The sequence below is a fragment of the Romboutsia sp. 1001713B170131_170501_G6 genome (genome assembly GCF_015668195.1).
Lineage (GTDB): Bacteria > Bacillota > Clostridia > Peptostreptococcales > Peptostreptococcaceae > Romboutsia_C.
On the sequence record NZ_JADPFC010000005.1, the window covers coordinates 57,672 to 165,227 of the forward strand.

The window sequence follows — 107,556 nt, forward strand, 5'->3', positions numbered from 1 at the left end:
AAGAGATAAAATATTAAAAGATTACATAGATAAGGAATATAGTCAGGTATATCCAAATGAAAAAGATGAAATATATACATATTCCTTAGAAATATTAAAGACTAAGGAACCATTTATAGAAGAATCAATACGGCAAAAGCTATTAGATTATATAAAATCAAATGACTACATAAATTTAGATGGATTTGTTAACTTTAGGATGAAAAATTTTAAAAAATACATATCAGCCGTAACAGATAGGGCCGTAGAAGAATATATAATTAAAAAAGACCAAGATGAATTTATAAAGGTTCTTAAGTATTTTATAGAAATTCAAGATGATAAAATTGACTTAGTAAAAGTGCATATAAAAGATGAAGATACCTTTCTTCTATATGATAAAAATGGCAATATAATAAATGGAATGAATAATGAAGATATTGTAAACATGGTTATAGAAGAAAACTTAAATTCAGAAGATTTTTTAATAAGTACTTTGCTAAGTTTATGCCCTAAGAAAATAGAAATACTAGATACATTAAAAAATAATATATCTAAAGAAATAATAGAAACCATAAAATCTATATTTGGAGATAAAGCTAGTACAGTATATCAAAATTAAAGCATATAGATAAATTTCCTTGACTAATGTAGATTGTGTTAATATTATACAATAATTAGATAGCTTTATTTATTAAATAAAAAAGCTTATAATTATGTAAGATATGGACAGATTTAATATTAGTAAGGAGATTGTAAAATGGATAATTTATTAAAAGTTTTAATACTTGCGATTATAGGTGGAGTAATAGGATATATTACTAATATAATAGCAATAAAGCTAATATTTAGGCCTATTAATCCAATAAAAATACCTATAATTAATAAAGAAATAATTGGTATAATACCAAAAAGAAGAAGTGAAATAGCAACTAATATAGGTGAGATTATACAAGATGAATTCTTATCTATTGATGAAATACTTAATCAAGTTATTACAGACGAAGATAAGAATAAAATAGCAGAGTATATACAAATTAAAATAAAAAGTATATTAAATGAAAAAATGTCATTTGCACCAAGTTCAATAAAAAATCTTATACAATCTTATGTATCAGATATGATAGAAGAAGAAATAAAAAATAGCATAGATGATTTAAGTAGTGAAATGATAAACAAGGCTAGTAAAAGAATAAATATTCAGCAAATGATAGAAGATAAGATTAATGAACTTAACTTATATGAATTAGAAGAAATAATTCTTAGAGTTGCTAAAAATGAATTAAAGCATATAGAGATTTTAGGATTTGTATTAGGTTTTGCAATAGGAATAGTTCAAGGAATAATAATAGTAATTCTATAATATTATGGTTGATAGAACTATTACTATCTGATATAATGATACTAACTTAATAGAAATTGCGATGAAAAGGACAAGTAAAATAGAAACAATTTTCAGAGAAGATGAGTCACCGGCTGAAAGCTCGTCTAAATATGTCTATTTGAAAACTACCTTGGAGCAGAATTTAGTAGCATATGTGAAAGTATTCGGTTGACTACCTTATAGTCGTCTTAAGAGGGTGTATTACATACATCAACTTGGGTGGAACCGCGAATTTATACTCGTCCCAAATACATATATTTGGGTCGAGTTTTTTTATTTCATGAAATAATAAAAGTAATTTAGGAAATAATATTTAGTTATCAGTATATCTAAATAAATAGGAAATAAATTATAAAAATAATAGAGGAGGTAACAAAAATGGTTAAAGTAACTTTAAAAGATGGTTCAGTAAAAGAATTTGAACAAGGTATCTCTATCATGGATGTAGCAAAATCTATAAGTGAAGGCTTAGCTAGAGCTATAGTAGCAGCATCTGTAAATGGAGAAGTAGTAGGATTAGACTATAAAATAAATGAAGATTGTGAATTAAACTTATTTAAATTTGATGATGTAGAAGGAAAAGATGTATTTAGACATACATCAGCTCATATGTTAGCACAAGCTATAAAGAGATTATATCCAGAAGCTAAACTTGCAATAGGACCAAGCATAGAAAATGGATTCTACTATGATATAGACTTAGAGCACAGATTATCAGCTGAAGATTTAGAAAAAATAGAAAAAGAAATGAAGAAAATAGCTAAAGAAGATTTAGCTGTAGAAAGATTTGAATTACCAAGAGAAGAAGCTTTAGCTTGGGCTAAAGAAAATGGTGAAGATTATAAAGTAGAGCTTATATCAGAATTACCAGAAGGGGAAGTAATATCTTTCTATAAGCAAGGGGACTTCACTGACTTATGTAGAGGACCACATTTACCATCAACTAAGAAGGTAAAATCAGTTAAGTTATTAAATGTAACAGGAGCTTACTGGCGTGGAGATGAAAAGAACAAAATGCTTCAAAGAGTATACGGAATATCTTTTGAAAAGAACAAAGATTTAGAAGAATACCTACACATGTTAGAAGAAGCTAAAAAGAGAGACCACAGAAAGTTAGGTAAAGAATTAGAATTATTCTTCATACCAGAAGAAGGGCCAGGATTCCCATTATTCTTACCAAAGGGTATGGAACTTAAAAATGCATTATTAAACTTCTGGAGAGAAGTTCATAGAAAAGATAACTATGTAGAAATAGAAACTCCAATAATATTAAACAGACAATTATGGGAAACTTCAGGCCACTGGTTCCACTACAAAGAAAATATGTATACTGTAGGTATAGATGAACAAGATTTCGCTATAAAACCAATGAACTGTCCAGGAGGAATGTTATTCTACAACTTCAAGCCACATTCATACAGAGATTTCCCTATGAGAGTTGCTGAATTAGGTAGAGTTCATAGACATGAATTATCTGGAGCATTACATGGATTAATGAGAGTTAGAGCATTTACTCAAGATGATGCACATATATTCATGTTACCAGAACAAATAAAAGATGAAATAAAAGGTGTAGTTTCATTAATAGATAGTGTTTATAAGGTATTTGGATTCGAATATCATATGGAATTATCTACTAGACCAGAATCTTCAATAGGAACTGATGAAGAGTGGGAAGTAGCTGAAAATGGATTAAGAGAAGCTTTAGAAGAGTTAAATTTACCATATAAATTAAATCCAGGAGATGGAGCATTCTACGGACCTAAGATAGACTTCCATTTAAGAGATTGCTTAGGAAGAACTTGGCAATGTGGAACAATACAATTAGATATGCAATTACCTCAAAGATTTGATATAACTTATATAGGTCAAGACGGTGAAAAGCATAGACCAGTAATGATACACAGAGTTGCATTCGGAAGTATAGAAAGATTCATAGGTATATTAATAGAGCACTATGCTGGTAAGTTCCCAGTTTGGTTAGCACCAACTCAAGTTAAGATATTACCTATATCAGATAAATACAATGATTATGCTAATGAAGTTAAAAAGGCTTTATTTGACAAAGGTATAAGAGTTGAAATAGATGATAGAGCAGAAAAGACAGGATTTAAGATAAGAGAAGCTCAACTTCAAAAAGTACCTTACATGTTAATAGTAGGGGAAAAAGAAGAAGCTGATAAGAAAGTATCTGTTAGATCAAGAGATAATGGAGAAGTAGGAAGCTTAGACTTAAATGAATTCTTAGAAAATATATTAAAAGAAATAGAAGAAAGAACTAATGTAGAGTTAGCTTAATAAATAAAAAGGGTATTAATAAAATTTTATTAATACCCTTTTTTTATTAATTTATAAACTGTTTAGTTATTAAAGACTTTAACTCTTCATGAGTCATAGTTTCATTATCAAATAAATGTTTAGAAACTACATGTAGATCATTTATATTATCTTTTAAAAGATTTAAAGTTTCATTGTAACAATTTTGAACAATACTATTGGCTTCTTTTTGAACTTGTTCAGACATAAATGTTTTTACATTTCCATCTATAGTCATAAATCCTAAGTTACTCATACCATACTCACAAACCATTTGATTTGCTATATCTGTTACCTTTTTTAAGTCATCCTTTGCACCTGTTGATTTATGATTAAAAATTATCTCTTCAGATGCTTTACCTGCTAATAGGATTTTCATTTTACCAATTAATTCTTCTTTTGTGTAGATATATCTATCTTCGTCAGGTAATTGGAGAACATACCCTAATGCTTGCCCTCTAGGTATTATTGATATTTTTTGTATAGGGCAGATTCCAAGTATATTACTAACAATAGCATGTCCTGCTTCATGATAAGATACTATTTGTTTTTCCTTTTCTATTAACTTAGAGTTTTTAGATTCAAGTCCTGCAATAACTCTCTCAAGTGCTTTATCAAAGTGATCAGTTGTTATAACATCACTTTTATCTCTAACAGCAAATATAGCAGCTTCATTAGCTATATTTGAAAGATGAGCACCATTAAATCCGTGAGTTTTTTTAGCAAGCAATTCTAAATCTACAGATGGATCAAGAGGTTTATTATTTGTATGAACTTTTAAAATTTCATATCTAGTATGATAGTTAGGAGCACCTATGTGTATATGTCTGTCAAATCTTCCAGGTCTAAGAAGAGCTTCGTCTAAAAGATCAAGTCTATTAGTAGCCCCTATTATTATGACATTTGAGTCTTTAGTGAATCCATCCATTTCAACTAATAATTGATTTAGTGTTTGGTCTTTTTCGTTATTACTTTCAAGATGTCTTTTTGCTCCAATAGCATCTATTTCATCTATAAAAATAATACTAGGGGATTCTTTTCTAGCTTTTTCAAAAAGTGTTCTTACACGTTTAGCACCTACACCAACGTATTTTTCAACAAACTCAGAACCAGTAACATTGAAAAATGATGAATTTGTCTCACCAGCCACAGCGGATGCAAGTAATGTTTTACCTGTACCAGGAGGTCCATAAAATAATACTCCTTTTGGTATTTTAGCACCCATTTTTTTGTATTTATCAGGAGACTTCATAAAATCTACTATTTCAAATAACTCTTCTTTTACTTCATCTAAGCCAGCTACATCACAAAATGTAGTTTTAGGCTTAGTAGAAGCAGAGTCTTCCTTAGGAGATTCTTTTTCAAGTTTAGTTTGAGCAAACACAGGTACTGGTTTGTTAATCTTTTTAAAGAAATTGTCTAACATTTTCATAGTCATACACCTCAGATAAAAAATTATTTATTGGTTTTATAATTTCTAACAAACCAAAAATCATCGAAAAATCATTTGTTTATATTTAAGTATAACCAAAACTTTGTTTAATCATTACTAAGAATATAAATTTTAGGTTAGTTATACATATTATGAGAATTAAAAATTAAAAAAATAATAAAAAAATAGTTGCAAATAATATTTAGAAGTGATATATTATATAGAGTAATTAATAACAAAAGCAAGTAGAAGTCCGCTTCTCACCTTTCGACTTAGGTTGTCTGGTAAATATAAGTTCAAAACTTTAAATATATTATTTTGATATATTTAAGTTTATATAAATTTGTTGACTTATATGGCGGGTGATTATATCATTCGCCTTTTATTTTATATAAAAATTTGGAGGTGTCCTACCATTAGCAAGGAATTAGCAATCAACGAACAAATAAGAGAAAAAGAAATAAGAGTTCTTTCACATGATGGAGAACAATTAGGAATAATGTCAGCTAGAGAAGCTCAATTAATAGCTAACGAAAGAAACTTAGACTTAGTTATGATATCACCTAATGCACAACCACCGGTATGCAGAATAATGGATTATGGCAAGTATAAGTACGAACAAGCTAGAAAAGAAAAAGAGTCTAAGAAAAAGCAAAAGGTTGTAACTGTTAAAGAAGTAAGACTTAGACCAGGTATAGAATCAAATGATTTAAATACTAAGGCTAACAACGCTATAAAGTTCCTTAAAAAAGGAGATAAAGTTAAGGTTGAGCTAAGATTTAGAGGTAGAGAATTAGGACATAAAGATCTTGGAAAAGAAGTAATGCTTAAGTTTATAGATATAGTAAAAGAGTTTGGAGAACCAGCAAAGCCACCAAAATTTGAGGGCAATAACATGGTTGTAATCATAGATCCAAAAAAATAGATGATAAACTGAGAGGAGGAAATAAAAATGCCTAAAATGAAAACTCATAGAGGAGCTGCTAAAAGATTCAAAAAAACTGGAAGTGGAAAATTAAAGAGAGCTAAAGCTTTCAGAAGACATATATTAACTAAGAAAGCTGCTAAGACTAAGATGCAATTAAGAAAAGCAGGAATAGTTAGTGAAGGTGATGCTAGAAGAATAGCACAATTATTACCATACTAAAAATCGGATTAAATTAAAATAGAAATTTTAAAAGAGAAAAACAAAGGAGGTCACAGAGATGGCAAGAGTTAAAAAAGCAATGAACGCTCGTAAAAAGCATAAGAAAATATTAAAGCTTGCAAAAGGATTCAGAGGATCTAGAAGCAAGTTATACAGACCAGCTAATACATTCGTAATGAAGGCGTTAAAGAACGCATATATAGGAAGAAAGTTAAAGAAGAGAGACTTCAGAAAACTTTGGATACAAAGAATAAACGCTGGAACTAGAGCTCATGGATTATCATACTCAAGATTCATGAACGGATTAAAATTAGCAGGTGTTGAAGTTAACAGAAAGATGTTATCTGAAATGGCTATAAACGATCCTCAAGGATTCGCTAAATTAGTAGAAGTTGCTAAATCAAAATTAGCTTAATTAAATAATTAAGTTCATAAAAAGCCTTTGAATTTTATTCAAAGGCTTTTTTTATATACATGAAATTATAAACTTTATACTCTATAAAAAAATAAAAAATTATATAATATGAATACGTTTTGTTAAAAATATGTAAAGGAAGTTTATAAATTGTGAATATTTTAAATAGGCCAATTTACATATCCTTTATTGTTTTTATATAGGTTTTGGAATATAATATAGTAATAATTGAAAAGAAGGATGTATCTAATGAGAAAAAACTTATTAGCTATAAAGTGAGAAGGAGGCATAAATACAGATGAAGACCATATTTAAGCGATTTATTGCTCTTATAAATAAAATGCAACCAACTCAAGTAATGGTTTTAGGGTTTGCTAGCGTTATATTAATTGGAGCGCTTCTATTAAATCTTCCTATAGCAACTCAAAGCGGAGAAAGCATCGGATTTATAGATGCCTTATTTACTTCAACATCAGCTGTATGTGTAACAGGATTAATAATGGCAGATACGGCAACTTATTGGAATGGATTTGGACACGTAGTAATAATACTACTTATTCAAATTGGTGGTTTAGGATTTATGACAATAACCACGCTATTTGCACTTATAACTAAGAAAAGAATAAATCTGAAAGAAAGACTATTAATCCAAGAATCTTTAAATCAATTTGATTTGTCAGGGTTAGTTAAGTTAACAAGGTATGTATTATTAATGACATTTACCATAGAAGGTATAGGAGCATTAATATTATCAACAGTATTTATACCTCAATTTGGGCTATTAAAAGGAACTTGGTATAGTATATTTCATGCTATTTCAGCTTTTTGTAATGCAGGATTTGATTTAATGGGGCCAGTTTCAGGTAAGTTTACATCATTAACATACTATGTAAATAACTTTACAGTAAGTGTTACAATTTCATTACTTATAATATTTGGGGGATTAGGATTCCCTGTAATTTTAGATATAATAAAAAATAGAAAATTATCTAAATTAAATTTACATTCTAAAATAGTATTAATTACAACCGTGTCATTAATATTAGTAGGTATGTTACTTATTTTAGTATTAGAATACAACAATCCTAAAACAATAGGAAAGTTAGGATTTGGTGGAAAAATGCTTGCATCGTTCTTCCAATCAGTAACAACTAGAACAGCAGGATTCAATACAGTCAATTTAACGGCAATGCATGAGAATAGTTTATTTATAATGATAATATTAATGTTTATTGGTGCATCTCCTGCATCTACAGGTGGTGGTGTAAAAGTTACGACTATAGCTACTTTAGTTCTAACTGTTAAATCATTTATACTTGGAAAAGAAGATATAGAAGTAGGATCAAGAAGAATTGGAACATCAATAGTTAGAAAATCATTAGGAATATTTCTTATAGGTATAATTGTTGTTTTATCTGGAACTATAATTATAACTATAACTGACCCAAGTTTTAGTTTAATAGAAGCTGGGTTTGAAGTAGTATCAGCATTTGCTACAGTTGGATTAAGTCTAGGTGGAAGTCCTAATTTAAGTACATTAGGAAAAATATTTATAATGTTATTTATGTTTATGGGAAGAGTTGGATCTCTTACAATATTTATGGCGATAATGTCTAGAAAAACAAAGAATAATCCTCCTATAAGATACCCTGAAGGGAAGATAATAGTTGGATAATATAGCCTTTACTTATAGTAAAGAATAATTTAAGTGTGGAGAGGACGAAGGAAATGAAGCAATATATAGTTATAGGTTGTGGAAGATTTGGAGCATCAGTTGCTACAACTATGCATCTTTTAGGTCATCAAGTGATGGCTATAGATAAAAGTGAAGAAATTATACAAAATATAGCAGATAAAGTAACTCATGCTGCTATAGTAGATGTAACAGATGAGCAGTCATTAAGATCTTTAGGACTAGGTAACTTTGATGTTGCAATAGTTGCCATCGGTTCAGATATAAGAGCATCTATAATGGCTACACTTATAGCAAAAGAAATGGGTGTACCTCATATAGTATGTAAGGCAAAAGATGAACTACAAGCTAAAGTTCAATATAAAATAGGAGCGGATAGGGTAGTATTCCCAGAAAGAGATATGGGTGTTAGAGTTGCACATAACTTAGTTTCTGATAATATACTAGATCATATAGAATTAGATCCAGATTACTCAATTGTAGAGATAGTAACACCAAATAGTTGGGTAGGAAAGACTTTAGTTGAATTAAACTTAAGAGCTAAGTTTGAAATAACTGTATTAGCTATAAAAACAGGTAAGAGCATAAATGTTACTCCAGCTCCAGATGAAGAGTTAAAAGCAGGTAGTATTTTGGTTGTAATAGGTCAAAATAGCCATATAAGTACTATCGCATCAGAAAATGAAGAATTTATTAGGAGAAAGTAATAATGCCTACAATAATAACAGCTAAAGATAATAATAAAGTAAAATATACGAAATCACTACTTAAAACTAAAAATAGAAATAAAGAATCTAAATTTATAATTGAAGGATATAGAATACTAACTCTTGCAATAGAATGTAAGGCTAGTCTAGATTATGTATTTATAAATGAAGATTTTGAAAATAAAGAAGAACATCTTAAATTTTTAGATACCCTAAAAACTAATAATATAAAAATTTATAAAACTACTAATAAAATATTCAATGAATTAATAGATACGGAAAACACTCAAGGTATTTTAGGAGTAGTAAACTTTAAACAAAGAAGTATAGAAGAGTATTTAAAAGATGAGCATAAATTTGTTTTAATATTAGATAGAATACAAGACCCAGGTAATATGGGTACGATAATAAGAACAGCAGATGCTGCAGGGGTAGATGCAATAATTGCATTAAAAGGATGTGTAGATATATACAATCCAAAGGTTATAAGGTCTACTATGGGTTCTATATTTGATATGAATATAATACATGCTACTCAAGAAGAAGCTCTTAGAATTTTAAAATTAAAGAACTTTGATATAGTATCAAGCTATTTAAATACAAACAATTACTACAACACAGTTGAATATAATTACAAAACAGCTTTAGTAATAGGAAATGAAGCTAATGGAATAAATGATGAATTAGTATCAAAATCAGATATGTTGGTCAAAATACCTATATATGGGAATGCAGAATCATTAAATGCAGCTATAAGCTCTGCAATATTAATGTATGAAATAAAGAAATACTTAGTTTAACATCTTGTAAATATTATGCATAGTATGATATAATTAAACGCAAAAACAATATTATCAAATACTATGAAAGAGAAAAGTATTTTGAATTAACTTAGCACAGAGATAAGTACCGTAGGCTGTGAGTACTTTCTAAGTATCCAAAAGAAGTTCCCTCTGGAGTATTAAAGCTGAAATTATAGTAGGCTTTAACGTTAAAACGCGTTAAGTTTGTTAGAGGTGGTTTAATAATTTATAATTATTAAGCTACTAGGGTGGTACCGCGAATAATAGTCTTTCGTCCCTAGATAGGGATGAAGGGCTTTTTTTATACAAAAAACTGCGAAAGGGTGAATTAATATAATGCAAGAAAAATTACTTAATTTACAAGAAGCTGCATTAAATGAAATTAAAGATACTTCTAGCATAGAAGTTGTTGAAAGTTTAAGAGTAAAGTACATGGGTAAAAAAGGTGAGATAACATCAATCCTAAAAGAAATGGGTAAATTATCAGCAGAAGAAAGACCTGTAATAGGTAAAGTTGCTAATGAAGTTAGAGCGGCTATAGAAGGTGCTATATCTTCAAAGAAAGAAGAGTTAAAGTTAGCAGAAAAACAAAGAAAATTAGCAGAAGAAGTTATAGATGTAACTATGCCATCAAGACCAGTTAAGGTTGGTAAAAAGCATCCAATATCTCAAATAATAGATGAAGTAAATGAAATATTTATAGGAATGGGATTCTCTATAGCAGAAGGGCCAGAAGTTGAAACTATAGAAAATAACTTTGATGCATTAAATGCACCAAAAGATCATCCATCTAGAGATATGAGTGATACTTTCTATATAAATGAAGAGTTATTACTTAGAACTCAAACTTCACCAGTTCAAGTTAGAACAATGAAGAGTCAGGAATTACCAATAAAAATAATATCTCCAGGAAGATGTTTTAGATTTGATGCTCCAGATGCTACACATTCACCAATGTTCCATCAAGTTGAAGGACTTGTAGTTGGTAAAGATGTAACAATGGCACAATTAAAAGGAACTTTAGATATGTTCGTTAAGAAGTTATTTGGTGAGCATACAAAAACTAAGTTTAGACCACACAACTTCCCATTCACAGAGCCAAGTGCAGAAGTAGATGTTACTTGCTTTAAATGTGAAGGAGCAGGATGTCCAATGTGTAAAGGTGAAGGTTGGATAGAAATACTAGGAGCAGGTATGGTTCATCCAAATGTACTTAGAAACTGTGGAATTGACCCAGAAGTTTATAGTGGATTTGCATTTGGTATGGGACTTGATAGAATAACAATGCTTAAGTATGAAATAGATGATATAAGACTATTATTTGAAAATGATATGAGATTTTTAAATCAATTTTAATTAGGAGGATTTAAGATGTTAGTACCTTTAAAGTGGTTAAGAGATTACGTTGATATAGATTTAGATACACAAGAATTCGCTGATATGATGACTATGACAGGATCAAAAGTTGAGAAAGTAGAGTTCTTTGGAAAAGAAACAAATGGAGTTGAAGTATGTAAAATACTTGAAATAGAACAACATCCAGATGCAGATAGATTAAAAGTAACAAAGGTTGAAGTAGCTGATGGACAAATACTTCAAATAGTAACTAATGCAACTAACATAAAAGTAGGAGACTATGTACCAGTTGCTAGAATAGGTGCAGTATTACCTGGAGATTTCAAAATAAAGAAAGGTAAGTTAAGAGGAGTATTATCAGAAGGAATGTTCTGTGGTGCAGAGGAATTAACTATACCTTCTCAATACGTTGAAGAACATAAAAAAGATGGGATATATATATTAGACCATGAAGAATCTTTCGAATTAGGAAAAGATGTTAGAGAAGTTTTAGGAATAAACGATGCATTAATAGAATTTGAAATAACTTCTAATAGACCAGATTGTAGATCTATAATAGGGCTTGCAAGAGAAGCTGCTGTTACTGTAGGAAAAGAATTAAAATTCCCAGAAATAAAAGTAAATGGTTCTGATGAAGAAATGCAATTTGAAATAGATATTCAAACAGATTTATGTAAGAGATATTGTGGAAAAGTTGTAAAAGACGTTAAAGTTGGGCCATCTCCATACTGGATGCAAAGAAGACTTATAGAAGCTGGAATGAGACCAATAAACAACATAGTAGATATAACTAACTATGTTATGTTAGAGCTAGGTCAACCACTTCATGCATTTGACTTAGAAGATATAAAATACAATAAAATGACAGTTAAATTAGCTGAGCAAGGTGAAAAGTTTACTACGCTAGATGGTGTTGAAAGAGAATTAACATCAGACATGTTAGTTATAGGAAATGAAGAAAAAACTTTAGACTTAGCAGGAATAATGGGTGGAGAAAATTCTGAAGTTAAAGATACAACTACATCAATATTCCTTGAAGGTGCAAGCTTTGCAAAAGAAAGTATAAGAGCTACATCTAAGAAATTAGGACTTAGAACAGAAGCTTCATCAAGATTTGAAAAAGGTATAGATGTTAATTTAGCAGAGACTGCTGTAAATAGAGCATGTCAATTAATAGAAGAATTAGGATGCGGTAGAGTTCTTAATGGAATGCTTGACTACTATCCAGTAAAAGAAGAAGTTCAAAAGATAACTGTTAACCCTATGAGAATAAACAAATTATTAGGTGTTAACGTACCTATGGACCAATTTATAAGCATATTAGAAAGATTAGAGTTTAAGTGTAACTTAGTATCTTCTGATAAATTAGAATTAGAAGTTCCAAGCTTTAGACTAGATATAGCTGAAGATGCAGATATATTAGAAGAAATAGCTAGAATATACGGATATGAAAATATACCAGCAGCTACTTTAGAAGGAAATGCTACAGCAGGTGTAAAAACTGACAAGCAAAAGTTCACAGATAAGATAGTATCTAGCTCAATAGCAGCAGGTTTAAATGAAATATTAACATATTCGTTTGTAAGCCCAAGAGGTGTTGATAGAATAAACTTATCATCTGAAGATTCTAGAAGAAACTTTGTAAAATTAATGAACCCATTAGGTGAGGAAACTTCAGTTATGAGAACTACACTAATACCTAATATGTTAGAAGTATTATCTACAAATGTAGCTCATAAAGTTGAGGAAGTATCAGCATTTGAATGTGGAAATACATTTACACCACAAGAAGGATTACCAGTAGAAACGAAGAAATATTGTATAGGAATGTATGGAAAAGATGTAGATTTCTTCTCTATAAAAGGTGTCGTAGAAAGTGTATTAAGTAATGTAGGATTCAAAGGATATGAAATAGAACCAGAAAAAACTAACCCAACATTCCATCCAGGAAGATGTGCTAAAGTTATGTTTAATGGAGAATGCATAGGTACATTTGGAGAATTACATCCAGACGTAATAGAAAATTACGACTTAGGACAAAGAGTTTATGTTTGTGAAATGAATGTAGAGTGTGTATTTGAAAATACATCAACAGAAAAAACTTACACTCCATTACCTAAGTATCCATCTACATCAAGAGATATAGCTTTATTAGTTAAGGATGAAGTATATGTTAAAGAAATAGAAGATATAATAAAAGCTAATGCAGGTGGATTAGTTGAAAGCTACAAGTTATTTGACGTATATAAAGGTGCTCAAATAGAAGAAGGATACAAGTCTATAGCATACTCTATAACATATAGAAGTATAGAGAAAACTTTAACTGATGAAGATGTGGCAAAGGTACACGATAAAATATTAAATGAGTTAAGTGAAAAATTAGGTGCAACACTAAGATCTAACTAATACAAGGGGGATATTAGTATGAACAAAGTTACCGTTAAGATACATGGTGCAGAGTATCCTATGGTTGGAGAAAAATCTGAAAAACATATGATAAGTGTAGCAGCATTTGTAGATACAGAGATGAATAAAATAGGTGAGGCTAACAAAAGACTAAGCTCATCTCAAGTAGCTATATTAGCAGCTATAAATATAACAGATGAATTGTTTGATTGTGCAGATACACTAGAAAAAGTAGAAAAAGAAAATGAAGAATTAAAGAAAAAAGTTGGAAATAGTGGGGAAGAATATAAGCTTGAAATAAAAGAGCTTGAATACCACTTAGAAAACAAAGATAAAGAAAATAAGAACCATATATCTAAGATAGAAGAACTTAATAAGTTAATAGAGGAACAAAAGAAAGAAATAGAGCAACTAAAAAATGGAACTGATTTATCTAAACAAGAAGTCGAAGATTTAAAAAATGAGATAAAAGAGCTTAAATCATCTGTTGAAATGGCAGAAGAAAAAGCTAATGTTGCAGAACAACTTTCTTCTAAATTCCAAAATGATGCATATAAGTTACAATTAGAAAAAATCGAAATAGAAAATGAATTAAAATATCTTAGAGCTGTGAAATAAGTTTACTTAAATTTAAAATTAAACCTTCAGGGGGACCTGAAGGTTTTAATTTTAAGACTTAAGGACATTATAAATATAGAAAAAATATTACGTATAGGAGGAGAAGTATGAAAGACATAGAATTATTAGCACCCGTTGGTTCCTTTGAAGCGTTAAAAGCAGCTGTTCAAAATGGTGCAAATGCAGTTTACCTAGGAGGAAAAGAATTTAGTGCTAGAGCATCAGCAAATAATTTTGATAGAGAAGAATTAAGAGAAGCAGTAAAATATGCTCACATAAGAGGAGTGCAAGTTTTTGTAACGGCTAATACATTAATAAAACAAAATGAAATAGAAGATTTTTTAAAGTATGCTAAATATCTATATGACATAGATGTAGATGCAGTAATACTTCAAGATGTTGGGATAGCTAGATTAATTAAAAAAGAGCTACCAGATTTTGAGTTACATGCAAGTACACAAATGGTAGCACACTCTCTAGAGGATGTTAGATATCTAGAAAATGCCGGATTTGATAGGGTAGTTTTAGCAAGAGAAGTTAAGGTAGATGAAATAAAAAATATATGTGATAACTGTAAGGTAGATATAGAAGTATTTGTTCATGGAGCACTATGTGTATGCTATTCTGGACAATGTCTAATGAGTTCTATGATAGGTAATAGATCAGGAAACAGAGGAAGATGTGCTCAACCATGTAGACAAAGATATGAACTTGTAGATGTTTATACTGGAGAAGTAGTAAATAGCAATGGTGATTATTTATTAAGTCCAAGAGATTTAAGTACAATAGAAGAAATAGATAAAATAATAGATGCAGGAGTTCATTCTCTTAAGATAGAAGGTCGTATGAAAAGACCTGAGTATGTAGCTACTGTTATAGAAAGTTATAGAAAAACTATAGATAAGTACTTGCAAACTAAAAAAGTGAATGTTTCAGATGAAACAATCAGTGATTTATACACTATATTTAATAGAAAATTTACTAAAGGGCTTATCTTAGGAGAAGTTGGCGCAGATGTAATGAATTCACAACTTCCAAATAATCAAGGATTATATGTAGGTAAGGTATTAGATTACAATAAAAAAGCTAAAAGACTAAAGATAAGACTTGAAAATACACTTAAAAAAGGCGATGGAATAAACCTTGGTGGTGGAACTATAGGAAGAATTATCAAAAATGGTGAGATAGATACTATAGGATATAAAGGTGAGATAATAGAATTAGATTTTATAGGTGAAGCTAAAAGAAATCAAATAGTATTTAAAACATCAGATAGTGAACTTATGGATAGAGTACAAGCTACATTTACTCAAGATAAAGAATTTGTTAAAAGCATAATAGATTCATATATAAGTGTTAAGTTAGACAAAAAACCAATACTTACATTAGCTGATAAAAAAGGAAATACTGCCACAATAGAAGGAGATAAAGTAGTTGAAAAAGCTATGAAAGTAGCTTTAAACGAGGAAAAAATAGAAACTCAACTTAGAAAATTAGGTAACACTCCTTATGAAATGGATAGCGTAAATATAGAATTAGATGATAATGTAAGTTTACCAATAAGTATACTAAATCAGATGAGAAGAGATTGTATAGAACTTTTAGATAAAGAAAGGGTTAAGATAAAAAATAGAGATTTTAAAAATAGAAGATTATCATATAATCCAATTAAATTTAACCGAGATACGATAAGTAATTTATCTGTTAAAGTTAAAAATTTAGAACAATTACAAAGTGCGCTTGAGTGTGGTATAGATAAAATATACTATGAAGACACCAAAACATTAGAAGAAGCTATAAAAACAGGATTAAAATATAATCTAAAAGTTATATATTCAGCACCTAGAATAATAAGAGACAAAGAATACAAGCAATTAGAAAAAACTAAAAATATAGGAGTAAATTCTATACAAGTAGGTATATGGGGAGCTATAGATTATTTTAAAGGTAAAGAACTAAATATAGATTACTACCTAAATGCATTCAATAGTGAAACTATAAACTACTTCAAAGAAATAGGTGCAACTAATCTTTGTATATCTCAAGAATTAAACATAAATGAAATAAGAGAAACAATAAAGTATACGGATATGAATATAGAATCTGTAGTTTATGGATATACTCCACTTATGATAACAGAATATTGTCCTATGGGAGTAGTAGTTCGTGATTGTAAGAAAGATAAAAGAGTTGCTAAATGTAGTCAAAGCACATATGCACTAAGAAACTCTAAAGGGGAAGAATTTAGATTATCACAAGATTTATTTTGTAGAACAACTATATATAATACAAATGTTACTTGCATGTTAGATAATTTATACGAACTAAATGAAATAGGTATAAATACATTTAGATTAGATTTTACATTAGAAGATGGTCAAACTGTTAAGAAGGTAATAGAGGCATATCAAGAAGTATTAAGTAACAATTATAAATTAGGAAGTAAAGCTACAAAGCTTTATAATGAATTAGATGCTAAAGGTGTAAGTGCAGGACATTATTACAAAGGCGTAGAATAAATTAAATATGTATAGTATGTATATTCATTATCAACAATATTAAATTCATATATTTAGACAAGTTATAATAGATTTAATCTTTATATAGGAGGTATTGGGAAATGAGAGAACAAGCAGTAGGATTGGTAAATAAATATTTACAATCTGAACATCTAATAAAGCACTCATATGCTGTAGAAGCTGTAATGAAAGCTTTAGGAAATAAACTAGAACCAGAAAAATCTGATGATTGGGCATTAGCAGGATTACTACATGATTTAGATTCAGATATGTTAGATTATAAAAATAATCAAGAAGAATCTAAATTGCATGGGATTAAAACTATTGAATTACTTAAAAATGAAGGTTTTGGAAATGATTACATATATCAGGCAATAAAAGCCCATAATGAAGATAATGGAACAAAAAGAATAAGTACAATTGATAAAGCTATATATGCGGCAGATCCAATAACTGGATTTATAACAGCCATAGCTTTAGTTTATCCGGATAAGAAATTATCTAGCGTAAAGGTAAAGTCTATAACTAAGCGTATGAAGGAACTTAAATTTGCAGCAGGTGCAAATAGAGATGCAATGAGAAGCATAGAAGAATTAGGCATTCCATTTGCTGAATTTGCACAACTATCACTAGAGGCAATGCAAGAAATAAGTGATGAACTAGGATTATAGAGATGTAATAGACATAAATTGACTATAATTAATAAATATGATAATATTATCAACAGTATAAAAGTTGAATAATGCTCTGGGTATTAGTATCCAGAGCATTTTTAAATATATATAATATAAAGTTTAGCATAAATTAAATTTAGCAAATTTGTATAACTTAGTTAATATAAAATACTTTTATCATGTATTCTAATATAGATTTGCATAAAATTTATTAATTTAACTTTTGTATATATAAAATAAACTTGAAAGTGAGACGGATATTATGAGCAGAAAAAAAGTCTTTAATGGTAAAAGATTAAAAATAGCTAGAATGTATAGAGGAAAAACTATAGATATGCTAGCTAAAGAAATAAATATAAATAAAAAAGATATAATTGCTTTTGAAGAGGAAAAGTACAAGCCAACGCCAGAAAACGAAATGAAATTAGCAAATGCTTTAAGATTTCCAAAAGAATATTTCTTCCAAATGGATAACATTAAAGTTGTAGTTGATAGTACTCATATAAAGCCAGAATCGAGAATACCTAGAGTAGAAGAAATTTCGTACAAAGAAAAGTTAGTAATGGCACATAAAATATTATCTTTTATAGAAGGGTATATACAATTCCCAGAAATGAATATACCAACTAACTTAAATAGAAACGATGATATTGAGACATTAGCAACAAAAGTAAGAAGACATTTTGAATTAGGTGATGGGCCTATAGGAAATGTGTTAAGTGTATTAGAGTATAATGGGATAATAGTAACAGATACTAATGTAAATACAAAAGGAGCACTAGCATTTACACAAAAACAAACAACTGATAAAAATACTAGATATATAGTGTCTTTAGGAAATGATAAAAAATCAGCGACTACAAGAAACTATGACTTAGCTTATGAGTTAGCATACATGGTTAGTGTTGAAGCTGGGATACAAGCTAAAAAATTCTCAAAAGATGAATTTGCGTGTGCATTTTTATTACCAGAAGAAACATTCTTACCAGATTTAAAAGACGTTAATGAGATAGAGGATTTTGTAGAATTAAAAGCAAAATGGATAGTTCCAATATGGGCTATGATATTAAGAGGATACCAGTTAGGTGTTATTAATTATAAAAAATATATGTACTTAATGAACCAAATGGATAAGCAAGGTTGGAGCAAGAAGGAACCATTAGATGCTAATATAAAAGCAACAAGCCCAGTTTTACTTAGAAAATCTGTGGATATGATACTTGAAAGTGGTATTATGAGTGGTGCTACTTTAGTGGATAACTTAGCAAGTTGTGGATTAAGTCTTTATCCTGATGAAATAGAGTCGTTATTAGGATTAAAAGAGGGAAAATTAGCACCTAAAGTTAAGAGAGATAATGTAACAAAGGTTAATTTTAAAAATAAAAAATAATACAAAAAGAGTAACAAAGCCTAAGTCATAATAAGCATTTGTTACTCTTTTAAATTGTAATAATTTATTAAAAAATATCTAATAGTATATAGTTAAGTAACTAAATAAAAGTTAAAGGTGCTTTACAGGTATTGCAATTTTAGTTATATAATCTTTTGAATTATAAGAAGTCAAACTATCTAATATACAATACTCAAATGATGGACCTATTATTTCATAATTATTTTTAATTATAGCATCTATTAAATTATCATATGTTTTTCCAATATCACAATATTCACCTTTGTGTAAGGCTACAGCATAAATACCTTTAGTTTTTTCAATAATATCTTTACTTTTAAAGTGTTTATAAAGAGGCAAGAAAACATAAGAAGCTGATGTATATTGCTTTGAAAATAAATTTTCGCGTGAAATAATAGTACCCAATTGATAGTTGTAAGGATACTTTTTTTCATTGGCATTTCTAAGCAATTTCTTAAAAGCTATATCTGTTTGTAAAAGCTGAAAAGGAAAATCAACTTTTTGAATAACAAGGTATTCCAAGTCCATTTCACTAAATAAGATTTCATTTTCTTGAAGATCTAAATTTTCTATTGTATCTATTTTATTTTCTAGCCTTTTTATAGTTTTTTGTATATTTTTCAATTGTTGATTTAATTTAAGTTTTTGATTTTTTAAAAGCGTTAAAGCTTTACTATCATCTCTTTTGATTAAAAAATTTTTTATATCTTTTATAGAGATTCCAATTTCTCTTAAAATCAATATACTATCTAGTACTTCTAATTGGTCAGAAGTATAGTATCTATACCCATTGTTTTTATCTACTATATTAGGCTTGAATAAATCAATATTATCATAATAAATCAATGTTTGCTTACTTATATCATGTAGTTTAGCGAGCTCTCCAACTGTAAACTTCATATTCATAATATCACCCCAAATATTTATATTTTAATTGGAATTTTTATATTGACAATATAGTTACTATATCCTTCACAATTATTAATGTCAAGAAATATAAATAGTAAAAAAGAAAGGAAATTAAATGGAAGCTGTATTTTCAAAGAAGCAAAGTTATAAAGAATTTTTAAGGTATTTATTGCCTTCAATTACAACAATGATATTTTTATCATTTTATACAACTATAGATGGATTTTTTGTATCTAGATTTGTAAATTCAGATGCATTAGCATCAATAAATATTGTTATACCAGTAACATGTATTGTATTTGGTATAGCAGTAATGTTAGCAACAGGTTCAGGAGCCTTAGTTGGTATAAAAATGGGGGAGAAAGATGAAGAAGGAGCAAATCAATTATTTTCCTTTATAACATTAGTATTATTAGTTATAGGAATAGTATTTACTATATTAAGTACGATATTTCTAGAACCAATTTTAATGTTTTTAGGGACAACAGAAAGATTACTACCTTATGCAAAAACTTATGGATTAATAACTGTATTAATGACTATCCCTATGATGTTTAAGTTATATTTTGAGTATTACGCTCGAGTAGATGGTAGTCCAAAAGTAGCGCTTATTATGTCTGGCCTAGGTTTAATTCTTAATATAGTTTTTGATTTTTTATTTATAGTTATATTTGATATGGGAATATTAGGGGCTGGCCTAGGAACATACATATCAATAACTATATCAGGAATAATAGGATTAATATACTTTGTTGGAAATAAATCTAATTTAAAATTTATAAAACCTAAGGCTAATTTCAGAGCTTTATTTAATTCTTGTTATAATGGAAGCTCTGAGATGTTTACAGAATTGTCAACAGGTATAACTACATTTTTATTTAATAAAAGTATATTAGTGTTTAGTGGAGAAAATGGTATAGCAGCAATGTCTATTATAATCTATATGTATTATTTCTTTATAGCGGTGTATTTTGGAATCGCAGTTGGAATATCTCCAATGATTAGTTATAATTTTGGTGCTAAAAATAAAGAAAAAGTAAAAGAAAGTATAAAACATAGCTTTGTAACTATTGGATGGAGTTCGATTGTTATATTTATAATATCAATGTTTTTAGGAAAAGATATAATAGGATTATTTACAAAAGATATAGAAGTATACAATATAGCAGCTGAGGGTATAAAGCTATTTTCATATGGATTTTTATTAATTGGAATTAATATATTTATGTCTGGTTACTTTACTGCTATAGGAAATGGTCATATATCTGCAATAATATCAGTATTTAGGTCGCTTATATTTGTTGTAGCAACAATAGTTATATTACCTAAAGTTATAGGAGTAAGTGGTATATGGTTAGCTATACCGATAGCAGAACTTTTAACCGTATTTTTCTCTATTACATTTTACAAGAAAAATGGAGCTGACATTTTATAGTTATAAAGTGTCAATTATATTGGTTTAAATAATTTAACTAATTAAAAAAAGATAGTAATTAATTACTATCTTTTTTTAAATAAAATATCCTAAAATGATAGCATAGGGTTAGAATATTTATTTAACAAATATTTAACACAAAAAATATATACAAAGTATAGAATTTTATGTTATTTTAAACTTAAGGATAAGAAATCGAACCTAACATAAAAAAAATAAATTAAACATAAAATGATTATATAATAACAATAAGATAAAAAAATAAAGTTTTTAAATATAATTTCAGTATTATTTAAAATCCTGCCTATAAAAATTTTAAAACCTTAAATTTAAATTCACCAAACTTAATTAATTATAATAAAGGAGGTAATAATTATTTGATAAACTTAATGATTATGTGTTCATTAGTTCTATTAATATGTATAACATCAAGTAAAATTTTATATAAATTTGGAGTTCCAATTCTTCTAATTTTTATAGGATTAGGAATGTTGGCTGGCTCTGATGGCATTGTTGGAATATATTTTGATAACTATGAATTAACAAGACAGATATGTTCTATGGGATTAGTTTTTATAATGTTCTATGGAGGATTTGGTACTAGTTGGGATATGGCAAAACCAGTTGCTATTCCATCAATACTTCTATCAACAGTAGGAGTTGCTATAACTGCTGGTTTAACAGGAATATTTTGCTTTAAGGTATTTGATACCTCATTATTAGAAGGATTACTTATAGGATCGATAGTTGCATCTACAGATGCTGCATCAGTTTTTGCAATATTACGTTCTCAAAGGTTAAACTTAAAAGGATCTATTGCTTCAATATTAGAGATTGAAAGTGGAAGTAATGACCCTTTAGCATATATGTTGACTATAATTATTTTAGGATTAATGGCAGATAAAGGATATGACACCATAATACCAATGCTTTTAAATCAAGTTGTAGTTGGAATTTTATCGGCTGTTTTATTAGGTAAGCTTACAATTTATTTATTAAGAAATACCAAGTTTGAAATAGACGGATTTTATCCTATATTTGTTATGGGAATAGCAGTATTATCTTATGCTTTAAGTGAGCATTTTGGTGGAAATGGATACCTATCTGTATATATGACTGGTATTATGATAGGCAATAGTAAGATACCACATAAAAAAAGTATGTTCCAATTCTTTGATGGAATTTCATGGATTATGCAAATAATGTTATTTTTCATATTAGGACTGCTATCATTCCCATCGCAAATACCTTCTGTAATGATAAAAGGTATTTCCATATCTATATTCATGATTTGTATAGCAAGACCAATAGCAATTTTCAGTATACTAAGTTGGTTTAAAATTCCTTTAAAACAACAAGCTTTTGTATCTTGGGTAGGTCTTAGAGGTGCTGCTTCAATAGTTTTTGCAATATATGCAGTAACTTATGGAGTTCCTATTGAAAGTGATATTTTCCATATAGTATTTTTTGTTGCTTTGTTCTCTGTTGCGATACAAGGCACACTTTTACCTACAGTAGCTAAAAAGCTCGACTTAATTGATGATGAGTCTCCAGTATTAAAGACATTCAATGATTACAGGGAAGAGATAGGTACAAATTTATTAGAAATAACGGTTCAAAATAATAGTGGTATTGCAAATAAAGCTATAATGGATTCAAATATACCAGAGGATATTCTTATCGTAATGATAAAGCGTAACGAAGAAGTATTGATTCCAAATGGATCTACTCAAATTCTTCCTAAGGATGTATTGGTTATAGCTGGAAATGATTTTGAGGTATTGAATGACTTATTAGATAACAGCAATTCAAATTTATGTATATAAGTAAATTTGTTCTACAGGATATATTTAAATATCGTTCGAAAAATAGTTTTTTGTTAATATAGGGAAAGAATTTTAGAATTATATTTAAATTCTTTATTAAATAATAAATAACTTGATAGGGGTATATGCCCCTATTTTTTTGCTCGTAATAAATTTTTATTAATAGAAAAAATTTAAACTGTAATATAGGTAAAATTTGATGTATCTTATGCATATTGATTGATACTTTACTGTAATAGGCATTATAATAAAATTAAATAAATTACAAAAAAGGGAAATTAGGATGTTAAATATAGCTATATGTGATGATGAAATTAATGTACTAAATAAGACGAAAGACATAATAGAAAGCTATGAAAAACAAAACTTATCAATAGCTACATTTTCAAGTGGGGAAGATTTAATAGCCAGTAATTTTAGTTTTGATATTATATTTTTAGATATTGATATGGGAGGGATTAATGGAATAGACACTGCCAAATTAATAAGGAAAAAAGATAAAAAAGTTAAAATAATATATGTAACTAATTATACTGATTATACATCATCAGCATTTAGTGTACATGCATTTGGATATATATTAAAACCAGTAAATGAAAATCAAATATATCATCAGTTAGACGAAGCTCTTTCATACATGAATGAAGAAATAAGTGAAGTATTAGAGTTTAATACAATAGAAGGGGTAGTTAGAGTTGATTTAAAGGATATTTATTATTTTGAGTATAAACTGAGAAAAGTAATAATGAAAACAAATCAAGATACATATACCATAAAGCAGAAGATATCAGATATAGGAAAAAATATGGAAGAGTATAATTTTGTAATGCCACATAAAAGTTTTTCTGTAAATTTATACAATGTCAAATCTGTAAAAGGATATGATATTTATATGATGGATGGAAGTGTAATACCTTTATCACAAAAAAAATCTACTCAATTTAGAAATAGCTTAAATATTTATCTGAGCAATAAGATAGAGAGAAATAGAAGGGGGTAGATTATCATAGAAAGCTTTATGAATATATTTGCATTTATCGTGCTACCTATTTTGGGGAATTTCTTTTTTACATATATATGTTTTTATTTTATGAGCAAAATAGAAAGAAATATATATACAAAAAAAATATATTATGCTATGGGATATTTAGTGTTTTCTATTATACTAACATGTATTTCATTACTAGGAAATGGATTATTAAATTTTTTAGTTATGGGAATAGGTTTAATTATTTTAGGCCATTTCCTGTATAATAATTCTAGATTATATAAAATATATTACCTTTTATTTACAATATGTTTATTCTTATGTGATATATTATCTTCACAATTAGTAGGGATAGTAATATTAAATTTTGACATTTATATTAAAGATATATTTTACTATCAGATATTACTAGTTGTTTTAATAAGGTTATTAGAATTTATTTATGTCAAATTAGCAGTAGTATTTATAAATAAAAGAAAGATTACTACACTGAAGTTTAAACAAATTATTAACTTTATGATTATACCTTTATTTAGTATGGTTTATATATTTACATTGTTTAATTATGTTCAAATATATTCATCAAGTGAAGACTTAAAGCTATTCATATTAAATGTAGTACTAATATTTGCTATAAATATATACGTAACTTATATATTTGATAATATATCTAAGAATAATGTACTACAAAATGAAATTAACCTGTACCACCAACAATCAGAGCTACAGTATAAGTATTATGATAATTTAGAAAAAAAGTATATGGAATCAAGAAAACTTGCTCATGATATAAGAAACCACCTAAGTACAATAGAAGAGCTTTATAAAGTCAATGATACTAAAACAGCTAAGGAATATACAAATGATATACATAATATGTTAAATGAACTCAACCAAAAATATTTCACAAGTAATAGGGTACTAAATATAATATTAAATGATAAGTTCAATGATATGAAAAAATATAATATAGATATAAATTACAGGATAGGAGATGTAAATTTAGAATTTATAAGAGATATAGATATAACAACAATATTTGCAAATTTACTAGATAATTCAATTGAAGCTACGTCAGAGATAAAGGGCGACAAATATATAAAGCTAGACATAGACAAGTTTAATGAATTGATAGTAATAAATATAATAAATCCTATAATAAATAAGCCTATATATAAAAGTGGAAAGTTTAATTCCACAAAAGAAAATCATAATGGTCTAGGTATAGAAAATATCAATAAGTCATTAAAAAAGTATGATGGAACAATGGTAGTAGATTATACGGAAGATGAGTTTAAAGTAAATATTGTAATACCAATATAAAAAATGGGGGAAAGTATTATGAAAAAAATAAAAATGTTATTCTTAGTATTTTTAATGGGAGTTGTATTAGGGGGATGTACTACTTCAAAGTTAAGTGATGTTTATGATGAAGAAGTTTTAAAAAAAGATGCTCAAGGAATAGTTAATATGCTTTGTGATGAAGAATATGATAAAGTTGTAGATAAAATGAGCGAAAATTTGAAAGATAAAATAAGTGCAGAGCGATTAAAAGAATCATTACAACCTATAATAGATAAGTTAGGAAACTTAAAGTCAATTAGTAAAGAAGGAGTAATTGGAAATGAAGATTTAGCTACAGTAGTAGAAGTTGTTGAATTTGATAATGGCAAAGCTCAGTTTACTATTACTTATAATGAAGATATGAAGCTAGAGGGGTTATATATGAAGTAATGTAGATAAAAGATATGTAAGTCAATTTTAATATATTGATTTATATATCTTTATTTGTATAGGGGATGATATTATGATTTCTAATAAATATGAAAAGATAGTCTTTGGGATAATGATAGCGATGGCTATGGGTTTAATTATATTTCTAAATATGGACCATAGTCCTCATAAAATGAATTTTGAAGAAGATAAAATAAGAGTAAAAGTAGATAGTATATATATAAAGGATATTAAAAAAGTAGAGTTATTGGAAGAGGTATCGATAGGAAATAAAATAAAAGGCACTAATACAGCAACTTATCTAAGGGGAACATTTCAGATAGATAGTGATGAAAAGGGCAAGGTTTATATATATAATAATAGCAAACCATATATTAAAATCACTACAAATGATAAAATCTTAGTATACAATGATAAAAATAGCAATAAAACTATAAAAACATATAATCAATTAGTAAATAAATACAACTTAGGAAGTAGTGCAAGTGAGGTTAAATATAACAATCTCAAGTCTAGCCAAATAAGCTATACTCGAAAAGATGATATAGTAATAGCTATATCAATGATGCCTTCAGTTTTAGTTTTTATAGGAATAGGGATATATTCATTTAAAAGAAAAACTCCTATGCACTTCTGGGCAGGGACTACAGTTAAATCAGAAGAAATAAGTGATATAAAGGCATACAATAAAGCTAATGGAATTATGTGGATTGCATATGGATTATCATTTTTATTGATACCATTGCTTGGTTCTATGGTAGGAGGTATAGTTATTGCTATATTATCTCCATTTATGATAATAGGAATGGTACTTTGTTATAGATGTATTTATAATAAATATAAGGTTAAATAGGGAGTAAATAAAAGATGATGAATTGAAATAAAAGGGGAAAATCATGGGATATATAAAATCATACACTAATTTAAGTAATACAGAAAAGAAGGACGTTTATAAATTTATACAAATAAAAGATAATTCAGTTGATTCATTAGAAGAATTGGATGACAAATTTAATACAAAAATATATGAATATGGTGAAGGTGTATTATTTTATTTTGAGGGATATAAAGTAGTTGCAAGTATATGCGTAGTTTTAGAAGTCGCAAAAATATTAAAAAGTGCATATATTCACCAAATAAAATGTATTGAGGGTATAAAAGATAAAGTTGAAATAATAAGAAAACTAGTAGAAGAATCTGTGAGCATATCTAGATTAAAGGGAGCAACAGATATAAGATTAGGAATAAATAAACAAGAAATATCTGATGAGGAGCTAAATACACTAAACTTCAAAATAGAATACAATTCTTTTGAGATGGTATTAAAGAATAGGTGTAAGAAGAATGAATTACTTAAACTAAAAATCTTAAATGAAGAGAATAAGCTAAGATATGTAGATATTTACAATGATTCATTTAGTGACATGCCACATGGAACAGTAATAAATATTGATACTGTAAATAAAAATATGGAAAATAGTAATGAAGATACTAATAGCTATTTTATAGTATTAGATGAAGAGAATAATGAAATTGGATTTATGGAAGTTACTATTGAAAATGATAGGGGGATATTTGATATTGGACTATGTAAAAAATACAGAGGCAAGGGATATGGAAAGAGAATACTAGAAACAGCAATACAGCTTTTAGTAGAGAAGCAAGTTAAAGAAATTGCTCTTATAGTCATAGAACAAAATAAAATAGCCTATGAAATGTACATAAAAAGAGGATTTGAAGTAAGCCAGATAATGGGTGGATGGGCTATATTGTAATTAATTTTTTTAATAAATTTATAAAATCTTTATAAAGCAGAGTTTTGTTAATGTAAAACTCTGCTTTAATTTCGTATAAAATAGTAAAAAATTTTAAACTAAGTTGATAGGATTTTTATATAGATTACGTATTAGTTAGTATAAAAGCTTTTATAAAAGAGAGTAAGGAGGAATTATTTTGCAAGATGAATTGATTATTAAGTATATAAAGAAAAGGAAAGAAGAAGGAATGGAGATGTTAATAGATAATTATAGGGGACTAATAACATCAGTAATTAGAAGACACTTGGGTGTACTTATAAACTATGAAGAGGAATGTGTAAGTGATGTACTTTTATCCATATGGGATAATATAAAAAGTTTTGATAAAAGCAAGAATGATTTTAAAAACTGGGTATGTGCAATATCAAAATACAAAGCAATAGATTATAAAAGAAAGTATATATCAAAAATTGAAACTACTGATATAAGTAAAGAATTATATTACATAGATACTGATTTAATGAAAGCTGAAATTGAAGAAGAAGTAAAAGAAATACTAAGCCATTTAAATGATAAAGATAAAGAGCTTTTTATAAAACACTATTTAGAAGGTGAAAGTTTGGAGAGCATAGCAGTAAGAAGTAACACAAAGGTATCTAATTTATATAATCGATTGTCAAGAGGACGAAAAAGGATTAGGGAGAGTATATCTAAATAGGGAGGTTAAGTATGAAGGATAAGTTTGAAATATTAAATGATGTAAAAATGAATATAGATGATTATGAAGAAATAAAGTTTGATAGTAATGATGAACTTAAAAATAAAATGAAAATGAAGATCAGAAATAGAAATAAGAATAAAAGATTTAAAAAAGGGATAGTAGCAGCTTCATTATTAGCAATTTTAAGTAGTGGCATTATTCTAGATAATAATATATGGGCAGACATAGAAAGATTTTGGTACTCATTAGGTGATATTGTAAATATGAAAAAAGAAGAACTTGAAGATTATAAGTATGATATAAATAAGGTTGCAATAGATAAAAATGTAAAGATTTTGCTTAAAGATGTAATTTTAAATAATGGAAGCTTGATACTAAACTTAAATGTTGATTATAGTCAATTTAATCCATTTAAAGATTTCACAAAGAAGCAACAAAAAGAGTGGTCAGTTGATAAATGGGGAAAAGAGGAAACACTATTAACCGTAGGAGAAACAAACAATATATATATAGATGGAGTTAAGTACGAAGGGCAATTTTGGACAATAGGAGATCATTATCAAATAAAAGAAAAATCAGTAGATGTTGTTATGGAACAAGGAATAGATATGACTATTAAAGAAGGTAATGACATTAATTCCAAACGAGCTAAAAAAGATGAATTTCCTTATGTTATAAACAAAGATAAAATATATAATTTCAAAATTCAAATTAAAAAACTTCATCTTGAACAAGATTGGGAATCTCAATATAAATCTTATGATGAGGTTGAAAAAGCTGGAGGTCCACATTCTGGAGTTATAAGAGGAAACTGGGAGTTTGATATAGACATAAAAGGAGAGGACTTAATAGACAAATCTAAGTTATATTCAATAGATGAAGTCATAGAATTTCCACTAAATAATAAAGTAGCTAGTATAGAGTTTAGTGAAGTAACAGTTTCGCCTCTATCTGTAGAAATAAAGTATAAGTTTTCAGGAATAAATAATGTTGATTTTGATCGTATAAGATTAAAAATAAAAGATGAAAATAATAAGGAAATAAGTCCAGATGGGATGACTGTAAATAATGGTACACATGAAGTAGTTGAGAGGTATAAAAATACATCTAATAACTATAATAAATTAAAAATCGTACCAACTATTGTAGATGAAGAATACAATGTCAAGGAAGTTCTTGAAGATAAAGCTATAAAGGTAAAATTAGATTAAACATAAAATAAGTAGGGTAAATTCCCTACTTATTTTATGTTTAACAAGAAACTAATCTTAGTTATGTTCATTCATTGATTTTAATATAGCAACTAAGTACTCCCAAGTACGAGTAGTTGAAGATATACTTAAATGCTCATTTGGTGTATGAACTTCAAACATGTTAGGTCCAAGAGATATAGCTTGTGCATGAGGCATTTTACCTAATAATAATCCACACTCAAGACCAGCATGTATAGCTTGGATAACAGGTTTTTTACCATTTAATTTTTCATACGTATGAACACATATATCTTCTAATTTAGAACCTTTAGCATATTCCCATGCTGGGTAATCACTTTCTAAAGTAAATTCTCCACCTAAAGTTTGAGATAATAAGTTCATTTTATTAGTTATATTTTCTTTTAAAGAAGTAACAGAACTTCTAACAGCGCATTCAAAAGTTACTTCATTTTCAAGAGTTCTAACAACACCTAAGTTAGTAGAACTTTCAACAAGTCCTTCTATATCCATACTCATAGTTTGGATTCCATTAGGTATTAAGTTTAAAGTTCTTATTACATTATTTTTACAATTATCAGTAAGAACCTTTTCAACAGTAGTTTCACTACATTCTATAACTATATCAGGATCAGAAGTAGAAAATTCATGTCTGAAAGTGTTTTCCATTTCTTTTATACATGCCATAGTTTTTTCTACATCATTCTTATCAACTACTATAACAGCTTCACACTCACGAGGTATAGCATTATTTTTAGAACCACCCTCAACTTTTGCTAAGTCAAAGTCAACACATAATGAGTTTAAAAGTCTTCCCATTAATATATTAGAGTTAGCTCTTTGTTTTATTATATCCATTCCTGAGTGTCCACCAAGAAGTCCTTTTATATCAACTAGTAAAGCTTGTTTGTTAGCATCTACATTAGTAAACTCAGCATTTAATTTAGAGTGAGCAGTAACCCCACCAGCACAACTTACAAGTAAGAAACCTTCTTCTTCTGAATCAAGGTTTATTATGTATTGTCCTTTAAGATTAGAACCGTCAAGAGCCATAGCTCCACTCATTCCAGCCTCTTCATCTGAAGTTATTAAAACTTCTATTTGAGGATGTGCTAAATCATTAGATGCAAGTACAGCCATACCCATAGCAACAGCTATACCGTTATCAGCACCAAGAGTAGTTCCTGTAGCATATATCATGTCATCTTCTATTCTTAATTTTATTGGGTCTTTAGTAAAGTCATGTTCTGTGTTTTTATTTTTTTCACAAACCATATCCATATGACCTTGAAGTATAACACCTGGACAGTTTTCATATCCTTTTGTAGCAGGTTTTCTTATTATGATATTTAACGCATCATCTTGGATAGTTTCTAAGCCTAAGTCTTCACCAAATTTTTTTAGATAATCACTTATAGCTTTTTCATTTCCAGAACCACGAGGTATTTGAGATATCTCTTCAAAATAATTAAAAACAAGCTCTGGTTTTAAACCTTTTAATACGTTTTCCATAAGTATTCACTCCTTTTAGATGAAATTAAATATTTAAGTATATGCTAAGTAAAAAGCATGAAACTTAAATAATTATAATTATATTATAACACTAAATCTAATATATTCCAAAATAAATAGTTAGTTTTAAAACTAATAAGTTTACATATATAGTAAAATACAGTTTTTATCCTATTATAAACAACTATATTTATGTATAATATTAGTTAGCTATACAAATAGTATAATACAAATATACATAAAATACACGTAATTATATAGATATAGATTTAAGGAGGAAATAATGAATTCAAAAGCACTAAAGGTTTTAGAATTTGATAAAATAATAGACCTATTGAAAAGCAAAGCATCATCTTCATTAGGTATGAGATACATAGAAAAACTAACACCAAGTTCTGACTTTGATGAAGTTAAGTCAAGATTAGAGGAAACAAGTGAGGCACAAGCCATACTTATAAAAAGAGGTTTTGTTGGATTACAGGGAATTTACGATATAGAAGATAAGGTAAAGAGAGCTAGCGTAGGGGCAGCATTAGATCCAGGTAGCTTACTAATGATAGGAAATACTTTAAGAGTAGCTAGAATGCTTAGTAATAATTTAGCATCTAGTGAAGAAGAAGATTTTAACTACCCAATAATACAATCACTATCAAATTCTTTATATACATATAGAGATTTAGAAGATGAAATTTTTAATGCAATAATAAGTGAGGTAGAAATATCTGATAATGCATCTAGTGAGCTTAGAAATATAAGAAGAAGAATAGTACAAAAGAATCAATCTATAAGATCTAAGTTAAACTCAATAATATCTTCGACTACATATCAAAAGTACTTACAAGATGCAATTATATCTGTAAGAGGAGATAGATTTGTTGTGCCAGTAAAAGCTGAGTATAGATCACAAGTAGCTGGTATTGTTCATGATCAATCATCATCTGGAGCAACATTATTTATAGAACCTATGAGTATAGTTGATATGAATAATGAATTAAGACAATTAAGACTTCAAGAAAAAGAAGAAATAGAAAGAATATTATCAGAGTTATCTTCTAAGGTAGGAGAAATAAGTAATGAACTATTAGCTAACCAAGAAATATTAGGAAGATTAGATTTTGCTTTTGCTAAAGGAAAATTATCTATACAAATGAGAGGTATAGAACCTACTTTAAATGAAGATAAATTTATAAATATAAAAAAGGGAAGACATCCATTACTAGATAAAGATACTGTTGTTCCAAACTCAATTTATTTAGGGCGAGAATTCCATACATTACTTATAACAGGACCTAATACTGGTGGTAAAACTGTAACTATCAAAACAGTTGGTTTATTTGCACTTATGAATCAAAGTGGTCTTCACATACCTGCTGATTTTGGAAGTAGTATGTGTGTATATGATAATGTATTTGCAGATATTGGTGATGAGCAAAGTATAGAGCAAAGCTTATCTACATTTTCATCTCATATGACAAATATAGTATCTATATTAAAAGAAGTAACAGAAGACTCTTTAGTAATATTTGACGAGCTTGGAGCTGGAACTGACCCAATAGAGGGAGCAGCTCTTGCAATAGCTATACTTGAAGATGTAAAAAGCATTGGAGCTAAATGTATAGCTACAACACACTATAGTGAACTAAAGAACTATGCACTTACTAAAGAAGGTGTTGAAAATGCAGCCGTTGATTTTGACTTAGAAACTTTAAGTCCTACGTACAGATTACTTATAGGTGTTCCAGGGAAATCAAATGCCTTTGAAATTTCTAGGAAGTTAGGGCTAAGTGATTATGTAATAAGTAGAGCCAGGGAGTTTATAGATAGTGATAATATAGCAATAGAAGATGTGCTTCAAAATGTAGAGAAAAACAGAATTAAAGCTGAAGAAGATAGAGAAGAAGCCGAAAAATTAAAGGCAGAAATAGAAAAGCTAAAGGCTGAGTACGATGAAAAGCTTGCGAAAATGAGTGAACAAAAAGAAAAGATAATGGAAAGAGCAAGACAAGAAGCCTTTAGAATAACAAGACAAGCAAAAGAAGAAGTTGATTTAATAGTAAAAGAACTTAGAGAACTAGAAAAAGAAAGAGCATCTAAAGAAAAGAATCAAAAGATAGAGGCACTTAGAAAAGAAATATCTAGTTCAATGGGAAGTCTTCAACCAACTGTTAAGAGTATGATTGTTCCTAAGGTATCAAGTAAAGAAGTAAAAGACTTAAAAGTTGGGGAAGAAGTAAAAGTTATAACTTTAAATCAGCAAGGTAGTATTGTTTCAGTTGATGACAATAAAAAAGAAGCTGTTGTTCAAATAGGAATAATGAAGATGAATCTACCGTTTAAATCTCTTCAAAAAGTCAAAAAGGATCCTAAAACAACAATTACTAAATCTACAAGAAGTATAATAAAAGCTAAATCAGGAAGAGTAAAAAGCGAAGTAGATTTAAGAGGTATGAATTTAGAAGAGGCTATAATGGAAGTTGAAAAATATTTAGATGATGCCTATGTAGCTGGTCTTGAAATGGTAACTGTTATACATGGAGTAGGAACTGGAGTATTAAAATCTGGATTACAAGATGTATTAAAGAGAAATAGACATGTTAAGTCTCAAAGAGCTGGACAATATGGAGAAGGTGGAGCAGGAGTTACCATAGTAAATCTAAAATAAAAAGATTATTTGTTCACTATATCGTGAAATGTTAAAATTATGTAATTTCACGGTATAGTGACAATTTAGTTTATACAGTATAGTAAATTTTTTACGTATAAGGTGGTATAATATGATTTTAGTATCTGCATGCTTACTTGGAATAAACTGTAAGTATAATGGAGAAAATAATAAAAATGAAGAAGTAGAAAACTTTTTAAAAGATAAAAAATTTATAATTGCATGCCCAGAACAGCTTGGCGGAATGACTACACCAAGAGAACCATCGGAAATAGTTAGGCTAGATGGATATGATGTTATAAAGGGAAAAACTAGTGTAATTAACAATCAAAGACTAGATGTAACTAAGAAGTTTAAAAAAGGTGCAGAGGAAACTTTGAAAATTGCTAAATTATATAACTGCAAAGAGGCTATACTAAAAGAGGGTAGCCCATCTTGTGGAACTAATTATATATATGATGGAACTTTTACAGGTAAAAAGAAAAATGGAGTAGGAGTTACTACTGCATTATTAAGAGAAAATGGAATAAAAGTAATAAGTGAAAAAGAACTAGACGTAAAGTAAAGTTTTATATAAAATTTAATTAATATTTTTAGGTTATATAAAATTGTATTATAAATAAGAATATTGCTAAAATATAGTTAATAAATAAACCAAATAACTTGAAAAAACTCATAAATTGATTTACCATAAAATAATAAGAATATGAGAGGAGAAATATAATGCAAGATTTTAAGATAGAAATAGCAAACTGCTTAAAAGAAAATATAGAAGATTTAACACTAGAAGAAATAGTTGGTCTTATAGAAGTACCACCAAATAAAGAAATGGGAGATTATGCATTTCCTTGCTTTAAATTAGCAAAGGTATTTAGAAAAGCTCCAAATATGATAGCGGCGGAATTAGCAGAAAAAATAGAAGCTAAAGGAGCAATATCTAAGGTATTACCTTTAGGAGGATATGTTAACTTCTTCGTTGACAAATCTCAATTAGCTAAAAATGTTATAAATGATGTTTTAACTCAAAAAGAAAAGTACGGACATAGTGATTTAGGAAAGGATAAGACAGTTGTAATAGACTTTTCATCTCCAAACATTGCTAAGCCATTCCATATAGGGCATATAAGAACTACTGTTATAGGAAATTCTTTATACAAAATATATGATTCTCAAGGATACAATACAGTAAGAATAAATCATTTAGGAGACTATGGAACTCAATTTGGTAAGTTAATAGTAGCTTTCAAATTATGGGGTAGTAAAGAAGCTGTAGAAGCTAATCCGATACCAGAATTATTAAAATTATACATACAATTCCATGATGAAGCTGAAAAGCATCCAGAGATGGAAGATGAGGCAAGAGCTTGGTTCACTAAATTAGAAAATGGAGATGCTGAAGCTAAAGAATTATGGCAATGGTTCAGAGATGAAAGTTTAAAAGAATTTGCTAGAGTTTACGACTTATTAGACATAGAATTTGATTCATATAACGGAGAAAGTTTCTACTCTGACAAAATGGATTCAGTAATAGAAATTATAAAAGAAAAAGGATTATTAAAAGAATCTCAAGGAACAAATGTTGTTGAGTTAGAAGAATTTAATATGCCACCAGCTCTTATAACTAAAAATGATGGTTCAACATTATATATGACTAGAGATTTAGCAGCTGCAGTTTATAGAAAGAATAATTACGATTTCGACAAGTGTATATATGTAGTTGGTTCTCAACAAAGCTTACACTTCCAACAATTATTCAAAGTTCTAGAATTAGTTGGATTTGAATGGGCTAAAGATATGATACACGTACCATTTGGTATGGTTGCTTTAGAAAATGGAACAATGTCTACAAGAAAAGGTAGAGTAGTATTCTTAGAAGACGTATTAAAGCAAGCTATAGAAAAAACAAAAGAAACAATGTTAGCTAAAAATCCTAATGCATTAAATGTTGATGAAATAGCTAAGCAAGTAGGTGTTGGAGCTGTTGTATTCCAAGAGTTATCTAACAGCAGAATAAAAGATTACACATTCTCATGGGAAAGAACTTTAAGCTTTGATGGAGAAACTGGACCATATGTTCAATATACTCATGCAAGATGTTGTGCAGTTTTAAGAAAAGCTAATGAAGAAATAACTACAGATATAAACTATGAATTATTAAATGACGAAGATAGTTCAGAAGTATTAAAGGTTATAGCATCTTTCAACAAGTCTATACTTAATGCTTTAAGAAAGAACGAGCCACACATAATAACTAGATTTGTACTAGATTTAGCACAAGCATTCAATAAATTCTATCATGACAATGCCATATTAGTAGAAGATGTTGAATTAAGAAAAGCAAGACTTGCTTTAGTTGCTGCTACTAGACAAACAATAGAGAATGCTCTTAAGTTATTAGGTATGCATGCACCAGAAAGAATGTAATATAAAATATTAATTATAAATTAATATAATAATTCAAATATGATATAAAGTGGTAGCTAGAACTAGTAGTTTTAGTTACCACTATAATATTTTCTAATACATAGCTAGTTTTATTTATATTGAATTCATTAAAAAATACGATTAGTAACAATTAGTATGGATTATTAAATATAAGAAAGTTTTAAAATGGCAGTGAAAGACTGTCTCTTTTTTTTGGTTAGTCAAAGCAAAGTATATTAAGTATAATAGATGATAACAATAAAGTAATATAGAGTTTCATATGAGAAAGGTTAAGAGTATGATAGCTAATACTACAATAGAAAATAATATAAAGAATGCATATATATCTGCATTTGAAATAAATGACAAATCATTAAAAGATTTAATAATAATAAATACAAAATGTCTTATTGATGATAAAATACAGAGATATGTATATATAGATAGCAATAGGCTAAGAGATGAATTAATATATTATAAATTTTATGGAGAGAAGCTAAGTACTAAAAATATAATAAATATATTACTTCCAGTAATACTTTCAAATACAAATACAGATAAAAGTGAAGAAGTTGTTATTGATTTAGTAAGTAAGTATATAAAGTTTCTTAAAATAGAAGAAAATACATATGAGTATATATTAAGTGCTATTTGCTATAATATTATAATCCATAAACTAATAGAGAATAAAAATGTAGAATATGAAGAATTATTACAAAGTGCAAAAGAAAAAATAATAGGATTTACAATGGAATTAGATAAATCTCAAGTAGTTAAGTTTCAAATGGAACGAATTAAAGCAATACAAATAATAGACAAGTACATAGATTTAAAAGTATATGAATACGAAGAAGATAAAGTATTAATAAATATATTAAATGTATTATATGATATATATATTGAAGATAGAGAAACAAGTGATAATGGAATATTAGGTATAAAAAAATCTATACTATCTATACTAAACTTCGAAGAGAATTTAAATATAAACAATATAGACTTCATCTTATCAATGTCTGAATATGTAATTAAACTAAGAAAATATATAATTAACAAAAAGATTTATAATAATCGTGTAGATCCGAGAACTCTAATTAAATTAGAAGTAGGAGATACTACTATAGATCCAATATTTAATCAAATTGAAATTATAAAAAAAGATTTTAAAAATGATATTCTTGAAATAGGATTAAAAGCCAAATCAGGAATATATAATCTTAAATTTAAAAAATCCTAGTTAGTATTTTCTAAGTAATTAACAAAATCTTCTTCGCTAGTGTTAGTTAAAAAGCATAGTTCTTTTATTATACTGTTTCTTAAATCTATAAATTCATTAAGTCCAGTATTTTCATTTGTGTACTCTAAGGCTTTTATAATAAGCAATAAGTCCCTTTTTGATAAGGCATTGATAGATACTTGATCGATTAATTCCATAAAAAACTTCCTTTCTAAATTAGATATAATTATGATACTATTATTCTACAAAAAGATTAAAAAAACCTTCTATTAAAGAAAAAAATGATAATATATTACATATAGTATTTTAACCTAAAATGCACAGAAAATCATAGCATAAATGAAAAAAGAGGTGAAATAATTGAAAATTTTATTAACAACGTTAAATTCAAAATTTATACACACAAATTTAGCAATAAGATATTTAAAAGAGTTTGTAAAAGACTTAATAGCAGTAGATTTAAAAGAATATACAATAAATAATGATTTAGATTATATATTAAAAGATATACACAAAAATGATTATGATGTAATACTATTTTCAACTTATATATGGAACGTAAACGATATAGTTAGATTATGTCATAATATAAAGAAAGTAAAGCCAAGTATAAAGATAGCTCTAGGTGGACCAGAGGTAACTTATGATAGTGAAAGCTTTATGGAAAAGCACTCATTTGTAGACTATATCCTTTATGGAGAGGGAGAATTAGTTTTTAGAGATTTAGTAATGTATCTTAAAGGACAAAAATCTTTAGAAGATGTAGAAGGTATAGTTTATAGAAATAACGATGAGATAGTTGTAACTAAACCTAAGGAATTATTACAAAATCTAGATGAAATACCTAGCCCTTACGATGATTTAAATCCGGCAGAATATGAGAATAGAATTGTTTATTATGAAACATCTAGAGGATGTCCTTTTAATTGCCAATATTGTTTATCTTCAACACTTGAAGGATTAAGATATTTTAGTATAGATAGAGTAAAAAAAGATTTAAAGGCATTAATAGATGCAAGAGTGTCTCAAATAAAGTTTATAGACAGAACTTTTAATGCTAACAAGAAGTTTGCACAAGAAATAATGAACTTCCTTATGGAAAATGACAATGGTTATACAACATATCATTTTGAAGTTACAGCGCACTTATTAGATGAAGAAACATTAAACTTCTTAAAAGATTGTAAGGAAGGGTTATTCCAATTTGAAATAGGAGTACAAAGTACAAATCAAAAAACTCTTGATGCAGTTGGAAGAAGAGATGATTTTGAAAAGTTATCTTATGCAGTTAAAAAAGTAGCATCATATAGAAATATACATCAACATTTAGATTTAATAGCGGGACTTCCATATGAAGATTATGCAAGCTTTGAAAATTCATTTAATGATGTATTTAATTTAGGAATAGAGCATATACAATTAGGGTTCTTAAAGATGATAAAAGGAACTGGTATAAGAAATACTGCAAAAGAACATGGATATAGATACAAAGATTATACACCATATGAAGTATTATACAATGATTATATAAGTTATAGTGAAATGATAAAGCTAAAAGATATAGAAGAAATACTTGAAAGATACTATAACTCTAAAAACTTTGTATTATCAATGAGATATATAATACATAATTACTATAAGCAAAGTCCATTTAAGTTCTTTGAAGACTTTGCAACTTATTTTGATGAAAATGGGTATTTTGATGTAGCACAAGGTAAGAATCAATTATATAAAATACTACTAGATTTTTACAACGACAAGATAAATGATAAAAAGGAATTATTTAACGATATATTAAAGTATGATTATATATCATTAGGTAAAACTTCAAATTTACCTCAAATATTTAATAAAGAAGATGTAGAAGATTTCAAAAATAGATGTCATATGTTCTTACAAAATGAAGATAACATATTAAAATATATACCACAGTTTGAAAATAAACCAGCTAAGCATATAATCAAATATGTTCATTTTGAACCATTTAGATTTGATATATTAAAGTTAAAAGAAGATATACATGCTAATGTTAAAGAGACAAACAATATAGTTTTATTTGTCTATGATGATGATAACAAAGTATTTGAAAAGTCAAAGTCATATAGCGTTAATATATAATGCTAATTAATACATATTAGTATTATATATTATGAAAACATATCACATAAATTTTTAATGGGCATAAACACTAATAGATTAAAAAGTATTATGTGAAGTTACAAAGGAGGAAAAAATGAAGTTTAAAATAGAGAAGTATTTATTAAAGAAAACAGAAGAATTATCTTTTATAACTATAAAACATGGTGGAGAATTTAACTTAGAAGGTTATACTATACCTGAAGATGGACTAGATGTACCTATAAAAAATGAGGTATTAGTTAAAGGAATAAAAGAAAAGACAGCTCAAGATAAGATAAATACAATGTCTATAGCAGATGCTATGATATATATAATGGGTATTGATAGCCAGTTCAAGTATAATGAAGAATACAGAAAATTTTTAGATGCTTTTAGCAAAAAGGTAAATATAAATATAAAAGAATATATGGGCTATATGTCTAAAAAATACTTTGATATTGGTGAGATAACTGATTCATTAATATACCTAAAAGCTATGATAAGTATGTATCCAAATGACATAGATGGATTATATCATTATTCAATAGTTTGCCAGGAACTAGCAAAACAGTATCAAAAAGATATGGACAAAGAAGCTATGAATAAGTTTTTATTAGAAGCTTTAGAAAAGTTAGAAATGGTTATACAATTAGATGAAAACTTTGCTTTAGCTTACTATCATTTAGGATATCATTACTACAATCAAGGGCAATATTTAAAAGCTAGAGTTATATGGGAAGAAGCACAAAAACTAGGATTAGATGCAGACTTAATGGCAGAGGTTCAAGAAAATATAGGAAAGATGGACTTTAAAGTTCAATATGAGGAAGGATATAACTTAGTATTCCAAGGAAGATGTGAAGAGGGGCTAGAAAAGTTATTACCTCTTGAACAAGACCATCCTGATTGGTGGAACTTATTATTTATGATAGGTCTAGCTTATAAAAATATGGGTGAATTTGAAGAAGCTAAGAAATACTTTGAAAAAATACTTATAACTAAACCACATCAAGTAGACACAATGGTTGAGTTAGGTCTTTGCGAGGCTAGTATGTTCAATATAGATAAAGCTATAGAACACTTTGAACAAGCAGCCAAAATAAAAGAGGACCCAGAAATATTATGCAATTTAGGTATGGCATATCTAAATAAAGGTGATATAGATGATGCTATATATTATATAGAAAGAGCTTATGAACTAGACCCACAAGATGAAATTACAGTGGCATGTTTAAGAGAACTTGATAAGTATAGATAAAAAATATAAATAAAAATTTTCCATAAGAAAATCTAAAATTGACTTTTATTAAATTAAAGAGTATAATAAACCACTGAGATTATATAAGTAAAGATAGAAGTTAAAATTAGGAACGAAGAAGTATACCTTGTATATGGGCACTTGAGGTATATGGAGTTAATAGTGCAACCGACTATTCAGATAATATTTAAATATTATTCGAATAGTCTTTTTTATTTTAAAATACAAGCTTATTGATAAGAGATTAATATAGATAAATTGAATACTAACAATCTCGTATAGCATAAGTGCGTAAAAAGTAAAATTATTAAAATGGCATAAATACATATAAGCTAAAAATAGGAATGAAGAAGTATACCTTGTATATGGGCACTTGAGGTATATGGAGTTAATAGTGCAACCGACTATTCAGATAATAAATCATTATTATCTTGAATAGTCTTTTTTATTTTAAAATAAAAGTTTATTGATAAGAGATTAATGCAAATAACGTGAATACTAACAATCTCTTATAGCATAAGTGCGTAAAAAGCAGAATTATTAAAATGACATAAATACATATAAGCTAAAAATAGGAATGAAGAAGTATACCTTGTATATGGGCACTTGAGGTATATGGAGTTAATAGTGCAACCGACTATTCAGATAATAAATCATTATTATCTTGAATAGTCTTTTTTATTTTAAAATAAAAAAATCAAAAAAGGGTGGTGAAATTTATTGAAAAATAAATACAAGTTAGAAAAAAAAATAATATCGATACTTACATCATTACTAATGGTTATAAATGTGTTAATTAATACGCATTTTGCGTATGCTGAAGAAGTTAAGACAAATAATCAAAAGGATACCATAGAAGTATCTATAACCTGTGATAAAAAAGAGGTTAAGCCTGGAGAAAAGTTGGATTTTAAACTAGAGTATAAGGCTAAATATGGACCAGGGAGTATAAAACCAGGTGATACTATAGAATTTGAAATGCCTAGTTGGCTTGAAAGATTTAGCTTTAAATTTCCCCCAGAACATTTTAAAAGTGTGCAAATGGAAGGGAATAAAGTAGTAGCAACATTTGGGGATGATGTCTATGATGCAATAGCAGGCTATGTTAATGTATCAGCATATGCAGATAAAACCGAAGAACTAGACAATCAGAAAATAGAGGTATGGGTTGATGGAAAACCAGTTACTAGTACAGAGATAGCTATAAAGCCATCTGATGAAACAGAGCCTATAATAGATAGACAGCTTCTTAAAACTGTAAATAATTATGACCATGTAGATTCGGATGGAAATATAGTAGGAAATATATATTCTCCAGTACTAGGGAAAACTCAACAATATAGAGTATATGTCAATGAAAAATTTTCAAATATATCAAATGCAGTATTAACAGATAATATGCCTGAAGGAATGGAGCTTATACCAAGTTCTGTAAATATAACTAAAATAGAAATAGATAGTGCAGAAACAGATGCTACAGATAGCCTTAATATAAGTAAATCATCTAATAGGCTTAGTATAAATTTTGGAAATATTAAAGATAAGTATATTGTAACGTATAAGACAAAAATTACTGAAGATAAGGAGTCTTATAAGAATACAGCAGTCTTTAATAAAAGTGATGGTAAGTTAAATAGTACTGTTATATTAAAGCAAAAAAGTGAAGTAAAAGATGTTATAAGCAAGTATAGTTATACTTCTGATAAAAATTCAGAAGGTAAAAAAGTAGCATCTATAAATGAAAATGTAAGATACAGAATAGATATTAATAAAAACAGATCAAATCTTAATAATGTAACTTTAAATGACTTTACACCTAAAGGAATGAAACTTTTAAAGGATAGTATAAGTATAGGAAAATACAATAAAGATGAAAGCTTTGAGTGGGTAACAGATCAATTAAGAGAAAAAATAAATACTAACAATGGAAATTTAACTATAAATTTCGGAAATATAGATGATTATTATATTGTTAGTTACGATATGAAAATTACAAATGTTGAAGATTCCTACTCAAATACCGCTAAGTTATCATACAACGGGACTAAAAACAGCGTTGATGATACAATTAAATATGAATACAATGCAGGAGCTATAAATGCTCATAAATCTGTTGATAAAGCTATATTAGACAAAAATGATGACCAAAGCGTTGTATATTCAATAAACTTTGAAAGTTTTGGTGTATTTAAAAAAGGTTATATAGACTTAGTAGATAAATTGGATCCAAATGTAAAGATAGTAAAAGTTGAAGTTCCAGATGCTTTTTCTAGTAAAATAGATAAAGCAAATAATACAGTAAGCGTTATTAATGATAAGGGACAAATAAATTATAAAGAAAATTTAGAAGTGAAGATATACACTGATTTTAGCAATGTAAAAAATGGAACAACTGTATCAAATATAGCTAAAATAAATGGCAATCCAAGTAATAAAGTTGAAACTAAAAAAGGATATGCTTTTGAAGCTATTAAAGTTGATAGTGAAAATAAAGATAGTAAGCTTAGTGGAGCTATATTTAATTTAAAAGATTCTAATGAGAAAGTTATAGGAAAATTAACTAGTGATGAAAATGGATTGATTAAATCAGATGTAGATAATGTAGGAACATATTATTTACAAGAGATAAAGGCTCCAGACGGATATTCAGTAAACGGAAAAGATATAAAGTTTACTATAGAAAAAAGTGATATAGGAACTGTTAAAAATATAGGAACTATAACAAATGAGAAAACAAATGGAGAATTAGAAATAAAGAAAGTAGATAAAGATGATACAAGTAAGGTGTTACCAGGGACAGAGTTTGAAATTCAAACGCAAGATGGACAAAAGGTAACAACAATAATAACTGGAAAGGACGGAATAGCAAGAGTAAGTCTAAAGCCAGGAAAGTATAAAGCAGTAGAAACAAAAGCATCCAAAGGATATATATTAACAAATGAAGTACAAAACTTCGAAATAAAGTTTAATCAAAAGGAAGATGCAAAATTAGTATTTGAAAATGAGAAGCAAGAAATTCCTACTGAAAAAATTAACAATAAGTTAAATGAATCAGAGAATAAATCAAGTGGAGAAGTAGAAATAAAGAAAGTGGATAAAGATGATACAAGTAAGGTGTTACCAGGGACAGAGTTCGAAATCCAAACACAGGATGGGAAAAAGGTGACAACGATAATAACTGGAGAAGACGGTATAGCAAGAGCAACTTTAAAGCCAGGAGAATATAGAGCAGTAGAAACAAAAGCATCAGAAGGATATGTATTAACAAATGAAGTACAAAATTTTGAGATAAAGCCTAATCAAAAAGAAAATATAAAATTAGTTTTTGAAAATAAGAGGGAAGAATTGCCTGTAAAAGATACTAATAATAAGCAAAGCGAATCAGAAGATAAATATAATAATGATAATAAAGTAGTAGATGAAAAAACAAATGGAGAAGTAGAAATAAAGGAAGTTGATAAAGACAATCCAAGTAAAATGTTGCCAGGAACAGAGTTTGAAATCCAAACACAAGATGGAAAAAATGTGACAACAACAACAACTGGAAAAGACGGAACAGCTACAGTAAGTCTAGAACCAGGCAAGTATAAAGCAGTAGAAACAAAATCATCAGAAGGATACCCATTAACAAATGAAGTACAAAATTTTGAGATAAAGCCTAATCAAAAAGAAAATGTAAAATTAGTTTTTGAAAATGAGAAAGATGAAGTGTCTGAAAAAAATACTAATAGCAAGACAAAGGAATTAGAGCATAAATATAATAATGATAATAAAATATTAGATAAAACTACTAATACTCCTAAAACAGGAGAAGAATCTATAATAGGATATATTGCATTAATCATATTAGCTTTAGTGGGGATTGTATTTATAAACAAGAGAAAATAAATAAAAAAATAGTATTAGCATAATACGCTAATACTATTTTTTTATTTAACTTCTAATTTTATAGAATATTTAGACTATACTACTATAAAACTATTTTAGTACTAAATGTGATATTATTTAAATATATATAACAAGGGGGAGTATGAGATGATAAAAGATTTACACGATATGTTAGACAAACTAAAGCAAGAAGAAAAAGTAATACTTTCAGTTGCAGCAGCAGAAGATAGAGAAGTTTTATTAGCTATAAAGGATGCAGTTAATAAAGAAGTTATACAACCTATATTAGTAGGACAAGCAGATAAAATAAAGTCTATATCAAATGACATAAACTTTGAGTTAGAAGGTATAACTATAATAGATTCGCCAAGTATAGAAGAAAGTGCGAAGATTGCCGTAGAGTTAGTGTCAAAACAAGAAGCTGATTTTGTTATGAAGGGATTACTTGATACATCAATACTATTAAAATCAGTGCTTAATAAAGAGTATGGACTTAGAACAGAGAGTTTACTTAGTCATGTAATGATATATCAACTTGAAAACTACCATAAGCTCTTAATACTAACAGATGGCGGAATGAACATATCTCCGGATTATGAACAAAAAGAAAAAATACTAAAAAATACAATACAAGCGGCAAAATGTTTAGGTATGGATGAGATAAAGGTAGCATGTTTAGCAGCAAAAGAAAAAGTAAATCCAAAAATGCAAGCTACAGTAGATGCTAGACTATTACAAGAAGCTTGCAAAGAAGGTAAATTTGGAGAAGGTGTTATAGTTGAAGGTCCACTTGCGTTTGATTTAGCTATATCAAAAGAATCGAGTGAAATAAAAGGATTTAAAAGTGAAGTAAGTGGAGATACAGATATATTACTAGTTCCAAATATTGAAGTTGGAAATGGAATAGGAAAATCATTTACATATATGGCGAATGCGAAATCAGCAGGAATTATAATGGGAGCAAAAGCCCCAGTAGTATTGGTATCAAGAGCCGATAGTCATGAATCTAAGTTATATTCTATAGCATATGGAGCGCTTATTGCCAAGAGTATGAAATAATATATACAAATGATACTAACAATATTATAATATAAATAGGCAAACGTTTTAAAAACACGGTTTTAAATTAATATATATTTTTAATTGATGATATGGGAAAAATATAAAATATACTTCTTACATAAAACTTTATGTAAGAAGTATATTTTATATAAAAAACAACTTATATTTGGCAAGCTAATTTTGTTAAAAAAATATTTAAAAAAATACCAAATTAACAAAATTTAGTATATAATCAAATTAGGGAATCAATAACTTTAGGCTTACAATGGACATAATTTTTTATCACCTCTAGGATTAAAAATCAAGGAAAAAGGGGATAGGAATATGGATAAAAAAATGATGACTATCGATTTGAACAGTCAAGTTATGTTAGATAAGGCTGCAAAAGATGGTGTAGAAACTATGTATGATAGAAAACTTTCTATGAAGGCTCAATGTGGATTTGGTCTTCAAGGAACTTGTTGTAGAATATGTGCAGCTGGACCTTGTAGAATAACTCCTAAAACTCCACTTGGATTATGTGGAGCTGATGAGCATGTAATAGTAGGTAGAAACTTCGCTAGAATGGTTGCAGCGGGGACTGCAGCTCACTCTGATCATGCAAGGGGCATAGCTCATACATTATCTTTATCTAATAGAGATGGAAACTATACTATAAAAGATGAAGTTAAATTAATTAATTTAGCTAAGGAATGGGGAGTAGAGACTGAGGATAGAGATATATATGACATAGCTCATGAAGTGGCAGATATAGCTTTAATGGAGTTTGGTAAACCACATGGAGTATTAAACTTCTTAAGTCGTGCTCCAAAGCAAAGACAAGAAATATGGAAAAGATACGCAATAGAACCAAGAGCTATAGATAGAGAAATAGCTACAATAATGCACTCAACTCATATGGGATGTACAGCTGATATAGATAGTTTAATAAACTTATCAATGAGAACTTCATTAGCAGATGGATGGGGTGGATCAATGATAGGAACTATATTCAGTGATATACTATTCGGAACACCAACAGTTAGACAATCAGAAGCAAATCTAGGAGTATTAGAAGATAATAAAGTAAATATAATATTACATGGACATGAGCCATCGTTATCAGAGATGATAGTTTTAGCATCTGAAGATCCAGAATTAGTAGCGCTAGCTAAAGAAATGGGAGCAGATGGGATAAACTTAGCTGGTATGTGTTGTACTGGTAATGAGGTTACAATGAGACATGGTGTAAGAACTGCAGGAGACTTCCACCAACAAGAATTAGCTATCGTAACAGGTGCTGTAGAAGCAATGATAGTTGACGTTCAATGTATATTCCCTGCATTAGCAAAAGTCGCAGAATGTTATCACACTAAATTCATAACAACATCTCCAAAGGCAAAAATAGCAGGATCAACTTATATAGAATTCACAGAAGAAACAGCTCTTGACGATGCCAAGAGAATAGTAAGAGAAGCTATATTAAACTTCAAAAATAGAGATAAAGAAAAAGTTGAAATACCACAGTTAAAATCTTCAACAACTGTAGGATTCAGTGAACAAGCAATAATAGGTCAATTAGATAGAGTTGTAAACTCTCAAATAGATCAAGCAGGAACTGTTAAACCATTAGTAGACTGCTTAAAATCAGGAGTATTAAGAGGGGTAGTTGGTGTTGTTGGATGTAACAATGCAAGAAGTACTTCAAATAAAGCTCATGTTACTATAATGAAAGAATTAATTAAAAACGATATACTTGTAGTTACTACAGGTTGTGGTGCTTCAGCTGCTGGTAAATTTGGACTATTAACTAAAGAAGCTAGAAGTATGGCTAGTAAGGGACTTGCAACAGTTTGTGAGTTAGTTGATATACCTCCAGTAATACACTTAGGTTCTTGTGTTGACTGTAGCCGTATATTATCTGTAGTGTCAGAAGTTGCTAAGTTCTTAGATATGGATATGTGTGATATTCCAGTAGCAGGTGTTGCTCCAGAATGGATGTCAGAAAAAGCTGTTGCTATAGGTACTTATGTTGTAGCATCAGGAATAGATACATACTTAGGAATTATGCCTCCAGTTGCTGGTTCTGATAAAACTGTTGAGATATTGACTCAAACATTACAAGATTCAGTGGGAGCTACATTCAAGGTAAATGAAAATCCTGAAGAATTAGCTCAAATGATAATACAAGATATAGAAAAGAAACGTGTTCATTTTGAAAAGTTAGTAGAAGAAAAAATGAATGAAGAAGCTACTGTTGAAGCTTAATAATGCAAAATAAGTAATAATTATTTATTAGTCTAAAAACGATAAGTGGATATACGTATAACAAATATCTACTTATCGTTTAATATAAATAAAAGATTAAAAATAATTAAATTTAAATAAATATAGATATATAAAGGGATTGACCAGATTTAAATAAAGAAAAATAGAAATAAACATTAAAAAATAAAGTAACTAATGACAAAAGGTGGTATAATATGAAAATAGCAATAACAGGTAAGGGCGGAGTAGGTAAAACAACTTTTTCTTCAATGCTATCTAGAATGTTTGCAGAAGATGGATATAGAGTACTAGCAGTTGATGCTGATCCAGATGCAAACTTAGCTTTAGCACTAGGATTTCCAAAAGAAGTCTATGAGTCAATAGTTCCAATCTCAGAAATGAAAAAACTTGTTTCAGATAGAACTGCTGCATCAGTAGGATCATTTGGAAAAATGTTTAAAATGAATCCTAAGGTGGATGACATACCAGAAAATTTATGTAAAGAACATAATGGAGTAAGACTGCTTACATTAGGGACAGTGGATTCTGGTGGTAGTGGATGTGTTTGTCCAGAACATGTACTACTAAAAAGACTATGTTCACATTTAATCTTACAAAATAAAGATGTAGTTGTTATGGATATGGAGGCAGGTATTGAACATTTAGGAAGAGGAACAGCTGAAAGTGTAGATGCATTTATAGTAGTTGTTGAACCAGGAGAAAGAAGTCTTCAGACTTATAGAAAAGTAAAAAAGCTAGGACAAGATATAGGAGTTAAAAAAGTATTTGTCGTAGGAAATAAAATTAGAAATAAAGAAGACGAGGAATTCATAATCTCTAACCTAGAGGATGGGGAACCATTAGGATTTATATACTATAACCAAGATGTTATAGATGCAGATAGATCAAACAAATCTCCATATGACACAAGTGAAGAGACTAAAAATCAGATAAAAGCAATTAAAAACCATCTAGTTAAATTGCAAAATATATAACTGAAATGTCAAAAATCTAGCTTTTAAGTGTCATAATAATTATGTTAAACACTATATGTATTTAAAACTACTAACTTTGTGGTATACATACATAGTGAAATATAAAATTATTAAATTTGTAGGAGGAGATTGAGTAATGGGATTTAAATCAGATATAGAAATAGCTCAAGAAGCTAAGCCACAAGATATAAGAGAGATAGCTAAAAAATTAAATTTATCAGAAGATGATATAGAACTATATGGTAAATACAAAGCTAAAGTAGATTACAACTTATTAAAAAGAGATAATGGTGGAAAAAAAGCTAAGTTAATATTAACTACAGCTATAAACCCAACTCCAGCAGGAGAAGGAAAAACTACTACAACTATAGGTGTAGCTGATGGATTAGCTAAATTAGGAGAAAATGTATTAGTTGCATTAAGAGAACCTTCTTTAGGACCTGTATTTGGTGTTAAAGGTGGAGCAGCTGGTGGAGGATACGCACAAGTTGTTCCTATGGAAGATATAAACTTACACTTTACAGGAGATTTCCATGCAATAGGAGCTGCAAATAACTTATTAGCTGCTATGCTTGACAATCATATTCACCAAGGAAATGAATTAGGAATAGACTCTAGAAGTATAACTTGGAGAAGATGTGTTGATATGAACGATAGACAACTAAGAAATGTTGTTGATGGTTTAGGATCAAGAGGTGATGGTGTAGCTAGAGAAGATGGATTTGATATAACAGTTGCTTCAGAAGTAATGGCTGCTTTCTGTTTAGCAAGTGATATAGTTGATTTAAAAGCTAGATTAGGAAGAATAATAGTTGGATACAACTTTAATGGAGAACCTGTAACTGCTGAGCAATTAAAGGCTAATGGAGCCATGGCTGCATTATTAAAAGATGCACTAAAGCCAAACTTAGTTCAAACATTAGAAGGAACGCCTGCATTTGTACATGGTGGGCCATTTGCTAACATAGCTCATGGTTGTAACTCTGTTATAGCTACAAGAATGGCTATGCATTTTGCTGATTATGTAGTAACAGAGGGAGGATTTGGTGCTGACCTAGGTGCTGAAAAATTCTTAGATATAAAATGTAGAATGGCTAACTTAAAGCCAGATGCTGTTATAATAGTTGCTACAGTAAGAGCATTAAAATATAACGGTGGAGTGCCAAAAGACCAATTAAATAATGAAAACTTAGAAGCCTTAGAAAGAGGAATTCCAAACTTATTAAAACATGTTGAAAATATAACTCAAGTGTTTAAATTACCAGCAGTAGTTGCTATAAATGAATTCCCAACTGATACAGAAGCAGAAGTTAACTTAGTAAGAGCTAAATGCCAAGAACTAGGTGTTAACGTTGCATTATCTCAAGTATGGGCAAAAGGTGGAGAAGGTGGAATTGAGTTAGCTAAAGAAGTTATAAGATTAACTAGTGAGCCAAATGAATTTGAGTTCTGCTATGAAGATGACTTATCAATAGCAGAAAAAATAAATGCTATAGCTACTAAGATATATGGAGCTGATGGTGTAGACTTTACTCCACAGGCTCAAAAAGAATTAGAAAAGTTAGAGAAAATAGGATGCGGAAAAATGCCAATATGTATGGCTAAAACTCAATATTCTTTAACTGATGATCAAACTAAATTAGGAAGACCAACAGGATTTAGAATAACAGTTAGACAATTAACAGTATCAGCAGGTGCTGGATTTATAGTTGCTTTAACTGGACAGATAATGAAGATGCCAGGACTTCCAAAAGTTCCAGCAGCTGAAAGAATAGATGTTGATGAAAATGGAGTAATCTCAGGATTATTCTAATAAAGAAGAATGAAACAGTAGAGTATGACTATAGTCATACCCTACTGATTACATACAAAAACCTTAGATGATTCAAGGGGGAAGAAAATGAAAATATCAGAAAAAACTTGTATTGAATTTGTAGAAGTTTTAGCTTCTAAATCAGCAGTACCTGGAGGAGGAGGAGCAGCTAGTCTAGTTGGAGCTATAGGAATGGCTTTAGGTAGCATGGTTTGTAACTTAACAATAGGTAAGAAAAAATATGCTGAATATGAAGAAAGCATAAAAGAAATATTAGCTAAAGCAGGAGATATAGAAAAAAAATTATTAAGCATGATAGATGAAGATGCAGAAAACTTCTTACCTCTTTCAAAAGCTTATGGTCTTCCTACATCAACTGAGGAAGAAAAGAAGATAAAAGAAGAAACAATGGAGAAAGCTTTAAAGGTAGCTTGTGAAGTTCCAATAAATATAGTAAGAGTATGTTTTGATGCAATAAAATTACATGAAGATTTAGTAGATAAAGGTTCAAGACTTGCAATAAGTGATGTAGGTGTTGGAGTACAATGTTTAAGAGCTGCTATACTTAGTGGTCAATTAAATGTAGTAATAAATATAAATTCAATAAAAGACGAAGAATATGTAGCTAAAGTTAAAAATGAAGTTGATACTTTAGTTGAAGAAGGCGTAAAGATATGTGATGAAGTTTACGCTAAAGTTGAGAAAGCATTAGGCAAATAAATTATAGATTAGAAATAAAGTATTACATAAAGTATATAAATATAAATTAATAGGGGGAATTGGATCCATGGAAACAACTATAACAAAAGGACAAATAATAAAAGGAAAGCCAGTTGCTGACCAAATAAGTGAAAACTTAATAAAAGAAGTTAATGAACTAGTTAAAGAGGGTATAAATCCTAAGTTAGCTATATTAAGAGTTGGAGCGAATGGAAGTGACTTAGCTTACGAAAGAGGAGCATTAAAAAGATGTGAAAGCATAGGAATACAAACTCAAGTTGTTGAATTACCAGAAGATGTAACTCAAGAAGAATACATAAAAACATTAAAAGGGTTAAATGAAGACAGTAATGTTAATGGTATATTATGCTTTAGACCTCTTCCAAAGCAATTAGATGAAGAAGCTATAAAGTATATAATATCTCCAGAAAAAGATGTAGATAGTTTCAGCCCAATAAACTCTGCAAAAGTTATGGAAGGAGATAAAACTGGATTCCCTCCATGCACACCAACTGCAGTAGTTGAAATATTAAAGCACTATGGTGTTGAATTAAGCGGATCTAAAGTAGCTGTATTAGGTAGATCAATGGTTGTTGGAAAGCCTGCTGCAATGCTTTTATTAAATGAAAATGCAACAGTTACTATATGCCATTCAAGAACTAAAGATTTAGCTAAAGTAACTTCTGAAGCTGATGTATTAGTTGCTGCTGTTGGTAGAGCAAGAATGGTTAAAGAAGATTTTGTTAAAGAAGGAGCAGTTGTTATAGATGTTGGTATAAACGTAGATGAAGAAGGAAACTTATGCGGAGATGTTGATACTAACGCAGTACTTGATAAAGTATCTATGATAACTCCAGTTCCAGCAGGAGTAGGTTCTGTAACTACATCTATACTTGCTAAGCATGTAGTTAAAGCTTGTAAGTTACAAAACAACAAATAAGATAAGTTTTTAGGGGGAATAGAGATGATAGTTTCTGAAAATAAATCAATGCAAGAAATTTTAGGATTCTTAAAGAAAGCTCAAAAAGTTGTTATAGTTGGATGTAATGAATGTGCAGCTACTTGTAAAAGTGGTGGAGAAGAAGAAGTTTTAAAAATGAAAGAAGCTTTAGAAGGCGAAGGAAAAACTGTTTTAGGATACACTTTACTAGAACCTGCATGTAATCTTTTAAAATCTAAAAAGGATTTAAAAGTATTAAAAGAAGAATTAAAAGAAGCTGATGCTGTTTTATCTATGGCTTGTGGAGATGGAACTCAAACTATAGTTAAAAATATAAAGAAATTACCAGTATATCCAGCAAACAACACTATGTTTATCGGGGAAACAAAGAGAGTTGGAGAATTCGAAGAGTCTTGCAAGGCTTGTGGAGAATGTGAACTTGGATGGACTGGAGGAATATGTCCAGTAACTGTATGTGCTAAGGGATTAATAAATGGTGCATGTGGTGGAGCTAAAAATGGAAAATGTGAAGTTAGCCCAGAAAATGATTGTGCTTGGATAATGATATATGAAAAGTTAAAGGAATTAGATCAATTAGAAAATATGGTTGAGATGAGACCAATGAAGGATTATTCAAAGCAAAACAATCCAAGACACTTAAACTTAAAGAAAAAAGAAGAAGAAGCTTCAGCTGAGGCTTAGATCGTTTAAAAGGTTAAAAGGGGGATTTTTTCATGAGTTTATTAAGAGAAACGTTAGAAAGTGGGAAGTTTGCAGTAACAACTGAAATGGCACCACCAAAAGGTACAGATCTTTCTCACTTAATAGAGTGTGCAAAACCATTAGTAGGAAGAGTTCACGCTGCAAACGTAACAGACTTCCAATCTGCAGTTATGAGAACTACTTCACTTGCTACATGTAAATTATTAAAAGATGTAGGATTAGAGCCAGTATTACAAATGACTGGTAGAGATAGAAATAGAATAGCAATACAAGGAGAAATGTTATCTGCTGGTGTATTTGGAATAAACAATATGTTAGCTTTAACAGGAGACCATACAGTAGTTGGAGATCACCCACAAGCTAAAGGCGTATTTGATTTAGATGCTGTTGGTATACTTCAAACTGCTGAAACTTTAATGAAGGGTACTGACTTAGTTGGTAACGCATTAAAAGGATCACCAGAATTTTTCTTAGGAGCTTCTGTTACTCCAGAGTATGCTCCAATAGAAGTACAATTATTAAAAATGCAAAAGAAAATAAATGCTGGAGCTAAGTTCTTCCAAACTCAAGCTGTATATGATATAGAACATATGAGAGAGTTTAGAAAGTTAACTAAAGATATGGATTGTAAGGTATTAGCTGGTATAGTACCTTTAAAATCTCCAGGAATGGCTAAGTTTATGACAGCTAATGTTCCTGGTATATTTGTTCCAGATGATCAAATAGAAAGATTAAGAGCTGCAGGAAAAGAGAACTGGGTATCAGAAGGTATAAAGATGGCTGGAGAATTTATAAGACAATTAAAAGAAGAAGACTTATGTGATGGTGTTCACATAATGGCTATAGGAGCAGAAGAAAATGTTCCAGCTATATTAGATGCTGCAGGATTATAATATATAGATAAATAAATATGTTGCTTAAGTTTTCTAACTTAAGCAACATAGTATAAATAGATTTTATTAACGGATATAAATGGGGGAAAACACATGAAAATAGCAGTTATAGGTGGTGGGCCAGGCGGATACGTTGCTGCAATAAAAGCAGCTATGCTTGGTGCTGAAGTTACGGTAATAGAGAAAAAGAGAGTTGGAGGAACTTGCTTAAATGTAGGGTGTATACCAACTAAAGCATTATTAGCATCTTCTTCTATGTTAATGAATATAAAAGAAGCTAAAGATTATGGAATAAATATAGATGGTGAAATCAATGCAGATTTCAAAGCTATAATGGGAAGAAAAGATAAAATAGTAAATCAATTAATAGGTGGCATAGAATTTTTATTTGAAAAAAGAGGAGTTAACTTAGTTAATGGATTTGGAAAATTAGTAGATAAAAATACTATAGAAGTTACTAAGGAAGATGGAAGCTCTGAAATAGTTAAGGCTGATAAAATAATATTAGCTAATGGTTCTGTTCCAGTAGTTTTACCAATGTTTCCGTATGATAAAAAGAGAGTTATAACTAGTGATGAAGTACTAGGACTTGAAGAATTACCAGAGTCTATGTTAATCGTTGGTGGTGGAGTTATAGGTTGTGAAATAGGTCAATTTTTAAGAGCTTTAGGAACTGAAGTAACTATAGTTCAAAGAGGAGATCAAATATTACCTTTTGAGGATAAAGATGTAGCAAAACAGTTGCAGAGACAGTTTAAAAAGGATAAAATTAAAGTGTTAACAGATAGTGGAGTAGAGAAATGTGAAGTTGTAGAAGATGGGGTTATATCTACACTTTCAAATGGAAAAGAGATAAAAACACAATATGTTTTAATGGCAATAGGTAGAAAACCAAATCTTGAAGGTTCTGGAATAGAGGAAATAGGTATAGAACTTAATAGAGGTAAGATTGTAGTAGATGAAAATTTACAAACTAACATAGAAGGCATATATGCAATAGGTGATTTAATAGATACACCATTCTTAGCACACGTTGCTTCTAAAGAGGGTATAGTAGCGGTAGAAAACGCTTTAGGTAAATCTAAAACTGTTGATTATACAGCGGTTCCAAGATGTGTATATACAGAGCCAGAACTAGCTGCTGTAGGGAAAACAGAAAGACAATTAGAAGAACAAGGTATAGAATATCATGTTGGTAAGTTTGAATTTAGAGGATTAGGTAAAGCTCAAGCTATGGGTCACTTCCAAGGATTTATAAAGGTTCTTGCAGATAAAGAAGACAAAATAGTTGGAGCATCTATAGTAGGTCCTCATGCCACAGACCTATTAACAGAATTATCTCTTGCAGTACACTTAGGATTAACAGTAGAGCAAGTAGGAGATGTTATACATGCACATCCAACATTATCAGAAGGGTTAATGGAAGCTCTTCATGATGTACATGGAGAATGTGTTCATGCAGCTCCTAAATTAGCAAAAGCATAAGATAAAAACAGAGTAAAGGGGAAAAGCTCTGTTTTGACAAATAAAGGGGGAAATCTTGGTATGGGATATAACATAGCAGTAGCAGGAAAAGGTGGAACTGGTAAGACTAGTCTTACAGGGCTTTTAATTAATAATTTAGTAAGTAATAAAAAAGGACCAGTATTAGTTGTAGATGCAGATGCTAATGCTAACATAAATGAAGTATTAGGTATAGATGTTGAAGATACAATAGGGTCTATAAGAGAAGAAGTAAATCAAAGGGAAAAACAAGGTAATGCTTTTCCAGGAGGAATGACTAAGGCTCAATATTTACAATATAGATTAAATACTTGTATGTCAGAAGGCGAAGGATATGACTTAATAGTAATGGGAAGATCTGAGGGTGAAGGTTGTTATTGTTATGTTAATGGGATATTAAGAGAGCAAACAGACAAACTAGCAGATTCTTACGAATATTTAGTTATAGATAACGAAGCTGGAATGGAACATTTAAGTAGAAAAACTACTAAGCACATAGACAAATTGCTATTAGTTAGTGATTGTTCTAGACGTAGTGTTCAAGCTGTTGCTAGAATAAGAGATTTAGCTAGGGAATTAAAGCTAAGTGTTTCAGATATATATTTAATTGTAAATAAAGTTCCAAATGGAATATTAAATGATGGGATAAAAGAGGAAATTGAAAAGCATAATCTAAGTCTTATAGGTGTAGTACCTATGGATGAAATGATATATGAATATGATTCTAATGGTATACCTTTAGTAGAATTACCAAAAGAATCAAAAGCTAAAGTTGCTATAAATGATATAGTAACTAAATTAGAATTAAAATAGGCTTAAGGGGGAGTAAACTATGGCATTCAAGATGTCTGTTCAAAAGTATTCTGGTAAAATATCAGAAGTAGAAATAGGGACAGGAGAAAAAGCGATAAAAATAGGTGGAGAGAATATTCTACCATTTTATAACTTCGATGGGAATGGTGGAAATACTCAAAAAATAGGAATAGAAATAACTGACATATATCCAGAAGGATGGAGCGATGCTTTTAAAGAAATGTATAAAGATGTTTGTGATTGTCCAGTTAAGTGGGCTAAGCATGTAGAAGAAAATACAAAAGCAGACTTTATATGCTTAAAGCTTGAAAGTGCAGATCCAAATGGATTAGATAAAACTCCAGAAGAGTGTGCTGAGGTAGCTAAAAAAGTTGTTGAGGCTGTTAGTGTACCAGTAATTATAGCTGGATGTGGAAACCATGAAAAGGATGCTAAGTTATTTGAAAAAGTAGCGCAAGCAGTAGATGGGCATAATTGTTTATTCTTATCAGCTACAGAAGACAACTACAAGGCAGTAGGGGCTGCGGCTAGTATGGCTTATAGTCATAAAGTGTCTGCTGAGTCTTCAGTTGATATAAACCTAGCTAAACAATTAAACGTATTATTAGGACAATTAGGCGTTAAATCTGAAAATATAGTTATGAACATAGGTTCATCAGCTGTAGGATATGGATATGAGTATGTTGCATCAACTATGGACAGAATCAGACTTGCTGCATTTGGTCAAAATGATAAAACATTACAAATGCCAATAATAACTCCAGTTTCAAAAGAAACTTGGAATGTTAAAGAATCTATAGCAAGTGTTGAAGATGAACCAGCTTGGGGATGTGTAGAAAAAAGAGGTATAGCAATGGAAATATCAACTGCTGCAAGTGCATTAGTTGGTGGATCAAATGCAGTTATACTTCGTCATCCAGAGTCAGTAGAAACTATAAAAGAATTAGTTAGCGCATTAGCTTAATAAATTGTAAGGTTAGGGGGAAAAAATCATGGCATTAAAAGCTTTAGATATATTCAAATTAACACCAAAGAAAAACTGTAAGGACTGTGGATTTCCAACTTGTATGGCTTTCTGTATGAAAGTTGCATCAGGAGCAGTAGAGGTAGAAAAGTGTCCACATATGTCTGATGAGGCATTAGCAAAATTATCAGAAGCAACTGCACCATTAATGAGAGGTGTAAAAGTTGGAGCTGGAAATTCTGAATATGAATTAGGAGCAGAAACTGTATTATTTAGACATGAAAAAACATTAGTAAATAGAAATAGATTTGCAGTAGCATTCTGTGAATGTATGACTGATGAGCAAGTAGATGCAAAACTTGCTAACATGAAAGCTGTTGACTACGTAAGAATAGGTGAAGAAATGAGAGTTGAAATGGCTCTAATAGAATACTTTGAAAATAAAGAAGGATTCTTAAGGGTAGTTAACAGAGTTAAAGATAGCGGATTAGATTTAGCTTACATATTAGTATGTGAAGATGCTGAAGTTGCTAAAGAAGCTGTTGAAATATTAAAAGATAAAAAACCAGTAGTATACGGAGCTACTAAAGACAACTATCAAGCTATGATAGATGTAGTTAAAGGAGATAAGTTAGCTTTAGGTGTTAAAGCATCTAGTTTAGAGGAATTGTACTCTACAGTAGAAGCTATACAAGCTGCAGGATATAGAGAATTAATATTAGATGTAACAGGAGAAAATATAAAAGATACATTTACAAATGCTGTTCAAGTTAGAAGAATAGCATTAAAAGAACAAGACAGAACATTCGGATACCCATCAATAGTATTTGCAAATAAATTAGCTAAAGAAAATCCTAATATGGAAGTTGCTTTATCATCTGTATTCACAGTTAAATACGGTTCTATAATCGTAATAGATGATATAGACTATTCTAAAGCATTACCATTATTTGCTCTAAGACAAAACATATTCACTGACCCACAAAAACCAATGAGAGTTGAAACAAAAGTTTATCCAATAAATAATCCAGATAAGAATTCTCCAGTAATAGTTACTGTTGACTTCGCTTTAACTTATTTCATAGTATCGGGAGATGTAGAAAGATCTAAAGTTCCTGTACATTTAGCTATCCCAGATGCTGGAGGGTACTCAGTATTAACAGCTTGGTCTGCTGGTAAGTTTAGTGGAAGTTCTATAGCTAACTTCATAAAAGAATCTAATGTAGCAGAAATTACTGATAATAGAGATTTAATAATACCAGGTAAGGTTGCAGTTCTTAAGGGAGATATAGAAGAGGCATTACCAGGATGGAATGTAGTTATAGGACCTGAAGAATCTATGGAATTACCAAAGTTCTTAAAAGAATACAAAGCTAAGAAAGATGAAGCTTTAGCTAACGCGTAATATTAAAATCAATAACATATGCTAGTCAATGAACTACATATACTCAAATAGAGGTATATAGTGAATTGGCTAGTATAAAATTTAACGAAAAAGACTTTTAGAGTCTAATTAAGGGGGATAATTACTATGGAAAAGTTCATGATAATAGGGGAAAGAATACACTGTATATCACCAGTAATAAGAAAAGCATTAGAAGAAAGAAATCCAGAGCCAATACTTAAAAGAGCTAAAGAGCAATTAGAAGCAGGAGCTCACTATATAGATTTTAATATAGGGCCAGCTGAAAGAGATGGAGAAGAGTTAATGACTTGGGGAGTTCAATTACTTCAAAAAGAATTTAACAATGTTCCATTAGCATTAGATACTGCTAATAGAAAAGCTATAGAAGCAGGTCTTAAAGTTTACAATCCTATAAATGGTAAAGCTATAATAAACTCTGCAGACGCAGGTGGAAGAATAGATTTAATAGACTTAGCAGGAGAATACCAAGCTAAAGTAATAGCTTTATGTGCTAAAGAAGGTATACCAAAGGATAATGATGAGCGTATGGCTTACTGTCAAGAAATGTTAGAAAGAGGTTTAATGGCTGGATTAGAGCCAGAAGACATGTTATTTGACCCATTATGCTTAGTTATAAAAGGTATGCAAGATCAACAAATGGACGTTTTAGAATCTATAAGAATGATGACTGAAATGGGATTATTAACTACAGGTGGATTATCTAACGTATCTAATGGTTGTCCAAAGCATGTTAGACCAATACTTGATAGTACTTGGCTTGCAATGGCAATGGCAAATGGATTTAGTTCAGCTATAGTAAACCCATGTGACGAAGAAATAATGAGAACAGTAAAATCTTGTGACATAATAAGAAATGCCTCTTTATATGCTGACTCATATTTAGAGCTTAATGAAGGTGGATTTGCATTTAATGCATAATAAAGAAAAGAGATAAGAAGCTTAAAAAGGGGGAAAATAGAGTGAATTTATATAATACTATTTTTAATGGTTCAGAACAAGCTTTGGCTGCTGCTAAAGGCGCTGTAAGCGAAGCAATAGAAAAACATGGAAGAGAACATAACGTAGCATTTCCTGATACTGCATATTCATTACCTTGTATATACGCAGCAACAGGACAAAAAATGAATACGTTAGGTGATTTAGAAGGTGCTTTAACTATAGTAGAAGGTTTAGTAAATAGAACTCATTTATTAGAGCATGCACTTAATGCTGGTTTAGCTACAGCTTTATCTGCTGAAGTTATAGAAGCTGTAAAATATGCTACAATAGATGCACCATATAGTGAACCTTGTGCGGGTCATATAACTGACCCTATAATAAGATCATTAGGTGTACCTCTAGTTACAGGAGATATACCAGGGGTTGCTGTTGTACTTGGAGAATGCCCAGATGCAGAAACTGCAGCTGAGATTATAAAAAATTACCAATCTAAAGGATTACTTACTTTCTTAGTAGGAAAAGTAATAGATCAAGCTATAGAAGCTGATGTTAAGATGGGTCTAGAACTAAGAGTTATCCCTCTAGGATATGATGTAACTTCTGTTATCCATGTTGTATCTGTAGCAGTAAGAGCAGCATTGATATTTGGAGGATTAAATCCAGGAGATTTAGCAGGATTATTAGATTATACTGCTAAGAGAGTTCCAGCATTTGTTAATGCATTTGGACCATTAAGTGAATTAGTTGTATCTTGTGGAGCTGGAGCAATAGCTTTAGGATTCCCAGTTATAACTGATCAAACAGTATTAGAAGTTCCAATGAATTTATTAACTCAAAAAGATTATGATAAGTTTGTAGCTACTTCATTAGAAGCTAGAGGAATAAAGATAAAGGTAACTGAAATACCTATACCAGTATCTTTTGCTGCTGCATTTGAAGGTGAAAGAATAAGAAAAAATGACATGTTTGCTGAATTTGGTGGAAATAAAACTGAAGCTTGGGAACTTGTTGTTAAAAAAGAATTAAGTGAAGTTGAAGACCATAAAATAGAGGTTATAGGTCCAAATATAGATGAAATAGAGTCTGACGGTGTTGTAAGATTACCACTTGCTGTTATAGTTAAAATAGCTGGTAAAGCAATGCAAGAAGATTTCGAACCAGTTTTAGAAAGACGTTTACACTACTTCTTAAACTATATAGAAGGTGTAATGCATGTTGGTCAAAGAGATATGTCTTGGGTAAGAATATCTAAAGATGCTTTTGAAAAAGGATTCAGATTAGAGCATATAGGAGAAGTTTTATATGCTAAGATGCTAGATGAATTTGAATCAGTTGTTGATAAATGCGAAGTAACTATAGTAACTGATGCACAAAAAGTATCAGAAATGAAGGGTGAAGCTATAGATAGATATAATTCTAGAGATGAAAGATTAGCTTCATTAGTTGATGAAAGCGTTGAGGAATTCTATTCTTGTAACCTTTGTCAATCATTTGCACCTGCACACGTTTGTGTTGTTACTCCTGAAAGACTTGGATTATGTGGAGCAGTTAGCTGGTTAGATGCTAAAGCTACTAAAGAACTAGATCCAACAGGACCATGCCAACCAATAGTTAAGGGTGAATGCTTAGATGAAAGAACAGGAATATGGCAAGCAGTTAATGAAACAGTATGTGAAATATCTCAAGGTGCTGTTGAAAATGTTACATTATATTCTATATTAGAAGATCCAATGACTTCTTGCGGATGCTTCGAGTGTATATGCGGTATAATGCCAGAAGCAAATGGATTTGTTATAGTTAATAGAGAGTTCTCTGGTGAAACTCCTGTTGGTATGACATTTGGAGAATTAGCTTCTATGACAGGTGGAGGAGTTCAAACTCCAGGATTCATGGGTCACGGAAGACACTTTATATCTTCTAAGAAGTTTGCTTATGCTGAGGGTGGACCAACTAGAATAGTTTGGATGCCAAAAGAGTTAAAAGAATATGTAGCAGATAAGTTAAATGCTAGTGTTCAAGAATTAACAGGTATAGAAAACTTTACAGATATGATATGTGATGAAACTATAGCTAGTGATTCTGAAGGAGTATTAGCATTCTTAGAGGAAAAAGGTCATCCAGCTTTAGCAATGGAATGTGTAATGTAATCAACTAATAAGGGGGATAATCAAATGAAAGTTATACCAAGTTTAAGATATTCAGATAAACATACATGGGTTAGAGTGGAAGGAGAATTTGCTTATATAGGAATAACTGATTTCGCTCAAGATCAATTAGGAGAAATATTATTTGTTGAAATGCCAGAACTTGAAGATGAATTAACTCAAGGTGAAGAATTTGGTGTTGTTGAATCTTCAAAAGTAGCATCTGACTTAATAGCTCCTATATCTGGTGAAGTTGTTGAAATAAATGAAAAATTAGATGATGAGCCAGAGTATGTAAATGAAGATGCATATGATGCATGGATAGTAAAAGTTAAAATATCTGATGCAGATGAATTAGAAAACTTATTAACTGCTGAGAAATACGAAGCTATAGCTGAGTAGTTATAAATAAGGAGTACAGAAGATTTAGTAAATCTAAAACATCTGTACTCCTTTGATTTTATACAAAATAAATGTAGTAAATTTTATTAAATTTAAGGCATAGGTTTTTAAATTGATAGTACTATAATTTTACACACAAAAGATACTTATAATATTATGAATTTGAGTACTTATAAGTTGGATTAGGGTAAAATTATACTATATAACATATTGGGGGATAGGTATATGATTAGAGTAAATTTTAAGTCGCACAATAAAGAAGTTATATGCAGTAAAGGAGAAAATTTATTAGAAATAGCAAGAAATAATAAAATATTTATAGATGCTCCATGTAACGGAAACGTGTCTTGTGGGAAATGTAAGGTTAAGCTATTAAAAGGAAAAGTAGATACAGAAAAAACACTACATATAAAAGATGAAGAATGGGAACAAGGATATATACTCGCATGTAATACTAAAGTAATAGAAGATATAGAAATAGAAGTTCCATCAAAATTATCTTCATCTATGCATGGTATGAAAATAGAAGGTAGCGATAAGAAAAAAGACCAGGAAATATTTGATAGAGCAAAAAAAATAATAGAAGATAATAATTTTGATTTTAAAACTAATATAGAAAAAACATATATAGAATTAGATAAACCAACTATAGATGATAATATATGTGATATTGATAGAATAGAGAGATATGTTAGAAATAATTTAGGATATGATGAAATAGATTATACAGTAGAGTTACTTAGAAAAGTTCCAGAGGTTATAAGAGAAAGTGATTTTAATGTAACTATAACTTATGTTAAGAAGAAGAATAAAATAACTATATTAAATATAGAACCAGGGAACAATGAAAATCAATTATATGGAGTAGCCATAGATATAGGAACTACATCAGTCGTAGTATGTTTAGTAGATTTATATTCAAAAGAGATTGTAGATAAGGCATCATCAGGTAATGCACAAATAAAGTATGGTGCAGATGTTATACATAGAATTATATACTCAACAAAGAAAAATGGACTTAAGCATTTAAGAGATGCTGTTATAGACGAAACTATAAACCCATTATTAGAATCTATCTATATTAAAAATAATATAGATAAAGATAATGTAGTAAGCCTTGTAATAGCAGGAAATACAACTATGTCTAGTTTATTTTTAGGAGTTCACACAGATTATTTAAGACAAGAACCATTTATACCTCCATTTTTAAAATCACCAAAATTAATAGGCAAGGATATAGGCTTAAATGTAAATGACAGTGCTTATATATTCTTAGCACCATCAGTAGCTAGTTATGTAGGAGGAGATATTACAGCAGGGGTATTATCAGCTGGAATATGGACAAGTGAAGAAAATATATTATTTATAGATTTAGGAACTAATGGAGAAATTGTATTTGGAAATAAAGATTATATGATGAGCTGTGCTTGTTCTGCAGGTCCTGCATTTGAAGGTGGAGGTATAAGTTGTGGAATGAGAGCATCAAATGGTGCTATAGAAAAAGTTAGTATAGATAAAGAAACTTTATATCCAAAGTTATCTATTATTGGAGATGATAAACCTATTGGTATATGTGGTTCAGGAATAATAGATTTAATATGCCAAATGTTACTTAGTGGGGTAGTAGATAGAAGAGGTAAGATAAATAAAGATTTAAACAATGACAGAATAAGATTTAATGAACATGAAATAGGGGAATACGTATTAGCATTTAAAGAAGAGTATGGTATTGAAAATGATATAACAGTAACAGAAGTGGATATAGATAATTTTATAAGAGCTAAGGGTGCAATATATTCTGGAGCTGCAACACTAATAGAAAGCTTAGGGATGGACTTTAGTGCTATAGATAAGGTATATATAGCTGGTGGAATAGGAAATAATTTAAATATAGAAAATTCTATTTTAATAGGATTACTTCCAGATATAGAAAGAGAAAAATTTGCATATATAGGAAATAGTTCGTTAGTTGGTTCTTATCTTGCTCTTGTAAGCAAAGAGGCTAAAATGAAGCTACAAGACATAGGTAATGAAATGACTTATGTAGAATTAAGCGTATATCCAACATATATGGATGAGTTTATATCTGCATGTTTCTTACCACATACTAATATAGAACAGTTCCCGACAGTGAAAGAATTATTAGAAAATAAAATGAAAATATAAATATATAATTAAATAAAATTAATTGCGTTATATAGTACAAGGTGATATACTCAAAGTATATAATATATAGTGATTTGAAATCATGAAGGTTTCTTTATAGTATTGAAATATTAGATACTAAAAGAAGCCTTTTTTTGAAGAAAATCAAAAACGTTTTCAAAAGGGTAATTATAACGCAGATAGTAATAAGTTAATATTAAGTTAAAACATGGAGGGGTTATTATGTGTGAATCAGCAGCTTATGTACAAAAAGGAGATAAATTAGAAAGAATAATGGAAAATGTAGTAAGTGTAGATCCATTTGAAGGGAAAGTATACTTAACTGATTTATTAGGAGAACAGAAAATAGTAGATGGAAGTATAAAAGAAATAAGGCTAATGGAACATAAAATAATAATAGCAGAGTAAAAAAATAAACATAAGAAAAACAGGGGAAGATAGTATGATAATAGCAGTTATAGATGGAATGGGTGGAGGTATAGGGGCCCAGATAGTAACAAATCTTAGAGAAGAATTGCCTTCATACATAGACATATATGCATTAGGTACCAATTCAATAGCAACGAGCTCTATGATGAAATCTCATGCAAATAGGGGAGCTACAGGAGAAAATGCAATAGTAACTTCTGTAAAGAAGGCAAACATAATAGTAGCACCAGTATCTGTTTCAATGCCAAATTCTATGATGGGTGAAGTAACTTGTAAAATAAGTGAAGCTATAGTAGATAGTGAAGCACTGAAGATATTTTTACCTATATTGCCTGAAAATATAGAGGTAGTAGGAGTAGAAAATAAGCCATTAGCGCTGTTAATAAAGGATAGTATAGATTTAATAAAGAAAGAGTTTAATATAAAAAAATAAGGGGGAGTATATATGTTAACTAATGATAGAATAAAATTGCATCATGCAGATGATCACGATCATCCACATGGACATTGTCATGATCATTCACATCCACATACACATGGTTCAGATGGAGAAAGTAAAGATGAAAAAACTTTAAAAATATTACTACTTCATTGGGTAAATCATAATGAAAGTCATGAGGAAGGATTTAGAGAGTGGGTAGATAAGGCTAGAGCTATAGGAAAAGAAGAAACAGCTAATAGTATAGAAAAAGCTATAGAATATATGCAAAAAGCTAATGAGATGCTTGTAGAAGCTAAAAAGCATATGTAATTAAATATAATAGATATATAGCATACTTAAAATAATTAAATTTAAAAGTATGCTATATACTTGATATGACAATAAAGTTTATATTATGTTTTTATAGTAAATTTTTTATACATCTATAATGTATATTTTAGTTTAAATTATGTAATCTATGTCCGTTGATAATTTTAAATAAATATTATTTGGCATACTGTAAAAAAATCATAAAAATTAAAGAAAACGTATTGACTAAAATTATATAAAAATATATAATAAATATGTAAATAAATACGTAATAAATATGGAGAAGTACTCAAGTGGCTCAAGAGGAACCCCTGCTAAGGGTTTAGGCTGGGTAACCGGTGCGAGGGTTCGAATCCCTCCTTCTCCGCCAGTAAAGACTATCGATTTTTTAAGCGATAGTCTTTTTTCCTTTTCAGTGAATATAATATAAATGAAAGGAGTAATTTTATGATAAGTACTAATAAGGAAAGAGCTTATAATATCTTAAAGAGAAGTCAAAATTCTAAGTATAGGTTAATAAGAGATTCTTTACTTGTAGGGATAGCTGTAGGTCTAATAATTGTTGTATACAGAATACTGGGTTCAAAACTAATGGAATTATTCAAAGGCCTATACTCTAAGGGTAGAGAAGATATACTATTTATACCAGTTATATTTATAATATTAGTAGTTTTAGGATATATTGTAGCTCAACAGGTAAAAAGAGAGCCGATGATATCGGGAAGTGGAATACCTCAAGTTGAGGGGATTCTTACCAGAAGAATTAAGATTAACTGGTTTAGGGTTTTAGTAAATAAATTTATAGGAGGCTTACTTTGTTTAGGAGTAGGTTTTTCGGTAGGTAGAGAAGGTCCATCAGTGCAAATGGGTGCATGTGTAGGAGAAGGTATATCTAAAGGATTAGATAAATTAGACAATGAGGAAAAGTACTTTGTAACATGTGGAGCTAGTGCAGGTTTATCTGCAGCTTTTAATGCACCTTTAGCAGGAGTTATGTTTGCATTAGAAGAAGCGCATAAAAACTTTTCTCCATTAGTTTTAGCATCAGCAATGACAGCATCTATAACAGCGGATTTTGTGTCAAAGCAATTTTTTGGATTAATGCCATCATTACATACCGCAAAATTAAATGCAATGCCTTTAAGATATTACTGGGTTTTAATAATATTAGGAATTGTAGTAGGAGTAAGCGGTGTATTATTTAATAGTGGTATATTAAAAACTCAAACTATATTTAAAAATAGTAAATTAAGTAAAGAAGTAAAGATAATGATTCCTTTCATCTTAACAGGAATTATTGGGCTTATGTCACCGGTTTTATTAGGTGGAGGTCATGAACTTATTATGACATTGCAAGAACAGAACTTTACATTAAATTTACTAATGATATTGCTTGTAGCTAAATTCATATTTACATTTATATGTTTTGGATCAGGAGCCCCAGGAGGGATATTCTTCCCATTATTAGCATTAGGTTCAATAGTAGGTAATATAGTAGGAATTATAAGTGCTATGTATATGGGAATACCATCAACTTATATAATTAATTTTGTAGTTCTAGCAATGGCAGGTCACTTTGCAGCAATAGTAAAGGCACCTATAACAGCAATTATATTAATATTAGAAATGACAGGATCCCTTGATCATTTGTTACCACTTTCAATAGTTGTAATAATAGCTCAGTTGACATCAGACTTACTTAATTCTCATCCTATATATGAAAGTCTTTTAGAAAGGCTGCTTGAAGGCGGGGAATATGAATGTGAGACTAGTGTAAATAAAAAAACATTATTTGAAACAGTAGTTCATATCAATAGTGATTTAGATGGAAAATGTATAAAAGATATAATTTGGCCTAAAAATTGTTTAATAGTAGGGATAACTAGAGGAGATACAGAGATAATTCCTAAAGGTTCAACGAAGATAATGGCAGGCGATTATTTAACCATAATGGCAAATCAATGTGAATGCTCAAATGTATTAGATGATGTAGTCAACTTAGCACAAAATTAAAATTGTATGATATGCTATAGTTAAAATTATAAATTATTGTAATAACTAAGATATAATAAAAAAAGAACTAAAATCTTATAAAGATTTTAGTTCTTTTTTTATTATATACTCACATAGGTTATAAATATTTGAATCTAAAAAATTATCGTTAACCTTTAAAGGAATTATTTTATTTAATTGATAAAATAAAACTATATTATTATCTTTATCTATACCTTTATTTAAGTTTATACTAAGTAAAATATGCTTATCATCAGATAATATAGAATAATTATCACTATAAATATTTATAGGTACTTTGTTACCATCAAATATATTATATTTAAGTATCAATTTAGAATTACTTATTTTAAAGGATAATGGTATAAGTTTTAAGAATAAACCTTTATTATCAATTACAATAGGTTTTAGTTTCTCCTCTAATAAATCTTTTATTTTATAAAGGTAGCCTAAATAGTATATATCCTCATAGTTGTGTAGCAATATTTTGTTTTTTAAATCATTAGACTTAGAAGACACAAATTCTTTGTATAGTTTTACGCTTTCTTTTCCTGAAATAGTGTCTTCTCTAGATATACCAATGTATTTTTCTATAGTTTTTAGTTTACAATCAGAAAGAGATAGTAGATCTTTAAATGGCCTTACAATATTTAAAATATCAATATCATCATTTTTATTTAACTCAAAATTAATATTATATTTATTAAAACGAGAATTTAAAAATGGGATATCAAAGGCTAATCCATTAAATGTTATATGAGTATCAAAGGCATTGATATCATTTATAAATGCTAACAATAAATCTTTTTCATCATCTTCAGTTTGAGCAAAATATTGTTTAATTATGGTTTTATTATTTTTATTAAATAAAACTCCAATAAGTATAACTTTACAAAACTTAGGGCTAAGACCTGTAGTTTCTATATCAAATACGAAGGAATTAGAAGGAATATTTATAAAATTATCTAATGTCTTAGTTATGATTTCCATAAAATTTCTCCTTTTTGAAATTATATATTATAATATAGTTTAGCTATATAACCAATATAAAAAGGTTATATTCATATTATAAATTAATGAAAGAATACTTCAAGGTGGTAAGTTATGATAAGTATAGATAAATTAAATGAAAATCAAAAGGTTGCAGTAGAACATGTAGATGGACCTTGTATGGTATTAGCAGGTCCAGGATCAGGTAAAACAAGGGTTATAACCTATAGGATAGCAAATATGGTAGTAAATAAAGGCATAAGCCCTCGTAGTATACTTGCTATAAGTTTTACAAAAGCATCCTCAGTAGAAATGAAAAATAGAGCGTTAAGTTTAAGCAATGACCATAGAATGAATAAGGTTACATATGGAACATTCCATTCTGTATTTTTTAGAATACTTAGGTACTTTGAGAAATATAACTTAGACAATATATTTGATGAAAAATCAAAGAGGCTATTATTAAAAGGCATATTAAAAAGCTTAAATATAGAAAATGCAGATGATGATGAAACTATAGGACAGGTAATAAATGAAATATCCTATGTTAAAAATGAATTGATGGATATTAGAGACTTTACATCAGAGATATTAACTAGTGATGAATTTTTAAAAACTTATAATCTATATGAAGAGCACAAAAACCAACATAATAAAATAGACTTTGATGATATGTTAATAAAGACATACCATTTATTAAATCATAATAAATCGGCACTAGATATGGTTCGTGGAATATATAGATATATATTAGTAGATGAGTTCCAGGATATAAACAAGGTCCAGTTTGAAGTACTAAAACTAATAGCTAATCCTAACAATAATATATTTGTAGTTGGAGACGAAGATCAAAGTATATATGGATTTAGAGGTGCTAGACCAGACTTTTTATTGGAGTTTGAGGAATATTTTAAAGGAACTAAAAAAGTTTTATTAGATATAAATTATAGGTCAAAGGATGAAATAATAAATATAGCTAATAGATTAATAGAAAAAAATGAGAATAGATATGAAAAAGTTATAAAATGTCATCAAGGAGGAGGTGGAAATGTTAAGTATATCTCTCCTAATGATTCAGAAGAAGAGGCAGTGTTTATAGCTAAAGATATATTAGAAGAAATGAAAAAAGATTATGTTGAGTATACAGACTTTGCTGTAATATATAGAACTAATATACAATCAAGAGCACTAGTAGATGTATTTATGGATATGAGAATACCTTTTATAGTGAAAGATTCAATAATTACTATATATGATCATTGGGCAGCTCAAGATATATTAGCTTATTTAAGAATAGGCATAAATCCAGATTCAAATAAAGATTGGGTTAGGATAATAAATAAACCATTTAGGTATATATCAAAAGAGCATGTAAATATGGTTAAGGATGAAAAAAACTTTATAAATGCTTTAATAAATAAATGTAACCTTCATCCAAAACAAGTAAAGACTATAAATGATTTAGATATAGATTTAGGTTATTTAAAAACATTAAATCCTAAAAATGCAATTTCTTATATAAGAACAAGTTTAGATTATGATAGATATATACTAGATTATTGCACAAATAGAAAAATAAAGACAAATGGGTTAATAGAAATATTAAATGAACTAGAAAGTTCTGCTACAAATTTCAATACAATACAAGAATACTTAGACCATATAGAAAGAGTAAAGTCAGAGTTGGTAGAAAATAAAAATAATCAAAATTCTGATGGAGTAATATTTACTACTATGCATAGTGCTAAAGGATTGGAGTTTAAAAATGTATATATAATAGGAGCTACAGAAGGAACTATTCCTCATGAAAAGTCTTACGATATAAATGATGAAGATAAAAAAAATAATCAAATTGAGGAAGAAAGAAGACTTATGTATGTGGCTATAACAAGAGCTGAAGAGAATATATATATAAGCTCTCCATCTAATAAGTATGGAAAGAAAGTATCTAAATCTAGATTTATAGATGATATTAAAGGAGCAACTAAAAAAGAAATAGAAAATTTAACAATAGGAGATAAGATTTATCATAAAAGATTCAAAGAAGGTACAATAGTACAAAAAAATAATAATTTAGTTAAAGTTAAGTTTAGTGATGGAGAAAGAACTTTAGACTATAAAGTGTGTTCAATAAAAAACGTAATTTATAAAATATAGGTTTAGTTAAATATAAAACAAGATAACTTAAACATCTTATCAATAAGTAAAATTACTTGAGGGAAGGAAAGTGACTAAAAATATATATTAGGTGAGAGTATGAGTAAGAAAGTATCAAGAAAATTAGCATATGGTCTAACATTATTTATTCAGATAGCATTAGTAGTATCTGTTTTTATAATAGAGTATTTAACTGACAAAAATGCTGGAATTATACAATATATGCAACATAATAAGTTTGTATTTGAACATGGAATTTTAAATACAAATAACTTACAAATGATAAAAATAATATCAATAATACTATTTATAATATTTGGAATGATATTTATGAATTGTATTAAGAATAAAAAAAATGCATTTATTAGATATCAAATTATTATATCTATGGTAATGAGCATAATAGTTAGCATGGTTATAAGTAGTAATTACTTTATAGGTAAGTTAGCTTATCATTATTTCATAATAACATTTATTTTAGTATTAGCTATACAAATGTTGGTTGTAGGTATAACATTTTATATAGATAATAAGCAAAAATAGGACTTTATAAAGTCCTATTTTTGTTTGTTTTAATAATATATGCCTTTTTCAAAGAAATCTTTTATCTCACCTAAATCGTTTGTTTTTCCTAAAGCTAGCATAAGTTTTATTCTAGCCTTTTGACCAGGTAACTCTCCTCCAAAAATACATCCTAAGTTCTTTAAGTCTCTTCCAGAACCTAAGTATCCATAGCTATCAAATACCCTTCCAGAATGACATCTAGAAACTATTACAACAGGTATATCTTTCTCCCTAGCATATTTTACACCTTCATACATTTGAGGAGGTATATTACCTCTACCCATAGCTTCTATAACAATACCTTTGTATCCATTATCAGCAGCGAATTTTATAAGTTCGTCATCCATACCAACTCCAGATTTAAATAGAGCAACTTTAGATTCAACTTTATCTGTATCTATTATAGATCTATTGACAACATCCTTATATAAAACTAATTCGTTACAATCTATTATGCCAAGAGGCCCAGATGTTAAAGACTTAAAAGTATTTAATGATAATGTATTAGTTTTAGTAGCTTCAGAAGCTAAAAGTACTTCATTGTTTAAAACTATAAGAACACCTTTGCCTATAGCATCATCAGATATAGCTGTACAAACAGCAGCAGATAAGTTACTTGGACCATCATATCCAAGCTCTGAACTACTTCTCATAGCTCCTGTAACTATAACAGGTTTTATACTAGTTATAGTTAAGTCTAAGAAATAAGCGGTTTCTTCTAAGCTATCAGTACCATGAGTTATAACAACACCACATATATCTTCTCTAACAAGTAAATCATTAACATAATCCTTTAACTCCATCATTCTTTCAGGAGTCATATGAGGACCAGGTATTTCATCAAAGTTTAAAACTTCTATTTCAGCAACCTTATCTATATTAGTTACCATAGACATTATTTGCTCTCCAGATAAAGTAGGAATAGCAGCTCCAATTTCTTTATCTACAGTCATTGAGATAGTTCCACCTGTGAAAACTATAGCAACTTTTTTCTTTTTAGTCATGAATGTCCCTCCTTAAAAATATATACATATATATCATAAGTAAATTATATCAAAAAAAAACTATATAAGCATATTAAATAAAGTTAATTATTTATTAAAAAGTAAGCAAAATTCATATAAATATGAATGAAAAATTAGAGGATTGCAAAAAAAGTCGATAAATGTAAAATAAAAGTGAAATTATACTTAGTATATAAAGAACTTTTATAATTTATAGGAAAAGATTCAAAGTTAAAAATCTTAGTAAAATATATACTTATTAAAATAGTTTATATTTTATTATATAAAAAAAAGAGCTCGGGGAAGCTCTTTTTTGCAATCAAGTTGATTTCCGTTATCAACTTGATAAAATGGATATAAAGTTTATCCGTTCAAAAGGGGTATTGGGAATAGAGATTTTAATTAAGGTTATCAGGGGGATAACCATGTTTATATACTATCAAATTTCGACATAAAAATCAATACTTTTCAATAAAGTTAATTTATTATCAAACAAAATTTATAAAAATAAAACCTACTTCTTTTCCGATCTGAAGTAGGCCTTAAATGAATTAAATATTCATTTAAAAGGGGTATTGGGAATAGAGATTTTACTAAGGTTATCAGGGGGATAACCATGTTTATATATTATCAAATTTCGACACGAAAATCAATACTTTAAAGAAAAATTTTGAAAAAAATTACAATTCTACAAAATAGTGATAATTTATAATTATTGAGTTAAAATTATAAATAGATATATAAAATAAACCAACAATTATATTTAATATATTTAGCAATATTATTTATTAAACCCTAAAAAGTACCGTAAATATGATATAATAGATAAGTCTATCTAGATTAATATATAATAGATAAAATTTTTGTATTAATTTGATAAAGTAATTTATAAATTGGAGAGACTAAATAAATAAAACATATTTGAATAATTTTAAGTTTATATAAATATTTAATACAGGAAGCTGGTGAAAACTATGGAAATATATTTAGACAATAGCGCAACAACTAAACCATATAGTGAGGTTATTGAAAAAGTTGTTTATGCACTTAGTCATGACTATGCAAATCCATCATCTTTACATAGAAAGGGTGTTGAGGTAGAAAAAAATATAAAAGTAATAAGAAATGAAATTGCTAAAACTTTAGGTGCTAAGGATAAGGAAATTTACTTTACATCTGGAGGAACGGAAGCTAACAATACTATAATTAGAGGTGTAGTTAATCTACATAAAAAAAGAAAAAATCATATAATATCTACGAGTATAGAGCATCCATCAGTTTTAAATACATTAAAGGATTTAGAAAGTGATGGATGTGAAGTAACATATTTAGATGTTGATAGAGATGGTAAAATAGATTTAGAAGAGCTTAAGAAAGCTATAAAGCCTACTACATGCTTAGTAACTATAATGCACGTAAACAATGAAGTAGGATCTATACAGCCTATCCAAGAAATAGGTAAGTATCTTAAGTCATTAAAAGACAAAGTTTATTTACATGTAGATGCTGTTCAGTCATATTCTAAGATAAACTTTAGGCCATCGAAATATAATATAGATTTTATGAGTGTTAGTGGGCATAAATTCCACGGACCTAAAGGTATAGGATTTATGTATATAAAGGAAAGTAATAGGATAAAACCTATGTTAACTGGTGGAGGACAAGAAATTGGTATAAGATCAGGAACAGAAAATACACCTGGTATATATGGATTAGGTGAGGCTGTAAAAATAATAAATGCTGATTTAAATTCTAAAATAGAAAAAATATCTTCTCTAAAGAATTTACTTAAAGAAGAAATATCTAAAAATATAGAAGATATAAAAATAAATTCTCCAGAAGATGGAGTGTGTCATATACTTAATATTTCATTTAAAGATATAAGAGGAGAAGTATTACTTCATTGCTTAGAACAAAGAGGTATGTATGTATCTACAGGTTCTGCATGTTCTTCTAAGAAAAAAGGAAGTCATGTATTAACTCAAATGAAATTAACTAATGAAGAAATAGAAGGAGCTATAAGATTTAGCTTATCAGATTTAAATACAGAAGAAGAGGTTTTAGAAGCTGTAAAAATACTTAAAGAAGAAGTTGAGTCTTTAAGAAAAATAATAAGAAGAAGATAATAAAAATACGAGGTGATACATTTGTATAATATATTAATAGTTAAGTACGGAGAAATAGGTGTAAAAGGAAAAAATAGATACTTATTTGAAAATAAGTTAATAAAAAATGTAAAAAATATGCTTAAGCCATTAGGTGACTTTAAAGTTTACAAAGAATTTGGAAGAATATATGTAGACTTAGAAGACTATGATTATGAAGAAGTTGCAGAAGAAGTAAGAAAAGTATTTGGTATAGTAGGAGTATGTCCAGCAATAAGAGCTGAGAAAGATTATACTAAATTAAAAGAATTAGCATTAGAAGTACTAGAAGAAAAAATAGATGCTGGAGCAAAGAGCTTTAAAGTAGAAAGTAAAAGAGGAGATAAGAGCTTTAAATTTACTTCTCAAGAAATGAGTAGAGATATAGCAGGTTACTTAGTATCTCAAGTGAAAGACAAAATAGCAGTTGATATAAGAAATCCAGAAGTTAGAATACGTTGTGAATATAGAGAAAATCATGTAATGGTATACAGTGATACTATACCAGGGTATGGAGGATTACCTCTTGGAACAAATGGTAGAGCGATGTCTTTATTATCTGGAGGAATAGATTCACCAGTTGCATCTTGGATGGTAGCAAAAAGAGGTATGGAATTAGAATGTATACATTTCCACAGTTATCCATTTACTAGTGAAAAATCTCAAGAAAAAGTAAGAGATTTAGGAAAAATATTAGCTAAGTACTGTGGAAGAGTAAGACTTCATAAAGTTAATATGTTAGAAATACAAAAAGCTATAGGTCTAAATTGTAAAGATGAAGAAATGACTATAATATCAAGAAGATTTATGATGAGAATAGCCCAAGCAGTAGCAGAAAAAAGACACTGTGATGCTTTAGTTACAGGAGAGAGTATAGGACAGGTTGCATCTCAAACTATACAAGGACTAACTTGTACAAATGCATCAGTTAGTATACCTGTATTTAGACCACTTATAGCTATGGATAAAACTGAGATAGTTGATATAGCTCAAAAAATAGGAACATTTGAAACATCAATACTTCCAGAAGAAGATTGTTGTACAGTATTTGCTCCTAAAAAACCAGTGACTAAGCCTAGGTTAGAGAGAATAGAAAAGTCAGAAAATGCATTAGATGTAGAAAAATTAATACAAGATGCTATAGATAACATAGAAGTAGAAGATTTAGAATTCTAATTCTAAAATGCTAATATTAAAAATATATAACAAAAAGAAGTCCTAGGACTTCTTTTTGTTATATATAAATTATTTAAAAAATTTAAGGGCTTATTTATTAAATACCTCAAGACCAAATTCTTTTAAGACTTGGCTAGCTTTTTTAATATCTTCTGGAGTAGCATCAGGAACACCTTTTAACTCATATTCAATTCCCATACTTTCCCATTTATGAACACCTATTGTATGATATGGTAATAATTCAAGTCTATCTACATTGTTAAGAGTAGATACAAATTTACCTAATGCTTCTAAGTTTTCTCTATCATCTGTTATACCAGGAACTAAAACGTGTCTTATCCAAACAGGTATATTTCTTTCATCTAAGTGTTTAGCTAACTTTAATGTTTTTTGTATTGTTACACCTGTTAAGTCTTTAGCCTTATCATCTATCATATGTTTTAAGTCAAGTAAAACTAAATCAGTATTATCAAGTATTGGATCTATTTTATCTATATCTACAAATCCAGAAGTATCTAAACAAGTGTGTATACCATTTTTCTTAGCCTTAGCAAATAATTCTGCTACAAATTCTGGTTGAAGTGTAGCTTCACCACCTGAAACAGTTAAGCCACCGCCAGAGAATTTCATATAAGATGAGTACTTAAGTACTTCAGAGATTAGTTCGTCAGTTGTATATTCTTTTCCACCTTTTGCATCCCATGTATCTCTATTGTGACAATACTTACATCTTAATGGGCATCCTTGCATAAATACTATAAATCTTATTCCTGGACCATCTACTGTACCAAATGTTTCTATTGAATGAACTCTTCCTTTTATCATAATATCCACCTCTAAGTCGTTTTATAAATTGTGTTTCAAATATACTGTATACATAATATCATCTAAATATATTATAAATTATTATATCTTTAAAGTCTATATTGTTTAAGTAATGTATAATTCCTTATATTTTAATTATACCCAGTAAGTGCCTATACAAACTATATATGTAAAAAAATTTTAGATTATAATATTATTATATATAATTGATTTTAAAATAAATAAAAAAAGAGTGTAAGTTGATGAGACTTACACTCTGAAAAATTATATACTTTGATTTTTGATAATTGTTAAACTATCTGATGTAAGATTATAGATGTTATAAATTAAGCCATTTTTCCGTGGAATGTTCTGTTTATAACGTCTAATTGTTGCTCTCTAGTTAACTTGATGAAGTTTACAGCGTATCCTGAAACTCTTATAGTTAATTGAGGATATTTTTCTGGATGTTCCATAGCATCTTCTAAAGTAGCTCTATCAAATACGTTAACGTTTAAGTGATGAGCTCCTTGAGAGAAGTATCCGTCCATCATTGAAGATAAGTTGTTTACTCTTTCGTTCATATCTTTTCCTAAAGCACCTGGTACTATAGAGAAAGTATTAGATATACCATCTTGAGCATGCTCGTATGGTAATTTAGCAACTGAAGATAATGAAGCTAAAGCTCCGCTGTTATCTCTTCCGTGCATTGGGTTAGCTCCTGGAGCGAATGGCTCACCAGCTCTTCTTCCGTCAGGAGTGTTACCAGTCTTCTTACCGTAAACAACGTTTGAAGTTATTGTTAATATAGATTGAGTATGGTAAGAATCTCTGTAAGTTTTGTTCTTTCTTATTTTGTTCATGAAGTTTTCTACTAAGTCACAAGCTATTTGGTCAACTCTGTCATCGTTGTTTCCGAATTTTGGATAATCTCCTTCTATTTCGAAGTCAACAGCTATACCAGCTTCGTTTCTTATAGTTTTAACTTTAGCATGTTTTATAGCAGATAATGAGTCAGCGCAAACTGATAAACCAGCTATACCACAAGCCATAGTTCTGAATACATCTCTATCATGTAAAGCCATTTCTAATGCTTCATAAGAGTACTTATCATGCATGTAGTGGATTATATTTAATGTATTTACGTATAAGTTAGCTAACCAATCAGTGAATGGCTCGAACTTAGCCATAACTTCATCGTAATCTAAGTATTCTGAAGTTATTGCTTCGAATTTAGGTCCAACTTGTGCTCCTGACTTCTCATCAACACCACCGTTTATAGCGTATAATAAAGTCTTAGCTAAGTTTACTCTAGCTCCGAAGAATTGCATTTGCTTACCTATTCTCATTGCAGATACACAACAAGCTATACCGTAGTCATCTCCCCAGTATGGTCTCATTAAATCATCGTTCTCGTATTGAACAGAACTTGTATCTATTGAAACTTTTGAACAGAAGTCTTTGAATCCTTGAGGTAATCTAGTAGACCATAATACTGTTAAGTTTGGCTCTGGAGATGGTCCAAGAGTGTAAAGAGTATTTAACATTCTGAATGAGTTTTTAGTTACTAATGTTCTACCATCTATACCCATACCACCGATTGATTCAGTTACCCAAGTTGGGTCTCCTGAGAATAAATCATTGTATTCTGGAGTTCTTAAGAATTTAACCATTCTTAACTTCATAACGAAGTGGTCCATTATTTCTTGAACTTCTTCTTCAGTTATAGTTCCGTTAGCTAAATCTCTTTCGAAGTATATATCTAAGAAAGTAGAAGTTCTACCTAATGACATTGCAGCTCCGTTTTGATCTTTTATAGCTCCTAAGTATCCGAAGTATAACCATTGAACAGCTTCTCTTGAGTTAGTAGCTGGCTTAGATATATCGAATCCGTAAGATAAAGCCATTCTCTTTAATGCTTCTAAAGCTCTTATTTGATCAGATATTTCTTCTCTAGCTCTTATAACTTCTTCGTCTATGCATCTTACTTCGTATTCAGCTTTTTGAGCTAATTTATCTTCTATTAATCTATCAACACCGTATAAAGCAACTCTTCTGTAGTCACCTATTATTCTTCCTCTTCCGTAAGCATCTGGTAAACCAGTTATTATACCAGATCTTCTAGCAGCTCTCATTTCAGGAGTGTAAGCATCGAATACCCCTTGGTTATGAGTTTTTCTGTACTTAGTGAATATTTCGCTTATTTCAGGATCACATTCGAATCCGTAAGCTTCACAAGAAGTTTCAACCATTCTTATACCACCGAAAGGCATAACAGCTCTTTTTAATGGTGCATCAGTTTGGAAACCAACTATTGTTTCTAATTCTTTATCTAAGTATCCTGGTGCATAAGCATCTATCATAGATACTGTTTTAGTATCAACATCTAAAGTTCCGCCATTTTCTCTTTCTTTTTTGAAAAGATCCATAGCTTCTTCCCATAATTTTTTAGTGTTTTCAGTAGCTCCAGCTAAGAAAGAATCATTTCCTTCATATGGAGTGTAGTTTTCTTGGATGAACCCTCTAACGTCTATTTCTTTAGTCCATCTACCTTCTTTAAATCCTTGCCATGCATTCATGTGAATAGCCTCCTTGTTAGGGTTTAAAATTTATAAAATTATTTATTATTATTTAAATTTAAATATTTAATATTATTATTTAAATTCAAATATTTAAAAAATTTATATTATTAATCTAGCTAGATAATTTTTAGACAATATAATAATAACATATAAAAGGTATTTTGTATACAACCTTTCTCATAAATATTGTCGATAATTTTTATGTTTAATCTGAATTTGTTTTCCCTATAATCATATAATACCCAAGCATTTTTATGCTAAAACAAAAAAATTTAAAAATAAAAAAATAGTATATATGTCCAAATAATGAATATCTATCTTATATAGGGGAGGGATATTATGTTATTTATTATTATACTATTTATTTTAGGCTTCATACTAATAACAAAAGGAGCAGATATATTTATAAACTATACAGTAATAATAGGAAAGAAGACTAATATATCAGAGTTAGTGCTTGGTGCTACGATAGTAAGTTTTGCAACAACTCTTCCAGAGTTAACAGTGTCAACAGTAGCATCATTGCAAGGACATACAACAATGAGCTTAGGTAATGCAATAGGTTCTATTATTTGTAATACAGGATTAGTACTAGGGTTAGTAGCATTTATAAGCCCATTTAAAGTAGATAAAAATATGTTTTTTTCAAAATCGATAATTCTCTTAATATCAGTATTTTTAACAGTGCTACTTAGTATAGATGGAAATATTAATAGAATAGATGCATTACTACTTCTTTTGATGCTTTTAGTATATATGTATACAAATTATAAAAGTGTAGAAAAAGATAGTAAAACGGGCTTAAGTAAAAATTATAATAGAGGAAGCATAAATATAAAGGAAACATTGAAAATAGGTGTGTTTTTTATACTTGGATTAGTAATGATGGTTTTAGGTTCAAAATTATTAGTAGATAATGGGATAAAAATAGCAGAGATTATAGGTATACCACAAGGAATTATAAGCCTTACAGTTATAGCACTAGGTACGTCACTACCTGAATTAGTGTCATCAATAACTGCTATAAGGAAAAAGCATCATGCTATATCAGTAGGAAATGTATTAGGTGCTAATATATTAAATATAGTATCTGTAATAGGTATATCAGCAATACCAAATGACATACCAATTTTAGCACAAACAGCAAAAATAGATTTTCCTTTTATGATAGCTTTACTTTTGATTTTAATAATACCAACTATTAAAAAAGATAAATTACATAGATGGCAAGGAATGCTAATGCTTATAACATATCTTTTATATATGGCTACATTATATTATATATATATTGTTGCTTAACGGTAGAAAACAAGTTGTATTATCTTGAATATTATAGATGAGTAAGGGATAAAATATTAATTGCATATTATTCGAATTAAATATATAATAGATAAGTTAATATAATTAGATAACGGAAAGGAAATAATATATGAACACAATAAAATTTGAAGACTTACCAATAAGTGATGATATAAAAAGAGCTATATCGGACATGGGGTTTGAAGAACCATCTCCAATACAAGCTCAATCTATACCTGTTGTATTATCAGGTAAAGATGTTATAGGTCAAGCACAAACAGGTACGGGAAAAACAGCAGCATTCAGTATACCAATACTAGAAACTATAAATCCAGAGGATAAAAGTTTACAAGCGGTGGTACTTTGTCCTACTAGAGAACTTGCAATACAAGTTTCTAAAGAAATAAGAAAAATATCTAAATACATGCACGGAATAAAAACTTTACCTATATATGGTGGGCAACCAATAGATAGACAAATAAAGTCTTTAAAAGGGGGAGTTCAAATAGTAATAGGAACTCCAGGTCGTGTTATAGACCATATAAACCGTAAAACATTAAAAATGGATAATGTTAAGATGGTTGTATTAGATGAAGCGGATGAAATGTTAGATATGGGGTTCAGAGAAGATATAGAAACTATAATAAGTAGAACTCCAGAAGATAGACAAACAGTATTCTTCTCAGCTACTATGCCAAAAGGGATATTAGAGTTAACAAAGGCATACCAAAAAAATCCAGAGCACATAAAGGTTGTTAGAAAAGAACTTACAGTGCCTAATATAAAGCAATACTATATAGAAACTAGATCTGCAAATAAATTAGAAGTATTATGTAGATTAATAGATGTTTACAATCCAAAATTATCAGTAGTATTCTGTAACACTAAGAGAGGTTCAGATGAATTAGTTAGTGAATTACAGGCTAGAGGATATTTTGCAGATGCATTACACGGGGATTTAAAACAAACTCAAAGAGATATAGTTATGGATAAGTTTAGAGGGGGAACTATAGACATATTAGTAGCAACAGATGTTGCAGCTAGAGGAATAGACGTTGATGATGTTGAAGCGGTATTTAACTATGATCTTCCTCAAGATGAAGAATACTATGTTCATAGAATAGGTAGAACAGGTAGAGCTGGTAGAGAAGGTATATCTTTCAGTTTTGTATTTGGAAAAGAAATGAGAAAGATGAAAGATATAGAAAGATATACTAAGACTAAGTTAATTAAGCATGGTATACCTTCAATAGCTGATGTTGAAGAAAAGAAAGTAAGTGCATTCTTCAAAGAAGTTAAAGCAACTATGGAACAAGGGCAATTAACTAAGCAAATGCAATGGCTAGAAACATTCTGTCAAGAAGAAGATTACTCTACAGTTGATGTAGCTGCAGCACTTTTAAAATTAGCTTTAGGTGAAGAACTTAAAGAAGAAATAGTAGAAGAAAAGCCAAGACAACGTAGAGAAGCTCGTTCTAAAGGTGGATCTACTGGAGCTAAAGAAGGTATGGCTAGACTATTCATAAATGTAGGTAGAAACCAAAGAGTTCAAGCTAAAGATATATTAGGTGCAATAGCTGGAGAGGTTGGAATACCAGGAAAACTTATAGGAACTATAGATATATATGATAAATATACTTTTGTTGAAGTACCTAAGCAAAATGCTAAAAAGGTATTAGAAAAGATGAAAGATATAAAAATAAAAGGTAACAAAATAAACATAGAAAAAGCAAATAATAAAAGAAGATAGATAAAAAAGCATAGCAAAAGCTATGCTTTTTTTATATGTAAAAATTTTTTATTGATATATTGCTTTTATATAAATATAAATAGATTAATAGAAAAAAATGTATATTTATATAAAATATGTAAATAATAAATATGTGGATTGCCAACATTTAACATCATCATTAATCATAGAATTTATATCTAATGTTGATTAAGACATAATAAAACAAAAGTAGTTAAATTTTGTTGAAGGATAAAAAGTAAATATAATAGAATTGATTAAGAGTTAATATACTCAATAATCAGGGGGGATACAAATGATAAATTACTACTTAGAACAAAAAACTCTAACAATAGAGTTTCTATTTACAGAACTAGACCACCATATAACAAATGAGGTTAGAGATGAAATAGATAATATATTACTATCTAAGCCTATAAAAAATATAATATTTGATTTTAGAAATATTAAATTTATGGATTCATCAGGTATAGGTGTAATTATAGGTAGATACAAAAAAATTTCAGCTGAAGGTGGAAAGGTATCTATAATAAATGCAAATGAAAGAGTTGAGAAAGTATTTAATTTATCTGGAATGAATAAAATTATAGACATAAACAATACAGATGAAGTAGTAAGTTCTATATAAGGGGGAATACAAAATGAAGAACATTATGGAAGTTAAATTTTCTGCTAAATCTGAAAATGAAAGTTTTGCTAGAGTTATAGTAGCTTCATTTGCTGCAAAATTAGATCCAACTATAGATGAGCTAGCAGATATAAAAACAGCAGTATCAGAAGCTGTAACTAATTCAATAATTCATGGATATGATGAAAATGAAGAAGAATTTGTATATTTAAGATGTGAAATAGAAGGAAATACTATAAAAATAGTAGTAGAAGATAGAGGTAATGGTATAGAAGATGTTCAAATGGCTATGCAACCACTTTACACATCAAAGCCAGAGCTTGAAAGATCAGGGATGGGATTTACTGTAATGGAGAGCTTTATGGATGATGTATGGGTAAGTTCAATAAAGGGTGAAGGGACTAAAATTGTAATGACTAAAAAAATAAACTTACCACAATAAAGTCCAAAAGAATAGAGGTTTTATTATGGGGATAACTGCAATAAAAGAAGAAAAAAGAGTACTGCTTAGTCATGAAGAAACATTAAAATTAATAGATAAAGCACAAAATGGAGATGAAGAAGCTAAGGAAATACTAATAACTAGCAATCTAGGATTAGTTAGAAGTGTTGTAACTAAATTTTTAAATATAGGTTATGATAGAGATGATTTATTTCAATTAGGGTCAATAGGTTTAATAAAAGCTATATATAAGTTTGATCCTAAGTTTAATGTAAAATTTTCTACATATGCTGTACCAATGATATTAGGAGAAATAAAAAGATATCTAAGAGATGACGGAATGGTAAAAGTATCTAGGTCTTTAAAGCAAATAGCTATAAAAGCTAAGACACAAAGTGAAATACTTAGCAAAAAACTAGGAAGAGAACCAAGTATAGAAGAAATAGCTAATGTATTAGACGTAGAAAAAGAAGACTTAGTTATGGCAATGGAATCTAATTTTTCTGTAGAATATTTACATGGTGTTATACATGAAGAAGAAGGGAATCCAATTTGCTTAATAGATAAGATTAGCTTAAAGGGAGAGTGTGAAGAAGAGAAAGTAATAGATAATCTTCTTTTAAAAGAAGTTTTAGGCAAGTTAGAAAAAAGAGAAAGACAGATAATAATGCTTAGATACTTTGAGGATAAAACCCAAAGTGAAATAGGAGATATGCTAAATATATCTCAAGTACAAGTTTCTAGAATAGAGAAAAAAGTATTAGCTAAATTAAAATCATATATTAGTTAATAGAAAACCACTAGACAAATGTTTGTTTAGTGGTTTTCTTATTTTAAATAAATTATAGATAAAAACAATCTAGGTTTAAATTTATATAAATGTTATTTAAGTTTTAATATATTAGAATATTTTATTAGCTTAAACAAATAATAAAGTAAGAAGGAGGTATTATATATGGATGATATTTACTTAATACCTAAGAGTATAAAACCTTTTAACATATCAAAAAAAGAGATTTATTTAGGTGAAATATATACTATCTATCCAGAGGCATATGAAGCTAAAATAAAAGATATACGCTTAAGAAGCTATGATAATAATACATCTAAATATGATGTAATACATTTAGGTGAAGTTATAGAAGAAGTAAATAATAGGTTTCCAAAATTAAGGTTAAATTTTTTAAAACCTGAAGATATAATAATCTTCTTTGATAGCTACAAAAAAGATAGAACTAAATACATAAGAGTTTTTATAGTAGTAGTAGTAGTACTTATGGGTTCTATAATGGGAATAATGAACTTTCATGCAGACGTAAATATGGCTCATTCGCAATTTATGATGGTAAATGCAATCACTAAAGATGCAAAGTCTTATATGTCATATTTTCAAATACCATACTCAATTGGTATAGGAATTGGTGTAGCATTATTTTTTAATAAATTCATACCAAATTACTCTAGAGGTGAGCCTAGTCCTTTAGATTTAAAGATGGTTTCATTAAATAAAGAAATAGAAAATCAACTAAGAAAAAAACAGTGAGGTATTTTGTGAAATTATTTTTAATAATATTTGGAATATCATCAGGAGTAATTGTTGGATCAGGTGTAGTTTCTTTACTGATACTTGTAGGTATAATACCTAGATTGGCACAAATAAGTAAGACAAAAGAATTTATAGGAGCATACGAAAGCTTACTGGTTATAGGAACTTTATTTGGAAGTTTAATTTCAATTCAAGGTATGAATATACGCATAGGTAAAGTAGGTGCTTTAGTAGCAGGGCTTGCTTATGGAGTATTCGTAGGTTTTTTAAGCTCAGGCCTAACAGAGATATTAGATTATATACCTGTAGTTGCAAGGAGATTAAAAATACCTGCTTTGTATTTAAAATATATAATTATAGCAATGCTTTTGGGAAAAGTAATTGGATCTTTAATAGGATGGTCTATAATTCAAGGAGGTTAATTTATGGATAAAAATTACAAAAAATATGTTGAAGAAAAAAGCCCAAAACCAACATATACGAAAAACTATATATTAGCATTTATAGTTGGTGGAATAATATGTGTAATAGGACAAGGTATAAATGATTTTTATATGAATTTTGTAGGACTTGCTAAACTAGATGCAGCAGGTGCTACATCCATAACTTTGATATTTATAGGAGCATTATTAACAGGTCTTGGTGTGTATGACCTTATAGGAAAAAGGGCAGGTGCAGGTTCAGCTATACCTATAACAGGATTTGCAAATTCTATAGTTTCACCTGCTATGGAATTTAAAAGAGAAGGTTATGTACTTGGAGTAGGAGCAAACTTATTTAAAATTGCAGGTCCAGTATTAGTATATGGAATAGGCTCATCTATTCTATGTGGATTTATATACTATATTTTCACTCTTATAAAATAAGGAGACTAAAATATGAAAAGTAAAAGAATTGGAAATAGAACAGTAAAACTAGAAAACAAACCAACTATTATATCAGCTAGTTCAGTTGTTGGACCAAAGGAAGGAGAAGGACCATTAAGAGAATATTTTGATATCATACTTGAGGATGATTTATGTGGTCAAAAATCATGGGAATTAGCAGAGAGTGATATGGTAAAAACTTCTATGAAAAAAACATGTGAAAAAGCTAATAAAAAATTAGAAGATATAGATTACATGATAGGTGGAGATTTGCTTAATCAAATATTTCCTGCATCTTTTGCTGCTAGGGATTTATCTATACCATTTATAGGAATATATGGAGCATGTTCTACTATGGCAGAAGGTATGTGTATAAGTTCTATGCTTATAGATGGAGGATTTGCAGATTTAATACTATCTGGAACATCTAGCCATTTTTGTGCAGCAGAGAGACAATTTAGATTTCCTCTAGAATTTGGTAATCAAAAACCTATGACAGCTCAATGGACTGTTACTGGGGCAGGTAGTGTATTAATATCTCCAAAAGGACAAGGGCCTAAGGTTACCCATGTAACTATTGGAAAAGTAATAGATAAGGGTATAGATGATGGTAATAATATGGGAGCAGCTATGGCCCCAGCAGCTGTAGATACTATATATTCATATTTTAATGATACAAAAGATGATCCAAATAGCTTTGATGTAATAGCTACAGGAGATTTAGGAAAATTAGGCAAAGAAATAACAGAAGAATTATTAGCTCAAAGGGGACTTGATATATCAAAAGTATATATGGATTGTGGAATAGAAATGTTTAATATGAAAGAACAAGATGTACACTGTGGAGGTAGTGGATGTGGATGTTCTGCTACTGTTTTCTGTGGATATATTTACAAAAAACTTAAAAATAAAGAATTCAATAAAGTAATGCTAGTATCAACAGGGGCTTTATTATCACCAACTAGTACTTTACAAAAACAAACAATACCTTCTGTAGCTCATGCAGTAATTATTGAAAATAAGGAGTGATTAATATGCTTATGGATTATGTAAGGGTATTTATAGTAGGAGGAATAATTTGTCTTATTGGTCAAATTATTCTTGACTATTTTAAAGTACAAATGCCCTATATAATGGTATCTTATGTTACTAGTGGAGTAATATTAACATTTTTAGGGATATATGAACCTATAGTTAAGTTTGGAGGAGCAGGTGCAACAGTACCTATAATAGGATTTGGATATTCATTAGCAAATGGCGTAAAAAAAGCAATAGAGACAGATGGGTTTATGGGAATATTTACAGGAGGTACAATTGCAACAGCAGGAGGAATAGCAGGTGCTATATTTTTTGGATATATGATGGCACTTATTTTTACACCAAAAGCTAAACCTTAAAATTAATAAATATTTATAAACCAATAACTTAAGTTATATAAATTATTGTAATATAAGATACAAATAAAAAAAGACTATCTCAAAATAGAGAACAGTCTTTTTTTATTTGTATTAAGCTATTGTCCAGTTGTATTCGTAGCTGGATTAGTAGCTCCACCACCATTATCAGCAGGAGGAGTAGTATTTCCACCACCATTATTAGGAGGAGGATTAGTAGCTCCGCCACCATTATTATTAGGAGGAGGATTAGTAGCTCCACCGCTATTATCAGGAGGAGGAGTGGTAGTTCCGCCACCATTATTATCAGGAGGAGGAGTAGTATTTCCACCGCTATTATCAGGAGGAGTAGTAGTATTTCCGCCTCCATTATCAGGAGGTGTAGTATTATTATCTCCGGTACCTTCATTATTTTGGTTTTCAGGAGCTGTAGTAGATTCTTCATGTTTTGGCTTTACAGCATTAGCTCTAGAAGTATATTTAGTTGGAGATGTTCCATCTATAAATGCTGCTTTAACACCAGATGAAGATCTTCCGCCATCTATTAAGTTAATTTTAGCAAAGTATACCTTATCAGGAACTTTGAAATCAACTTTCTTTAAGTTTTCATGAACTTGCCTCATAACTATAGACCAAAGTTTTGCTGCTGAACCGCTTCCGCCTTCAACACTTTGACGAGGTATAAATTTACCAGTAGTAGGATCTTTTCTACCTGCATCATCACCTATATATGTTGCACCAACGTAGTATGGAGTGTAACCAACAAACCAAGCGTCTAAAGCTTTATTAGTTGTTCCTGTTTTACCAGCAACAGGCATTCCACCAGGTATAGCAGCTTTACCACCGATACCTTCAGTTATAACTGCCTTTAGCATATCAGTAATTACGTAAGCAACATCAGGATCAACAACTTTGTGTTGTTCAGGAGTATTTTTAACTATTAATTGTCCATCATAACTTGTTATAGTTGTAAATATAGTTGGCTCTATATAAACACCGCCATTAGCTAAAGTTCCATAAGCAGAAGCCATCTCAAGAGGTGATATACCATGAGTCATACCTCCAAGTGTTAATGCTGGGAATCTTCTATCATTACTTGCTGCATCTGCAGTATTACTATCAACTAAAGTTGTTATACCAAAGTTCTTTAAGTAATCCATCATTATATCAACACAATCTTTATAAGAGTCACCTAAAAGTTCGGCAGTTCTTATAGCTATAGTATTTGATGAGTAAGCTAAAGCTTTACGTAAACTCATGATATCTTTACCAGGAGTAGTCGTATTTGGATTCCACTTATTATTTTCCTTAAATTTATAAGGTGTAAGATTTGCAGTAGTATCACTTAATGCAGTAGCTTGAGTTAATTTAAGTGTATCTATAGCAGGTGTATAAACTGATAATGGCTTTATAGTTGAACCTGGTTGTTGAGGAGTAGTAGCTCTATTTAGAGTTTTTCTTCCTGTTATATGTCTACCACCAACTAAAGCTTTTATTTCACCAGTTTTGTAATCTAATATAACCATAGATGATTGAGGTTGAGTCATTCCATTGCTATGACGGCTACCAGGGAAGTTACTATCCTTATCATATTCATCTTCTAATATTTTTTGCATTTTAGGGTCTATAGTAGTGTGTATCTTTAAACCACCATTATAGAACATATTATATGCTTCGTCTTTAGTATTACCTTGTGCTACTAAAGCATCTATAACTTTATATTCTATTAAATCTTCAACTGAAGAAGAAACACTTTCTTTAGGCTTAGGTAGTTTTATATTTATTTCCTCAGCTACAGCTTCATTGTATTCTGATTGTGTTATAGCTCCAGTTTGTAGCATTTTACCTAAAACAATATTACGTCTTTCTTTAGCCTTAGGATTAGGTACAGCTTTTCTAACAACCATAGTACCAGCTTTTAATTGCTTGTAAGTATCATCATTAGGAATAAGTCCCCAAGAATTTAACTTTTCAACCATATCTAATTCCATTGGAGTAGGATCATCAAGAGTATCATCAGGAGTATTTATGAAAAATAGTAATCTATTTGCAACATCATCCTTAGTTTCATTACCTTCTAGCTTAGCAGTAATATAAGCTGAATATCTTGACGGGTTTTGAGTAGAACCTGCAAGTAATGCTGACTCACCAAGTGTTAAATCTTTTGCTTCTTTATCAAAATATCCTCTAGCACCAGCCTCAGCACCAGCTAGCCCTTTACCGACAAAGAAGTTATTTAGGTAAAGTTCTAATATCTCATCTTTACTTAAGACTTTACTCATTTCATGAGCATAGTATATATCCTTTATTTTACGAGGAAGGCTTTGTTCAGTAGATGTTAGCAACATTTTTGATACCTGCATAGGTATTGTACTACCACCTTGCTTATCTCCAGTAAGAGTTTTTACTACAGATCTTAGCAATCCTCTTATATCTACTCCACCATGTTCATAAAAACGCTCATCTTCTATAGCTACTATTGCCTTAGGAAGATATTTACCCATATCTTTTAGAGGTACAGGTTGCTTTTTATTTACACTAGGGGCATTAGAAAGTAGATCATTATTAGCATAGTATATACGCGTTGTTTGATAAGTCTTTTCTTCTAGAAGCGCTTTTGATATTGGCTCAGCATTTCTTAATGAAGCAAAAACTACACCAGTTCCAACGGCTACTCCAGCAACTAATAAAACTAAGCAAACTACCAAAACAGACCTGAGAGTTTTAAACTTATCTTTTTTCTTTTTTGGTTTAGTTTTTTTATTTGTGCTATTAGTAGATGAACTACGAGTGGTAGACGAACTACGAGTAGCTGTTGAAGAAGAAGAACTTGCTTTCTTTCTTCTTATTTTATTTCTATTTTCATTATTATCATTATTCATTAAGTTAACCTCCTTACTTAATGCAATATTATACCATATATACATGAAATTTTCTAATTACAGAAAAAAATAGTCATAATTTATATACACTAAAAGTCTACAAAATTCTTTTAAAATAAACATGTTATTAATTATATAATTTAAAGTATTATTACAATCTTAATAATAATTATTCTTATCTAGCAATATAAAAAATATGTGATACTTTGTTTGCATAAAATATTATGGGGGTGATATTTTGAATAAAAATAGATATGATTTTAAAAATAGCTTTATGAAAAAACCACTAATAATATTTTTAATTATATCTATATTATCTATATTAATAGGAAGCTTTATATATGTAGATAAAAATTTAAGACCAACAATAACAGTTCTTGCAGAAACAAAAGCAATAGAACTTGCAAACAGATCTATAAATAAAGCAGTTGGAGATATAGTAAAAGATAAGATTAATTATTCAGATTTAATGAATACAAATATGGATTCTCAGGGAAAAATAACTATGATTCAAGCTAACACTATAATGATGAACCAAATAGCTTCAGATGTTGCTTTAGAAATTCAAGAAGAGTTAAAAAAGGTAAAATCAACAACTTCATACATACCTATAGGAACAGCTCTTAAAAGTCCAATACTTGCTAAATACGGTCCTCAAATTAAGGTATCTATTGAACCAATAGGAACAGTATCAGTAGATTTTGATACTAAGTTTGAATCATCTGGTATAAATCAAACTAGACATACAATATATCTTCAAGTTAAGACACAAGTAAGAGTAGTAATACCACTTACAACATCAACTAAAGAAGTTAAAGTTAAAGTACCTATATGTGAAACTATAATAGTAGGAGATGTACCAAATAGTTTTATTAATTTACCAGAAAAAGGTTTATTAAATGTATCTCCTTAAATATAAAGATAAGCCAGGATTGACCTGACTTATCTTTATGTTAATTTTCATTCATCCACTTTATATAAACTGCATATCCAAGAGCAGGGTTGTTTTCAATAGCATGTGATACAGCTCCGATAATTTTATCACCTTGAACAATAGGAGCTCCACTCATACCTTGAACAATACCACCTGTAAGAGCTAATAAATCCTTATCTACTACTTTTATTTTAAAAGTTTTAGCTTTAGGAGAATGTTGAAGTTGTATATCAACTATTTGTATATCAAATGCATCTTTTGTATAAGAACCAGTTTGCAAAATTATTTGAGCTTTTCCTAGTTTAACCTCATCTAAAGATGCAACTTTATAAGGTTTTAATAAGGAATCTTTAAATGTAGCTATTTCACCTTTTATACCAAAATCTGAATTATGAGTAAACTCACCAATAACATCTTTTCTTACAGCATTAATGCAACCAACATGACCTCTAGATGACTTGTCGATAGTTAAATCTTTTGTAGTATATATATTACCATTTTTTATAGGAACTTTTCTCGCCAATCCAATGCTTATAGGATGACCGACAGCTCCAAATTTATTTGTCTTAGGATTAATATAAGTTAATGTAGCAAATCCACTTATATAATTATTACAATTTATCTTTTCTAATTCATCTTTAGTAGTTTTAAATGAAAAAGTATTTTCTCCTCTTTTTACAAGAACAACTACTTCATCTTTAATAGATAAATTAGACAATAAATCTGTAAAATCTTTGTAACTATTAATCTTAGTTCCATTAACTTTTAAAATTGAATCTCCAACACAAAATGAAGAACCTTCAATAAAATTTTTAACAACTAAATTTTCTAATTCAGCATCTATCTGGATTAAATTTCCCATAGGAATTAGATAATCTTCATCTTTTTGGATAGAATGTGAATAAATTAAATTAGTTGAGAGAAAATATAATAAAAATGATATAAATAAGATAAATTTTAACTTTGATAAACTTTTATTTTTTAAATATAAAAACTTATACATAAAACACCTTCTTTCTGTCTATACTTGATTGATTTTGGTGCCTTAATAATATATTGCACACTAATTTTCTTTTAATCCTTGTAAAATAGAAGCAATATAGTTTTAGATTACATAAATAAATAATTAATCAATAACATAGAAAAAAATACTTTTTTTAAATATAAATATATAAGCAAATATCAATATAAAAACAAAAAGTATTTATTTATAGTTCATAATGTAGGATATTATTAATAATAAAATATAAAATAATTACAGTTAAAATACTTACATAAAAAATATACACAAAAAAATAAAAACACTATACAAAAATTGTTAAGTGTTTTTTCTTTTTACTTTTTTATAAACTTTCCTTTTATAAGATTTATTTCTAATTTTTTTAGTAGATATATTAGTTATAGCAATATCTGGAATAGGAGATGGAACTGGTTCAGAGTCATCTTCTGAAAAGCATGCTTCAACTGAGGAAATTAAAGCAAGTTCATCAGATAATACTGCAAAAAAAGAAGCTAAGATACTTAAATCTTGAGTATCAAACTCTTCTGCAAGAGCAATGGATATAGTTGAAGCTAACACTATATAATCAACATAACCAAATTTACATAGTCTAGGCTTATTTTTATCATTACACTTATCATTCATTTTTATAACCACCTCCTATAAAAAGTCATATAAATATATATGAGTTTAATAAAAAAATAAAACCATAATATAAAAGGATAAAAAATTTAAAAAAGTAAAATATGTAATATTTAACTAAAAATGAATATAAGAGTGCATTTAATGTAAAAATATATAAAGATATTAGTTTTAATACAAATTGAAATTTAGGAAGGTGTATGTATTTGAAAAAATATAGAATATTAGTATTATCCATAATGACGATAGCAATTATGATAATATTTACTTCAAACCCAATAATTAATTTAAATAAAGGGACAGGTTTAATAGGTAACATTATAAAACAAAGTGAACAATCTAATAATGAAAAAAAATCAAAAGATAGTAAAGTTAATGACAATAGTACAAAAGAAAAGGAGAACGATAGTCAAAAAGAAATATTAATATGCATAGATCCAGGACATCAAGAAAAAGGAGATAGAAGACCAGAACAGGTAGCTCCTGGTTCAGGTCAAACAAAAGCAAGAGTATCATCTGGTGCGACGGGTGTTTCAACAAAAAAACCAGAATACATATTAAATTTAGAAGCATCCATGGTTTTAAAGCATATATTAGAGGGTAAAGGATACAATATAGTGATGACTAGAGAATCTCATAATGTTAATATAAGTAATGCAGAAAGAGCTCAGTTAGCAAATGATAAAAATGCCAAAATGGTGATTAGAATTCATGCTGATAGTATAAGTAATCCATCAAAAACAGGAGCATCGATTTTAATACCAGCTAAAGATGGTAAATATACAACTTCAATATATGAAGAAAGTAGTAAGTGTGCAAATTTAGTACAGGAAAAGATGAAAAATGATGGTATAAATATAAATGGTATATTTGAAAGAAATGATTTGACAGGATTTAATTGGTCTAAGGTACCAGTAATTTTAATAGAAATGGGATTCTTAAGTAACCATAGCGAAGATCAGATGATGTCAAATCCAGAATATCAAAGAAAACTTATGCAAAGTGTAGCTGACGGGGTGGAAGAGTATTTTTTGACTAATTAGATTAGGTGAGGACAATGAGAAAAAAAATAGAAGGTGTTTATGCTAAAGCATTAACGAATACTTTTAAGTTTGTAAATCCAATAAAAAAAAGTATAATAAAAACAACTTGTGAAGTACATTTATTTATAAATGAAAATTCACTGGAAATATTAAAAAAAGAAGGAAATTATGAAGTATATGACTTTTTTAAGGAACATGTAAATGACATAGAAAGAGGGCTTGTATGGGCAGATCAAGATTTTAAATCCTACCATCATTTTTATAATCCAAAGGATGGTAAAGGTAAGTATGGATATGAAGATAATGCTTTAACTGTAGCTATAGGATATTATGATAAAGCTAAGAAATATTTTAAAGCAGGCAACTATACGAGAAGTATGTTTTTCTTTGGGGCAGCATGCCATATAATACAAGATTTGACAATACCACAACATGCTAAGGGAAGACTTTTAGATAATCATAGGCAATTTGAAGTGTATGTTAAAAATAACTATAAGAAAATTAAGCGATTTAAAGCACATGAAGAACCTATTATATTAAATAGTATAAAAGAATATGCGGATTATAATTCAATGTATGCCTTAAATGTTGACTATATGTATAGAAATATTACTGACTTAAATACAAAATTTTATTTGATAGCAGTAAAAAGTATAAATATAGCTCAACGAACTACTGCAGGATGTATGGTAATGTTTTTTGAAGATGTAATGCATTTAAACTAATAAAGAAGAGAATGTTCTAGTATGAATTTTTCATAAAAGAGCATTCTTTTTTTATAGAAGCTAAAGGTTTGCTATTTACTTGATTTAACTTTAAAAAGAATATATTATATTATAGAATGTAAAGATAAAATAACAAAAGAGGTGTGAAAATGCTAGTAGTAGAAAATGTAAGTCATGGTTTCGGAGCAAGGACTATACTAGAGAATGTTTCATTTAGATTAAGAAAAGGTGAACATATAGCTTTAGTTGGAGCCAATGGAGAAGGAAAATCAACATTTTTAAATATAATAACTAAAAAACTTATGCCAGATGCAGGTAATATAAAGTGGTCATCTAGAGTAAGTGTAGGTTACTTAGACCAACATACAGTACTTGAAAAAGGTAAAACTATAAGAGATATATTAAGAGATGCCTTTAAGCCTATGTTTGACTTAGAGCAAGAAATGTTAGCTATGTACGATAAAATGGGAGAAGCTAACGACGATGAAATGGCAAAGCTTATGGAAGAAACAGCTGAGATTCAAACAATATTAGAAAATAGTGGATTCTATATGATAGATGCAAAAATTCAAGAGGTAGCTAATGGTTTAGGTCTTGGAGAAATAGGATTAGATAGAGATGTTACTGATTTAAGTGGTGGACAAAGAACAAAAGTACTTTTAACTAAATTATTACTTGAAAATCCAACTATATTAATACTAGACGAGCCTACAAACTATCTAGATGAAGAACATATAGTATGGTTAACAAGATATCTACAAGAATATGAAAATAGCTTTGTATTAGTTTCTCACGACATACCATTTATAAATAATACATGCAATGTTATATATCATATGGAAAATGGAGAATTAAATAGATACAAAGGTAACTATGATGAGTTTATGAGACTTCATGAAATTAAAAAGCGTCAAGAAGAACAAGCTTATGATAGACAAGTTGAAGAAAGAAAGAAATTAGAGGACTTTATAGCTAGAAACAAGGCAAGAGTTGCAACTCGTGGAATGGCTAACAGTAGACAAAAACAATTAGATAAAATGGAAATATTAGAAAGACCAAAGGAAAAGATAAAGCCTACATTTGGATTTAAAGAAGCAAGAACTCCAAGTAGATTTATATTTGAAACAAAGGATTTAGTATTAGGATACAATGAACCACTAACAAAGCCATTAAACTTTACTCTAGAGAGAAATCAAAAGATAGCTTTAAAGGGTATGAATGGTATAGGTAAGTCTACACTTCTTAAAACATTACTTGGAATAATAAAGCCATTTGATGGTGAAGTTAAATTAGGAGATTACTTAGAAGTTGGATACTTTGAACAAGAAAGCTCAAGAGAAAATACAGCTACTCCAATGGATGAAGTATGGGCGGAATTCCCAGGTCTTACAAACTTTGAAGTAAGACAAAATCTTGCTAAATGTGGTCTTACTAATGAACATATAACTAGTCAAATGAGAGTTTTAAGTGGAGGAGAAGCAGCTAAGGTTAGATTATGTAAAATAATGTTAAAAGATATAAACCTATTAGTTCTTGACGAACCTACAAATCACTTAGACGTAGAAGCTAAAGATGAATTAAAGAAAGCTATAAGAGAATTTAAAGGAACTGTATTATTAGTATGCCATGAGCCAGAGTTTTATATTGATATAGTTGATGATGTATGGAATATAGAGGACTTTACAACTAAAATAGTATAATTATATATTTAAGAGAATAGAGTGTTTTATAAAACTAAGGGGTATGATTAATGAAAAAGATTATAAATATAATATTTTCGTTGTGCTTTAGCATATTAATAATAACTTGGGTAATAAAATTTACAGTAAGCTTTAAGCCTTTATACTACTATGATGTAGATAAGCTTAATATAGTAGAATTAACTAATATATCTAAAGAAGATATAAAGTTAAATTATGATTATTTAATAGAGTATATTACAAGTAGAAAAGAAAATGATTTTGAAATGCCTACTTTAACTTCTTCAAAAGAAGGTAAAATACATTTTGAAGAAGTTAGAGAAATATATCAAAATGTTAACAAAATATTTAATGCATGTTTTATAATTTCCTTATTAGGAATTATTTATAACATAAAAAATAAAAATATAAGATTTTTAAATTTCACATCAATATTATTAATAATTATACCGGTAGTGTTGTCCATACCTATAATTATAGATTTTGATAGTAGCTTTGTTGTATTTCATGAGCTATTATTTGACAATGACTATTGGATATTTGACCCAATATTAGATCCTGTCATAAAAATTTTGCCAGCAGAATTTTTTATGAATTCAGGCTTGATGATACTAGGTTTAATATTAGCATTTAGTATAATTATTCAGAGCATATATAGATTTTTAAAAAGAAAGAGAGAGCAATAATATTATGCTCTCTCTTTAGTATATTACTCTTGTTCACTAGCTACTTTAATAATATCTTGAAATTTACTCATAATATAGTCATAGTTATTTTTATTATGAGGAAGTAGACACTGAGAACAATCTTTTATACCTTTATCTGTATATCTAAAATTTCCACCACAGTTTTTTCCTAGAGCGTATAAAGGGCAGTAGCAAAATAAACAATTAAATTCCTCGGGTTTATTAGTTTTATGACAAGGGAAATACTCGCAGTTTTTATGGTTAAAAAACTTATAATTTTCACTCATGATACTAACCTCCTAATTAGTTAAACTAAGATAATTATACTAAATATTTCTATTAGTGGTATAATAAAAACATTAAAATCTTTGAAAAATCAGTAAGAAAATGAGGTGTTATAATGGAACATATAGAAGAAAAAAAACAAGAAAGAGCCTTGCTTGTAGGACTTAATATAACTTCTACAGCAAAAAGAACAGATGATATAGATATAAATGAATCAATGGAGGAATTAAAAGAACTTGCAAAAGCTGCAGGAGCTGAAGTTGTAGGAAGTTTAATTCAAAATAGACAATCAAGAGATTCTGCATTTTATGTAGGTAAAGGTAAAGTAGAAGAAATAAAGGCATACTGTGAATCTTTAGATGCTACAATGGTAATATTTAATGATGAATTATCAGGTGCTCATATAAGAAATATAGAAGAAATAGTAGGTATAAAAATAATAGATAGAACTACTTTAATACTTGATATATTTGCACAAAGGGCATTAAGCAAAGAAGGTAAACTTCAAGTTGAACTAGCTCAGTTAAACTACAGACTTCCAAGATTATATGGAATGGGTGGGCAAATGAGTAGAACTGGTGCAGGTATAGGTACTAGAGGACCAGGTGAACAAAAGTTAGAAATAGATAAAAGAAATATACTTAACAAAGCGGCTGACATAAGACGTGAACTTAGAGAAGTTAAAAAAATAAGAGAAACTCAAAGAGTACAACGTATAAAATCAAATATACCGATAGTTGCACTTGTTGGTTATACTAATGCAGGAAAATCAACATTATTAAATGAATTAATAAAAACACATAAAGATTATGAAGCTGAAAAAGAAGTATTTGCAAAAGATATGCTATTTGCTACTTTAGATGTAACTTTAAGAAAAGCAGTACTTCCAAGTAAAAAAGAATTTTTAGCCGTAGATACAGTTGGATTTGTAAGTAAACTTCCACATGATTTAGTTGAAGCGTTTAAAGCAACTCTAGAAGAAGTTCAGTATGCTGATTTAATACTTCATGTAGTAGACGCTACAAACTCCAATTATGAAATACAAATGAAAACAACTGAAAAAGTTCTTAAGGAATTAGGAGCAGATAATAAAAATACAATACTTGTATATAACAAAATAGACAGATTAGACCTAGATATATATCCTAAAAATAGAGATGATGTAGTATATATATCTGCTAAAAAAGGTGTAAACATGGATAAGTTATTAGAACTTATAGAAAATGCCTTAAGTGAAGCTACATATCAAGTTAAGCTTTTATTACCTTATGAAAGAGGAGATATATTTAGCAAACTTAAAAATAAATACAATGTAGAAAACTTTGAATATGTAGAAAATGGAATAACAGTTGATGTTAATTTGTTAGAAGAGGATTATAATATATATAAGGAGTATATATTAGAAAAGTAGGTAATAATATGAATATAAGTTGGGACAATATAGGCAACTTAGAGGACCATTATATAACTTATCTTCTATACAAAGAATCTAAAACAGTTTCTCAAATCAGCAAAATAAGAAATATATCAGTCACAGAGGTAAATGACCAATTAATAAAGGCAAAGCTAGAAATAAAATCAATGTTGAAAGAAAAAATTGAGTTATCAAAAGACACAATAGACAAATTTTTGGGACAAAACAAAAACGACAGATTAGATTTTATAAGTAGTCTAAGTGAAGAAAATTTAATAGACTTCAAAAGAAAGTTATACAAAAGAATACTGACAGAAAAGAATGCAGAAGACTTAATGATATTGATTTGGACAACAGGAGAGTTAAAGGATGATAGGTTCCTAAAATTACTACATCCTCTTACAAGTCATAGACATTCAGACGTAAGAAGGATAACATATTCAGCCCTTAGGAAAATAGAATCACCTAAAAGTAGAGAGTATTTACAAAGGGGTCTATATGATACCAATCCTCAAACTAGACAATACTGTGCAAAGGCACTTGCTAAAATTGGAAATGAAAATAGTTTAAAGATGTTAAAACAACTAAAAAGCAAGAAACAATTTGAGAAAGACTACGTGTTAAGAGCATATGAAGACGCTATTTATAATTTAGAAAATATAGATAAATAACTTAACATAAAGGAAAATTATTTTACATATAATTAACAAATTAGTTATTTATCTATAAGACATTAAAAACCTAACATTAGAAAATCTAATAAAAACTTTGAAACATTACTTTTTAAGCAAAATATCTAAAAAATTATTACATGCTATAGAAAGTTAAATAGGAGGGGTTTTAAATGATAGTAAGACATTGTGCTGGTGGAGTAGTATTTTATGCAAATAAGGTTCTTTTGATAAAAAACGATAGAGGAGAATGGACACTTCCAAAAGGTAAAATATTTAATGGTGAACTAAAAACGGAAAGTGCAATATTAAGTGTTAAGCAGGAAACAGGTGTAGAAGGAACAGTTTTAGGGGTAGCTGGAGATAGTATGTATGAGTTTTTCTCTAGAAGCAGACAACAACAAGTATGCAATTCAGTTACTTGGTATATAATGGAAACATCAGATACTAGTTGTGTATTAAATAAAGAATTATTGGATGGTGGATTCTTTAAGATAAAGGATGCTTTAGAACAATTAACACATAAAAAGGAAAAATCATTAGTAGAAATATCTTATAAAAAGTATAAAGAATTAAAAAAAGAAGTAGTTGAAACTAGTGCAAGTATATAATATATATTAAATAGAAATAAGAGAAAGGGCTTAGCCCTTTCTTTTTTGATTTATAATAGCTTATTCGATATAATATATTATAAAAAGTATAAAATAAAGTTAGTAAATTAAGAACTAATATTTAGATAGACGGAGGCTTTTATGAGTACATACAAAACATTGCATGAATTTGGAATGGATGAAGTTATAATAGAAAAATCAACTTTTATAGGGTATGCAAAGCCTATAAAAACAGAAGAAGAAGCAGTAGAATTTATAAACGAAATAAAGAAAAAGCATAAAGATGCAACTCACAATGTGTGGGCATATACGGTTGGAAAAAGTATGAACATACAAAGATATAGTGATGATGGAGAGCCGCAAGGAACAGCAGGAATACCAAGCTTAGAAGTTATAAAAAAAGAAGATTTAAGGGATGTGGTAGTTGTTGTTACTAGATACTTTGGAGGAGTTAAGCTAGGTGCAGGAGGACTTGTTAGAGCATATACTAAAGGTGCTAAGATAGGCCTTGAAGCTGGTAAAATTATAGATAAGGTTATGTATAAAGAGGTTAGAATAAAGATAGATTACAATCAACTTGGAAAAATACAAAATGAGATAATGAACATGGGGTATTTTGTAAAAGATACTATTTATGAAGAGAGCGTTGAGATGATAGTTTATTCAAGACTTAATGAGGTTGATGCACTTACATCAAGAATGACAGATATAACTAGTGCTACGGCAGATATAACATTAGGTGAGGAATTTTATTTATCAGAAAAAGATGGTCAAATAATAATTTAGTGTATAATGGCATTTATAGACGAACTGGTAGATGATTGGGGGAAGCTAAATTTAGCAGTTAAATCTTTAGTTATTATAGGTATTATATTATATATATATTATGATAATTGCTTTATACGGTGATGCAAATTAAGGAGTAGCTTAAGAGAATTAAATTTTTTATTCACTAAGTGATATTTAAATGCATATTATACATAAAAATGATTTTTAGGAGGGTATATGATAAACGATCAAAAGTATGCTATTTTATCTCTTGAATTACATCTATTTTTTGCACGAATAATGAAGGAGCACTCTATTTTTTTAGCGGCCGGATTTACACCTAAAAATTCAGACCTTGCTAATGAGGCAGAACACTACAAAAGGGAATTTGAAAAATTACTATCGCTTGCAGTAAGTGTTAGTGATGGAAGAATTAGACCTAATGTTTTACAATCTGGGGAAATTATTACTAACTATACATTAGGCACAGAAGAAAAGACACAAAACTTAACAGGAATAGAAATAGACCAAAATATAACTAAGTCAGAAGCAAAACTACGTAGTGGAAATAATCCTAATGTTAGCGCTAATTTAGTAAACTATGTAGGTCAACTTAATGAAAATGCAAAGAGACTACTTAAGGGGCTTATTGGTTTTAAGGAAAGATTATTAGATGGAGTATTATCTTGTAATTTGTTTACAGTTAATTATCCATTACTTATTGAACATATACTTCGTGAGGCAAAATTATATCTTACATTAGTGGAAGATCTTGATAACAGGGTTGATATTGATTCTAAAGATACTAGAGAAACAGAGTTATTCTGGGATCAAATAATGATGGAACATGCACTATTTATAAGAGGATTGCTTGACCCTTCTGAAAATAAATTAATTGAAGCTGCAGATGAATTTGCAGATGATTTTGAGGATTTAATAGAGGATGCAAAAAATATGATGAATGCAACGATAAACAGCATTACAAATAAAACTTTAAATCAAACTATTGAGCTTAGAAACTTCAAACAAGCAGGAACAGATGGGATAGCAAGTTGTAAAATAAGGTCTATAATACTTCCGCTTCTTGGAGATCATGTATTAAGAGAAGCTAATCATTATATAAGATTATTACAAACATATCAAAATATATAAGTAAAAAAATGAGTTCTATTTATTAGAACTCATTTTTTTATGAAGTTATTTTTTTAAGTTTTTAAAACTACATTTACAAGATTTAGGAGGGCACTTTATACCCTTGTAAATTTCTAAACATCCGATGGATAAAAGAAAAAATCCAAATATTTTTCTAAGTAGTTCTGATGAAAGATGATTAGCTACTAGAGAACCAAAAACGGCACCAATAACACCGAAGGTTGCAATTGGAACTATAAGTTTTAAAACAGTGTTTTTATTTTTTATATGAACCATTAACGCAAATATGGTCATTGGAATTGAAGAAAGTAAGTTTATACTTTGAGCTATCTTTGGATCAATATTTAGGAATAAGATTAGGGCTGGTATTAAAATAGTTCCACCACCCATACCCATTCCACCTATTATTCCACCTAAAAAACCTATCAAATACAGCAATCTAAAACACCATCCTTAAAGATGCAATAATCATAATAAGCCCAAATGAAATTCGTAAAAAACGCCCAGTTACTTTACACAAAAGCTTAGCGCCTAGTATTCCACCGATGACACTTCCTATAGCTACTTTAAATGTAAGCTCAAGATCATAGGTACCATTAGAAATATATACAACAGAACTTGCACTTGTAAGAAAAACTATTATCGCTAATGCAGTAGCATGGGATTTATGCTCTTCAACCTTTAGTATGTTGTTTAATATAGGAACTAATAAAGTACCTCCTCCAGATCCAAAGACTCCATTTATAAATCCAGTTATAAGACCTATTAATGTATTTTTAATATTAAAATCAAAATGTTTATTTTTCATTATAATCACCTTTTAAAGATAGCTTTTACAGAAATGCTAAATTATATTTATGTAATATATAATAATTAGGGTAAAATAATTTTGAATTTTAATTTATATATATGGTTATACTATGATTAAACGAGTTTAAATGCCTTCAAATAGAAGGAGAAATTCAGAAAATTATCTGAAAATATATTTACGTAGGAGAGTTTAATTATGAAAGCAGTAGTAGATAAAGATACATGTATATCATGTGGCCTATGTCCAAGTATATGTCCAGAAGTATTTTCAATGGACGATGATGGAAAAGCAGTAGCAATAAGTGGCGAAGTTCCAGAAGGTGAACAAGATGCATCTAAGGAAGCTGAAGAAAGCTGTCCAGTTGATGCAATAAGTGTAGATTAATTTAAAATAAAAAATCCATCTATTTTTAGGCAACTATTTAAGTAATTAAATAGTTCTAAATAGATGGATTTTTTTTATTTATAAACATATGATATAATGAAAATATACAAAATATGTAAAGTGTGGATAGGAGATAAATATGAAAGATATAAAGTTAAAGATAGACAAAACTGTAGAGTGGTTAAGGGAAAAAGTAAAAGAAGCTAATAGTAAGGGATTAATTGTTGGAGTATCTGGTGGGATAGATTCAGCTGTAGTAGCTTACCTTATAAAAAAAGCATTTCCTAAAAATTCTATGGGTGTAATAATGAGCATAAAAAGCAATCCAAATGATAGAGAAGATGCCCTTAAAGTTATAAATGGATGTGGTATAGAATTTCTTGACTTAGACTTAAGTAAGCCACAAGATTTAATATTAAGTACAGTAATAGATTCTCTTAAAGAAAAGAATTTATACAAAGAAGATTATTTAAAAATGACAGATGCAAATCTAAGAGCGAGAGTTAGAATGAGTACTATATATACAGTAGCAAATAATTTAGGATACTTAGTAGTAGGAACAGATAATGCAGCAGAAATACATACAGGTTACTTCACAAAATATGGAGATGGAGGAGTAGATTTAGTGCCGTTATCAAACCTTACTAAAAAAGAAGTATACGAGTGGGCAAAAGTATTAGGCGTACATAAAGATGTAATAAATAAGGCACCATCAGCAGGTCTTTGGGAAGGACAAACTGATGAAAATGAAATGGGTACAACTTATGATATGATAGATGCAGTAGTGGAAGGAAGGTTAGATGAAGTTCCACAAAAAGATAAGGAAATAATCGACAGACTTCACAGAGTGAGTGAGCATAAAAGACACACACCAGCAGGTCCTCCTAAGTTCTAATTTACTAAATTGAATATATATGCTAAAATTTACGAGTAATAATAAATTTATGAGAATTTATTAAAATATTAGGAATAGATAAATATTTCTAAATAATATAAAATTAATCATACGTAGTAAGGAGTGAAAGTATGGGACGTATAGGAAACATAATAAATAGAAAAGGTAAGCAAGATGCCAAAAGAGCAAAGATATTCACTAAGCATGCTAGAGCAATAGCTGTTGCAGCTAAAGAAGGTGGAGGAGATCCAGAATACAATGCTACTTTAAAAACTGCTATAGAAAAAGCTAAAGCTGATAATATGCCAAACGACAATATAGATAGAGCTATAGCTAAAGGAGCAGGCGGTGGAGCTAACGAGAACTATGAGACTATAGTTTATGAAGGATACGGACCAGGTGGAGTTGCTGTTATAGTTGAAGCTTTAACAGACAACAAAAACAGAACTGCTGGTAACGTAAGATATTATTTTGATAAAAACGGTGGAAACTTAGGAACTAGCGGATGCGTATCATTCATGTTCGATAAAAAAGGACAAATGTTAATAGAAGCTACTGATGAAGTTTCAGAAGAAGAATTAATGGATGCTGCTCTAGAAGCTGGTGCAGAAGACTTCATAACAGAAGAAGATGGATTTGAAGTAATAACAGCTCCAGAAGACTTTACAGCTGTAAGAGATGAATTACAAGCTAAAGGATATGAATTTATATCTGCTGAGGTAAAATTAATACCTCAAACTACAACAGTATTAACTGATGAAGAACAATTAAAGTTTATGGAAAAATTAGTTGATATGTTAGAAGAAGATGATGATGTTCAATCTATAGCTCATAACTGGGAAATAGAAGAATAATAGCTAGATTGAAGTAATATCAACGGTTGTTGGATTTTAAGTAATTAAAAAATCTTAAAATATTACAATTGTTACGGTAAACATCTTATATACTATATAAAAATGTAATGAAATATGTATAGAGTGTTACGGTAAACGAAAACACCTCTATGTTACGATGTATAGATTAATCTATGAAGTAATATGGAGGTGTTTTTGTATGCTCATAAATGATGTATATAGAGAGTATATGTATGAAATTAAAACTAAAAATTATTCTGAAAGGACTATAAAGGGTTATAAGAATAACCTTAATAAGTTTTTCAATTATTGTAAGTCAGGGTTTGAAGTACTGGAGCTAGAAGAGATAACTCACTTGCACATAAGGCAATATCTTAACTTTCTAAAAAATAAAAACTTAAGTGAAACTTATATAAACACAATATTGAAGAATATAAGGAGCTTCTATGCGTATTGCTATAAAGAAGAATATTGCTTAAATATTGCTAAAAAGGTTAGCTTATTGAAAGAGAAAAAGGTAGTTATTGAGTCATTCACTGATGCAGAGGTGAGGAAGATGTTAGATGCATATAAGATGGATACTTATATAAATGCACGCAACAAGTGTATTGTGGCTATGCTTATAGACACAGGAGTTAGAAACTCAGAGCTATGTGATATAACCAAGATTGATGTTAAGGAAACGTTAATACATATATTTGGAAAAGGGAGAAAGGAGCGTATTGTGCCTATAAGCCCGATGTTGAAAAAATAATGATAAAATATGAGCGAATTAGAGAGATGTACTTAAAGGATAGTATAGTGAGTTATGATAATTATTTCCTTAGCTATAGAGGAAAACCTCTTACTGTAGAAGCTGTAGAAAGAGTACTAAGGATAGCAGGACAAAGAGCTAGAGTTAGAGACTCTATTAGATGCTCACCACATACTTGTAGACATTATTTTGCACAAACTCAATTAAGAAATGGTTTGGATATATATAGCTTGTCTAGGTTACTTGGGCATGAGACTGTGGATATAACTAAAAGATATCTACAAAGTATTAAAGATGAAAAGATAATAGAAATGAGTATATCCACAAGTACTTTAATGAACTTAATATAATATAGTACCCTTATTATATAGATTAAAAGCAATTTTGATGAATTTGTATAAATTAAAATAGTATAAATTGTTAGTTGTCATTACAAAATTTTACAAATTATATCATTTTAAATATGTATAATATTAAATGATTATACATGTAGGAGGAAGAATATATGCAATTTATAATGGGTTGCCTTGGTTTTTTGCTGATTTTAGGGCTAATAGCAGTAGTGCTTAAATTACTTGGGGGAATACTTATTTTTATGGGTGGTTTAATACCTATTGTAGGAGTAATTTTGCTATTAACAGGTAGATTAGATAGAGCTTTACAGAAGCTAGGAGGAACTAGATTCAAGCTAAATAGAATCCATGGGTTTGTAGGAATTATAATTATTTCAATGCTATCTGTACAAATAGGAACGAGCCTAGAAGGACTATTTGATACTGATAATACAGAAGATTTAGTATCAAAAGTTGATTCAGTTCAAGAAAATAATGAGACAAAAGTAGAAGATGAATCTGAAAAGGAGCTAGATAAACCTAAGAAGGAAGAGAACTATGATATAGCAGAAGAGGTTAATACTGATGAGAATAAGGAAGAATATCCTTCTGATATAGCAACAGATATCGAAGATGAGATTGATATAAATCAATATACTGAGTATAATAATGATGAAGATGAATCATATACTGAGTCTAAAATGAATGAAGGAGGAACAGTTTATTGGACTCCAAATGGGAAGTCATACCATACAACTAGTTCATGTTCAACACTATCTAGAAGTAAGACAATACTGTCAGGAACTCAATCAGAGTCAGGTAAGTATGACCCTTGTGATAGGTGTCACTAAAAGGATAGAAACTCTACAAATAGTGAGCCAAATATTAAAAGAACTAGTGACAAAGTATAAGTTAATATTGAGGATTTACGTGACTTTATAGTTGAATTAAGGATAATGTTTTATTATCTTTAATTCAATCTAATATAATATAAATATAATTAGTCATATTTATATTTATTAATGCAACATTAATTGCAACTAAAGTTAATACAAAAATTAAAACAGTATTTAACTTAAGCATATATGGAAATGCTCCTTTCTTAACACTAAGAGCTTTTAAAATTAAAGTAAATGTATTTGATTTTATAGCTATTAGTGTAAAATAAATTCTAATAGATTTCAATAAGTATTCAACTAAAAAACTTGGAAATAACAAATTGATTAATAGAATTAAAGATAATGTTTTATTATCTTTAATTCTATTATATTGAATATAATTATATATCTTATTATCTCATTAAATGTAAATATAAGGCATATGTTTTTTGAGGATTTAAATAGTATGAGCGAAAATAACCAAGGAGGTGTTATATATAGGAAAAGTAGAATGGCAATAACTTCAAATGGACATCATATAAAACTTGGTGAAAAAGAAGCGTTTTAAATTAATGAGATTGAGAAGAAAATATGCAAACAATTTAAAGTTTCATCTAGAATGGAACTTAATTATAAGTCTGGGAAAGAACAAAGAGAATTTAATAAAAATTTTAATAAAGAGATAAATGATAAATACGGATATAAACAATCTTATATAACATATGAAATTACAGTAAAAGAAGAAGACTTAAATAAGAATATAGAAAAAGCAAATATAAAATACGGAACAGATAATATTCAAGATCTTATTGCAATTTGCAAAACTAAAATATATGAATATAGATTAAAAAGGGCTAATGAGAGATATGCTAAAAAAATAGATGAAAAAGAATAAGGAAAAGTAATTAATGAAATATTTAAAGAAAAGGAGCTTGAATCAATAAAAAGATTAGACGAATATATAAAAATGTGGGATAGTCACTATAAAGAATATATGTGGTAAGTATTAAATAATAAATGTTGCAGAAGTATAATAATATACATAATGATTATAAAATATGATATTATAGTATTGAATATAGTTAATTAATAAAAAATAATACTTTTAGAGATTGAGATATACATCTTAATTTTAGTACTATTTATATAGTAAATTTATATCTGCTGAGGTAAAATTAATACCTCAAACTACAACAGTATTAACTGATGAAGAACAATTAAAGTTTATGGAAAAATTAGTTGATATGTTAGAAGAAGATGATGATGTTCAATCTATAGCTCATAACTGGGAAATAGAAGAATAATC

The 107,556-nt window shown here is 29.0% G+C and carries 97 protein-coding genes, 1 tRNA gene, 3 riboswitches and 2 other annotated features (1 of these 103 cut by a window edge); of the genes, 84 read left to right on the plus strand and 14 right to left on the minus strand.

Annotated elements, in window-relative coordinates; translation table 11 throughout:
* The 3 genes from I4U89_RS11610 to thrS all read left to right on the plus strand — a co-directional run.
* Window positions 1–601, plus strand: partial view of a putative sporulation protein YtxC gene (locus I4U89_RS11610; RefSeq protein WP_195940535.1) — the 3' portion only. The gene continues 173 nt to the left of window position 1, outside the view; the window shows 601 of its 774 coding nt (coding positions 174–774); its start codon lies beyond the left edge, outside the window; its stop codon occupies window positions 599–601.
* Between the two features lie 138 nt (window positions 602–739).
* On the plus strand, window positions 740–1,342 hold the full coding sequence (locus tag I4U89_RS11615; RefSeq protein WP_195940536.1) for a DUF445 domain-containing protein: 603 nt from the start codon (window positions 740–742) through the stop codon (window positions 1,340–1,342).
* A 52-nt stretch (window positions 1,343–1,394) separates the two neighbouring features.
* Window positions 1,395–1,613: a binding site (T-box leader), on the plus strand.
* A 128-nt stretch (window positions 1,614–1,741) separates the two neighbouring features.
* Window positions 1,742–3,661, plus strand: a complete 1,920-nt coding sequence (gene thrS / locus I4U89_RS11620; protein ID WP_195940537.1) for a threonine--tRNA ligase — start codon at window positions 1,742–1,744, stop codon at window positions 3,659–3,661.
* Window positions 3,662–3,707: 46 nt separating this feature from the next.
* On the opposite strand, the gene I4U89_RS11625 is transcribed toward thrS, so the two are convergent.
* A complete protein-coding gene (locus tag I4U89_RS11625; RefSeq protein ID WP_195940538.1) occupies window positions 3,708–5,111 on the minus strand; it encodes an ATP-dependent metallopeptidase FtsH/Yme1/Tma family protein in 1,404 nt (467 codons plus the stop codon).
* Window positions 5,112–5,466: 355 nt separating this feature from the next.
* On the opposite strand from I4U89_RS11625, the gene infC reads away from it, so the two are divergent.
* From infC to I4U89_RS11685, 12 genes are all read left to right on the plus strand, one after another.
* Window positions 5,467–6,036: a translation initiation factor IF-3 gene (gene infC, locus I4U89_RS11630; protein WP_195940539.1), complete on the plus strand. Its 570-nt coding sequence runs from the start codon at window positions 5,467–5,469 to the stop codon at window positions 6,034–6,036.
* A 27-nt stretch (window positions 6,037–6,063) separates the two neighbouring features.
* A complete protein-coding gene (gene rpmI, locus I4U89_RS11635; RefSeq protein WP_092923487.1) occupies window positions 6,064–6,258 on the plus strand; it encodes a 50S ribosomal protein L35 in 195 nt (64 codons plus the stop codon).
* 58 nt (window positions 6,259–6,316) lie between these two features.
* Entirely contained in the window at window positions 6,317–6,673 is a 357-nt protein-coding gene (gene rplT / locus I4U89_RS11640; protein WP_092923489.1) for a 50S ribosomal protein L20, read from the plus strand.
* Window positions 6,674–6,971: 298 nt separating this feature from the next.
* Window positions 6,972–8,348 carry a TrkH family potassium uptake protein gene (locus tag I4U89_RS11645; RefSeq protein ID WP_166506024.1) on the plus strand — a complete coding sequence of 459 codons (1,377 nt, stop codon included), beginning with the start codon at window positions 6,972–6,974 and terminating at the stop codon, window positions 8,346–8,348.
* Between the two features lie 53 nt (window positions 8,349–8,401).
* A complete protein-coding gene (locus I4U89_RS11650) occupies window positions 8,402–9,073 on the plus strand; it encodes a potassium channel family protein (protein ID WP_166506023.1) in 672 nt (223 codons plus the stop codon).
* 2 nt (window positions 9,074–9,075) lie between these two features.
* On the plus strand, window positions 9,076–9,873 hold the full coding sequence (locus I4U89_RS11655; RefSeq protein WP_195940540.1) for a TrmH family RNA methyltransferase: 798 nt from the start codon (window positions 9,076–9,078) through the stop codon (window positions 9,871–9,873).
* A gap of 54 nt (window positions 9,874–9,927) precedes the next feature.
* Window positions 9,928–10,158, plus strand: a binding site (T-box leader).
* A gap of 54 nt (window positions 10,159–10,212) precedes the next feature.
* Window positions 10,213–11,232 (plus strand): phenylalanine--tRNA ligase subunit alpha, encoded by a 1,020-nt coding sequence (gene pheS / locus I4U89_RS11660; RefSeq protein ID WP_195940541.1) that lies wholly within the window; start codon window positions 10,213–10,215, stop codon window positions 11,230–11,232.
* Between the two features lie 15 nt (window positions 11,233–11,247).
* Complete coding sequence (gene pheT, locus I4U89_RS11665) at window positions 11,248–13,638, plus strand: phenylalanine--tRNA ligase subunit beta (protein ID WP_195940542.1); 2,391 nt, start codon at window positions 11,248–11,250, stop codon at window positions 13,636–13,638.
* An 18-nt stretch (window positions 13,639–13,656) separates the two neighbouring features.
* Window positions 13,657–14,256: a cell division protein ZapA gene (zapA, locus tag I4U89_RS11670; protein WP_195940543.1), complete on the plus strand. Its 600-nt coding sequence runs from the start codon at window positions 13,657–13,659 to the stop codon at window positions 14,254–14,256.
* A gap of 107 nt (window positions 14,257–14,363) precedes the next feature.
* Window positions 14,364–16,775 (plus strand): DUF3656 domain-containing U32 family peptidase, encoded by a 2,412-nt coding sequence (locus I4U89_RS11675; RefSeq protein ID WP_195940544.1) that lies wholly within the window; start codon window positions 14,364–14,366, stop codon window positions 16,773–16,775.
* 101 nt (window positions 16,776–16,876) lie between these two features.
* Window positions 16,877–17,446 (plus strand): HD domain-containing protein, encoded by a 570-nt coding sequence (locus tag I4U89_RS11680; protein WP_195940545.1) that lies wholly within the window; start codon window positions 16,877–16,879, stop codon window positions 17,444–17,446.
* 265 nt (window positions 17,447–17,711) lie between these two features.
* Window positions 17,712–18,839 (plus strand): XRE family transcriptional regulator, encoded by a 1,128-nt coding sequence (locus I4U89_RS11685; RefSeq protein ID WP_195238320.1) that lies wholly within the window; start codon window positions 17,712–17,714, stop codon window positions 18,837–18,839.
* A 111-nt stretch (window positions 18,840–18,950) separates the two neighbouring features.
* Here the strand turns inward: I4U89_RS11685 and I4U89_RS11690 are convergent, their stop codons facing one another.
* Window positions 18,951–19,766, minus strand: coding sequence for a MerR family transcriptional regulator (locus I4U89_RS11690; protein WP_195940546.1), 816 nt, complete (start codon window positions 19,764–19,766; stop codon window positions 18,951–18,953).
* 118 nt (window positions 19,767–19,884) lie between these two features.
* Here I4U89_RS11690 and I4U89_RS11695 point away from each other — a divergent pair, with 118 nt between their 5' ends.
* The 9 genes from I4U89_RS11695 (at window position 19,885) to I4U89_RS11735 (ending at window position 29,441) form a co-directional block, all read left to right on the plus strand.
* Window positions 19,885–21,204: an MATE family efflux transporter gene (locus tag I4U89_RS11695; protein ID WP_195940547.1), complete on the plus strand. Its 1,320-nt coding sequence runs from the start codon at window positions 19,885–19,887 to the stop codon at window positions 21,202–21,204.
* Window positions 21,205–21,581: 377 nt separating this feature from the next.
* Entirely contained in the window at window positions 21,582–23,030 is a 1,449-nt protein-coding gene (locus I4U89_RS11700) for a potassium/proton antiporter (protein ID WP_195940548.1), read from the plus strand.
* A 283-nt stretch (window positions 23,031–23,313) separates the two neighbouring features.
* Complete coding sequence (locus tag I4U89_RS11705; protein ID WP_195940549.1) at window positions 23,314–24,030, plus strand: LytR/AlgR family response regulator transcription factor; 717 nt, start codon at window positions 23,314–23,316, stop codon at window positions 24,028–24,030.
* Between the two features lie 150 nt (window positions 24,031–24,180).
* Entirely contained in the window at window positions 24,181–25,341 is a 1,161-nt protein-coding gene (locus I4U89_RS15950) for a sensor histidine kinase (RefSeq protein WP_195940550.1), read from the plus strand.
* Window positions 25,342–25,359: 18 nt separating this feature from the next.
* Window positions 25,360–25,752 (plus strand): DUF3887 domain-containing protein, encoded by a 393-nt coding sequence (locus tag I4U89_RS11715; RefSeq protein WP_195940551.1) that lies wholly within the window; start codon window positions 25,360–25,362, stop codon window positions 25,750–25,752.
* Between the two features lie 73 nt (window positions 25,753–25,825).
* Window positions 25,826–26,605 carry a hypothetical protein gene (locus I4U89_RS15575; protein ID WP_207744178.1) on the plus strand — a complete coding sequence of 260 codons (780 nt, stop codon included), beginning with the start codon at window positions 25,826–25,828 and terminating at the stop codon, window positions 26,603–26,605.
* A gap of 43 nt (window positions 26,606–26,648) precedes the next feature.
* Window positions 26,649–27,527: a GNAT family N-acetyltransferase gene (locus I4U89_RS11725; protein WP_195940552.1), complete on the plus strand. Its 879-nt coding sequence runs from the start codon at window positions 26,649–26,651 to the stop codon at window positions 27,525–27,527.
* Window positions 27,528–27,705: 178 nt separating this feature from the next.
* Window positions 27,706–28,227: a sigma-70 family RNA polymerase sigma factor gene (locus I4U89_RS11730; protein ID WP_195940553.1), complete on the plus strand. Its 522-nt coding sequence runs from the start codon at window positions 27,706–27,708 to the stop codon at window positions 28,225–28,227.
* A gap of 11 nt (window positions 28,228–28,238) precedes the next feature.
* Window positions 28,239–29,441 carry a DUF4179 domain-containing protein gene (locus I4U89_RS11735; RefSeq protein ID WP_195940554.1) on the plus strand — a complete coding sequence of 401 codons (1,203 nt, stop codon included), beginning with the start codon at window positions 28,239–28,241 and terminating at the stop codon, window positions 29,439–29,441.
* 57 nt (window positions 29,442–29,498) lie between these two features.
* On the opposite strand, the gene I4U89_RS11740 is transcribed toward I4U89_RS11735, so the two are convergent.
* Window positions 29,499–30,953 (minus strand): aminoacyl-histidine dipeptidase, encoded by a 1,455-nt coding sequence (locus I4U89_RS11740; RefSeq protein ID WP_195940555.1) that lies wholly within the window; start codon window positions 30,951–30,953, stop codon window positions 29,499–29,501.
* Window positions 30,954–31,236: 283 nt separating this feature from the next.
* On the opposite strand from I4U89_RS11740, the gene I4U89_RS11745 reads away from it, so the two are divergent.
* From I4U89_RS11745 to I4U89_RS11760, 4 genes are all read left to right on the plus strand, one after another.
* On the plus strand, window positions 31,237–33,615 hold the full coding sequence (locus I4U89_RS11745; RefSeq protein WP_195940556.1) for an endonuclease MutS2: 2,379 nt from the start codon (window positions 31,237–31,239) through the stop codon (window positions 33,613–33,615).
* Window positions 33,616–33,727: 112 nt separating this feature from the next.
* On the plus strand, window positions 33,728–34,180 hold the full coding sequence (locus I4U89_RS11750) for a DUF523 domain-containing protein (RefSeq protein ID WP_195940557.1): 453 nt from the start codon (window positions 33,728–33,730) through the stop codon (window positions 34,178–34,180).
* 158 nt (window positions 34,181–34,338) lie between these two features.
* Window positions 34,339–36,039 carry an arginine--tRNA ligase gene (gene argS / locus I4U89_RS11755; protein ID WP_195940558.1) on the plus strand — a complete coding sequence of 567 codons (1,701 nt, stop codon included), beginning with the start codon at window positions 34,339–34,341 and terminating at the stop codon, window positions 36,037–36,039.
* A 280-nt stretch (window positions 36,040–36,319) separates the two neighbouring features.
* Window positions 36,320–37,276, plus strand: a complete 957-nt coding sequence (locus I4U89_RS11760) for a hypothetical protein (protein WP_243279205.1) — start codon at window positions 36,320–36,322, stop codon at window positions 37,274–37,276.
* Here I4U89_RS11760 and I4U89_RS11765 read toward each other — a convergent pair.
* The gene (locus I4U89_RS11765) at window positions 37,273–37,473 is read right to left on the minus strand and encodes a hypothetical protein (RefSeq protein ID WP_166506014.1); all 201 of its coding nucleotides are present in this window, start codon (window positions 37,471–37,473) and stop codon (window positions 37,273–37,275) included. The two genes, I4U89_RS11760 and I4U89_RS11765, sit on opposite strands and share 4 nt — an antisense overlap.
* Before the next feature lie 163 nt (window positions 37,474–37,636).
* Between I4U89_RS11765 and I4U89_RS11770 the strand changes: the two genes are divergently transcribed.
* From I4U89_RS11770 to I4U89_RS11885, 24 genes are all read left to right on the plus strand, one after another.
* The gene (locus tag I4U89_RS11770) at window positions 37,637–39,394 is read left to right on the plus strand and encodes a B12-binding domain-containing radical SAM protein (RefSeq protein ID WP_195940559.1); all 1,758 of its coding nucleotides are present in this window, start codon (window positions 37,637–37,639) and stop codon (window positions 39,392–39,394) included.
* Between the two features lie 115 nt (window positions 39,395–39,509).
* On the plus strand, window positions 39,510–40,652 hold the full coding sequence (locus tag I4U89_RS11775) for a tetratricopeptide repeat protein (protein WP_195940560.1): 1,143 nt from the start codon (window positions 39,510–39,512) through the stop codon (window positions 40,650–40,652).
* A 99-nt stretch (window positions 40,653–40,751) separates the two neighbouring features.
* A riboswitch (cyclic di-GMP riboswitch) is annotated at window positions 40,752–40,834 on the plus strand.
* Window positions 40,835–40,983: 149 nt separating this feature from the next.
* Window positions 40,984–41,067, plus strand: a riboswitch (cyclic di-GMP riboswitch).
* A 149-nt stretch (window positions 41,068–41,216) separates the two neighbouring features.
* Window positions 41,217–41,300: riboswitch (cyclic di-GMP riboswitch) on the plus strand.
* A 72-nt stretch (window positions 41,301–41,372) separates the two neighbouring features.
* Window positions 41,373–44,540 carry a SpaA isopeptide-forming pilin-related protein gene (locus I4U89_RS11780; protein ID WP_195940561.1) on the plus strand — a complete coding sequence of 1,056 codons (3,168 nt, stop codon included), beginning with the start codon at window positions 41,373–41,375 and terminating at the stop codon, window positions 44,538–44,540.
* A 147-nt stretch (window positions 44,541–44,687) separates the two neighbouring features.
* The gene (locus tag I4U89_RS11785) at window positions 44,688–45,599 is read left to right on the plus strand and encodes a bifunctional enoyl-CoA hydratase/phosphate acetyltransferase (protein ID WP_195940562.1); all 912 of its coding nucleotides are present in this window, start codon (window positions 44,688–44,690) and stop codon (window positions 45,597–45,599) included.
* Between the two features lie 327 nt (window positions 45,600–45,926).
* A complete protein-coding gene (cooS, locus tag I4U89_RS11790) occupies window positions 45,927–47,849 on the plus strand; it encodes an anaerobic carbon-monoxide dehydrogenase catalytic subunit (RefSeq protein ID WP_195940563.1) in 1,923 nt (640 codons plus the stop codon).
* Window positions 47,850–48,064: 215 nt separating this feature from the next.
* A complete protein-coding gene (locus I4U89_RS11795; RefSeq protein ID WP_195940564.1) occupies window positions 48,065–48,844 on the plus strand; it encodes an ATP-binding protein in 780 nt (259 codons plus the stop codon).
* A gap of 136 nt (window positions 48,845–48,980) precedes the next feature.
* Window positions 48,981–50,657, plus strand: coding sequence for a formate--tetrahydrofolate ligase (locus I4U89_RS11800; protein WP_195940565.1), 1,677 nt, complete (start codon window positions 48,981–48,983; stop codon window positions 50,655–50,657).
* Between the two features lie 87 nt (window positions 50,658–50,744).
* On the plus strand, window positions 50,745–51,377 hold the full coding sequence (locus I4U89_RS11805) for a cyclodeaminase/cyclohydrolase family protein (RefSeq protein ID WP_195940566.1): 633 nt from the start codon (window positions 50,745–50,747) through the stop codon (window positions 51,375–51,377).
* 67 nt (window positions 51,378–51,444) lie between these two features.
* A complete protein-coding gene (locus I4U89_RS11810) occupies window positions 51,445–52,317 on the plus strand; it encodes a bifunctional 5,10-methylenetetrahydrofolate dehydrogenase/5,10-methenyltetrahydrofolate cyclohydrolase (RefSeq protein WP_195940567.1) in 873 nt (290 codons plus the stop codon).
* A 24-nt stretch (window positions 52,318–52,341) separates the two neighbouring features.
* Complete coding sequence (locus tag I4U89_RS11815) at window positions 52,342–53,019, plus strand: methylenetetrahydrofolate reductase C-terminal domain-containing protein (RefSeq protein ID WP_195940568.1); 678 nt, start codon at window positions 52,342–52,344, stop codon at window positions 53,017–53,019.
* Window positions 53,020–53,051: 32 nt separating this feature from the next.
* Window positions 53,052–53,933 carry a methylenetetrahydrofolate reductase gene (locus I4U89_RS11820; protein WP_195940569.1) on the plus strand — a complete coding sequence of 294 codons (882 nt, stop codon included), beginning with the start codon at window positions 53,052–53,054 and terminating at the stop codon, window positions 53,931–53,933.
* A gap of 93 nt (window positions 53,934–54,026) precedes the next feature.
* Window positions 54,027–55,418 (plus strand): dihydrolipoyl dehydrogenase, encoded by a 1,392-nt coding sequence (gene lpdA, locus I4U89_RS11825; RefSeq protein WP_195940570.1) that lies wholly within the window; start codon window positions 54,027–54,029, stop codon window positions 55,416–55,418.
* A gap of 60 nt (window positions 55,419–55,478) precedes the next feature.
* Window positions 55,479–56,249 carry an ATP-binding protein gene (locus I4U89_RS11830; protein WP_092923588.1) on the plus strand — a complete coding sequence of 257 codons (771 nt, stop codon included), beginning with the start codon at window positions 55,479–55,481 and terminating at the stop codon, window positions 56,247–56,249.
* A 19-nt stretch (window positions 56,250–56,268) separates the two neighbouring features.
* Entirely contained in the window at window positions 56,269–57,213 is a 945-nt protein-coding gene (gene acsD / locus I4U89_RS11835) for an acetyl-CoA decarbonylase/synthase complex subunit delta (RefSeq protein ID WP_092923591.1), read from the plus strand.
* Between the two features lie 28 nt (window positions 57,214–57,241).
* Window positions 57,242–58,618, plus strand: a complete 1,377-nt coding sequence (gene acsC / locus I4U89_RS11840; RefSeq protein ID WP_166506007.1) for an acetyl-CoA decarbonylase/synthase complex subunit gamma — start codon at window positions 57,242–57,244, stop codon at window positions 58,616–58,618.
* A 126-nt stretch (window positions 58,619–58,744) separates the two neighbouring features.
* The gene (acsE, locus tag I4U89_RS11845) at window positions 58,745–59,557 is read left to right on the plus strand and encodes a carbon monoxide dehydrogenase/acetyl-CoA synthase methytransferase subunit (protein WP_166506006.1); all 813 of its coding nucleotides are present in this window, start codon (window positions 58,745–58,747) and stop codon (window positions 59,555–59,557) included.
* A gap of 41 nt (window positions 59,558–59,598) precedes the next feature.
* Window positions 59,599–61,725 carry an acetyl-CoA decarbonylase/synthase complex subunit alpha/beta gene (gene acsB, locus I4U89_RS11850; protein ID WP_166506005.1) on the plus strand — a complete coding sequence of 709 codons (2,127 nt, stop codon included), beginning with the start codon at window positions 59,599–59,601 and terminating at the stop codon, window positions 61,723–61,725.
* Window positions 61,726–61,749: 24 nt separating this feature from the next.
* On the plus strand, window positions 61,750–62,124 hold the full coding sequence (gene gcvH, locus I4U89_RS11855; protein ID WP_092923603.1) for a glycine cleavage system protein GcvH: 375 nt from the start codon (window positions 61,750–61,752) through the stop codon (window positions 62,122–62,124).
* 225 nt (window positions 62,125–62,349) lie between these two features.
* Window positions 62,350–64,290, plus strand: a complete 1,941-nt coding sequence (gene acsV, locus I4U89_RS11860; RefSeq protein ID WP_195940571.1) for a corrinoid activation/regeneration protein AcsV — start codon at window positions 62,350–62,352, stop codon at window positions 64,288–64,290.
* A 222-nt stretch (window positions 64,291–64,512) separates the two neighbouring features.
* On the plus strand, window positions 64,513–64,698 hold the full coding sequence (locus I4U89_RS11865; protein WP_195940572.1) for a CooT family nickel-binding protein: 186 nt from the start codon (window positions 64,513–64,515) through the stop codon (window positions 64,696–64,698).
* Window positions 64,699–64,732: 34 nt separating this feature from the next.
* Entirely contained in the window at window positions 64,733–65,152 is a 420-nt protein-coding gene (locus I4U89_RS11870; RefSeq protein WP_195940573.1) for a DUF3842 family protein, read from the plus strand.
* Window positions 65,153–65,164: 12 nt separating this feature from the next.
* The gene (locus tag I4U89_RS11875; RefSeq protein WP_195940574.1) at window positions 65,165–65,470 is read left to right on the plus strand and encodes a zinc transporter; all 306 of its coding nucleotides are present in this window, start codon (window positions 65,165–65,167) and stop codon (window positions 65,468–65,470) included.
* Between the two features lie 279 nt (window positions 65,471–65,749).
* A tRNA-Ser gene (locus tag I4U89_RS11880) sits at window positions 65,750–65,840 on the plus strand.
* Between the two features lie 77 nt (window positions 65,841–65,917).
* Complete coding sequence (locus tag I4U89_RS11885; RefSeq protein WP_195940575.1) at window positions 65,918–67,483, plus strand: ClC family H(+)/Cl(-) exchange transporter; 1,566 nt, start codon at window positions 65,918–65,920, stop codon at window positions 67,481–67,483.
* A 75-nt stretch (window positions 67,484–67,558) separates the two neighbouring features.
* Here the strand turns inward: I4U89_RS11885 and I4U89_RS11890 are convergent, their stop codons facing one another.
* On the minus strand, window positions 67,559–68,473 hold the full coding sequence (locus tag I4U89_RS11890; protein ID WP_195940576.1) for a ribonuclease H-like domain-containing protein: 915 nt from the start codon (window positions 68,471–68,473) through the stop codon (window positions 67,559–67,561).
* A 114-nt stretch (window positions 68,474–68,587) separates the two neighbouring features.
* On the opposite strand from I4U89_RS11890, the gene I4U89_RS11895 reads away from it, so the two are divergent.
* The gene (locus tag I4U89_RS11895; protein ID WP_195940577.1) at window positions 68,588–70,630 is read left to right on the plus strand and encodes an ATP-dependent helicase; all 2,043 of its coding nucleotides are present in this window, start codon (window positions 68,588–68,590) and stop codon (window positions 70,628–70,630) included.
* Window positions 70,631–70,729: 99 nt separating this feature from the next.
* On the plus strand, window positions 70,730–71,173 hold the full coding sequence (locus I4U89_RS11900; protein WP_195940578.1) for a hypothetical protein: 444 nt from the start codon (window positions 70,730–70,732) through the stop codon (window positions 71,171–71,173).
* A 29-nt stretch (window positions 71,174–71,202) separates the two neighbouring features.
* On the opposite strand, the gene I4U89_RS11905 is transcribed toward I4U89_RS11900, so the two are convergent.
* A complete protein-coding gene (locus I4U89_RS11905) occupies window positions 71,203–72,198 on the minus strand; it encodes an asparaginase (protein WP_195940579.1) in 996 nt (331 codons plus the stop codon).
* Between the two features lie 974 nt (window positions 72,199–73,172).
* Between I4U89_RS11905 and I4U89_RS11910 the strand changes: the two genes are divergently transcribed.
* Entirely contained in the window at window positions 73,173–74,324 is a 1,152-nt protein-coding gene (locus tag I4U89_RS11910) for a cysteine desulfurase family protein (RefSeq protein WP_195940580.1), read from the plus strand.
* Window positions 74,325–74,345: 21 nt separating this feature from the next.
* The gene (gene thiI / locus I4U89_RS11915) at window positions 74,346–75,518 is read left to right on the plus strand and encodes a tRNA uracil 4-sulfurtransferase ThiI (protein WP_195940581.1); all 1,173 of its coding nucleotides are present in this window, start codon (window positions 74,346–74,348) and stop codon (window positions 75,516–75,518) included.
* A gap of 90 nt (window positions 75,519–75,608) precedes the next feature.
* On the opposite strand, the gene pflA is transcribed toward thiI, so the two are convergent.
* Window positions 75,609–76,343, minus strand: coding sequence for a pyruvate formate-lyase-activating protein (pflA, locus tag I4U89_RS11920; protein ID WP_195940582.1), 735 nt, complete (start codon window positions 76,341–76,343; stop codon window positions 75,609–75,611).
* A gap of 326 nt (window positions 76,344–76,669) precedes the next feature.
* Window positions 76,670–78,901 carry a formate C-acetyltransferase gene (gene pflB, locus I4U89_RS11925; RefSeq protein WP_195940583.1) on the minus strand — a complete coding sequence of 744 codons (2,232 nt, stop codon included), beginning with the start codon at window positions 78,899–78,901 and terminating at the stop codon, window positions 76,670–76,672.
* 342 nt (window positions 78,902–79,243) lie between these two features.
* On the opposite strand from pflB, the gene I4U89_RS11930 reads away from it, so the two are divergent.
* The 10 genes from I4U89_RS11930 (at window position 79,244) to I4U89_RS11975 (ending at window position 86,832) form a co-directional block, all read left to right on the plus strand.
* A complete protein-coding gene (locus tag I4U89_RS11930) occupies window positions 79,244–80,203 on the plus strand; it encodes a calcium/sodium antiporter (RefSeq protein WP_195940584.1) in 960 nt (319 codons plus the stop codon).
* Window positions 80,204–80,333: 130 nt separating this feature from the next.
* Window positions 80,334–81,953, plus strand: a complete 1,620-nt coding sequence (locus I4U89_RS11935) for a DEAD/DEAH box helicase (RefSeq protein WP_195940585.1) — start codon at window positions 80,334–80,336, stop codon at window positions 81,951–81,953.
* Between the two features lie 295 nt (window positions 81,954–82,248).
* Window positions 82,249–82,581 (plus strand): anti-sigma F factor antagonist, encoded by a 333-nt coding sequence (spoIIAA, locus tag I4U89_RS11940; protein WP_195940586.1) that lies wholly within the window; start codon window positions 82,249–82,251, stop codon window positions 82,579–82,581.
* Window positions 82,582–82,594: 13 nt separating this feature from the next.
* Window positions 82,595–83,023, plus strand: coding sequence for an anti-sigma F factor (spoIIAB, locus tag I4U89_RS11945; protein WP_092923656.1), 429 nt, complete (start codon window positions 82,595–82,597; stop codon window positions 83,021–83,023).
* 25 nt (window positions 83,024–83,048) lie between these two features.
* Entirely contained in the window at window positions 83,049–83,813 is a 765-nt protein-coding gene (sigF, locus tag I4U89_RS11950) for an RNA polymerase sporulation sigma factor SigF (RefSeq protein WP_195940587.1), read from the plus strand.
* 165 nt (window positions 83,814–83,978) lie between these two features.
* The gene (locus I4U89_RS11955) at window positions 83,979–84,566 is read left to right on the plus strand and encodes a stage V sporulation protein AA (protein ID WP_195940588.1); all 588 of its coding nucleotides are present in this window, start codon (window positions 83,979–83,981) and stop codon (window positions 84,564–84,566) included.
* Window positions 84,567–84,574: 8 nt separating this feature from the next.
* Complete coding sequence (locus tag I4U89_RS11960) at window positions 84,575–84,991, plus strand: stage V sporulation protein AB (RefSeq protein ID WP_195940589.1); 417 nt, start codon at window positions 84,575–84,577, stop codon at window positions 84,989–84,991.
* A 3-nt stretch (window positions 84,992–84,994) separates the two neighbouring features.
* Window positions 84,995–85,435 (plus strand): stage V sporulation protein AC, encoded by a 441-nt coding sequence (gene spoVAC, locus I4U89_RS11965; RefSeq protein WP_195940590.1) that lies wholly within the window; start codon window positions 84,995–84,997, stop codon window positions 85,433–85,435.
* A 12-nt stretch (window positions 85,436–85,447) separates the two neighbouring features.
* Complete coding sequence (gene spoVAD / locus I4U89_RS11970; RefSeq protein WP_195940591.1) at window positions 85,448–86,464, plus strand: stage V sporulation protein AD; 1,017 nt, start codon at window positions 85,448–85,450, stop codon at window positions 86,462–86,464.
* A gap of 5 nt (window positions 86,465–86,469) precedes the next feature.
* Entirely contained in the window at window positions 86,470–86,832 is a 363-nt protein-coding gene (locus I4U89_RS11975) for a SpoVA/SpoVAEb family sporulation membrane protein (protein ID WP_195940592.1), read from the plus strand.
* 116 nt (window positions 86,833–86,948) lie between these two features.
* On the opposite strand, the gene I4U89_RS11980 is transcribed toward I4U89_RS11975, so the two are convergent.
* Window positions 86,949–89,711, minus strand: a complete 2,763-nt coding sequence (locus I4U89_RS11980) for a transglycosylase domain-containing protein (protein ID WP_195940593.1) — start codon at window positions 89,709–89,711, stop codon at window positions 86,949–86,951.
* A gap of 238 nt (window positions 89,712–89,949) precedes the next feature.
* Between I4U89_RS11980 and yunB the strand changes: the two genes are divergently transcribed.
* Window positions 89,950–90,624 carry a sporulation protein YunB gene (gene yunB, locus I4U89_RS11985; RefSeq protein ID WP_243279206.1) on the plus strand — a complete coding sequence of 225 codons (675 nt, stop codon included), beginning with the start codon at window positions 89,950–89,952 and terminating at the stop codon, window positions 90,622–90,624.
* A gap of 40 nt (window positions 90,625–90,664) precedes the next feature.
* Here the strand turns inward: yunB and I4U89_RS11990 are convergent, their stop codons facing one another.
* Together I4U89_RS11990 and I4U89_RS11995 are read right to left on the minus strand one after the other, a co-directional pair.
* Entirely contained in the window at window positions 90,665–91,648 is a 984-nt protein-coding gene (locus I4U89_RS11990; protein ID WP_195940594.1) for a SpoIVB peptidase S55 domain-containing protein, read from the minus strand.
* Window positions 91,649–91,963: 315 nt separating this feature from the next.
* On the minus strand, window positions 91,964–92,290 hold the full coding sequence (locus I4U89_RS11995; RefSeq protein ID WP_195940595.1) for a hypothetical protein: 327 nt from the start codon (window positions 92,288–92,290) through the stop codon (window positions 91,964–91,966).
* Between the two features lie 197 nt (window positions 92,291–92,487).
* On the opposite strand from I4U89_RS11995, the gene I4U89_RS12000 reads away from it, so the two are divergent.
* From I4U89_RS12000 to I4U89_RS12015, 4 genes are all read left to right on the plus strand, one after another.
* Window positions 92,488–93,330: an N-acetylmuramoyl-L-alanine amidase family protein gene (locus I4U89_RS12000; RefSeq protein ID WP_243279207.1), complete on the plus strand. Its 843-nt coding sequence runs from the start codon at window positions 92,488–92,490 to the stop codon at window positions 93,328–93,330.
* 14 nt (window positions 93,331–93,344) lie between these two features.
* A complete protein-coding gene (locus tag I4U89_RS12005; protein ID WP_195940597.1) occupies window positions 93,345–94,055 on the plus strand; it encodes a zinc dependent phospholipase C family protein in 711 nt (236 codons plus the stop codon).
* A 149-nt stretch (window positions 94,056–94,204) separates the two neighbouring features.
* Window positions 94,205–95,755, plus strand: coding sequence for an ABC-F family ATP-binding cassette domain-containing protein (locus I4U89_RS12010; RefSeq protein WP_195940598.1), 1,551 nt, complete (start codon window positions 94,205–94,207; stop codon window positions 95,753–95,755).
* A gap of 50 nt (window positions 95,756–95,805) precedes the next feature.
* Complete coding sequence (locus I4U89_RS12015) at window positions 95,806–96,441, plus strand: TIGR01906 family membrane protein (RefSeq protein WP_195940599.1); 636 nt, start codon at window positions 95,806–95,808, stop codon at window positions 96,439–96,441.
* Window positions 96,442–96,464: 23 nt separating this feature from the next.
* Here the strand turns inward: I4U89_RS12015 and I4U89_RS12020 are convergent, their stop codons facing one another.
* Window positions 96,465–96,728: a cysteine-rich small domain-containing protein gene (locus I4U89_RS12020; protein WP_195940600.1), complete on the minus strand. Its 264-nt coding sequence runs from the start codon at window positions 96,726–96,728 to the stop codon at window positions 96,465–96,467.
* Window positions 96,729–96,841: 113 nt separating this feature from the next.
* Here I4U89_RS12020 and hflX point away from each other — a divergent pair, with 113 nt between their 5' ends.
* From hflX to I4U89_RS12045, 5 genes are all read left to right on the plus strand, one after another.
* Window positions 96,842–98,137 carry a GTPase HflX gene (gene hflX, locus I4U89_RS12025; RefSeq protein WP_092923704.1) on the plus strand — a complete coding sequence of 432 codons (1,296 nt, stop codon included), beginning with the start codon at window positions 96,842–96,844 and terminating at the stop codon, window positions 98,135–98,137.
* Between the two features lie 8 nt (window positions 98,138–98,145).
* The gene (locus I4U89_RS12030; protein WP_195940601.1) at window positions 98,146–98,811 is read left to right on the plus strand and encodes a HEAT repeat domain-containing protein; all 666 of its coding nucleotides are present in this window, start codon (window positions 98,146–98,148) and stop codon (window positions 98,809–98,811) included.
* Window positions 98,812–98,984: 173 nt separating this feature from the next.
* Entirely contained in the window at window positions 98,985–99,422 is a 438-nt protein-coding gene (locus tag I4U89_RS12035) for an NUDIX domain-containing protein (RefSeq protein ID WP_195940602.1), read from the plus strand.
* 141 nt (window positions 99,423–99,563) lie between these two features.
* A complete protein-coding gene (locus I4U89_RS12040) occupies window positions 99,564–100,208 on the plus strand; it encodes a YigZ family protein (RefSeq protein WP_195940603.1) in 645 nt (214 codons plus the stop codon).
* Between the two features lie 219 nt (window positions 100,209–100,427).
* The gene (locus tag I4U89_RS12045; protein WP_195940604.1) at window positions 100,428–101,342 is read left to right on the plus strand and encodes a DUF2935 domain-containing protein; all 915 of its coding nucleotides are present in this window, start codon (window positions 100,428–100,430) and stop codon (window positions 101,340–101,342) included.
* A 45-nt stretch (window positions 101,343–101,387) separates the two neighbouring features.
* On the opposite strand, the gene I4U89_RS12050 is transcribed toward I4U89_RS12045, so the two are convergent.
* Window positions 101,388–101,780, minus strand: coding sequence for a sulfite exporter TauE/SafE family protein (locus I4U89_RS12050; RefSeq protein ID WP_195940605.1), 393 nt, complete (start codon window positions 101,778–101,780; stop codon window positions 101,388–101,390).
* A 1-nt stretch (window position 101,781) separates the two neighbouring features.
* Window positions 101,782–102,150 (minus strand): sulfite exporter TauE/SafE family protein, encoded by a 369-nt coding sequence (locus I4U89_RS12055; RefSeq protein ID WP_195940606.1) that lies wholly within the window; start codon window positions 102,148–102,150, stop codon window positions 101,782–101,784.
* Between the two features lie 198 nt (window positions 102,151–102,348).
* Here I4U89_RS12055 and I4U89_RS12060 point away from each other — a divergent pair, with 198 nt between their 5' ends.
* The 8 genes from I4U89_RS12060 to I4U89_RS16000 all read left to right on the plus strand — a co-directional run bounded on the left by I4U89_RS12060 (window position 102,349) and on the right by I4U89_RS16000 (window position 107,554).
* On the plus strand, window positions 102,349–102,537 hold the full coding sequence (locus tag I4U89_RS12060; RefSeq protein ID WP_166505990.1) for a ferredoxin: 189 nt from the start codon (window positions 102,349–102,351) through the stop codon (window positions 102,535–102,537).
* Between the two features lie 139 nt (window positions 102,538–102,676).
* Window positions 102,677–103,432 (plus strand): NAD(+) synthase, encoded by a 756-nt coding sequence (nadE, locus tag I4U89_RS12065; protein ID WP_195940607.1) that lies wholly within the window; start codon window positions 102,677–102,679, stop codon window positions 103,430–103,432.
* A gap of 131 nt (window positions 103,433–103,563) precedes the next feature.
* Complete coding sequence (locus I4U89_RS12070) at window positions 103,564–104,286, plus strand: YebC/PmpR family DNA-binding transcriptional regulator (protein WP_092923731.1); 723 nt, start codon at window positions 103,564–103,566, stop codon at window positions 104,284–104,286.
* Between the two features lie 199 nt (window positions 104,287–104,485).
* Window positions 104,486–105,040, plus strand: a complete 555-nt coding sequence (locus I4U89_RS15860) for a tyrosine-type recombinase/integrase (RefSeq protein WP_279311326.1) — start codon at window positions 104,486–104,488, stop codon at window positions 105,038–105,040.
* A gap of 47 nt (window positions 105,041–105,087) precedes the next feature.
* Window positions 105,088–105,390: a site-specific integrase gene (locus I4U89_RS15865; RefSeq protein WP_330615564.1), complete on the plus strand. Its 303-nt coding sequence runs from the start codon at window positions 105,088–105,090 to the stop codon at window positions 105,388–105,390.
* Window positions 105,391–105,545: 155 nt separating this feature from the next.
* Window positions 105,546–106,223 carry a hypothetical protein gene (locus I4U89_RS16040; protein WP_279311327.1) on the plus strand — a complete coding sequence of 226 codons (678 nt, stop codon included), beginning with the start codon at window positions 105,546–105,548 and terminating at the stop codon, window positions 106,221–106,223.
* A 646-nt stretch (window positions 106,224–106,869) separates the two neighbouring features.
* A complete protein-coding gene (locus I4U89_RS12085; protein WP_195940608.1) occupies window positions 106,870–107,145 on the plus strand; it encodes a hypothetical protein in 276 nt (91 codons plus the stop codon).
* Between the two features lie 262 nt (window positions 107,146–107,407).
* Window positions 107,408–107,554, plus strand: coding sequence for a YebC/PmpR family DNA-binding transcriptional regulator (locus I4U89_RS16000; RefSeq protein WP_195940634.1), 147 nt, complete (start codon window positions 107,408–107,410; stop codon window positions 107,552–107,554).
* Window positions 107,555–107,556: the final 2 nt, after the last annotated feature.

What these genes read in the sequence shown, in the direction of transcription:
- I4U89_RS12000 (WP_243279207.1), top strand. Translation starts at nt 92,488, where the DNA reads ATGTATTTGAAAAAATATAGAATATTAGTATTATCCATAATGACGATA.
- I4U89_RS11900 (WP_195940578.1), top strand. Translation starts at nt 70,730, where the DNA reads ATGAGTAAGAAAGTATCAAGAAAATTAGCATATGGTCTAACATTATTT.
- acsV (WP_195940571.1), top strand. Translation starts at nt 62,350, where the DNA reads ATGATTAGAGTAAATTTTAAGTCGCACAATAAAGAAGTTATATGCAGT.
- spoVAC (WP_195940590.1), top strand. Translation starts at nt 84,995, where the DNA reads ATGGATAAAAATTACAAAAAATATGTTGAAGAAAAAAGCCCAAAACCA.
- I4U89_RS11775 (WP_195940560.1), top strand. Translation starts at nt 39,510, where the DNA reads ATGAAGTTTAAAATAGAGAAGTATTTATTAAAGAAAACAGAAGAATTA.
- acsC (WP_166506007.1), top strand. Translation starts at nt 57,242, where the DNA reads ATGGCATTAAAAGCTTTAGATATATTCAAATTAACACCAAAGAAAAAC.
- I4U89_RS11785 (WP_195940562.1), top strand. Translation starts at nt 44,688, where the DNA reads ATGATAAAAGATTTACACGATATGTTAGACAAACTAAAGCAAGAAGAA.
- I4U89_RS12015 (WP_195940599.1), top strand. Translation starts at nt 95,806, where the DNA reads ATGAAAAAGATTATAAATATAATATTTTCGTTGTGCTTTAGCATATTA.
- spoIIAA (WP_195940586.1), top strand. Translation starts at nt 82,249, where the DNA reads ATGATAAATTACTACTTAGAACAAAAAACTCTAACAATAGAGTTTCTA.
- I4U89_RS12020 (WP_195940600.1), bottom strand. Translation starts at nt 96,728, where the DNA reads ATGAGTGAAAATTATAAGTTTTTTAACCATAAAAACTGCGAGTATTTC.
- pflB (WP_195940583.1), bottom strand. Translation starts at nt 78,901, where the DNA reads ATGAATGCATGGCAAGGATTTAAAGAAGGTAGATGGACTAAAGAAATA.
- I4U89_RS11725 (WP_195940552.1), top strand. Translation starts at nt 26,649, where the DNA reads ATGGGATATATAAAATCATACACTAATTTAAGTAATACAGAAAAGAAG.
- zapA (WP_195940543.1), top strand. Translation starts at nt 13,657, where the DNA reads ATGAACAAAGTTACCGTTAAGATACATGGTGCAGAGTATCCTATGGTT.
- I4U89_RS11740 (WP_195940555.1), bottom strand. Translation starts at nt 30,953, where the DNA reads ATGGAAAACGTATTAAAAGGTTTAAAACCAGAGCTTGTTTTTAATTAT.
- I4U89_RS11750 (WP_195940557.1), top strand. Translation starts at nt 33,728, where the DNA reads ATGATTTTAGTATCTGCATGCTTACTTGGAATAAACTGTAAGTATAAT.
- I4U89_RS11650 (WP_166506023.1), top strand. Translation starts at nt 8,402, where the DNA reads ATGAAGCAATATATAGTTATAGGTTGTGGAAGATTTGGAGCATCAGTT.
- spoIIAB (WP_092923656.1), top strand. Translation starts at nt 82,595, where the DNA reads ATGAAGAACATTATGGAAGTTAAATTTTCTGCTAAATCTGAAAATGAA.
- I4U89_RS12060 (WP_166505990.1), top strand. Translation starts at nt 102,349, where the DNA reads ATGAAAGCAGTAGTAGATAAAGATACATGTATATCATGTGGCCTATGT.
- gcvH (WP_092923603.1), top strand. Translation starts at nt 61,750, where the DNA reads ATGAAAGTTATACCAAGTTTAAGATATTCAGATAAACATACATGGGTT.
- I4U89_RS11870 (WP_195940573.1), top strand. Translation starts at nt 64,733, where the DNA reads ATGATAATAGCAGTTATAGATGGAATGGGTGGAGGTATAGGGGCCCAG.
- acsE (WP_166506006.1), top strand. Translation starts at nt 58,745, where the DNA reads ATGGAAAAGTTCATGATAATAGGGGAAAGAATACACTGTATATCACCA.
- I4U89_RS11735 (WP_195940554.1), top strand. Translation starts at nt 28,239, where the DNA reads ATGAAGGATAAGTTTGAAATATTAAATGATGTAAAAATGAATATAGAT.
- I4U89_RS11655 (WP_195940540.1), top strand. Translation starts at nt 9,076, where the DNA reads ATGCCTACAATAATAACAGCTAAAGATAATAATAAAGTAAAATATACG.
- I4U89_RS11980 (WP_195940593.1), bottom strand. Translation starts at nt 89,711, where the DNA reads ATGAATAATGATAATAATGAAAATAGAAATAAAATAAGAAGAAAGAAA.
- I4U89_RS11645 (WP_166506024.1), top strand. Translation starts at nt 6,972, where the DNA reads ATGAAGACCATATTTAAGCGATTTATTGCTCTTATAAATAAAATGCAA.
- lpdA (WP_195940570.1), top strand. Translation starts at nt 54,027, where the DNA reads ATGAAAATAGCAGTTATAGGTGGTGGGCCAGGCGGATACGTTGCTGCA.
- I4U89_RS11890 (WP_195940576.1), bottom strand. Translation starts at nt 68,473, where the DNA reads ATGGAAATCATAACTAAGACATTAGATAATTTTATAAATATTCCTTCT.
- I4U89_RS11990 (WP_195940594.1), bottom strand. Translation starts at nt 91,648, where the DNA reads ATGTATAAGTTTTTATATTTAAAAAATAAAAGTTTATCAAAGTTAAAA.
- hflX (WP_092923704.1), top strand. Translation starts at nt 96,842, where the DNA reads ATGGAACATATAGAAGAAAAAAAACAAGAAAGAGCCTTGCTTGTAGGA.
- I4U89_RS11820 (WP_195940569.1), top strand. Translation starts at nt 53,052, where the DNA reads ATGAGTTTATTAAGAGAAACGTTAGAAAGTGGGAAGTTTGCAGTAACA.
- rplT (WP_092923489.1), top strand. Translation starts at nt 6,317, where the DNA reads ATGGCAAGAGTTAAAAAAGCAATGAACGCTCGTAAAAAGCATAAGAAA.
- I4U89_RS11745 (WP_195940556.1), top strand. Translation starts at nt 31,237, where the DNA reads ATGAATTCAAAAGCACTAAAGGTTTTAGAATTTGATAAAATAATAGAC.
- rpmI (WP_092923487.1), top strand. Translation starts at nt 6,064, where the DNA reads ATGCCTAAAATGAAAACTCATAGAGGAGCTGCTAAAAGATTCAAAAAA.
- I4U89_RS11760 (WP_243279205.1), top strand. Translation starts at nt 36,320, where the DNA reads ATGAGAAAGGTTAAGAGTATGATAGCTAATACTACAATAGAAAATAAT.
- I4U89_RS15860 (WP_279311326.1), top strand. Translation starts at nt 104,486, where the DNA reads ATGCTCATAAATGATGTATATAGAGAGTATATGTATGAAATTAAAACT.
- cooS (WP_195940563.1), top strand. Translation starts at nt 45,927, where the DNA reads ATGGATAAAAAAATGATGACTATCGATTTGAACAGTCAAGTTATGTTA.
- I4U89_RS11680 (WP_195940545.1), top strand. Translation starts at nt 16,877, where the DNA reads ATGAGAGAACAAGCAGTAGGATTGGTAAATAAATATTTACAATCTGAA.
- I4U89_RS11935 (WP_195940585.1), top strand. Translation starts at nt 80,334, where the DNA reads ATGAACACAATAAAATTTGAAGACTTACCAATAAGTGATGATATAAAA.
- acsD (WP_092923591.1), top strand. Translation starts at nt 56,269, where the DNA reads ATGGCATTCAAGATGTCTGTTCAAAAGTATTCTGGTAAAATATCAGAA.
- I4U89_RS12010 (WP_195940598.1), top strand. Translation starts at nt 94,205, where the DNA reads ATGCTAGTAGTAGAAAATGTAAGTCATGGTTTCGGAGCAAGGACTATA.
- I4U89_RS11930 (WP_195940584.1), top strand. Translation starts at nt 79,244, where the DNA reads ATGTTATTTATTATTATACTATTTATTTTAGGCTTCATACTAATAACA.
- I4U89_RS11685 (WP_195238320.1), top strand. Translation starts at nt 17,712, where the DNA reads ATGAGCAGAAAAAAAGTCTTTAATGGTAAAAGATTAAAAATAGCTAGA.
- I4U89_RS15575 (WP_207744178.1), top strand. Translation starts at nt 25,826, where the DNA reads ATGATTTCTAATAAATATGAAAAGATAGTCTTTGGGATAATGATAGCG.
- I4U89_RS11805 (WP_195940566.1), top strand. Translation starts at nt 50,745, where the DNA reads ATGAAAATATCAGAAAAAACTTGTATTGAATTTGTAGAAGTTTTAGCT.
- I4U89_RS11810 (WP_195940567.1), top strand. Translation starts at nt 51,445, where the DNA reads ATGGAAACAACTATAACAAAAGGACAAATAATAAAAGGAAAGCCAGTT.
- I4U89_RS11995 (WP_195940595.1), bottom strand. Translation starts at nt 92,290, where the DNA reads ATGAATGATAAGTGTAATGATAAAAATAAGCCTAGACTATGTAAATTT.
- I4U89_RS11615 (WP_195940536.1), top strand. Translation starts at nt 740, where the DNA reads ATGGATAATTTATTAAAAGTTTTAATACTTGCGATTATAGGTGGAGTA.
- I4U89_RS11865 (WP_195940572.1), top strand. Translation starts at nt 64,513, where the DNA reads ATGTGTGAATCAGCAGCTTATGTACAAAAAGGAGATAAATTAGAAAGA.
- sigF (WP_195940587.1), top strand. Translation starts at nt 83,049, where the DNA reads ATGGGGATAACTGCAATAAAAGAAGAAAAAAGAGTACTGCTTAGTCAT.
- I4U89_RS16040 (WP_279311327.1), top strand. Translation starts at nt 105,546, where the DNA reads ATGCAATTTATAATGGGTTGCCTTGGTTTTTTGCTGATTTTAGGGCTA.
- I4U89_RS11895 (WP_195940577.1), top strand. Translation starts at nt 68,588, where the DNA reads ATGATAAGTATAGATAAATTAAATGAAAATCAAAAGGTTGCAGTAGAA.
- I4U89_RS12055 (WP_195940606.1), bottom strand. Translation starts at nt 102,150, where the DNA reads ATGAAAAATAAACATTTTGATTTTAATATTAAAAATACATTAATAGGT.
- I4U89_RS11875 (WP_195940574.1), top strand. Translation starts at nt 65,165, where the DNA reads ATGTTAACTAATGATAGAATAAAATTGCATCATGCAGATGATCACGAT.
- I4U89_RS12045 (WP_195940604.1), top strand. Translation starts at nt 100,428, where the DNA reads ATGATAAACGATCAAAAGTATGCTATTTTATCTCTTGAATTACATCTA.
- I4U89_RS11815 (WP_195940568.1), top strand. Translation starts at nt 52,342, where the DNA reads ATGATAGTTTCTGAAAATAAATCAATGCAAGAAATTTTAGGATTCTTA.
- I4U89_RS11905 (WP_195940579.1), bottom strand. Translation starts at nt 72,198, where the DNA reads ATGACTAAAAAGAAAAAAGTTGCTATAGTTTTCACAGGTGGAACTATC.
- I4U89_RS11695 (WP_195940547.1), top strand. Translation starts at nt 19,885, where the DNA reads ATGGAAGCTGTATTTTCAAAGAAGCAAAGTTATAAAGAATTTTTAAGG.
- I4U89_RS11800 (WP_195940565.1), top strand. Translation starts at nt 48,981, where the DNA reads ATGGGATTTAAATCAGATATAGAAATAGCTCAAGAAGCTAAGCCACAA.
- I4U89_RS11690 (WP_195940546.1), bottom strand. Translation starts at nt 19,766, where the DNA reads ATGAATATGAAGTTTACAGTTGGAGAGCTCGCTAAACTACATGATATA.
- I4U89_RS11830 (WP_092923588.1), top strand. Translation starts at nt 55,479, where the DNA reads ATGGGATATAACATAGCAGTAGCAGGAAAAGGTGGAACTGGTAAGACT.
- I4U89_RS11705 (WP_195940549.1), top strand. Translation starts at nt 23,314, where the DNA reads ATGTTAAATATAGCTATATGTGATGATGAAATTAATGTACTAAATAAG.
- I4U89_RS11675 (WP_195940544.1), top strand. Translation starts at nt 14,364, where the DNA reads ATGAAAGACATAGAATTATTAGCACCCGTTGGTTCCTTTGAAGCGTTA.
- argS (WP_195940558.1), top strand. Translation starts at nt 34,339, where the DNA reads ATGCAAGATTTTAAGATAGAAATAGCAAACTGCTTAAAAGAAAATATA.
- I4U89_RS11955 (WP_195940588.1), top strand. Translation starts at nt 83,979, where the DNA reads ATGGATGATATTTACTTAATACCTAAGAGTATAAAACCTTTTAACATA.
- thrS (WP_195940537.1), top strand. Translation starts at nt 1,742, where the DNA reads ATGGTTAAAGTAACTTTAAAAGATGGTTCAGTAAAAGAATTTGAACAA.
- nadE (WP_195940607.1), top strand. Translation starts at nt 102,677, where the DNA reads ATGAAAGATATAAAGTTAAAGATAGACAAAACTGTAGAGTGGTTAAGG.
- I4U89_RS12005 (WP_195940597.1), top strand. Translation starts at nt 93,345, where the DNA reads ATGAGAAAAAAAATAGAAGGTGTTTATGCTAAAGCATTAACGAATACT.
- I4U89_RS11795 (WP_195940564.1), top strand. Translation starts at nt 48,065, where the DNA reads ATGAAAATAGCAATAACAGGTAAGGGCGGAGTAGGTAAAACAACTTTT.
- I4U89_RS11715 (WP_195940551.1), top strand. Translation starts at nt 25,360, where the DNA reads ATGAAAAAAATAAAAATGTTATTCTTAGTATTTTTAATGGGAGTTGTA.
- I4U89_RS12035 (WP_195940602.1), top strand. Translation starts at nt 98,985, where the DNA reads ATGATAGTAAGACATTGTGCTGGTGGAGTAGTATTTTATGCAAATAAG.
- I4U89_RS11910 (WP_195940580.1), top strand. Translation starts at nt 73,173, where the DNA reads ATGGAAATATATTTAGACAATAGCGCAACAACTAAACCATATAGTGAG.
- I4U89_RS12030 (WP_195940601.1), top strand. Translation starts at nt 98,146, where the DNA reads ATGAATATAAGTTGGGACAATATAGGCAACTTAGAGGACCATTATATA.
- I4U89_RS12040 (WP_195940603.1), top strand. Translation starts at nt 99,564, where the DNA reads ATGAGTACATACAAAACATTGCATGAATTTGGAATGGATGAAGTTATA.
- I4U89_RS11975 (WP_195940592.1), top strand. Translation starts at nt 86,470, where the DNA reads ATGCTTATGGATTATGTAAGGGTATTTATAGTAGGAGGAATAATTTGT.
- pheS (WP_195940541.1), top strand. Translation starts at nt 10,213, where the DNA reads ATGCAAGAAAAATTACTTAATTTACAAGAAGCTGCATTAAATGAAATT.
- I4U89_RS11625 (WP_195940538.1), bottom strand. Translation starts at nt 5,111, where the DNA reads ATGAAAATGTTAGACAATTTCTTTAAAAAGATTAACAAACCAGTACCT.
- pheT (WP_195940542.1), top strand. Translation starts at nt 11,248, where the DNA reads ATGTTAGTACCTTTAAAGTGGTTAAGAGATTACGTTGATATAGATTTA.
- I4U89_RS12070 (WP_092923731.1), top strand. Translation starts at nt 103,564, where the DNA reads ATGGGACGTATAGGAAACATAATAAATAGAAAAGGTAAGCAAGATGCC.
- spoVAD (WP_195940591.1), top strand. Translation starts at nt 85,448, where the DNA reads ATGAAAAGTAAAAGAATTGGAAATAGAACAGTAAAACTAGAAAACAAA.
- infC (WP_195940539.1), top strand. Translation starts at nt 5,467, where the DNA reads ATGGCGGGTGATTATATCATTCGCCTTTTATTTTATATAAAAATTTGG.
- I4U89_RS11885 (WP_195940575.1), top strand. Translation starts at nt 65,918, where the DNA reads ATGATAAGTACTAATAAGGAAAGAGCTTATAATATCTTAAAGAGAAGT.
- I4U89_RS12085 (WP_195940608.1), top strand. Translation starts at nt 106,870, where the DNA reads ATGGAACTTAATTATAAGTCTGGGAAAGAACAAAGAGAATTTAATAAA.
- I4U89_RS11765 (WP_166506014.1), bottom strand. Translation starts at nt 37,473, where the DNA reads ATGGAATTAATCGATCAAGTATCTATCAATGCCTTATCAAAAAGGGAC.
- pflA (WP_195940582.1), bottom strand. Translation starts at nt 76,343, where the DNA reads ATGATAAAAGGAAGAGTTCATTCAATAGAAACATTTGGTACAGTAGAT.